104 protein-coding genes, 1 rRNA gene and 1 pseudogene (1 of these 106 only partly in view) are annotated in these 110,523 nt (G+C 74.3%); 41 read left to right on the top strand and 65 right to left on the bottom strand.

The features are described from left to right. Positions 1–586: the 5' portion of a FadR/GntR family transcriptional regulator gene (locus tag ACZ6AQ_RS19080; RefSeq protein ID WP_468760819.1), read on the bottom strand. The gene continues 116 nt to the left of window position 1, outside the view; only the first 586 of its 702 coding nucleotides appear in the window; its start codon is at positions 584–586; its stop codon lies beyond the left edge, outside the window. A 281-nt stretch (positions 587–867) separates the two neighbouring features. Here ACZ6AQ_RS19080 and ACZ6AQ_RS19075 point away from each other — a divergent pair, with 281 nt between their 5' ends. The 3 genes from ACZ6AQ_RS19075 (at position 868) to ACZ6AQ_RS19065 (ending at position 3,370) form a co-directional block, all read left to right on the top strand. Continuing rightward, positions 868–1,389, top strand: coding sequence for a gluconokinase (locus tag ACZ6AQ_RS19075; RefSeq protein ID WP_468760818.1), 522 nt, complete (start codon positions 868–870; stop codon positions 1,387–1,389). A gap of 72 nt (positions 1,390–1,461) precedes the next feature. Then, on the top strand, positions 1,462–2,859 hold the full coding sequence (locus tag ACZ6AQ_RS19070) for a GntT/GntP/DsdX family permease (RefSeq protein WP_388693770.1): 1,398 nt from the start codon (positions 1,462–1,464) through the stop codon (positions 2,857–2,859). Positions 2,860–2,938: 79 nt separating this feature from the next. Next, a complete protein-coding gene (locus tag ACZ6AQ_RS19065) occupies positions 2,939–3,370 on the top strand; it encodes an ASCH domain-containing protein (RefSeq protein WP_468760817.1) in 432 nt (143 codons plus the stop codon). Positions 3,371–3,638: 268 nt separating this feature from the next. Here the strand turns inward: ACZ6AQ_RS19065 and ACZ6AQ_RS19060 are convergent, their stop codons facing one another. Beyond that, entirely contained in the window at positions 3,639–5,294 is a 1,656-nt protein-coding gene (locus ACZ6AQ_RS19060) for an FAD-binding dehydrogenase (protein ID WP_468760816.1), read from the bottom strand. A gap of 154 nt (positions 5,295–5,448) precedes the next feature. On the opposite strand from ACZ6AQ_RS19060, the gene ACZ6AQ_RS19055 reads away from it, so the two are divergent. The 3 genes from ACZ6AQ_RS19055 (at position 5,449) to ACZ6AQ_RS19045 (ending at position 6,800) form a co-directional block, all read left to right on the top strand. After that, positions 5,449–5,970, top strand: coding sequence for an NUDIX domain-containing protein (locus tag ACZ6AQ_RS19055; protein ID WP_468760815.1), 522 nt, complete (start codon positions 5,449–5,451; stop codon positions 5,968–5,970). Between the two features lie 114 nt (positions 5,971–6,084). Beyond that, entirely contained in the window at positions 6,085–6,480 is a 396-nt protein-coding gene (locus ACZ6AQ_RS19050) for a YidH family protein (protein ID WP_388693778.1), read from the top strand. After that, entirely contained in the window at positions 6,477–6,800 is a 324-nt protein-coding gene (locus tag ACZ6AQ_RS19045; protein WP_468760814.1) for a DUF202 domain-containing protein, read from the top strand. The genes ACZ6AQ_RS19050 and ACZ6AQ_RS19045 overlap by 4 nt, the downstream gene beginning before the upstream one ends. Positions 6,801–6,899: 99 nt before the next feature. On the opposite strand, the gene ACZ6AQ_RS19040 is transcribed toward ACZ6AQ_RS19045, so the two are convergent. Beyond that, a complete protein-coding gene (locus ACZ6AQ_RS19040; protein WP_468760813.1) occupies positions 6,900–7,829 on the bottom strand; it encodes an NADP-dependent oxidoreductase in 930 nt (309 codons plus the stop codon). Positions 7,830–8,016: 187 nt separating this feature from the next. Between ACZ6AQ_RS19040 and ACZ6AQ_RS19035 the strand changes: the two genes are divergently transcribed. Next, positions 8,017–8,928, top strand: coding sequence for an MBL fold metallo-hydrolase (locus ACZ6AQ_RS19035; protein WP_468760812.1), 912 nt, complete (start codon positions 8,017–8,019; stop codon positions 8,926–8,928). A gap of 151 nt (positions 8,929–9,079) precedes the next feature. Here the strand turns inward: ACZ6AQ_RS19035 and ACZ6AQ_RS19030 are convergent, their stop codons facing one another. After that, positions 9,080–9,556 carry a MarR family winged helix-turn-helix transcriptional regulator gene (locus tag ACZ6AQ_RS19030; protein ID WP_468761004.1) on the bottom strand — a complete coding sequence of 159 codons (477 nt, stop codon included), beginning with the start codon at positions 9,554–9,556 and terminating at the stop codon, positions 9,080–9,082. A gap of 155 nt (positions 9,557–9,711) precedes the next feature. Here ACZ6AQ_RS19030 and ACZ6AQ_RS19025 point away from each other — a divergent pair, with 155 nt between their 5' ends. From ACZ6AQ_RS19025 to ACZ6AQ_RS19015, 3 genes are all read left to right on the top strand, one after another. After that, positions 9,712–11,214 carry an MFS transporter gene (locus ACZ6AQ_RS19025; RefSeq protein ID WP_468760811.1) on the top strand — a complete coding sequence of 501 codons (1,503 nt, stop codon included), beginning with the start codon at positions 9,712–9,714 and terminating at the stop codon, positions 11,212–11,214. A 511-nt stretch (positions 11,215–11,725) separates the two neighbouring features. Then, positions 11,726–12,754 (top strand): phosphotransferase family protein, encoded by a 1,029-nt coding sequence (locus ACZ6AQ_RS19020; RefSeq protein ID WP_468760810.1) that lies wholly within the window; start codon positions 11,726–11,728, stop codon positions 12,752–12,754. Between the two features lie 6 nt (positions 12,755–12,760). Then, positions 12,761–13,975, top strand: a complete 1,215-nt coding sequence (locus tag ACZ6AQ_RS19015; RefSeq protein WP_468760809.1) for an acyl-CoA dehydrogenase family protein — start codon at positions 12,761–12,763, stop codon at positions 13,973–13,975. 40 nt (positions 13,976–14,015) lie between these two features. Here the strand turns inward: ACZ6AQ_RS19015 and ACZ6AQ_RS19010 are convergent, their stop codons facing one another. Together ACZ6AQ_RS19010 and ACZ6AQ_RS19005 are read right to left on the bottom strand one after the other, a co-directional pair. Beyond that, positions 14,016–14,609, bottom strand: a complete 594-nt coding sequence (locus tag ACZ6AQ_RS19010; protein WP_468760808.1) for a TetR/AcrR family transcriptional regulator — start codon at positions 14,607–14,609, stop codon at positions 14,016–14,018. Positions 14,610–14,742: 133 nt separating this feature from the next. Next, positions 14,743–15,543 carry an SDR family oxidoreductase gene (locus ACZ6AQ_RS19005; protein ID WP_468760807.1) on the bottom strand — a complete coding sequence of 267 codons (801 nt, stop codon included), beginning with the start codon at positions 15,541–15,543 and terminating at the stop codon, positions 14,743–14,745. Between the two features lie 176 nt (positions 15,544–15,719). Between ACZ6AQ_RS19005 and ACZ6AQ_RS19000 the strand changes: the two genes are divergently transcribed. The 3 genes from ACZ6AQ_RS19000 to ACZ6AQ_RS18990 all read left to right on the top strand — a co-directional run bounded on the left by ACZ6AQ_RS19000 (position 15,720) and on the right by ACZ6AQ_RS18990 (position 19,295). Continuing rightward, positions 15,720–16,976, top strand: a complete 1,257-nt coding sequence (locus ACZ6AQ_RS19000) for an exo-beta-N-acetylmuramidase NamZ family protein (RefSeq protein ID WP_468760806.1) — start codon at positions 15,720–15,722, stop codon at positions 16,974–16,976. 110 nt (positions 16,977–17,086) lie between these two features. After that, a complete protein-coding gene (locus tag ACZ6AQ_RS18995) occupies positions 17,087–18,457 on the top strand; it encodes an erythromycin esterase family protein (protein WP_468760805.1) in 1,371 nt (456 codons plus the stop codon). Positions 18,458–18,680: 223 nt separating this feature from the next. Beyond that, positions 18,681–19,295: a hypothetical protein gene (locus ACZ6AQ_RS18990; protein ID WP_388693796.1), complete on the top strand. Its 615-nt coding sequence runs from the start codon at positions 18,681–18,683 to the stop codon at positions 19,293–19,295. Between the two features lie 117 nt (positions 19,296–19,412). Here the strand turns inward: ACZ6AQ_RS18990 and soxR are convergent, their stop codons facing one another. After that, complete coding sequence (soxR, locus tag ACZ6AQ_RS18985; protein WP_468760804.1) at positions 19,413–19,892, bottom strand: redox-sensitive transcriptional activator SoxR; 480 nt, start codon at positions 19,890–19,892, stop codon at positions 19,413–19,415. A gap of 203 nt (positions 19,893–20,095) precedes the next feature. Here soxR and ACZ6AQ_RS18980 point away from each other — a divergent pair, with 203 nt between their 5' ends. Continuing rightward, on the top strand, positions 20,096–20,557 hold the full coding sequence (locus tag ACZ6AQ_RS18980; RefSeq protein WP_468760803.1) for a MaoC family dehydratase: 462 nt from the start codon (positions 20,096–20,098) through the stop codon (positions 20,555–20,557). Here the strand turns inward: ACZ6AQ_RS18980 and ACZ6AQ_RS18975 are convergent. The 4 genes from ACZ6AQ_RS18975 to ACZ6AQ_RS18960 all read right to left on the bottom strand — a co-directional run bounded on the left by ACZ6AQ_RS18975 (position 20,548) and on the right by ACZ6AQ_RS18960 (position 23,431). Beyond that, the gene (locus ACZ6AQ_RS18975; RefSeq protein ID WP_468761002.1) at positions 20,548–21,174 is read right to left on the bottom strand and encodes a TetR/AcrR family transcriptional regulator; all 627 of its coding nucleotides are present in this window, start codon (positions 21,172–21,174) and stop codon (positions 20,548–20,550) included. The two genes, ACZ6AQ_RS18980 and ACZ6AQ_RS18975, sit on opposite strands and share 10 nt — an antisense overlap. A gap of 98 nt (positions 21,175–21,272) precedes the next feature. Next, positions 21,273–21,797 carry a hypothetical protein gene (locus ACZ6AQ_RS18970; RefSeq protein ID WP_468760802.1) on the bottom strand — a complete coding sequence of 175 codons (525 nt, stop codon included), beginning with the start codon at positions 21,795–21,797 and terminating at the stop codon, positions 21,273–21,275. A 126-nt stretch (positions 21,798–21,923) separates the two neighbouring features. Further along, positions 21,924–22,211, bottom strand: coding sequence for a YiaA/YiaB family inner membrane protein (locus tag ACZ6AQ_RS18965; protein ID WP_388693802.1), 288 nt, complete (start codon positions 22,209–22,211; stop codon positions 21,924–21,926). 62 nt (positions 22,212–22,273) lie between these two features. Next, complete coding sequence (locus tag ACZ6AQ_RS18960; protein ID WP_468760801.1) at positions 22,274–23,431, bottom strand: acyl-CoA dehydrogenase family protein; 1,158 nt, start codon at positions 23,429–23,431, stop codon at positions 22,274–22,276. Between the two features lie 68 nt (positions 23,432–23,499). Here ACZ6AQ_RS18960 and ACZ6AQ_RS18955 point away from each other — a divergent pair, with 68 nt between their 5' ends. The 3 genes from ACZ6AQ_RS18955 (at position 23,500) to ACZ6AQ_RS18945 (ending at position 25,988) form a co-directional block, all read left to right on the top strand. Then, complete coding sequence (locus tag ACZ6AQ_RS18955; protein ID WP_468760800.1) at positions 23,500–24,195, top strand: TetR/AcrR family transcriptional regulator; 696 nt, start codon at positions 23,500–23,502, stop codon at positions 24,193–24,195. Between the two features lie 18 nt (positions 24,196–24,213). Next, a complete protein-coding gene (locus ACZ6AQ_RS18950; RefSeq protein WP_468760799.1) occupies positions 24,214–24,909 on the top strand; it encodes an ArsR/SmtB family transcription factor in 696 nt (231 codons plus the stop codon). Between the two features lie 164 nt (positions 24,910–25,073). Then, positions 25,074–25,988 carry a DMT family transporter gene (locus tag ACZ6AQ_RS18945; RefSeq protein ID WP_468760798.1) on the top strand — a complete coding sequence of 305 codons (915 nt, stop codon included), beginning with the start codon at positions 25,074–25,076 and terminating at the stop codon, positions 25,986–25,988. Positions 25,989–26,120: 132 nt separating this feature from the next. Here ACZ6AQ_RS18945 and ACZ6AQ_RS18940 read toward each other — a convergent pair whose 3' ends face one another. Further along, the gene (locus ACZ6AQ_RS18940) at positions 26,121–26,786 is read right to left on the bottom strand and encodes a TetR/AcrR family transcriptional regulator (RefSeq protein ID WP_468760797.1); all 666 of its coding nucleotides are present in this window, start codon (positions 26,784–26,786) and stop codon (positions 26,121–26,123) included. Positions 26,787–26,908: 122 nt separating this feature from the next. Here ACZ6AQ_RS18940 and ACZ6AQ_RS18935 point away from each other — a divergent pair, with 122 nt between their 5' ends. Further along, positions 26,909–27,844, top strand: coding sequence for a DMT family transporter (locus ACZ6AQ_RS18935; RefSeq protein WP_468760796.1), 936 nt, complete (start codon positions 26,909–26,911; stop codon positions 27,842–27,844). A 179-nt stretch (positions 27,845–28,023) separates the two neighbouring features. Here the strand turns inward: ACZ6AQ_RS18935 and ACZ6AQ_RS18930 are convergent, their stop codons facing one another. The 9 genes from ACZ6AQ_RS18930 to ACZ6AQ_RS18890 form a co-directional block, all read right to left on the bottom strand. Continuing rightward, positions 28,024–29,106 carry a Zn-dependent alcohol dehydrogenase gene (locus ACZ6AQ_RS18930; protein WP_468761000.1) on the bottom strand — a complete coding sequence of 361 codons (1,083 nt, stop codon included), beginning with the start codon at positions 29,104–29,106 and terminating at the stop codon, positions 28,024–28,026. A 142-nt stretch (positions 29,107–29,248) separates the two neighbouring features. Next, on the bottom strand, positions 29,249–30,640 hold the full coding sequence (locus ACZ6AQ_RS18925) for an aldehyde dehydrogenase family protein (RefSeq protein WP_388693814.1): 1,392 nt from the start codon (positions 30,638–30,640) through the stop codon (positions 29,249–29,251). 303 nt (positions 30,641–30,943) lie between these two features. Then, the gene (locus tag ACZ6AQ_RS18920; protein ID WP_468760795.1) at positions 30,944–31,678 is read right to left on the bottom strand and encodes a class F sortase; all 735 of its coding nucleotides are present in this window, start codon (positions 31,676–31,678) and stop codon (positions 30,944–30,946) included. A 10-nt stretch (positions 31,679–31,688) separates the two neighbouring features. Then, positions 31,689–32,351, bottom strand: coding sequence for a hypothetical protein (locus tag ACZ6AQ_RS18915; RefSeq protein WP_468760794.1), 663 nt, complete (start codon positions 32,349–32,351; stop codon positions 31,689–31,691). 208 nt (positions 32,352–32,559) lie between these two features. Continuing rightward, on the bottom strand, positions 32,560–34,008 hold the full coding sequence (locus ACZ6AQ_RS18910) for a CitMHS family transporter (protein ID WP_468760793.1): 1,449 nt from the start codon (positions 34,006–34,008) through the stop codon (positions 32,560–32,562). Between the two features lie 170 nt (positions 34,009–34,178). Continuing rightward, entirely contained in the window at positions 34,179–35,087 is a 909-nt protein-coding gene (locus ACZ6AQ_RS18905; protein ID WP_468760792.1) for a TetR/AcrR family transcriptional regulator, read from the bottom strand. Positions 35,088–35,226: 139 nt separating this feature from the next. Further along, a complete protein-coding gene (locus tag ACZ6AQ_RS18900; protein ID WP_468760791.1) occupies positions 35,227–36,576 on the bottom strand; it encodes a hypothetical protein in 1,350 nt (449 codons plus the stop codon). Next, positions 36,573–37,385 carry a hypothetical protein gene (locus tag ACZ6AQ_RS18895; RefSeq protein WP_468760790.1) on the bottom strand — a complete coding sequence of 271 codons (813 nt, stop codon included), beginning with the start codon at positions 37,383–37,385 and terminating at the stop codon, positions 36,573–36,575. Before ACZ6AQ_RS18895 ends, ACZ6AQ_RS18900 begins: the two co-directional genes overlap by 4 nt. Then, positions 37,382–39,709, bottom strand: coding sequence for a right-handed parallel beta-helix repeat-containing protein (locus ACZ6AQ_RS18890; protein ID WP_468760789.1), 2,328 nt, complete (start codon positions 39,707–39,709; stop codon positions 37,382–37,384). Before ACZ6AQ_RS18890 ends, ACZ6AQ_RS18895 begins: the two co-directional genes overlap by 4 nt. Positions 39,710–39,897: 188 nt before the next feature. On the opposite strand from ACZ6AQ_RS18890, the gene hmgA reads away from it, so the two are divergent. From hmgA to ACZ6AQ_RS18870, 4 genes are all read left to right on the top strand, one after another. Continuing rightward, positions 39,898–41,220 (top strand): homogentisate 1,2-dioxygenase, encoded by a 1,323-nt coding sequence (hmgA, locus tag ACZ6AQ_RS18885; protein WP_468760788.1) that lies wholly within the window; start codon positions 39,898–39,900, stop codon positions 41,218–41,220. 40 nt (positions 41,221–41,260) lie between these two features. Then, entirely contained in the window at positions 41,261–42,010 is a 750-nt protein-coding gene (locus tag ACZ6AQ_RS18880) for a GntR family transcriptional regulator (RefSeq protein WP_388693828.1), read from the top strand. A gap of 60 nt (positions 42,011–42,070) precedes the next feature. Further along, positions 42,071–43,279 (top strand): type ISP restriction/modification enzyme, encoded by a 1,209-nt coding sequence (locus ACZ6AQ_RS18875; RefSeq protein ID WP_468760787.1) that lies wholly within the window; start codon positions 42,071–42,073, stop codon positions 43,277–43,279. A 149-nt stretch (positions 43,280–43,428) separates the two neighbouring features. Continuing rightward, complete coding sequence (locus ACZ6AQ_RS18870; RefSeq protein WP_468760786.1) at positions 43,429–44,625, top strand: CaiB/BaiF CoA transferase family protein; 1,197 nt, start codon at positions 43,429–43,431, stop codon at positions 44,623–44,625. Positions 44,626–44,718: 93 nt separating this feature from the next. Here the strand turns inward: ACZ6AQ_RS18870 and ACZ6AQ_RS18865 are convergent, their stop codons facing one another. Continuing rightward, on the bottom strand, positions 44,719–44,991 hold the full coding sequence (locus ACZ6AQ_RS18865; protein WP_388693836.1) for a hypothetical protein: 273 nt from the start codon (positions 44,989–44,991) through the stop codon (positions 44,719–44,721). 334 nt (positions 44,992–45,325) lie between these two features. On the opposite strand from ACZ6AQ_RS18865, the gene ACZ6AQ_RS18860 reads away from it, so the two are divergent. Continuing rightward, positions 45,326–46,324, top strand: coding sequence for a serine/threonine-protein kinase (locus tag ACZ6AQ_RS18860; protein WP_468760785.1), 999 nt, complete (start codon positions 45,326–45,328; stop codon positions 46,322–46,324). Here the strand turns inward: ACZ6AQ_RS18860 and ACZ6AQ_RS18855 are convergent. Beyond that, positions 46,308–47,117, bottom strand: a complete 810-nt coding sequence (locus ACZ6AQ_RS18855; protein ID WP_388693840.1) for an SGNH/GDSL hydrolase family protein — start codon at positions 47,115–47,117, stop codon at positions 46,308–46,310. The two genes, ACZ6AQ_RS18860 and ACZ6AQ_RS18855, sit on opposite strands and share 17 nt — an antisense overlap. A 633-nt stretch (positions 47,118–47,750) precedes the next feature. Here ACZ6AQ_RS18855 and ACZ6AQ_RS18850 point away from each other — a divergent pair. The 3 genes from ACZ6AQ_RS18850 (at position 47,751) to ACZ6AQ_RS18840 (ending at position 50,568) form a co-directional block, all read left to right on the top strand. Beyond that, positions 47,751–48,581, top strand: a complete 831-nt coding sequence (locus tag ACZ6AQ_RS18850) for a glycosyltransferase family 2 protein (RefSeq protein WP_468760784.1) — start codon at positions 47,751–47,753, stop codon at positions 48,579–48,581. Continuing rightward, positions 48,578–49,684: a glycosyltransferase family 2 protein gene (locus ACZ6AQ_RS18845; protein WP_468760783.1), complete on the top strand. Its 1,107-nt coding sequence runs from the start codon at positions 48,578–48,580 to the stop codon at positions 49,682–49,684. Before ACZ6AQ_RS18850 ends, ACZ6AQ_RS18845 begins: the two co-directional genes overlap by 4 nt. 119 nt (positions 49,685–49,803) lie before the next feature. After that, complete coding sequence (locus ACZ6AQ_RS18840) at positions 49,804–50,568, top strand: polysaccharide deacetylase family protein (protein ID WP_468760998.1); 765 nt, start codon at positions 49,804–49,806, stop codon at positions 50,566–50,568. A 279-nt stretch (positions 50,569–50,847) separates the two neighbouring features. Here the strand turns inward: ACZ6AQ_RS18840 and ACZ6AQ_RS18835 are convergent, their stop codons facing one another. Beyond that, complete coding sequence (locus ACZ6AQ_RS18835) at positions 50,848–51,237, bottom strand: GntR family transcriptional regulator (protein ID WP_388693847.1); 390 nt, start codon at positions 51,235–51,237, stop codon at positions 50,848–50,850. A 72-nt stretch (positions 51,238–51,309) separates the two neighbouring features. Between ACZ6AQ_RS18835 and ACZ6AQ_RS18830 the strand changes: the two genes are divergently transcribed. Both ACZ6AQ_RS18830 and ACZ6AQ_RS18825 read left to right on the top strand, forming a co-directional pair. Then, positions 51,310–52,233, top strand: a complete 924-nt coding sequence (locus ACZ6AQ_RS18830; RefSeq protein WP_468760782.1) for a GNAT family N-acetyltransferase — start codon at positions 51,310–51,312, stop codon at positions 52,231–52,233. Next, positions 52,214–52,726, top strand: coding sequence for a ribonuclease FAU-1 family protein (locus tag ACZ6AQ_RS18825; protein WP_468760781.1), 513 nt, complete (start codon positions 52,214–52,216; stop codon positions 52,724–52,726). Before ACZ6AQ_RS18830 ends, ACZ6AQ_RS18825 begins: the two co-directional genes overlap by 20 nt. 40 nt (positions 52,727–52,766) lie before the next feature. On the opposite strand, the gene ACZ6AQ_RS18820 is transcribed toward ACZ6AQ_RS18825, so the two are convergent. From ACZ6AQ_RS18820 to ACZ6AQ_RS18805, 4 genes are all read right to left on the bottom strand, one after another. After that, positions 52,767–53,243, bottom strand: coding sequence for a DUF6299 family protein (locus tag ACZ6AQ_RS18820; protein ID WP_468760780.1), 477 nt, complete (start codon positions 53,241–53,243; stop codon positions 52,767–52,769). A gap of 130 nt (positions 53,244–53,373) precedes the next feature. After that, entirely contained in the window at positions 53,374–54,864 is a 1,491-nt protein-coding gene (locus ACZ6AQ_RS18815; RefSeq protein ID WP_468760779.1) for a tripartite tricarboxylate transporter permease, read from the bottom strand. A gap of 3 nt (positions 54,865–54,867) precedes the next feature. Next, complete coding sequence (locus ACZ6AQ_RS18810) at positions 54,868–55,374, bottom strand: tripartite tricarboxylate transporter TctB family protein (protein ID WP_468760778.1); 507 nt, start codon at positions 55,372–55,374, stop codon at positions 54,868–54,870. Further along, positions 55,371–56,354 carry a Bug family tripartite tricarboxylate transporter substrate binding protein gene (locus tag ACZ6AQ_RS18805; protein ID WP_468760777.1) on the bottom strand — a complete coding sequence of 328 codons (984 nt, stop codon included), beginning with the start codon at positions 56,352–56,354 and terminating at the stop codon, positions 55,371–55,373. Before ACZ6AQ_RS18805 ends, ACZ6AQ_RS18810 begins: the two co-directional genes overlap by 4 nt. Positions 56,355–56,486: 132 nt before the next feature. On the opposite strand from ACZ6AQ_RS18805, the gene ACZ6AQ_RS18800 reads away from it, so the two are divergent. Both ACZ6AQ_RS18800 and ACZ6AQ_RS18795 read left to right on the top strand, forming a co-directional pair. Further along, on the top strand, positions 56,487–57,155 hold the full coding sequence (locus ACZ6AQ_RS18800; protein WP_388693865.1) for a response regulator: 669 nt from the start codon (positions 56,487–56,489) through the stop codon (positions 57,153–57,155). A gap of 259 nt (positions 57,156–57,414) precedes the next feature. After that, positions 57,415–58,395 carry a lytic polysaccharide monooxygenase gene (locus ACZ6AQ_RS18795; protein WP_468760776.1) on the top strand — a complete coding sequence of 327 codons (981 nt, stop codon included), beginning with the start codon at positions 57,415–57,417 and terminating at the stop codon, positions 58,393–58,395. Between the two features lie 60 nt (positions 58,396–58,455). On the opposite strand, the gene ACZ6AQ_RS18790 is transcribed toward ACZ6AQ_RS18795, so the two are convergent. Together ACZ6AQ_RS18790 and ACZ6AQ_RS18785 are read right to left on the bottom strand one after the other, a co-directional pair. After that, complete coding sequence (locus tag ACZ6AQ_RS18790; RefSeq protein WP_468760775.1) at positions 58,456–59,829, bottom strand: hypothetical protein; 1,374 nt, start codon at positions 59,827–59,829, stop codon at positions 58,456–58,458. Positions 59,830–60,057: 228 nt separating this feature from the next. Continuing rightward, positions 60,058–60,936: an esterase/lipase family protein gene (locus ACZ6AQ_RS18785; protein ID WP_468760774.1), complete on the bottom strand. Its 879-nt coding sequence runs from the start codon at positions 60,934–60,936 to the stop codon at positions 60,058–60,060. Between the two features lie 300 nt (positions 60,937–61,236). Between ACZ6AQ_RS18785 and ACZ6AQ_RS18780 the strand changes: the two genes are divergently transcribed. After that, positions 61,237–62,274, top strand: coding sequence for a YhgE/Pip domain-containing protein (locus ACZ6AQ_RS18780; protein WP_468760773.1), 1,038 nt, complete (start codon positions 61,237–61,239; stop codon positions 62,272–62,274). 60 nt (positions 62,275–62,334) lie between these two features. Here the strand turns inward: ACZ6AQ_RS18780 and ACZ6AQ_RS18775 are convergent, their stop codons facing one another. Together ACZ6AQ_RS18775 and ACZ6AQ_RS18770 are read right to left on the bottom strand one after the other, a co-directional pair. Next, a complete protein-coding gene (locus tag ACZ6AQ_RS18775; protein ID WP_468760772.1) occupies positions 62,335–63,237 on the bottom strand; it encodes a S1 family peptidase in 903 nt (300 codons plus the stop codon). A gap of 353 nt (positions 63,238–63,590) precedes the next feature. Beyond that, complete coding sequence (locus tag ACZ6AQ_RS18770; RefSeq protein WP_468760771.1) at positions 63,591–64,862, bottom strand: DUF5685 family protein; 1,272 nt, start codon at positions 64,860–64,862, stop codon at positions 63,591–63,593. 396 nt (positions 64,863–65,258) lie between these two features. Between ACZ6AQ_RS18770 and ACZ6AQ_RS18765 the strand changes: the two genes are divergently transcribed. Then, positions 65,259–65,690: a cell division protein SepF gene (locus tag ACZ6AQ_RS18765; protein WP_388693882.1), complete on the top strand. Its 432-nt coding sequence runs from the start codon at positions 65,259–65,261 to the stop codon at positions 65,688–65,690. 42 nt (positions 65,691–65,732) lie between these two features. Here ACZ6AQ_RS18765 and ACZ6AQ_RS18760 read toward each other — a convergent pair whose 3' ends face one another. Further along, on the bottom strand, positions 65,733–67,445 hold the full coding sequence (locus ACZ6AQ_RS18760; RefSeq protein ID WP_468760770.1) for an MFS transporter: 1,713 nt from the start codon (positions 67,443–67,445) through the stop codon (positions 65,733–65,735). A gap of 473 nt (positions 67,446–67,918) precedes the next feature. Between ACZ6AQ_RS18760 and ACZ6AQ_RS18755 the strand changes: the two genes are divergently transcribed. After that, on the top strand, positions 67,919–68,737 hold the full coding sequence (locus ACZ6AQ_RS18755; protein WP_388693886.1) for a phosphatase PAP2 family protein: 819 nt from the start codon (positions 67,919–67,921) through the stop codon (positions 68,735–68,737). A 70-nt stretch (positions 68,738–68,807) separates the two neighbouring features. Here ACZ6AQ_RS18755 and ACZ6AQ_RS18750 read toward each other — a convergent pair whose 3' ends face one another. From ACZ6AQ_RS18750 to ACZ6AQ_RS18735, 4 genes are all read right to left on the bottom strand, one after another. After that, entirely contained in the window at positions 68,808–69,023 is a 216-nt protein-coding gene (locus ACZ6AQ_RS18750; protein WP_388693889.1) for a proteinase inhibitor I78, read from the bottom strand. 239 nt (positions 69,024–69,262) lie between these two features. Beyond that, entirely contained in the window at positions 69,263–70,333 is a 1,071-nt protein-coding gene (locus ACZ6AQ_RS18745) for a helix-turn-helix transcriptional regulator (protein WP_468760769.1), read from the bottom strand. Positions 70,334–70,426: 93 nt separating this feature from the next. Beyond that, complete coding sequence (locus ACZ6AQ_RS18740) at positions 70,427–71,701, bottom strand: glycosyltransferase (protein ID WP_468760768.1); 1,275 nt, start codon at positions 71,699–71,701, stop codon at positions 70,427–70,429. 133 nt (positions 71,702–71,834) lie between these two features. After that, complete coding sequence (locus ACZ6AQ_RS18735; RefSeq protein WP_468760767.1) at positions 71,835–72,437, bottom strand: LysM peptidoglycan-binding domain-containing protein; 603 nt, start codon at positions 72,435–72,437, stop codon at positions 71,835–71,837. 215 nt (positions 72,438–72,652) lie between these two features. On the opposite strand from ACZ6AQ_RS18735, the gene ACZ6AQ_RS18730 reads away from it, so the two are divergent. Together ACZ6AQ_RS18730 and ACZ6AQ_RS18725 are read left to right on the top strand one after the other, a co-directional pair. After that, positions 72,653–73,435 carry a hypothetical protein gene (locus ACZ6AQ_RS18730; RefSeq protein WP_388693900.1) on the top strand — a complete coding sequence of 261 codons (783 nt, stop codon included), beginning with the start codon at positions 72,653–72,655 and terminating at the stop codon, positions 73,433–73,435. A 212-nt stretch (positions 73,436–73,647) separates the two neighbouring features. Continuing rightward, positions 73,648–73,920, top strand: a complete 273-nt coding sequence (locus ACZ6AQ_RS18725; protein WP_468760766.1) for a hypothetical protein — start codon at positions 73,648–73,650, stop codon at positions 73,918–73,920. A gap of 82 nt (positions 73,921–74,002) precedes the next feature. On the opposite strand, the gene der is transcribed toward ACZ6AQ_RS18725, so the two are convergent. The 5 genes from der to ACZ6AQ_RS18700 form a co-directional block, all read right to left on the bottom strand. Further along, positions 74,003–75,451, bottom strand: coding sequence for a ribosome biogenesis GTPase Der (gene der / locus ACZ6AQ_RS18720; RefSeq protein WP_388693906.1), 1,449 nt, complete (start codon positions 75,449–75,451; stop codon positions 74,003–74,005). Between the two features lie 69 nt (positions 75,452–75,520). After that, on the bottom strand, positions 75,521–76,165 hold the full coding sequence (locus ACZ6AQ_RS18715) for a lysophospholipid acyltransferase family protein (RefSeq protein WP_388693909.1): 645 nt from the start codon (positions 76,163–76,165) through the stop codon (positions 75,521–75,523). Beyond that, positions 76,162–76,827, bottom strand: a complete 666-nt coding sequence (gene cmk / locus ACZ6AQ_RS18710) for a (d)CMP kinase (RefSeq protein ID WP_388693990.1) — start codon at positions 76,825–76,827, stop codon at positions 76,162–76,164. The genes ACZ6AQ_RS18715 and cmk overlap by 4 nt, the downstream gene beginning before the upstream one ends. Before the next feature lie 154 nt (positions 76,828–76,981). Continuing rightward, the gene (locus tag ACZ6AQ_RS18705) at positions 76,982–78,070 is read right to left on the bottom strand and encodes a prephenate dehydrogenase (RefSeq protein ID WP_468760765.1); all 1,089 of its coding nucleotides are present in this window, start codon (positions 78,068–78,070) and stop codon (positions 76,982–76,984) included. After that, a complete protein-coding gene (locus ACZ6AQ_RS18700; RefSeq protein ID WP_468760764.1) occupies positions 78,067–78,429 on the bottom strand; it encodes a hypothetical protein in 363 nt (120 codons plus the stop codon). Before ACZ6AQ_RS18700 ends, ACZ6AQ_RS18705 begins: the two co-directional genes overlap by 4 nt. A gap of 186 nt (positions 78,430–78,615) precedes the next feature. Between ACZ6AQ_RS18700 and ACZ6AQ_RS18695 the strand changes: the two genes are divergently transcribed. Continuing rightward, positions 78,616–79,305, top strand: a complete 690-nt coding sequence (locus ACZ6AQ_RS18695; RefSeq protein ID WP_468760763.1) for a nucleotidyltransferase domain-containing protein — start codon at positions 78,616–78,618, stop codon at positions 79,303–79,305. Positions 79,306–79,388: 83 nt separating this feature from the next. On the opposite strand, the gene ACZ6AQ_RS18690 is transcribed toward ACZ6AQ_RS18695, so the two are convergent. The 13 genes from ACZ6AQ_RS18690 to ACZ6AQ_RS18630 form a co-directional block, all read right to left on the bottom strand. Then, complete coding sequence (locus ACZ6AQ_RS18690; protein WP_468760762.1) at positions 79,389–80,420, bottom strand: ADP-ribosylglycohydrolase family protein; 1,032 nt, start codon at positions 80,418–80,420, stop codon at positions 79,389–79,391. Next, positions 80,417–81,247, bottom strand: a complete 831-nt coding sequence (locus tag ACZ6AQ_RS18685; RefSeq protein WP_468760761.1) for an NUDIX hydrolase — start codon at positions 81,245–81,247, stop codon at positions 80,417–80,419. Before ACZ6AQ_RS18685 ends, ACZ6AQ_RS18690 begins: the two co-directional genes overlap by 4 nt. After that, positions 81,244–82,323, bottom strand: coding sequence for an AAA family ATPase (locus ACZ6AQ_RS18680; RefSeq protein WP_468760760.1), 1,080 nt, complete (start codon positions 82,321–82,323; stop codon positions 81,244–81,246). Before ACZ6AQ_RS18680 ends, ACZ6AQ_RS18685 begins: the two co-directional genes overlap by 4 nt. Next, on the bottom strand, positions 82,320–82,970 hold the full coding sequence (pnuC, locus tag ACZ6AQ_RS18675) for a nicotinamide riboside transporter PnuC (protein WP_468760759.1): 651 nt from the start codon (positions 82,968–82,970) through the stop codon (positions 82,320–82,322). The genes ACZ6AQ_RS18680 and pnuC overlap by 4 nt, the downstream gene beginning before the upstream one ends. A 124-nt stretch (positions 82,971–83,094) precedes the next feature. Further along, positions 83,095–84,282 (bottom strand): pseudouridine synthase, encoded by a 1,188-nt coding sequence (locus ACZ6AQ_RS18670; RefSeq protein ID WP_468760758.1) that lies wholly within the window; start codon positions 84,280–84,282, stop codon positions 83,095–83,097. Continuing rightward, a complete protein-coding gene (gene scpB, locus ACZ6AQ_RS18665; RefSeq protein ID WP_468760757.1) occupies positions 84,282–84,890 on the bottom strand; it encodes an SMC-Scp complex subunit ScpB in 609 nt (202 codons plus the stop codon). Before scpB ends, ACZ6AQ_RS18670 begins: the two co-directional genes overlap by 1 nt. Next, on the bottom strand, positions 84,887–86,053 hold the full coding sequence (locus ACZ6AQ_RS18660) for a segregation and condensation protein A (protein ID WP_468760756.1): 1,167 nt from the start codon (positions 86,051–86,053) through the stop codon (positions 84,887–84,889). The genes scpB and ACZ6AQ_RS18660 overlap by 4 nt, the downstream gene beginning before the upstream one ends. A 46-nt stretch (positions 86,054–86,099) precedes the next feature. Further along, on the bottom strand, positions 86,100–86,573 hold the full coding sequence (locus ACZ6AQ_RS18655; RefSeq protein WP_388693993.1) for a hypothetical protein: 474 nt from the start codon (positions 86,571–86,573) through the stop codon (positions 86,100–86,102). Next, complete coding sequence (locus ACZ6AQ_RS18650) at positions 86,570–87,595, bottom strand: ParA family protein (protein ID WP_030212665.1); 1,026 nt, start codon at positions 87,593–87,595, stop codon at positions 86,570–86,572. The genes ACZ6AQ_RS18655 and ACZ6AQ_RS18650 overlap by 4 nt, the downstream gene beginning before the upstream one ends. 449 nt (positions 87,596–88,044) lie before the next feature. Beyond that, positions 88,045–89,160 carry an alanine dehydrogenase gene (ald, locus tag ACZ6AQ_RS18645; RefSeq protein WP_468760755.1) on the bottom strand — a complete coding sequence of 372 codons (1,116 nt, stop codon included), beginning with the start codon at positions 89,158–89,160 and terminating at the stop codon, positions 88,045–88,047. Between the two features lie 146 nt (positions 89,161–89,306). After that, positions 89,307–91,292 carry a tetratricopeptide repeat protein gene (locus ACZ6AQ_RS18640; protein ID WP_468760754.1) on the bottom strand — a complete coding sequence of 662 codons (1,986 nt, stop codon included), beginning with the start codon at positions 91,290–91,292 and terminating at the stop codon, positions 89,307–89,309. 173 nt (positions 91,293–91,465) lie between these two features. Then, positions 91,466–92,092 carry an NUDIX domain-containing protein gene (locus ACZ6AQ_RS18635; protein ID WP_468760753.1) on the bottom strand — a complete coding sequence of 209 codons (627 nt, stop codon included), beginning with the start codon at positions 92,090–92,092 and terminating at the stop codon, positions 91,466–91,468. A 115-nt stretch (positions 92,093–92,207) separates the two neighbouring features. After that, positions 92,208–93,866 (bottom strand): CTP synthase, encoded by a 1,659-nt coding sequence (locus tag ACZ6AQ_RS18630; RefSeq protein ID WP_468760996.1) that lies wholly within the window; start codon positions 93,864–93,866, stop codon positions 92,208–92,210. A 518-nt stretch (positions 93,867–94,384) separates the two neighbouring features. On the opposite strand from ACZ6AQ_RS18630, the gene ACZ6AQ_RS18625 reads away from it, so the two are divergent. After that, the gene (locus tag ACZ6AQ_RS18625; protein ID WP_468760752.1) at positions 94,385–96,187 is read left to right on the top strand and encodes a glycoside hydrolase family 15 protein; all 1,803 of its coding nucleotides are present in this window, start codon (positions 94,385–94,387) and stop codon (positions 96,185–96,187) included. Between the two features lie 216 nt (positions 96,188–96,403). Then, positions 96,404–98,032: a PucR family transcriptional regulator gene (locus ACZ6AQ_RS18620; protein WP_468760751.1), complete on the top strand. Its 1,629-nt coding sequence runs from the start codon at positions 96,404–96,406 to the stop codon at positions 98,030–98,032. A gap of 18 nt (positions 98,033–98,050) precedes the next feature. On the opposite strand, the gene ACZ6AQ_RS18615 is transcribed toward ACZ6AQ_RS18620, so the two are convergent. The 6 genes from ACZ6AQ_RS18615 to ACZ6AQ_RS18590 all read right to left on the bottom strand — a co-directional run bounded on the left by ACZ6AQ_RS18615 (position 98,051) and on the right by ACZ6AQ_RS18590 (position 104,046). Then, a complete protein-coding gene (locus tag ACZ6AQ_RS18615) occupies positions 98,051–99,130 on the bottom strand; it encodes a glycosyltransferase family 4 protein (RefSeq protein WP_468760750.1) in 1,080 nt (359 codons plus the stop codon). 109 nt (positions 99,131–99,239) lie between these two features. Beyond that, positions 99,240–99,959 carry a hypothetical protein gene (locus tag ACZ6AQ_RS18610; protein WP_468760749.1) on the bottom strand — a complete coding sequence of 240 codons (720 nt, stop codon included), beginning with the start codon at positions 99,957–99,959 and terminating at the stop codon, positions 99,240–99,242. Next, positions 99,956–101,704, bottom strand: a complete 1,749-nt coding sequence (gene recN, locus ACZ6AQ_RS18605; RefSeq protein ID WP_468760748.1) for a DNA repair protein RecN — start codon at positions 101,702–101,704, stop codon at positions 99,956–99,958. The genes ACZ6AQ_RS18610 and recN overlap by 4 nt, the downstream gene beginning before the upstream one ends. A gap of 152 nt (positions 101,705–101,856) precedes the next feature. Further along, a complete protein-coding gene (locus tag ACZ6AQ_RS18600) occupies positions 101,857–102,780 on the bottom strand; it encodes an NAD kinase (RefSeq protein ID WP_388693955.1) in 924 nt (307 codons plus the stop codon). Next, positions 102,777–103,592 (bottom strand): TlyA family RNA methyltransferase, encoded by an 816-nt coding sequence (locus ACZ6AQ_RS18595; protein WP_468760747.1) that lies wholly within the window; start codon positions 103,590–103,592, stop codon positions 102,777–102,779. Before ACZ6AQ_RS18595 ends, ACZ6AQ_RS18600 begins: the two co-directional genes overlap by 4 nt. A gap of 7 nt (positions 103,593–103,599) precedes the next feature. After that, a complete protein-coding gene (locus tag ACZ6AQ_RS18590) occupies positions 103,600–104,046 on the bottom strand; it encodes a hypothetical protein (RefSeq protein WP_468760746.1) in 447 nt (148 codons plus the stop codon). 42 nt (positions 104,047–104,088) lie between these two features. Here ACZ6AQ_RS18590 and ACZ6AQ_RS18585 point away from each other — a divergent pair. After that, positions 104,089–104,437 (top strand): annotated as a pseudogene (locus ACZ6AQ_RS18585) (SCP2 sterol-binding domain-containing protein). Positions 104,438–104,476: 39 nt separating this feature from the next. Here the strand turns inward: ACZ6AQ_RS18585 and ACZ6AQ_RS18580 are convergent. Together ACZ6AQ_RS18580 and ACZ6AQ_RS18575 are read right to left on the bottom strand one after the other, a co-directional pair. Then, the gene (locus tag ACZ6AQ_RS18580) at positions 104,477–105,292 is read right to left on the bottom strand and encodes an ABC transporter ATP-binding protein (protein ID WP_468760745.1); all 816 of its coding nucleotides are present in this window, start codon (positions 105,290–105,292) and stop codon (positions 104,477–104,479) included. Between the two features lie 227 nt (positions 105,293–105,519). Then, complete coding sequence (locus ACZ6AQ_RS18575; protein WP_468760744.1) at positions 105,520–106,605, bottom strand: HAD-IIA family hydrolase; 1,086 nt, start codon at positions 106,603–106,605, stop codon at positions 105,520–105,522. An 81-nt stretch (positions 106,606–106,686) separates the two neighbouring features. Between ACZ6AQ_RS18575 and ACZ6AQ_RS18570 the strand changes: the two genes are divergently transcribed. Continuing rightward, positions 106,687–107,982 carry a DUF1015 family protein gene (locus ACZ6AQ_RS18570; protein WP_468760743.1) on the top strand — a complete coding sequence of 432 codons (1,296 nt, stop codon included), beginning with the start codon at positions 106,687–106,689 and terminating at the stop codon, positions 107,980–107,982. A gap of 67 nt (positions 107,983–108,049) precedes the next feature. Here the strand turns inward: ACZ6AQ_RS18570 and ACZ6AQ_RS18565 are convergent, their stop codons facing one another. Then, positions 108,050–108,817, bottom strand: a complete 768-nt coding sequence (locus tag ACZ6AQ_RS18565) for a tetratricopeptide repeat protein (RefSeq protein ID WP_468760742.1) — start codon at positions 108,815–108,817, stop codon at positions 108,050–108,052. A gap of 279 nt (positions 108,818–109,096) precedes the next feature. Between ACZ6AQ_RS18565 and ACZ6AQ_RS18560 the strand changes: the two genes are divergently transcribed. Continuing rightward, positions 109,097–110,425, top strand: a complete 1,329-nt coding sequence (locus ACZ6AQ_RS18560; protein WP_468760741.1) for a hypothetical protein — start codon at positions 109,097–109,099, stop codon at positions 110,423–110,425. A 6-nt stretch (positions 110,426–110,431) separates the two neighbouring features. On the opposite strand, the gene rrf is transcribed toward ACZ6AQ_RS18560, so the two are convergent. Further along, positions 110,432–110,523: ribosomal RNA gene (rrf, locus tag ACZ6AQ_RS18555) — 5S ribosomal RNA — on the bottom strand; the annotation flags it as partial.

Here is a 110,523-nt window from a genome sequence, read left to right as displayed (position 1 = left end):
TGACGGCGGCCGGATCGGGGTCCTCGAACATCACGTGGTGGTGGGTGCGGCCGGCGAGGACCTCCGCGACGACGTCGCCGAGGCGGGCGAACATCTCGTTCCCGGAGGCGTCGAGGACGACCCGGTGGAAGGCGACGTCGTGGACGAGGTACTCCTCCAGGCGCCGCCCCCGCGAGGTGGCGACCATGCCGAGGGCCTGCTCGGTCAGCTCGCGGCACTGCGCGGGGGTGGCGTTCAGGGCCGCCAGGCCCGCGGCGACGGGCTCGACGGCGGACCGGAGCACGGTGAGCGAGCGGAGCTGGCGGGAACGGTCGGCGCCGGCCAGCCGCCAGCGGATGACCTGGGGGTCGTACACGTTCCAGCGCGCGGTGGGGAGCACGGTCACGCCGACGCGGCGGCGCGACTCGACGAGGTGCATGGACTCCAGGACCCGGACGACCTCGCGGACCACGGTCCGGGAGACGTCGAAGCGCCGGGCCAGCTCGTCGGTGCGCAGCACGGTGCCGGGCGGGTACTCCCCCGCGGTGATCGCGAGGCCCAGGGTGGCCAGGACGTGGGGGTGGAGCCCCTGGGCCGGTGTCGTCATGGACGAAGCCTATGCGGGTACGCGGAGGCGATCCCCTCCGGGCGGCTCCCGCGCCGGGCCCGGGGAGGGGTCCGGCGCCCTGCCGGGGCGGGGTCCGGCGCCCTGCCGGGGCGGGGTCCGGCGTCCTCCCGGGGACGGGTCCGGCGTCTTCCCGGGTCACGGCCCGGCGATGAAAAGTATGACTTTTACGTCACAGTCTCTTGAATACGTCGTACCCAATGGGTTTCATGAGCGCGACGGAAAACGGAATCGATGTCGACGAGGACAGCGAGGCACCCCCCATGAGCAGCACTTCCCAGGCCCCTCCCGTCGTCGTCGTGATGGGCGTCGCGGGGACCGGCAAGACCACCATCGGTCCGCTGGTCGCCGAGGCCCTCGGCCTCCCCTACGCCGAGGGCGACGACTTCCACCCGGCGGCCAACGTCGCCAAGATGTCGGCGGGCGTTCCGCTGGACGACGAGGACCGGGGGCCCTGGCTCGACGCCATCGGGGCGTGGGCGCACGGCCGGGCCGGGCTCGGCGGTGTGGTGAGCAGCTCCGCGCTGAAAAGGGCGTACCGGGACCGGCTGCGCGACGCGGCGCCCGGAATCGTCTTCCTCCACCTGACCGGTGACCGGAAGCTCATCGAGGACCGGATGGCCGCGCGCAAGGGGCACTTCATGCCGACGGCGCTCCTCGACTCCCAGTTCGCCACCCTGCAGCCGTTGCAGGCCGACGAGGCCGGCGTCGCCGTCGACGTGTCCGGCACCCCGGAGGAGATCACGGCACGGGCCGTCGCCGCGCTGCGCGGCGCGACCGGCTGATCCTCCTCCCGCTCTCCCGCTCCCCCTCTTCCGTTCTTTCTCTTCCCACCTGCCCGTACGAAGGACACCACCGTGACCAGTCTCAGCGTCGAGACCCTGGCAGCGGACGCCGCCGAACCGATCACCTCGGCGGGCAACGCCCAGCTCGGGATCGCCGTGCTCGCCGGCATCGCCGTCATCGTCCTGCTCATCACCAAGTTCAAGCTGCACGCGTTCCTGGCCCTGACCATCGGGTCGCTCGCGCTCGGCGCGTTCGCCGGGGCCCCGCTCGCGGACGCCATCAAGTCCTTCACCACCGGCCTCGGCAACACCGTCGCCGGTGTGGGCGTCCTGATCGCCCTCGGCGCCATCCTCGGCAAGCTGCTCGCCGACTCCGGCGGCGCGGACCAGATCGTCGACACGATCCTGGCCAGGGCGAGCGGCCGGGCCATGCCGTGGGCGATGGTCCTCATCGCCTCCGTGATCGGCCTGCCGCTCTTCTTCGAGGTCGGCATCGTGCTGCTGATCCCGGTGGTGCTGCTCGTCGCCAAGCGCGGCAACTACTCCCTCATGCGGATCGGCATCCCGGCCCTCGCGGGCCTCTCCGTGATGCACGGCCTCATCCCGCCGCACCCCGGCCCGCTCGTCGCGATCGACGCGGTCGGCGCCAACCTCGGCGTCACCCTCGCCCTCGGCATCGTCGTCGCGATCCCGACCGTGATCATCGCCGGTCCGCTCTTCTCCCGGTACGCCGCCCGCTGGGTGGACATCCCGGCCCCCGAGAGCATGATCCCGGCGCGCCCCTCCGAGGACCTGGAGAAGCGCCCCGGTTTCGGTGTCACCGTCGCGACCGTGCTGCTCCCGGTCGTCCTGATGCTGGTGAAGGCGCTCGTCGACATCGTCGTGGACGACCCCGAGAACGGCGTCCAGAAGGTCACCGACGTCATCGGCTCGCCGCTGATCGCACTGCTCGCCGCCGTCCTCGTCGCGCTCTTCACCCTGGGCCGGGCGGCAGGCTTCACCAAGGAGCGGCTGTCCTCGACCGTCGAGAAGTCGCTCGCCCCGATCGCGGGCGTCCTGCTGATCGTCGGCGCCGGCGGCGGCTTCAAGCAGACCCTGATCGACATCGGTGTCGGCCAGATGATCCTGGACTTCTCCAAGAGCTGGTCCATCCCGGCCCTGCTGCTCGCCTGGCTGATCGCGGTCGCGATACGGCTCGCGACGGGCTCGGCGACGGTGGCGACGATCTCGGCGGCGGGGCTCGTGGCCCCGCTGGCGGAGGGCATGTCGACGAGCGAGACGGCGCTGCTCGTCCTCGCGATCGGCGCGGGTTCGCTCTTCTTCAGCCACGTCAACGACGCCGGGTTCTGGCTGGTGAAGGAGTACTTCGGGATGAACGTCGGCCAGACGATCAAGACCTGGTCGGTGATGGAGACGATCATCTCGGTCGTCGGCATCGTGTTCGTCCTGCTGCTGTCGCTGGTGTTGTAGCGCGCCCGTCCCCGCCGGTGCCGCGGCCCGGCGGGGAACGGCCGGGTGAGGGCCGGTCATGGCTGACAGACTGTCGGTCATGACCGGCCCTCACGCGCTCAAGCCCTTCCTGCTCGCCTTCCCCGGCCCCCTCCGGGACCGGCTCGTCGCGGCGGTGCTCGCCGGCGAGAAGGTCGCCACGACCGGACTCCTCGTGGAGTGGGAGGCCGAACGGGAGGAGTTGCCCGAGGTGGGCGAGCGCTCGGCCCTCGTCGACTCGGACGGCCGCGAGGTCGCGGTGGTGGAGGTGACGGAGGTCCGGGTCCTGCCGCTCGGCGAGGTCGGCCTCCGGCACGTGTTCGACGAGGGCGAGGGGTACGCCTCGGTGGCGGAGTGGCGGGAGGCGCACGAGCGGTTCTGGCACGGCGAGGAGATGCGGGAGGGGCTCGGGGACCCGGGGTTCACCGTGGACGACTCGACGATGGTGGTGGCGGAGCGGTTCCGGGTGGTGGGACCGGGCCGGGACGCCTGAACGACGGGCCTGGGTGACCTGCCGGGACGCCCGGACGACGGACGGGGGTGACGGGCCGGGGTGACGGGCCGGGACGCCCGGACGACGGACCGGGGTGACGGGCCCGGAGGTCCGGGAACCCGGCCGAAGCCCGGCGATCCGGCCAGAAGCCCCTGGCCCGGGGCCCTGGGCCAAGGGCCAGAGGCCCGCCCGAAGCCCGTCCTGAGCCCGTCGGCCCGGCCGGAGGGGCCGTCGGAGGACCGTCCCCGGCGGCCCCTCCGGCGGAGCCTCAGCCCACCGCCTTCGCCGCCGCGCGGCCCGCCGCACGCCCCGAGAAGACGCAGCCGCCGAGGAAGGTGCCTTCGAGGGAGCGGTAGCCGTGGACGCCCCCGCCGCCGAAACCGGCCGCCTCGCCCGCCGCGTACACGCCCTCCAGGGGCGCGCCGCCCTCCGTCAGGACGCGGGAGTCGAGGTCGGTCTCCAGTCCGCCGAGGGACTTGCGCGTGAGGATGTTGAGGCGCACGGCGATGAGCGGGCCCGCCCCCGGGTCGAGGATGCGGTGCGGGGCCGCCGTGCGGATGAGCCGGTCGCCCAGGTACCTGCGGGCCCCGTGGATCGCCGTGACCTGGAGGTCCTTGGTGAAGGGGTTGACGATCTCGCGGTCGCGGGCGGTGATCTCGCGGCGCAGGGCGGCCTCGTCGATCAGCGGCTCGCCGGTGAGCGCGTTCATGCCCCGGACGAGGGCGGAGAGGTCGTCCTCCACGACGAAGTCGACGCCCTTGTCCATGAAGGCCCGGACGGGGGCCGGCACCTCGGTGCGGGCCCGGTCGATGACGCCGCGGATCGACTTGCCGGTCAGGTCGGGGTTCTGTTCGGAGCCGGAGAGCGCGAACTCCTTGCCGATGATCTTCTTGTCGAGGACGAACCACGTGTGGTCGTGACCGGTCCGCATGATGTGTTCGAGGGTGCCGAGGGTGTCGAAACCGGGGAAGAGCGGCACGGGCAGGCGCTTGCCGGTGGCGTCGAGCCAGAGGGAGGACGGGCCGGGCAGGATGCGGATGCCGTGCCGGGCCCAGACGGGGTTCCAGTTCTCGATGCCCTCGGTGTAGTGCCACATCCGGTCGCGGTTGACGTGGCGGGCGCCCGCCTTCTCCGCGATGCCGAGCATGAGGCCGTCCACGTGCGCGGGGACGCCGGAGAGCAGCTTGGCGGGCGGGGTGCCGAGGCGGGCGGGCCACTGGGCGCGGACCAGGTCGTGGTTGCCGCCGATGCCGCCGGAGGTGACGATCACGGCCTGGGCGCGCAGCTCGAAGGCGCCGGTGACCCCGCGGCCGCTGGCGGTGCCGCGGGGGACCGCGGAGGGCTCCAGGACCTCGCCCGTGACGGTGTCGACGGCCCCGGCGGTGCGGCCGAGGCCGGTGACGCGGTGGCGGAAGCGGAACGTCACGAGGCCCCGGGCCGCCCCTTCGCGGACCTTGCGCGCGAAGGGGGCGACGAGGCCGGGGCCCGTACCCCAGGTGATGTGGAAGCGGGGGACGGAGTTGCCGTGACCGGTGGCGTCGTAGCCGCCGCGCTCGGCCCAGCCGACGACGGGGAAGAAGCGGACCCCGCGCGCGTGGAGCCAGGCGCGCTTCTCGCCGGCGGCGAAGTCGACGTACGCCTCGGCCCACTTCCTCGGCCAGTGGTCCTCGTCCCGGTCGAAACCGGCGGTGCCGTACCAGTCCTGGAGGGCGAGGGCGTGGCTGTCCCTGACGCGCATCCGGCGCTGCTCGGGCGAGTCGACGAGGAAGAGGCCGCCGAAGGACCAGTGGGCCTGGCCGCCGAGGGACTGTTCGGGCTCCTGGTCGAGGAGGATCACGGTGCGGCCGGCGTCGACCAGTTCGGCGGTGGCGACGAGTCCGGCGAGGCCGGCCCCGATCACGATCACATCAGCGTCGTAGGGCATGGACCGCATCTTGGATACACCGGTGTATCGAGTCAACCGTTCGGACGCGTTCCGCGCTCCGGGAGCCTTTCCGCGTCCCGGCGCCGGGCGCGGTCGGCGGGCGGCGGAAGGAGCCGGGAGGCGGCGTACGGAGCGGCTTTGCTTGGATGGCCGCATGAGCGCCTCCGAAGAGATTCTCGATGTCGTGGACGAGCGGGACCGGGTGATCGGGCGGGCCCCCCGGGGGGAGGTGTACGCGCGGGGCCTGATCCACCGCTGTGTCTTCGTCCGGGTCCGGGACGCCGAGGGCAGGATCTTCGTGCACCGCAGGACGCCGGTGAAGCTGGTCTTCCCCTCCCTGTACGACATGTTCGTCGGCGGGGTCGTCGGCGCGGGCGAGTCCTACGACGAGGCCGCGCTGCGCGAGGCCGAGGAGGAGCTGGGGGTGCGCGGACTGCCCCGGCCCGAGCCGGTGCTGCGCTTCCTGTACGACTCCGGGGGCGTCGCCGGGAAGTGGTGGTCCGCGGTGTACGAGGTCCGCTGCGAGCTGCCGGTGGACCCGCAGGCCGAGGAGGTCGCCTGGCACGCCTTCCTGACGGAGGACGAGCTGGCCGCGCGGCTCGGCACGTGGGAGTGGGTGCCGGACGGACTCGCCGCGTACGAGCGCCTGCGGGCGCACGGGGCGGGACGGGGCTGAGGCCGGGGCCGGGCGGGCCGGAGGGTCGGGCGGGCCGGGCGGGCCGGGTCGGAGCGTCGGCGGACGGGCCGGGGGTGCCGCGCCGGGTGATCGTCGCGCCGCTAGGGTGCACGTGTGAGCGATTTCGTGCGGGGTCTGCGGCTCTGGTTCGCGCCGCGGCGGCTCCAGGAGGAGGGGGACACCCCCGACTACCGCTTCTCCCTCGCCAACGAGCGGACCTTCCTCGCCTGGATCCGGACCGCGCTCGCCCTGGTCGGCGGTGGTTTCGCCGTCGACCAGTTCCTGCCGGACCTGCGGTGGGGGGCGCGGGTCGGGCTCGCGCTCGCGCTGCTCGCCGCCGGGGTGCTGTGCGCCCTGCGCGCGGTGAACCACTGGGTGCGCTGCGAGCGGGCCATGCGGCGGGGCGAGGACCTGCCGGTGTCCCGGTTCCCGGCGGTGCTGAGCCTCGTGGTGGCCGTGGTGGCGCTCGCGATGGTGGTGGTCGTCGTCTTCGGCTGGACCGGTCGGTGAGCCCGGCGGCCGGCGAGGCGGCCCGCGACCCCGGGCTCCAGCCGGAGCGGACCCGGCTCGCCTGGCGCCGTACGACGCTCTCCTGCACGGTCGTGGCGGTGCTCGCCGTCAAGCTGACCGTCCAGGGCGGGGCCACGGCCCGGGGGCCGGCCGGACTCGCCCTGTCGGTCCTCGTGTGGGTCGCCTTCCTGGTCGTGGCCCACCGCCGCGTCCGCGCCCTGGGGACGGCCCGGCCGCGCCCGCTCTCCCACCGGGACGCGCTGCTCGCCGCCGCGTGCGTGATCGCGCTGGCCCTCTTCGGGGCGGTGCTGGTCCAGTGACCCGGCGGGGACGCTTCGGTCCCCGACCGGTCCTCCCGCGTCCCCTACGGGGCGGTGCCCCCGGCGGGCCCCTCCCCCCACCGGTCCTCCCCGCCTCCCCTACGGGACGGTGACCACGACCTTGCCGTTCAGGCCGCCCTCGGCGTTGGCGCGCTGGGCGTCGGCCGCCCGCTCCAGGGGGAACGTCTTCGCCACCCGTACGCCGATCGCCCCCTCGTCCGCCAGGCCGGCGAGGGCCTCCAGGTCGGCGGCGTCCGGGCGGACCCAGTAGTAGCGGCCGCCCAGGGCGGTGACCCCGGCGTCCGCGATCGAGGCCAGGCGGCCTCCCGGGGCGAGGAGTTCGGCGGAGCGCTTCAGGTACGGACCGCCGAGGGTGTCGAAGACGGCGTCCAGGCCGTCCGGGGCGAGGGCCCGGACCCGGTCGGCGAAGGTGTCCTCGTCGTAGCGGACGGGCTCGGCGCCCAGCTCCTCGACCCGCTCCAGGCCCCCGTCCCGCGCCGCGCCGAGGACCCGGCAGCCGAGGTGCCGGGCGATCTGCACGGCCATCGAACCGACTCCGCCGGCCGCCGCGTGCACGAGGACGGTGTCGCCGGCGCGTGCCTCCAGGGCCCGGTGGAGCACCTGGTACGCGGTGAGACCGGTGAGCGGGAGGCCCGCCGCCTCCTCGAAGCCGAGGGAGCGCGGCTTGCGGGCGAGGGTGCGGACGGGGGCGGCGACGTACTCGGCGAAGGTGCCGCGGGAGAGGAAGTCCTCGCGGACGTACCCCATGACCTCGTCGCCCTCGGCGAACTCGGTGACGGAGACCCCGGGCCGGACGACGACGCCGGAGACGTCCCAGCCGGGGACCACGGGGAAGACGGCCTCCAGCATGCCGTCGAGGGCACCCTCCTGGCACTTGCGGTCGACGGGGTTGACGGAGGCGGCACGGACCTTGACCAGGACCGCGTCCGGTCCGATCTTCGGCTCCGGCCGCTCGCCGTACTCCAGGACTTCGGGGCCGCCGTAGCGGCTGTAGCTGATCGCCTTCATACCCCGACCCTCGGCGCGGTGCGGAACGGCCGCAACTCGGGGGCCGCGCACGGCGGACGCCGGGACGGCGGCCGGTCCCGGGGGCCGGCGCGCCGACACTCCGGACGGGACGGTTCCGGGTTCCTCCGGACCGGGGCCGACTGGCACTCTTCCCCTGTCCTGTCGGCTCTCATCGGGGGAAATCCTCATGCCCAGCACCGATCCCCACGTGGTCGCGCTCGCACCGAACGTCCACGCCTTCGTCCAGCCCGACGGGGGCTGGTGCCTGAACAACGCCGGTTTCCTCGGCGACGCGGAGGAGTCGCTGCTCGTCGACACCGCCGCCACCGAGCGCCGGGCACTGCTGCTGCGCGAGGCGGTCCTCGCCGAGGGGCTTCCCCTGCCGGGGACCGTCGTCTCCACCCACCACCACGGGGACCACACCTACGGGAACGGGGTGTTCGCCCCCGAGGCCCGGATCGTGGGGCACGAGAACTGCCGCGCCGAGCAGCTCGCGGCCGGCCACCAGCTCCATCTCCTCTGGCCGCGGACCGACTTCGGACGGATCGACATCCTGCCGCCGTCCGTCACGTACACCGACCGGCTGACCCTGCGCGTGGGCGGGGTCGAGGTGCGGGTGATCCACCCGGGCCCCGCGCACACCACGGGCGACTCGATCGTGCACCTCCCGGAGCAGGGGGTGGTCTTCACCGGTGACCTGGTCTTCCACGGCGGGACGCCGTTCCTGCCGATGGGCTCGCTGGCCGGTTCGCTGCGGGCCCTGGAGCTGTTGCGTTCGCTCGACGCGCCGATCGTGGTGCCGGGGCACGGGCAGGTGACCGACCCCTCCGCGTACGACGCCACGGAGCGGTACCTGCTGTGGGTGCGGGAGCTGGCCGCCGAGGGGTACGCGAGGGGCGACTCCCCGCTGGAGACGGCGCGGCGGGCGGACCTCGGCGAGTTCGCCGCGTGGCGGGAGAGCGAGCGCCTGGTGGCGAACCTGCACCGGGCGCACGCGGAACTGGAGGGCCTGCCGGAGGGGCATCCGCTCGACCCGGTGGTGATCTTCGGGGACATGGCGGCGATGAACGGCGGCGTACCGGTGGCCTGCCACGCCTGACCCGTACGGAGGAGGAGCGCGGGGGCCGGGCCGTCACGGTCCGCCTCGTGCCGGCGGGGTTTCCGGCCGACGGCCGGACCGAGGCGTACGGGACGTTCACCGGGGCACCCACGCGCCCGGAGCTGGAGGGGTCCTTCTTCCTCCGAGCCGGTCAGGGAGTTCCTTCGGCAGAGCCGCGAAGGGAACGCGGCGTCACCGCGGCCTGTTCCGCGAGGTGGCTGTCCACGGTGGTGTTCAGGTCGGCCATGAACGCTTCGACCTGTTCCAGGAACCGGGGCGGGTAGTGCGACATCGCGGCGTCGAGGCGGTGGGCGAGCGGGCCGAAGAACTCGTCCGCCCGCTCCTGGATGTGCCCGCCGCTGCGCAGTGTGACGATGCGCCGGTCGGAGTGCTCGCGGGCCCGCGTGATGTGTCCCGCCGATTCGAGGCGGTTCAGCAGCGCGGTGGTGGCACCCGTGGACAGGGAGATCCGCTCGCTCAGCCGCGCCGGTGACAGGGGGGTGCCGCGCTCCTCGGCGGCGGCGATCTCCAGGACCGCGGTCGCGTCCGTGGAGTGCAGGCCCAGCCGGGCGGCGAAGCGCCGGCCGAGTTCGGCGTAGTGGCCGCCGTAGATCCTCAGCGTCTCCATCAACCGCTCGCGCTGCTCCGCGACACCGTCGCGCACTGCTTCCTCCACGCCTCCGCCCTTCTCTCCCGCCGCACGGTCCACGCACCCCGCTTTGACAACCTACCGCCACCAATTTACCTTCATCGTGGAATTACTTTACCGTGGAGGTATCTGGCGTGCGTGACCCTTCCCCCATCCCCGAGGAAACGACCGAGCCCTACCGGTGGCGGTGGCTGATCCTCGCGGTGATGATCGTCGCGGAGATCATGGACCTCCTGGACGCCTCGATCGTCAACGTCGCCGGACCGGACCTGGAGAGATCCCTCGACGCCGGTTCCGCCGGACTGCAGTGGGTGATCGGCGGCTACGCCCTCACCCTGGGCGCCGGGCTGGTGCTCGGCGGCCGTCTCGGCGACCGCTACGGCCGGCGCCGGATGTTCCTGATCGGGCTCGCCGCCTTCACCACGACCTCGCTGCTGTGCGCGATCGCGCCGAACATCGGGTCGCTGATCGCCTTCCGTCTGCTGCAGGGCACCGCCGGAGCGATGCTGCTGCCCCAGGGCCTGGGCCTGCTGCGGGAGAACTTCTCCGGCCCCGAGCTCACCAAGGTCTTCGCGATCTTCGGCCCCGTCCTCGGCCTGGGCGGCATCATCGGCCCGGTCCTGGGCGGCTTCCTCATCGAGGGCGACTTCTTCGGCCTGGGCTGGCGCTCGGTCTTCCTGATCAACCTGCCCATCGGCATCGCGGCACTGGTCGTCGCCGCGAGGTTCGTGCCCAAGAAGGCGGGCGACCGCACCGTACGGGTCGACATGACCGGCGCCGCCCTGGTCGTGGCGTCCTGCGCCCTGCTGGTGCTGCCGTTGAACCAGGGCCAGGAGAACGGCTGGCCGCTGTGGACATGGCTGTCCATGGCCGCCTCGGTGACCGGTTTCGCCCTCTTCGCCCTCCAGCAGCGCGGCACGGCCGCCACGGGCCGCGAGCCGCTGGTGACCCCCGGCCTGCTGCGCAAGCCGGCCTTCACCGTCGGCCTCGGCGGCATCGCCCTGTTCTTCGGCGGGCTCATCGGCACCCAGCTCGTCCTGACCCTGTTCCTCCAGATCGGCCAGCACTTCACCGCCGGTGACGCGGGCCTCGGCAACCTGCCCCTCGCGGTGGGAACCGCGATCGGCGGCGCCATCAGCGGCGCGTTCCTCGCCGACAAGATCGGCCGCAAGGTGCTCCAGATCGGACCGCTGGTCCAACTGGCCGGCGCGGCCGTGCTGTGGTTCGAGCTCGACGGCCTCGACTCCGCCTCGTTCTCGATCCGGGACATCGTCCCGGGCACGACGGTGGCGGGCATCGGCGCCGGCATGGTGATCGCCGCCCTGTTCAGCTTCGTCCTGGCCGCGGTCGACGACGACGAGATCGGATCCGCCTCCGGCGTCCTGTCGGCGGTCCAGGCGGTCGGCGGCTCCATCGGCGTCGCGGTCTTCGGCTCGGTGTTCTTCGCCCGGGCCAAGACCGGCGACTTCACCGGCGGCTTCCACCACGCGCTGATCGTCCAGGCGTGCCTGCTGGCGGCCTTCCTCGCGATCACCTTCCTGCTGCCCGAGAAGGGCCGCCCCGAAGAAGAGCAGCACGGCATCACCCCCGGGACGGCCGCCGACGACTCCGGCACCCGGCAGCACCTCACCCTCTGAGCCCCGGCCGGGGACGGTGCGCGCGGCCCCGGCCGGCCCGAACGGGCCGCGCACCGGGGCCGCCGCCCGACGCGAGGGAGGACGGGGAAGCCGAGAGGGAGCGTCATGACGCACCGGAACGCGCTGATCGCGGGAGCCGGCATCGCCGGTCCGGCCCTGGCCCACCGGCCCGGACGGCGCGGAGCGCAGGCCGTCCCCGTCGAGCGGGCTCCCGCCCCGCGGGAGGGCGGGCGGACCGTGGACCCGCTCGGTGCCGGACGGGGCGTCGCCCGCGAGAGGGGCCCGGAAGGCGTCGGGCAGGCCCGCGGCGACGTCGCCGTCCTCCAGACCTGCGACGTCCCCTCGGCCCGGCCCGGACGCCGCGGCGTCCGGCTCGCGCCCACGATCGTTCCCGCCGGGACCTCCTGCACGCCCGCCACTCGCACCCGTGCGCGGAGGACCACCCCCTGGACGACATACCGACTGGTCGGTCATCATGAACGCCGACCGCAGCCGATCCGGAGGTACGCCCATGAGTTCCGCCCCGCCGCCAGGTCTCGACCCCGAGCGGCTGCGCCGCTTCCTCGACCGCGAGCGGCCCGGCCTGCTGGCCGGCCCCCTCGAAGCCCGGCTGATCGAGGGCGGCCGGTCGAACCTGACGTACGCGGTGACCGACGGCACCGCCACCGGCCGCTGGGTCGTCCGCAGGCCCCCGCTCGGCCACGTCCTGGCCACCGCCCACGACATGCGGCGCGAGCACCGCGTCATCAGCGCCCTGCACACGACGGACGTGCCCGTGCCCGGGACGGTCCTGCTCTGCGAGGACGAGTCGGTGCTCGGCGCGCCGTTCTACGTCATGGAGTTCGTGGAGGGCACCCCGTACCGCTCGGCCCGCGAACTCGCCCCGCTCGGCCCCGAGCGCACCCGCGCCGCCGTCCTCGGCCTGGTCGACACCCTGGTCGACCTGCACGCCGTGGACCCCGGGGCGGTCGGGCTCGGTGACTTCGGGCGCCCCGACGGCTTCCTCGACCGGCAGCTGCGGCGCTGGGGCAAGCAGCTCGACGCCTCGCGCGGCCGGGAGCTGCCCGGGATCGACGAGCTGCACGCCGCTCTCGGCCGCGCGCTGCCCGCCTCTCCCCCGCCCACGGTGGTCCACGGCGACTACCGGCTCGACAACGTCCTCGTCGGTCCCGACGACCGGATCCGGGCCGTCCTCGACTGGGAGATGTCCACCCTCGGCGACCCCCTCACCGACCTCGGCCTCCTCGTCATGTACAGCACCCCGCTGGACCTGCCGGACTCCCCCGTCTCCACGACCGCCACGGCCGCCGGCCACCCGGGCACCGCCGAACTGGTCGAGCGCTACGCGGCCCGCTCGGGCCGCGACACCTCCGCCCTGGCCTGGTACACGGCCTTCGCCTGGTTCAAGCTCGCCGTGATCCTGGAGGGCATCCACTACCGCTACACCCTCGGCCAAACGGTCGGCGCCGGCTTCGACCGCATCGGCGGCCTGGTCCCCGTCTTCATCGAGCACGGCCTGACCACCCTCCAGGAAGGCTGATCCCCCATGGACTTCGCGTACGACGCCCGCACCGAGGAACTGCGGGCGAAGCTGCTCGCCTTCATGGACGAGCACGTCCACCCGGCCGAACGGACCGCCCACGAGCAGCGGGAGCGGCTCGCCTCCCCGTGGGACGAACCGCCGGTGGTGGCCGAGCTGAAGGCCGAGGCCAAGCGGCAGGGCCTGTGGAACCTCTTCCTCCCCGATGCCGAGTACGGGGCGGGCCTGACCAACCTCCAGTACGCGCCGCTCGCCGAGATCACCGGCCGCAGCCCGCAACTGGCCCCGACCGCCCTCAACTGCGCCGCCCCGGACACCGGGAACATGGAGCTGCTCGCCCAGTTCGGCGACGAGGCGCAGAAGAAGCAGTGGCTGGAGCCGCTCCTGGCGGGCGAGATCCGCTCGGCGTTCGCGATGACCGAGCCGGAGGTCGCCTCCTCCGACGCCACCAACATCGAGACCCGGATCCGGCGGGACGGCGACGCGTACGTGGTCGACGGGCGCAAGTGGTACATCTCGGGGGCGATGCACCCCGACTGCAAGGTCTTCATCGTCATGGGCAAGACCGACCCCGACGGCACCGACCTCCGCCGCCAGCAGTCGATGATCCTGGTGCCGCGCGACACCCCGGGCGTCCAGGTGCGGCGCGCGATGAAGGTGTACGGGTACGAGGACCACTACCACGGCGGCCACGCCGAGGTGGTCTTCGACGACGTCCGGGTCCCGGCGGCGAACCTCGTCGGCGAGGAGGGCGGCGGCTTCGCCATCGCCCAGGCCCGGCTCGGCCCCGGCCGCATCCACCACTGCATGCGGCTGATCGGCATGGCGGAGCGGGCGGTGGAGCTGATGTGCCGGCGCGCGGTCTCCCGCACCGCCTTCGGCAAGGCGCTGGCCCAGCAGGGCGTCGTGCAGAACTGGATCGCGGACGCCCGGGTGACCGTCGAGCAGCTGCGGCTGCTGGTCCTCAAGACGGCCTGGCTCATGGACACCGTCGGCAACCGGGGGGCGCACACCGAGATCCAGGCCATCAAGATCGCGACTCCGCGCGCGGTCGTGGACATCCTCGACAAGGCCGTGCAGGCACACGGGGCGGGCGGGGTGTCACAGGACTTCCCGCTGGCCGAGCTGTGGGCGGCGGCGCGGACGCTGCGGCTCGCGGACGGGCCGGACGAGGTCCACCAGCGGTCCCTCGCACGCCGGGAGCTGAAGAAGTACCTCTAGACCGCCGGGACCGGCCGCGCCCCCCTCGACGGGGGCGCGGTCAGGGGCGCAGGGCCCGGAGGAGGAGGTCGGCGAGGTGGTCCGCGACCTGCTCGGGGGTGAGCGGACCGTCCGGGCGGTACCAGGTGGACAGGTGGTGCACGGAGCCGAAGTGGTAGTCGACCACGAGGTCGGCGGGGGTCTCGGAGGAGAACACGCCCGTCCGCTGGCCCTCTTCGACCAGGGCCCGGAACCGCTCGTGGTAGCGGCGCCGCTCGGCCCGCACCCGCTTGTTCTTCTCCGGGCTGAGGTGGTGCATGGAGCGGAAGAAGATCGCCGCGTCATCCAGGTTCTCGATGGTGGTCACGACGACGTCGGCGGCGGCGGCGCGCAGCCGTTCCTCCACGGGCGCGTCGGCGCCGGCGAAGGCGTCGAGCCGTTCCTGCTGGAGGCGCAGGACGCGGGCGTAGACCTCCTGGAGGAGGTCCTCCTTGGAACCGAAGTAGTGGTAGAGGGCGCCCTTGGTGACCCCGGCGGCCTCCACGATCTCCTGGACGGAGGTGCGGTCGTAGCCCCGCTCCGCGAAGAGCCGGGTGGCGGCGGCGAGGAGCCTCTGGGGGACGGGGGCTCCGCTCCCGTCCGTCGTCCTGGCCATGCTCCGCCGCCTTCCCTCGCGCTCGTCCTGATGCGTGCTCGTGCCGGTGCGTGCCCGTACCGGCACGCGCGGTCGTCCTCCGTGCCGGGAACGCCGTCTCCGCCCCAGATCTTCCCATCCGCCGGGGCCCGGCCTAACGGGCGCCCGTCTCCCAGGTGCGCTGGACGTGGTTCATGGTGGCGAGCCAGCGCTCGGGGTCGGTGGCCCGGTTGCGGTGGTAACCGGCGACCTCGGGGTGGGGCAGGACCAGGAAGCGGCCGTCCCCGACGGCGTCCATGAGGGCGTCCGCGACGGCCTCGGGCTCGATGGCCGTGGGGGCGAGGACCAGCTCGCCCGCGCTCCCGGCGGCGGTGAGCATGTCCGTGCGGACGCCCTGCGGGCAGATGGCGTGGACGGCGAGGCCGCGGTGCCGGTAGGTGAGCGAGAGCCATTCGGCGAAGGCGTACGCGCCGTGCTTGGAGACGCTGTACGGCGCCGCGCCGATCATGGTGAGCAGTCCGGCGGCCGAGACGGTGGAGACGAAGCGGCCGCTGCCGCGCTCCAGCCACTCCGGGAGCAGGGCGCGGGCCGCGCGGACGTGGGCCATGACGTTGACGTCCCAGGCCGCGGCCCAGACGTCCTCGTCGGCGAAGGCGTCCCCGGGCGAGGCGAGGCCGGCGTTGGCGCACCACACGTCGAGGGCGCCGGCGCCGCCCAGGGCTTCACGGGCCTCCTCCACGACGGCGGAGGCGTCGCCGGGGACGGCGACGCCTCCGATCTCCCGGGCGACGGCGCGGGCGCGGTCGGCGTCGAGGTCGTTGACGACGACCCGGGCGCCTTCGGCGGCGAAGCGGCGGGCGAGGGCGGCGCCGATGCCGCCGCCCGCTCCGGTGACGACGACCCCGGCGCCGCGAAGGACGCCCGTACCCGTTCCCGTGCTCGTGTCCGCGCTCATGGGTGGCCCACCTCTCCAGGACTTTCCGGGACGACGACCCGCGCAGACTAACCGGTCGGTATGTACGGGGGGAAGAGCGGATCCGCACGCCTCGTTCCCGGATGCCGCCGGGACCGCTAGCGTGCGTGCCCGTGTCACGCGCCCCGGCCGGGGCCGGCGATCGAGGAGGTTCGCGCATGGGTCTGTCGCGTCGGAGTCTGCTGGCCGCCGGGGGCGCCCTCGGGGCGACGGCCGCCACCGCGCACCCCGCCCGGGCCGTGCCCCCGGACCGGGGGGCCGGGCACCGCCGGGTGCGGACCGGCTTCGAACGGCTCGCGGCGGACGGGTACGCCCTCCTGTCCGGCCAACGGGTCGGGGTCGTCACCAACCCGACCGGCGTGACCGCCGACGCGCGCCACCTGGTGGACGTGATGCACGCCGACGAGCGGGTGGACCTGGTCGCCGTCTTCGGCCCCGAGCACGGCTTCCGGGGCACCGCCCAGGCGGGCGGTTCGGAGGGCCGGTACGACGACCCGGCGACGGGGCTGCCCGTGTACGACACGTACCTGAAGAGCGGCCGGCCGCTGGCCGACGTCTTCACCGCCTCCGGGGTGGACACGGTCGTCTTCGACATCCAGGACGTGGGGGCGCGCTTCTACACCTACATCTGGACGCTGTACGACTGCATGCAGGCCGCCGCCCTCGCCGGGAAGCGGTTCGTGGTCCTGGACCGGCCGAACCCGGTGACCGGCCGCGCGGCCCTCGGTCCCGTCCTGGACCGGGCGTTCGCCACCTTCGTGGGACGCGAGCCGGTCGCGCAGGCGCACGGCATGACGGTGGCGGAGCTGGCCCTGCTCTTCAACGGCGAGTTCCTGGACGAGCCCGTCGCCCTGGAGACCGTGCGGATGACGGGGTGGCGGCGGACGGACTTCTTCGACGCCACCGGGCTGCCCTGGGTCCCGCCCAGCCCGAACATGCCCACGCCGGAGACCGCGCTCGTCTACTCCGGCACCTGCCTCTTCGAGGGCACGAACCTCTCCGAGGGCCGGGGCACCACCCGTCCCTTCGAACTCCTCGGCGCCGAGGGGGTGGACCACCGGTGGGCGGAGGCGGCGAACGCGCTCGGCCTGCCCGGGGTCCGCTTCCGCGAGGCGTACTTCGCGCCGGTCTTCTCCAAGTTCCAGGGAAGGACCGTGGGCGGGGTGCAGCTGCACGTCCACGACCGGGACGCCTTCGATCCGGTACGGACGGGGATCGGCCTCCTGGTCACCGCCCGCCGCACCTGGTCCGGCTTCGCCTGGCGGCCGGACCACTGGATCGACCGGCTGACCGGTTCGGCCCGGGTGCGGACCCTGATCGACGCGGGCGCGGACACGGCCGAGGTCGTGGGGGCGTGGCAGGCGGACCTGGACGCCTTCCGGGCGGTGCGGCGGGGGTACCTGCTGTACCGCTGAGGGGCGTTCGGGAAGGGTGCTGTCCCCCGTGTCGCGCGGGGGGCGGACGGAACGTCAGGAGGGGGGCGGGCGGGATGTCCCGGCGGCGTCGCGCCGACCAGGCTGGTCCCATGCACTCCACCACGCTCCCGAAGTCCTCGGTACGGCGCCGCCTGTCCGTCGCCGGCCTGCTGCTCGCCGTCTGTCTGGGCGGTCTCGTCCCGGCGCGGGCCGGTGCCACCGCCCTCCCCGCCGGCGCCGCCTCGGCCGTCACCGACCCGGCGCGCGAACTCTCCCGCTCCGCACGCCCCCTGGAGGATCTGCGCCCGCTCGACAGGATGATCGGCTCCGCCAAGGTCGTCGGCGTGGGCGAGGCCACCCACAGCTCGGCGGAGTTCTTCACGGCCAAGCACCGGATCTTCGAACACCTGGTGGAGCGGAAGGGGTTCACCACCTTCGCCCTGGAGGCCAACTGGTCCACCGGACTCCTCGTCGACGAATGGGTGCGCACCGGTCGCGGCGACATCGAGGCGATCATGCGGGACGAGTTCCAGGAGTCGTACCGCCTCTGGAACACCGAGGAGTACCTCGACCTCTTCCGCTGGATGCGGCGCCACAACCAGACCCACCCCGGCCACCAGGTCCGCTTCATGGGCAACGACCTCGGTTATGCGGGCCCGAACCTGTTCGACGCCGTCACCTCCTACGTCTCCCGCACCCGTCCGGCGCTCCTCCCCCGGTTCCGGGAGCTGTACCGGGAGTCCCGGCCCACGGGCGGCGCCGGGGCCTGGATGAAGGGGTACATGGAGCGGCCGCTCGCCGAGCGGCGGCGGATGGCCGACGACGCGGACCGGGCGCTCGCCCTCCTGGAGCGGCAGCGGCCCGTCGGGGGCGCCGGGGCGCGGGAGGCGCACGCCTGGGCCGTGCAGCACGCGCGCGCGATCGCCCAGGTCGGCACCGAGTACGCGCACGACTTCGCGACGCCGGAGGGGGTCGCGGCGGCGATGCTCCACCGCGACCGGACCATGGCCGAGAACACCGTGTGGTGGCAGCGGAGGACCGGGGACCGGATGCTGCTCTCCGCGCACAACGGGCACGTGGGGTACGTGACGCTCGCCCCGGAGCACTACCCGCGCCTCCAGGGGGCCTTCCTGCGGGACGCGCTCGGCCGGGACTACGTGAGCGTGGGCGCCTCCTTCGGGCAGGGGTCCTTCAACGCGCACGACACCGGGACACCGGGCGAGCCGCTGCGGGTCTTCACGGTCGGCCCGCTCGGGCCCGACAGCGGCGCCCACACCCTGGACCGGGTCGCGTCCGCCCCGTTCTACCTGGACCTCCGCCACACGACCCCGGCGGCGCGCGACTGGCTCGGGACGTCCCGGCCGTACCGGAACGTCGGGACCGCGTACCCCTGGCCGGGCGACACCGTGCCCGGCCGGCTCTCCGCCTCGTACGACCTCCTGATCCACTTCCCCCGGATCTCGGCGGCGCGGCTGCGCTGAGGTCCCCCGGCGCGTCCGTGCGGCCGCCGCCAGGAGCCGGTCCCGGGCGCGGTGCCGGCGTCCGGGACCGGACGGCAGCCCCGCGGGGCGCGCGGTTCCGCCGCGCCCCGGGAACCCCTCCGGCCCCGGCGGCGGGCCGCCCTCCGGATGCCGATGGAACGCGGAGGGCCTCCCGTTCGTCCCTCTGATACCGCGGAAGGACCAGCGACGGAGGTGGCGGGAGATGGCCGGTTTCCGGAGTCTCGCGAGACAGGTGCGCGATCCGGGGTGCGACACGGCGCTGCGCAGGTACTCCCTGCGCAAGTGCCTGGAACGGTTCGCCCCGTACGGGCACCGGGCGACCTGGGACCACCTGTGCCGCAGACACAGGTTCGGGCCCGAGGACCGGGAGCTCGACCCGGAGCGGCTGGTGGCGGCGCTCGACGAGCTGGAGGAGGCGCGGGCCGTGTGGCTCGCGTACGAGGAGGGGTTCGCCGCCCGGCGGCGGCGCGAGAAGCACGAGGGGCTGCGCCGGCCCGGCGCGCTCGACGACTGGCACCGGCGGGTCTGGGGCGGCAACGGCGTGGTCCGGTGCGGCGACCCCGGGGTGCACCCGTCGGACCCGCTGCCGGAGGTGCTGCGGCGGCTGGTCACGGCCCTGGAGCGCGGACCGGGCGAGGCGTGCCCGGTGTGCGCGGGGCCCCGGATCGAGTGGCCCGGGCCGGGCGACGGGTACGACCCCCGGTACGGCCCCGTGTGCGGGGACTGCGGCGTGGGCGTCCCGCGCGCGGTGCTCACGCCGGGGGCGCTGGCCCGGGCCCGGGACGGCCGGCACCGGCCGATGGCGTCGGCGGCGTAGGACGGGGAGCGGGCGGGCGGCCGGGGTCCGGGAGGCCCCGGCACGGCCCGCGCGCGCCCGGCGGGGGCACGGCGCGAGCGCCCGGCGAGAGGGTCCGGCGCGGCCCGCCGCCGTGTCCTACGCCCCGTCCTCCGGGGCCGGGCGGCGCACCGGGAGGAGGCGGGAGCCCGCCATCCGCTCGCCGAAGGCGTCGTCCGGGTTGGACAGGACGCAGGTCTCCAGGGAGAGGCAGCCGCAGCCGATGCAGTCCGTCAGGTGGTCGCGGAGCCGGCCCAGTTGCCTGATGCGCTCGTCGAGTTCGGCGCGCCAGGCCGCCGAGAGCCGGGCCCAGTCCTCGTGGGTGGGCGTGCGCTCCTCCGGGAGCCGGGCAAGCGCCTCCCTGATGGTGGCGAGGGGGATGCCGACCCGTTGCGCGGCGCGGACGAAGGCGACCCGACGCAGGGCGTCGCGGCTGTAGCGGCGCTGGTTGCCGCTGGTGCGGCGGCTGCTGATGAGCCCCTTGGCCTCGTAGAAGTGCAGGGCGGAGACGGCGGCTCCGCTGCGGGCGGAGAGCTGGCCGACGGTGAGTTCGTGGATCTTCTCTGGGATCTGCGGCACTCCGCGACCCTACGGGACCCTTCCCGGCGTCCGGTCGGGTGCCCGCTCCGGCCTCCGTCCCGGCGTCCGCCCGGTGTCCGGACGGGCGTTGACAGCGTGCCGCCCTCGCCACAATGCTGAGCAAGCGCTTGGACAGCGCGACCGGAACACCCGGGACCGCAGGGCCGGGAGGCCGGGAGAGCGTGACGAGAGGGAGCAGGGACATGGCCGAGCCGAGGATCTTCACCTCCGCCGAGGAGCTGCGCGCCGGGGTCGGCGAGCGGCTGGGGTACAGCGACTGGCTGGAGGTCGACCAGAAGCGGATCGACCTCTTCGCCGAGGCCACCGGGGACCACCAGTGGATCCACGTCGACCCGGAGCGCGCCGCCGCCGGACCGTTCGGCACGACCATCGCGCACGGCTATCTGACCCTGTCGCTGCTCCCGGTGCTCGTCCCGCAGGTCCTGGTGGTCGAGAACGTGCGGATGGGCGTCAACTACGGCACCGGGAAGGTGCGCTTCCCCGCCCCCGTACCGGTCGGCTCGCGGCTGCGCGCCACGGCCGTCCTGACGGAGGTCGAGGAGGTCGCCGGCGGGGTACAGGTGACGGCGGCGGTGACCGTCGAGCGCGAGGGCTCCGGGAAGCCGGTCTGCGTCGCCGAGTCGATCTCCCGCTACTACTTCTGAGCGCCGACCATCCTGAGCACGAGGTCGGCGTAGAGCGCGCCGACCTCGTCGGGCGTGCGGCGGCCCTGGGTGGTGAACCAGCGCGAGACGTCGATGCAGAGGGACAGCACGGCGATCGTGGTGCCGGACACGTCGGGGACGTCGAACTCCCCCGCCGCGACCCCCTCCTCGATGATCCCGCGCACGGCCGCGTCGGACCGCCGACGCAGCTCCACGATCTCGGCGCGGTGCCCGGGGCCGAGGGCGTCGAGTTCGTACTGCACGACGCGGGCGGTGGTGTGGCGCTCGGCGTGCCAGCGGACGAAGGAGCGCACGGCGGCGGCGAGGCGCTCGGCGGCGGTGCCCTCGCCGTCGGCGGCGGCCCGGAGGATCTCCAGGGCCCTGTCGTGACCGATCCGGCTGATCCGGTGGAGCAGCTCTTCCTTGGTCTTGTAGTGGATGTAGAGCGCGGCCGGGCTCATCCCCGCACGGCCGGCGATGTCCCGGGTGGTGGTGGCGTGGTAGCCGCGCTCGGCGAACGCCTCGACGGCGGCCACGAGCAGTCGCCGGGCCGCCTCGGGCGTGACCTCGCCCCAGGGCACGTCCTCGCCGCCGGGCGTCTCCTCCGCCGCGCTCATTCCGTACTCCCTCTCGGTCCCCGTCAGGACGAACACCATACAACGAGGGTGAGCAAGCGCTTAGATTCGCCCGGGGCCTCCGGCGGGGCGCGGCGGTGTCACTCCTCCGGGGACACGCCCAGGTCCTGGCGCATCGTGGTCCTCATGGCCCGGAGCAGGTCCCAGATCTCCGCCTGGCCCCGGGCCGCGTCCACCATCGTCTCGCCGGGTCCGGGTTCTCCCCGTTCGAGGCGCCTGATCCGGCCGTAGACCTCGTTCAGGGCCCTGTTGACCTCGCTCGTCCGCGCCAGCACGGCGTCGGGCGCGATCATCTGCGCTTCGGAGTGGCTGTCGCGGTGAGCCCTCTTCGCCTCCTCCAGCGCCTCCCTGTCGGCCTCCTCCGCGTCCCGCTCCCGCATGACGTGCAGGTGCCTGCCGAGCGCCGTGGTGAACCGGCGCGCGTCGCGGTTGAGGCCCACGTAGCACGTGCGCCGCAGGAGCAGGTTCTCCCGGACCTCTTCCTGCTCCCGGAGCAGGGCGATCTCCCGGCGTCTCGCCCGTCCGGCGATCCGCTGGGTGAGGACCGCGCCTCCCAGCGTCCCCGCCACGCCCGTCACCGCGATGACCACGGAACCGAGATCCACGCCGCCCCCCTCGAACCGTCCACACCCCGCCCCGTCCACCGCCTCCTACCCACGGCCGGCCGGCCTTCAAGCGCCGGTGCGCGGAGCGGGGCGGGGCCGGGAGCGGGACGGGGAGCGGGAACGGGCTCAGAGCTTCTGGAAGGGGTCGTGCTCGGCGAGGAGCTTCTCCAGGCGGGCCTGGTCGACGCGGCTGACGATCTGGCCCGCCTCCTGGCGGTCGCGGACGACCTTGGCGAGGGTGAAGGCCGAGGTCGTGAGGTAGAGGACCGAGACGGCGAGGAAGGCCCGCACCCAGGCGCTGGCGTCGAGCTGGTAGACGCCGACGGCCACGGCCGCGATCGCGACCCCGAAGGAGATGACGGCCTGCGTGTAGTAGGCGGCGGTGTTCTGCTGCTTGACCTGTGTGTCGCTCATACCGGTCAGGATCGGGCGGACGCGGGACCCACCGCATCCGCCCGCGTACTCAGCCGGCGTACTCAGAAGGCCGAGATCCCCGTGAGCGCCCTGCCGATGATGAGCTTCTGGATCTGGCTGGTGCCTTCGTACAGGGTCATGACGCGCGCGTCGCGGACCAGCTTGCCGACCGGGTACTCGTCGATGTAGCCGTAACCGCCGAAGACCTGGAGGGCGTTGTTGGCGGCGCGGACGGCGGCCTCGGAGGCGTACAGCTTCGCCTTCGAGGCGGCGGTGGCGAAGTCCTCGCCCCGGTCGATCAGGTCGGCGACCCGCCAGGTGAGCAGCCGGGCCGCGTCCACGTCGACGGCGATGTCGCTGACGAGCTCCTGCACCAGCTGGTAGGAGGCGATGGGCTTCCCGAACTGCTCGCGCTCCCCCGCGTAGCGCAGCGCCGCGTCCAGCGCGGCCTGCGCGATGCCGACGCAGCCCGCCGCGACCGACATGCGGCCCTTGGCGAGGGCCGACATGGCGACGGCGAAGCCCTTGCCCTCGGGGCCGAGCATCGCGGCGGCCGGGACGCGGACGTCCTCCAGGACCAGTTCGGCGGTGGCCTGGCCGCGCAGGCCGAGCTTGCCGTGGACGGGGCGGCGGGTGAGGCCGGGGGCGTCGGCGGGAACGAGGAAGGCGGAGACGCCCTTGTGGCCGGGCGTGTCGTTCGTGCGGGCGAAGAGCAGCACGACGTCGGCCCAGGTGCCGTTGGTGATGAACATCTTGGTGCCGTTGATCACGTAGTCGCCGGTGCCTCCGTCCCGTACGGCGCGGGTGGCCAGGTTCCCGGCGTCGGAGCCGGTGCCCGGTTCGGTGAGCCCGAAGCAGCCGAGCGCCTCGCCGGAGGCGAGCCGGGGCAGCCAGGTCCGCTTCTGCTCCTCGTTCCCCCAGGCGGCGATCGTCTTGGCGACCAGCCCCAGGGAGACGGAGACGATGCCGCGCACGGAGGAGTCGCCGCGCCCCAGCTCCTCGGTCACCAGGCAGTACGCGAGGTGGTCGCCGCCCGAACCGCCGTACTCCTCGGGGAGGGTGAGGCCGAGGAAGCCGACGGCGCCGAGCTTCTTCACGATCCCCCGGTCCACCTCCTCCGCGCGGTCCCACGCGGCGGCGTGCGGGCTCACCTCGCGTGCGACGAAGTCCTCGGCGAGCCGCCGTACGGCCTCCTGCTCCTCGCTCAGCGCCAGATCCACCGTGCCACCTCACCCGTCCATTTAATTACCAGTGCTAGTTTTCGGATCGCACGCCTACTATGTGGGCCATGGCCCGACCGCGCAAGCCCCTGCTCAGCCGAGACCGCATCGTCGAGACGGCGGGCGCGCTGGTCGACGCGGAGGGGCTGGCCTCCCTCTCCACCCGCCGGCTCGCGGCCGAACTGGGGGTGAGCGGCCCCTCCCTCTACAACCACTTCCGCACCAAGGACGAGATCCTCGACGCGGTCGCGGACGCGGTGAGCGCGAAGATCGACCTGTCGATGTTCGCGGAGGACGACCCCCGCGACTGGCGGACCGCCCTGCACGACTGGGCCGTCTCCTACCGGGCCGCCCTCGCGGACCACCCGCACATCGTCCCGGTCCTGGCCCAGGGGCCCGGCCGCAGGCCCGCGGGCCTGCGCGTCGCCGACGCCGTCTTCGGAGCGATGGTCCGCGCGGGCTGGCCGCCCGCCCAGGCCACGTACATCGGCGCCCTGATGCGGTACTTCGTCACCGGCTCCGCCCTCGGCTCCTTCGCCCGCGGTTTCGTGGACGACGAGACGGCGTACGACCCCGCCGACTACCCCCACCTGGGCCAGGCCCACCTGCTCGCGGAGCACCGCCAGAAGGTGGACGAGGGGGCCTTCGAGACGGGCCTGCGGGCGCTCCTCGACGGGCTCGCCGCGCAGTACGCGGACCGGGCGGGCGGATCGGGCGCGCGGGCTGGACGGGGTCCCGGCACTTCGGCCGCCGCCGAAGCGTGAGCACGGCACCCTGGACGCATGACAGCCGGTGACCTCGCCGCGTTCGCGGCGCTCCTCGCGGACGAGAGCCGCGCCGCGTTCCTGCTCGCCCTGCTGGACGGACGGGCCTGGACCGCCGGGGAACTCGCCCGGCACGCCGGGGTGGCGCCCTCCACCGCGAGCGAACACCTCGGAAAGCTGGTCGGGGGCGGGCTGCTCACGGAGGAACGGCAGGGCCGGCACCGGTACGTGCGGCTCGCCGACCCCGGGGTCGCGCAGCTCGTCGAGGATCTGGCCGCCCGGTCGGGTCCCGCGGTGCCCGCCCGGCCCCGCTCGCTGCGGGAGGCGAGCGCCGGGGAGGCGATGGCCCGCGGCCGGACCTGCTACGACCACCTCGCCGGGCGGCTCGGCATCGCGATCACCGACGCGCTGACGGCACGGGGACTCCTGCGCCAGGACACCGGGTTCGCGCTCACGGACCGGGGCCTGGCCTGGTTCGACGAACAGGGCATCGCCCTCGTACGGAGGGGACGGCGGCCCGTCGCGCGCGGCTGCCTCGACTGGACCGAACGCCGTCCCCACCTCGCGGGGGTCGCGGGCGCCGCGCTCTGCCGCCACGCGCTCGGCGCCGGGTGGTGCGTACGGATCGGATCCGGGCGGGCCGTGAAGGTGACCCCGGCGGGCGAGAACGCCCTGTGGGACGGTCTGGGGATCGCGCCGGGGACGCTGCGGTGAAGGGGACCGCTCCTGGTTCCGGTCCGGGCCCCGGCCCCGGCCCCGGCTCCGGCTCCGGCTCCGGCTCCGGCTCCGGCTCCGGCTCCGGCTCCGGCTCCGGCTCCGGCTCCGGCTCCGGGAACATTGCGGTGTTCGCCGAACGGTCCGCCGCCTACCGTCGGGCCATGCAGAAACAGTCCCCCCGGCTCGCGTTCGCCGCGGCCGGCGTCACCGTCGTCCTGTGGGCCTCCGCCTTCGTCTCCATCCGCAGCGCGGGGGCGGCCTACTCCCCCGGCGCGCTCGCGCTCGGACGGCTCCTCTCCGGGGTGCTGGTCCTCGGCGCCGTCCTCCTGGTGCGGCGGGAGGGGCTCCCGCCACGGGCGGCCCTGCCGGGGATCGCGGTCTCCGGACTGCTCTGGTTCGGGGTGTACATGGTGGTGCTCAACTGGGGCGAGCAGGAGGTGGACGCGGGCACGGCGGCGATGGTGGTGAACGTCGGGCCGATCCTGATCGCCCTGCTCGGCGCGCGGTTCCTCGGAGAGGCCCTGCCGCCCCGGCTGCTCGCGGGCATGGCGGTCTCGTTCGCGGGCGCGGTGACGGTCGGCCTCTCGATGTCCCGGGACTCCTCCGGCGGCCACGCCTCGGTGCTGGGGGTCGCGCTCTGCCTGGTCGCGGCGGTGGCGTACGCGGGTGGGGTCGTCGCCCAGAAGCCGGCGCTCGCGCACGGCAGCGCGCTCCAGGTGACGACGTTCGGGTGCCTGGTGGGGGCGGTGGCGTGCCTGCCGTTCGCCGGGCGGCTGATCGGGGAGATGGGGCGGGCGCCACTGCCGGCGACCCTGAACATGGTCTACCTCGGGGTGTTCCCCACCGCGCTCGCGTTCACGACCTGGGCATACGCCCTCGCCCGTACGACCGCCGGGCGGATGGGCGCGACGACGTACGCCGTGCCCGCCCTCGTGGTGCTGCTCGCCTGGGCCTTCCTGGGCGAGCTGCCCGGCCCACTCACCCTCGCCGGGGGCGTGCTGTGCCTCGTGGGCGTGGCCGTCTCCCGTTCCCGGGCGCGGACTTCCGCCACCTCCGGAACGGCCGGATCCGCCTGACGGGCCGTACGGTCGCCACCGGTCGCTCCACGGCCGCCCGGGGCCCGGCGGTGGCGGCGCGCGGGCGGCCCGCCCGGCCCGCCGTGCCCGTACGGTCCCGGATCGAGCCGCGCCGCTTCCGGCGGAAGGCCCTCAGTGCTCCCCGCCGGGCCGCAGCAGCTGCCGGGCGAAGACCGTGAGCGAACGCCCGACGCGCTCGGCCGACAGGCCGAGTTCGTGCCGCTGGAAGTGGAAGAGTTCGGGCGACAGGGGACTGAGCGCGATGTCGATCAGCGGATCCGGGTCCTCGATCCCGTGGTCCACGAGGAGCGTCCGGACGTGGACGCGCCAGAAGCCATACGCGCCCGTCCGGAAGCGGGCGGGCCCGGTCTCCGCCCCCAGCGCCAGCGGCAGGTGCCGTTCGAGGAGATCGAGCATCGCCAGGTAGAACGCCGCCAGCCGCTCCCCCGCCGGAGCGCCGGGACCGAGCGGCGGCGGGCCGTGGAGGAGCTGCTCCTGCAACCGGCGTTCGTGGTCGTCGAGCAGGGCCACGGCGACCGACGGCGGGTCGGGGAAGCTCCGGTACAGCGTGGCGCGCCCCACCCCGGCCGCCCTGGCGATCCGGTCCATGGTGACCGCCCTCGGGTCGCCCTCGGTGAAGAGCCGCTCGGCCGCCGCCAGGATCCGGGCACGGTTCCGTTCCGCGTCCGCGCGCCTGCGGGGGCCGGACGGCCGGTCGTCCGGGGGCCGGAGATCACCGAGGAGCCCTTCGGGCCGGCGCACGGCGGGTCCGCGTCCGCGCTGCTCGTCGTCGCTCATGGCCCCGACCCTACTTCCCCCGAAATCAAATGGACACCTTGTCCGTTTACCGTGGCGCATGGCAATCTAATCGGACTCAGTGTCCACTTGACTGTCCGTCATCCTGTCCCGGGGAGATTCAGATGCACACCGCGCTCCTCGCCGCGGCCCTGCTGGTCGGCTGCCTCCTGGCCGTCCAGGCTTCGGTGAACCTCCAGCTCAACTCGGCCGTCGGTACCCCGTACGGCGCCTCCACCCTCCAGCTCGGCGTCGCGACGGGCCTGCTCGTCGTGCTCGCGGCGGCGGCCGGCGCGCTCGGTGCGCTCGGCGGGCTGCCCGACGTCGAGCCCTGGCAGCTGCTCGGCGGACTGGCAAGCCCGCTCTACATCACGAGCGGCATCCTGCTGTTCCCGCGGCTCGGCGCCCTCGCGGCCGTCGGGCTCTTCGTCACCGGCCAGATGTTCGCCTCGCTCGCGCTCGACCTCCTCGGCCTCCTCGGCCTGGAGCGGAAGGAACCCGGCGCCGGCATCGTCCTCGGCGCCGCGGCCGTCCTCGCGGGCATCGTCGTGATCGTCCGGGGCATGAAGGCCGGCGCGCCCGGCACCCCCGGAACGTCGGGCGCCGGGCGCGCCGGCCGGATCGCCCTCGGCATCGCGGCCGGCGGCATGCTGCCGGTGCAGGGCGCGGTCAACGCCCAGCTGCGGACCCGGCTCGAGGAGCCCCTCACCGTGGCCGTGATCAGCTTCACGGTGGCGACCTTCACCATCGCCGTCGTCCTGCTCGTGCTGTACGCGACGCGCCGCACCCCGAGGCCCCGGATCGCCCCGCTGAAGAAGATGCCCTGGTGGGGGTGGATCGGCGGCGTCTGCGCCGCCGCCTACGTCACCGGCACCTTCCTGCTCATCCCGTCCATCGGCGCCGCGGTGACCGTCGCCCTCACCGTGACGGGCCAGCAGCTCACCTCGGCCCTGATCGACCACAAGGGCCTCTTCAGGCTCCCGCGGCGTCCCCTCACCACGTCGCGTGCCCTGGGGCTCGCCCTGCTGATCGCCGGCTCCCTGGCCGTCCAGCTCGCCTGACCCTGCCGGTCCCCCTCTCCGGGTCCGGCCCGGGAGGATTCGTACGGCACGGCCGTCCGCGCGGCCCGCACCTCGTCCCGGCCCCGTGGTCCGTGGTCCGTGACGGGTGCCGTGCGACCTGCCCGTGCACGCGAAGGGCCGCGCCTCCCCCCGGGGTGGCGCGGCCCTCCGTACGCGTCTCAGGGGAAGACCACCAGGGCCCGGCCGCCCTTGCCCGCGAGCATGTTGTCGAAGGCGCCCGGGATGCCGTCCAGGGTGATCCGTTCGGTGACGAGGGAAGCGAGGTCGAAGCGGCCGGCCCGGATGTGACCGGCGAGGACCGGCAGGTCCTCGCCGGGGTTCGAGTTGCCGTAGACGCAGCCGGCCAGGGTGCGGCCCCAGTGGAAGATCTCCAGGGCGTTGAAGGTGACCTGCTGGTCCTTGCCGCCGATGCCGACGACCGTGGTGCGGCCGCCGCGCCGGCTGGACTCCCAGGCAGTACGGATGGAGACGGCGCGGCCCGCGCACTCCACGGCCACGTCGACGCCCTGGCCCCCGGTCAGCTTCCGGATGTCCTTCGCCGTGGTCGCGGAGGCGACGACGTACTCGGTGGCCCCGGCCGCCCTCGCCAGCGCCTCCTTCTCCGGGGTGACGTCCACGGCGACGATCGTCGAGGCGCCCGCGATCCGGGCGGCCTGGAGCGCGGCGAGGCCCACACCGCCGACGCCGAACACCGCGACGGTCTCGCCCTCCCGGACCCGGGCCGCGTGGTGGACCGCGCCCCAGCCGGTGAGGACGGCGCAGCCGAGCAGGGCGGCGTCGGCGAGCGGCACGCCGTCGGGCACGGGGAGCACGCAGCGTGCGGCGACGACCGTCTCCTCCGCGAAGGCGGCGACGTTCAGGCCGGGGTGGAGGTCGGTGCCGTCCTGGGTGCGGGCGTGGACGTTCGCGGCGCCGGTGAGGGCGTCGGCGCAGAGCCAGACCTCCCCGAGCGAACAGGGGTGGCAACGCCCGCAGGACGGTGCCCAGTTGAGGACGACCTCGTCGCCGGGGGCGATGTGCGTGACGCCCTCGCCGACGGAGACGACGGTGCCGGAGCCCTCGTGGCCCAGGACGGCCGGGACCGGGACGCGCATGGTGCCGTTGGAGAGGGAGAGGTCGGAATGGCACACGCCGGCGGCGGCGAGGCGGACCCGGACCTGGCCGGGGCCGGGTTCGGGGAGGTCGATGTCGGTTATCTCCAGCGGAGCGCCGACGGCGGGCAGGACGGCGGCGCGGATCAGGCTCACGTGCGGTGCTCCTCGGGGCTCGGAACTGTCGGGACTGCCAGAACTACCGGAACTGCCGGGGCCGTCGGTGTGCCGGGCGCCGGGACCACCGGAGCCACCGGCCGGGACATCGGGGGCACCGGGGGCGCCGGAACCGTCAGAACTGGAGGGACTTGGTCTGGAGGTACTCGGAGAGGCCGTGCGCGCCGAGCTCCCGGCCGACGCCGGACTGCTTGTAACCGCCGAACGGCGCCAGCGGGTTGAAGCGTCCGCCGTTGATGTCGACCTGGCCGGTGTCCATGCGGCGGGCGAAGGCGACGGCCTCCTCGGGGTCGCCCCAGACGGCCCCGGCGAGACCGTAGACGGTGCCGTTGGCGATGGCGAGGGCCTCTTCCTCGTCCTCGTACCGGAGGAGCGAGACGACCGGCCCGAAGATCTCCTCCTGGGCGATGGTCATGTCCGGGGTGACGTCGGCGAAGACGGTCGGGAAGACGTAGTAGCCGGTCTCGCGCGGGGCCCCGGGACCACCGGCGACGAGCCGGGCGCCCTCCTCGATCCCCTTCTCGATGTAGCCGCGGACGCGCTCCCGCTGCCTGGCGTTGACCAGCGGCCCGACGCGTTCGCCGGGGACGTACTTGGCGACCGCCTCGGCGGCGAGCGCGACCGCCTCCTCGTACCGGTCGGCGGGGATCAGCATGCGGGTCCAGGCGCTGCACGTCTGGCCGGAGTTGGACATGACGTTGGCGACGCCGACGGCGACGGCCTTCGGGAGGTCGGCGCTCGGCAGGATCACGTTGGCGGACTTGCCGCCGAGTTCGAGGGCGACCCGCTTGACGGCCCCGCCCGCGAGGGCGCCGATGCGGCGGCCGACGGCGGTGGAGCCGGTGAAGGAGACGAGGTCCACGTCCGGGTGCTCGGCGAGCGCCTGCCCGGCGACCGGGCCGAGGCCGGTGACCAGGTTGAAGACGCCGGCGGGCAGACCCGCCTCGTGCACGGCCTCCGCGAAGAGCTGCGCGGTGAGCGGGGTGTCCTCGGCGGGCTTGAGGACGGTGGTGCAGCCGGCGGCGAGGGCCGGGGCGACCTTGGCGACGATCTGGTGGAGCGGGTAGTTCCAGGGGGTGATCGCGGCGACGACGCCGACCGGTTCGGCGTAGACGGTGGAGTTGCCGACCTTCTCCTCGAAGGGGTGGGTGGCGGCGAGTTCGGCGTACGTGCCGGCGACGGCGATCGGCAGTCCGGCGTGCACGGCGGCGGCGAGCTGCGGCGGGGCGCCCAGCTCGGCGGTGACGGTGGCGGCGATCTCCTCGGCGCGGGCGGCGAGCGCGTCGCGCAGGGCGGCGATACGGGCACCGCGCTCGGCGGGCGGGGTGGCGGCCCAGCGGGGCAGCGCGGCACGGGCGGCGCGTACGGCGGCGTCGACGTCCTCGGCGGTGCCGGCCGGGACGTGGCCGATGACCTGCTCGTCCGCCGGGTTGATCACCGGGATGGTGTCCGTGGAGGAGGCGGGCCGCCACTCCCCGCCGATGTACATCGCGTCGTGCGCCTTCATCCGCTGTCTCCTCACGTTGCCGACGGGCTCGTCGTCCACCCAAACTAGCGACGTTAGTTTTCCGGCGCCAGGGCTCCGGGACGTGCCCCGGGTCTCAGTCCCCGGGTCCCGGGTCACGGGTCCCGGAACCCGGGCGTCGGTCCCGGAACCCGGGCGCGGGCATGCCGCCGCGTCCGGCGGGCGCGCGCCGGACGGCGTGGCCCGCCGGACGCGGCGGGGAGACCGGCGGGGCGGCTGGGGCCGCCGGTCGGACGTACTGTTCCACCCGGTCCACCGACTCGCGGCCCGTGGCTCGCGGAGGCGTCAGATCTTCTGGTCGATGTCGGTGAGATGGGCGAAGACGACGATGTTCGCCTCGTACCCCGTCTCCCGGTCGAACGCTCCGCCGCAGGTGAGCAGCCGCAGTTCGGGCCGCCCGGTGGCGCCGTACACCTCCTTGTCGGGGAAGGCGTTCTTGGCGTACGTCCGGACGCGGTCCACCGTGAAGACGGCGACCTTGCCGTCCGCGCGGGCGACCCGGACGGTGTTGCCGGGGCTGAGCGCGTTGAGGTTGAGGAAGATGGCGGGGCCGGTACGGGTGTCGCGGTGACCGACGACGACGGCGGTCCCCCGTTCACCCGGGGCGGGCCCCTTGGCGTACCAGCCGACGACCCGCGGGTCGTCGACCGGTGGAGCGGCGAGCCGGCCCGCGGCGTCGAGGCCGAGGTCGGTCACGGGCGCCTCGATGGTGATGGCGGGGACCGCGACGGTGAGGGGACGCGAACGGGGAAGCGGCGCGGCCGCCCGCCGGGACGTGTCCTTCGACCGGGGCGGGGACGCGCCCCCCGGTCGCCCCCCGGGTTTCGCGTTGTGGTCCAGGGCGGCCGGCGCCCCGGCCGCGGCCGCTTCGGAGGCGGCCGGACCGGAGGCGGCGGGACCGGAGGCGAGGGGCGGCCCGGCCGGCTCCTCGTCACCGGCCCACCAGACGCCTCCGACCACCAGGACCACGGTCACCACCACGGTCCTGACGAGCCGGAACAGGCGCCGCCGCCTGCGCATGAGGCGGGACCTACGCGGCGCCATTGCTGCGGCGGCGCGAACGGCGGATCAGGACCAGTCCGGCCGTACCGGCGAGGCCGGCGGCGACGGCCGTCCCGACGCCAAGACCGGAGGAGTCCTCGGCGGCGGCGAGCTCCGCGCTGCCGCCGCCGCCCGCGCCCACCGCGCCGTGCGGGGGCTTGCCGTGGCCGTTCTCCGCGCCGTTGTTGCCGTGGTTGTTCTCCGGGCCGTTGTTGCCGTGGCCGGGACGGCCGGGACCGTTGCCGTGGCAGTCGACCGTGAAGATCTTCTGCTTGCCGGCCGGAAGGGCGCCCGGGAAGGTCCAGGTGACCCGGTACTGCCCCTCCGGCAGGGTCAGCGGGTTGGTGTGGCCCATCCCGGTGGCCAGCGCGACGCGGCCGGTGAGGGTCGGGACCTCCGGGCGGGGCGGCTGGGGGGTGATCTCCCAGCTCACCTCCTGAAGGACGTCGAAGTTGAAGGCCGCGAGGTAGAACTTGCAGACCTTCGCCTCGTCGCCCAGGTCGCCGTAGGGGGTGCCGACCTTGTGGACCTTGATGTCGCCGTTGTCGCCGGGGGCGGCGAACGCCGCCGGGGCTCCGGCGAGAGCGAGGCCGCCGAAGGCGGCCGTGGCCGCGAGGGTGGCGGCGAGGGGACGAACGGCACGAACGGGCATGCTGATTCCTCCGAGAAAGGACATGTCGGATGGTTCAACCGATAATCCGACTATCAGTCACCCCTTGGCCGTGGAGGGGCCGACATGCCCGTGTCGTCCCCCGAGTAGCCCGTCCGGCTCAGAGCCGGGGCCCGGAGACCGGGGACTGGGGGCCGGAGAGGGGGCCGGAGACCGGGGACGGAACCCCGGACCCCGGTCACCCGTGCCTTCAGACGATCCCGTAGAGAACCGCCGCCGCCAGGACGACCAGCGAGGTCAGCGCGGCCCACTTCACCGTGAACCTGGTGTGGTCGCCGAACTCCACCTTCGCCATGCCGACGAGGACGTACACGGCGGGCACCAGCGGGCTCGACATGTGCAGCGCCTGGCCGACGATCGACGCCCGCGCGATCTCCAGGGACGACACGCCATGGGCCGCGCCCGCTTCCGCGAGGACGGGCAGCACGCCGAAGTAGAAGCCGTCGTTCGACATGAAGTAGGTGAGCGGCAGGCTCAGCACGCCGGTGACCAGACCCATCTGCGAGCCCATGGCGTCGGGGATCGCACCGACGAGCCAGTCGGCCATGTGCTTGACCATGCCGGTGCCGGTGAGGACACCGGTGAAGACGGCGGCGGCGAAGACCATGCCGGTGACGTTCAGGACGTTGTCGGCGTGGGCGGCGATACGGGCCTTCTGCTCCGCCATGTTCGGGTAGTTGACGGTGAGCGCGAGGGCGGCACCGAGCAGGAAGAGCACCGGGATCGGCAGCAGTTCGAGGATCATGGCGGTGAGCAGCGCCACCGTCAGACCCGCGTTGAACCAGTACAGCCGGGGACGGAGCGTGGCGCGGTTCGGGTCGAGCCCCTGGAACCCCTCGTCGTGCCCTTCACCCGCACCCGCACCGGAATCGGCACCCGCCGCGCTCCGGGAGACCGTCGCCTTCCCTGCCGCGCTCTCACCGGTACCGACGGCACGGCCGGCACCGCCGGCGCTGCCACCGCCACCGCCCGTCGCGACCAGGACCTCGTCGGGCTCCGGCGCCAGGACCGCGTCGAGCGTGAGGTGGCCGACGCGCCTGCGCTCACGGCGGCCTAGGACGTACGCCAGGACGAAGACGAAGAACAACCCCGTGGCGAGCGCGGGGATCATCGGCACGAAGATGTCGGCGGCGTCCACCTTCAGGGCGGTCGCGGCGCGGGCGGTGGGGCCGCCCCACGGCAGGGTGTTCATGACGCCGTTGGCGGTGGCGGCGACACCCGTCATGACGACCAGGCTCATCCCGAGCCGCTTGTAGAGCGGATACATCGCCGAAACGGTGATCATGAACGTGGTGGAGCCGTCGCCGTCCAGGGAGACGATCGCGGCGAGCACCGCCGTACCCACGACGATCCGCAGGGGGTCGGCCTTGCAGAAGCGCAGGATGCCCCGGACGATCGGGTCGAACAGGCCGACGTCGATCATGACGCCGAAGTAGACGATCGCGAACATCAGCATCGCGGCCGTCGGCGCCAGGTTGCCGACCCCCTCGACGACGTAGTCGCCGAGGCGGCCCCCCTGCCCGACCGCGACGCAGAAGAGGGCGGGAATCAGCACGAGCGCCGCGATCGGCGACATCTTCTTCGTCATGATCAGGACCAGAAAGGTCGCGATCATGGCGAAGCCGAGGACGGTCAGCATGGAGGACACCTCACGTTCACCCTTGAACGGCCGCCGAGCGGCGGTCCGGATGACCGTAGGTGCCTCCTTCCGGCGTTAACAAGATGGTGACGCGTGAGCAATACGAGCAAAAGAAGCAGGTCAGGGCCGGGGGCACAGCAGGAAACGGACCGACCGCGAGGAGTGGCGGGTCACAGGAGGGAAGGCGCCAGGTAGGCGTGGAGGAGCAGTCGGGTCTCGGCGACGAGGGCCGGATCGCCGTCGGGGTCCGTGCGGAAGGCGAGCCGGACGAGGGCGTCGGCGGTCTCGACCCCGACGAGCACCTTCCGGTGCAGTTCCTCGTCGGCGGAACGGCCCAGGTGCGCGGCGAGGAGTTCGCAGATCCGCTCGGCGACGAGACGGTTGGGGTCGTCGCCGGAGGGCACGCCGTGACCGCGCCCCGGCCGCGCCTCTCCGCCCGGAGCCGCTTCTCCGTACGGCTCCGCTGCCCCGTACGGCTCCGCCCCTCCGTCCGGCTTCGCTTCCCCGTCCGGCCCCGCCTCTCTGTCCGGCTTCGCGATCCCTCCGGAAGCCGTGCTCCCGTCCGGGACCGCGTGCCCGCCCGAAGCTTCTTCGGCCACCTCTCCGGCCGCCCTCCCGGTCGCCCGGGACGCGCTTCCCGCCACCGTCCGGGACGGCTCGCCGACCACTTCCCCGGCCGCGGCGGCGGGCAGGCCGAAGTCCACGAGCGCGAAACCGGGAACGGTCCGTTTCATCGCGATGAACTCGTCCAGGACGCCGTCGATGGCTCCGCGCGCGTCGAGGAGCGGTGTCGCGGCGAGGCGTTCGGAGACCCGCTCGGCGTAGCGGTCGAGGTTGCGGAGGGCGAGGGCGGCGACCATGGCCCGCTTGTTGCCGAAGAAGCGGTAGACGGAGCCGATGGGGACCCCGGCGCGAGCGGCGACGGCGCGGGTGCTCAACCGCTCGTACCCGGTCTCGTCGAGGAGCACGGCACAGGTGTCGAGGATGCGGGCGAGCCGTTCGGCGCTGCGCTGCTGCACGGGAGCGCGGCGGAGCACCGGAGCGGCCTGGGAGCGGGTCTGGGGGTGGGTCTGGGGCACGGGTCCATGATGCCGCCCACCCGGACCGGCCGAGGGACGGGTCCCGGGCCGGCCGAGGGACAGGGCTCGGACCGGCCGGGGGACAGGGCTCGGACCGGGATCGGACTTCGGGCGAGGTGGGCTTCGGAGAGGTTCGGCCTCAGGCGACGAGCAGGGCGATGCCGCCGAGCGTGTACACGATCATCAGGATGAACAGGGGCAGTTGGCCGGCGACGGCCCGGGCGGGCGGGAAGAGTCGCACGGACCGGTCATGGGCCGCGACGACACCGAGGACGTGACCGGTGACGACGGCTGTCACCTGGAGGGTCGCGAGCCCTTCGGGTCCCAGCGGTGGATCGGGAGCGGACGCGGGGACCATACCCACCGCCATCGTCACTATGCGTAAAAATTCAGTGACTAAGAGTGAGAAGTAGTGGGCAGTGAGATAGCCGAGGGCGATGGGGAGCAGCGCGTGGGCGAAGGAGGTGAGCGGAGTGGTGAGTCCACGGTCCATCAGACGCAGGACGCCGGCGCAGAGACCGTAACAGGCGGCGACGAGGGCGACGGCGGCCAGGAGGCCGAACGTGGCGGTGGGGACGGGGCCGAGGGGTGAGGTCTGGAGGGTGGTGATCCAGCGGGGGTTGTCGGAGAGGCCGTCGTAGGCGGTGGAGCCGAGGAGGACGCAGACGGTGGCGACGAGACCGGGGAGGCCGGGGGTGGAGTCGAGGCCGTCGAACGGAGAACGCAGCACCAGTCGGCCGTCGGCCCGGCGACCGAGCGGGGAGAGTCGGGCGAGGAGGGAGGAGTACACCTCGAAGGGATCGGCGTGGGCGAACCACCGGTCGCCGTAGCGGGCGGCCCCCAGGAGCTGGAAGCCGGCGTGGGCGGCGAGGGCGGACAGGAGGACGGTGCGGGAGGTGTTGTCGGGGGCGACGAGTTCGAGCCAGGTGAAGAGGAGGAGTCCGGCGGCGGCGGGGCGGATGCCGAGGGCCGCGGGCAGCGGGCGGGGATCACGCGGCGGACGGAGGGAGTGCAGGGCGCGCAGGGGGTTGAGAAGACGCCAGACGGGGCCGAACAGGAGGGAAACGGGGACGAGTCCGACCCAGAGGAGGACGTAGAGGGCGCCGGGAGCGGGGTTGAGGTCCGGGTCGTCCGGGCCGAGGAGGAGGTGGAGGAGGAGGACCAGGGACACGACAGAGCCGAGGACACGGAGGCCGGCGCGGGTGGCCGGGGCGTCGGCGGCCCGTTGGAAGGAGGCGGGGAGGGGGCGTCCGGCCAGGTCACCCCGGAAACGGGAGGAGGACCAGAGCAGGCCCAGAGCGAGGAAGGAGACGAGGAGCGCGGTGAGGGCACCGGCGTAGGCGTAGAAGGGCGAGAGGGGGAGGTCGTGCCGGGAGCCCACGCCGTGGGCGAGTGGAAGGACGGGAGCCGGGGCGGGGACATGGGAGTGAGCCGGGGCGAGGAGGTGGACGGGGGCCGGAACGGGAAAGTGGGCGAGGAATCCGTTCATCGGACGGCGAGTTGGGTCAGCACGAGTCCGGACTCGTGGGTCTCGACCTCGAAAAGACCGGTGCGGTCCAGCGTGAGCGTGAGGGACGCGGGCGTGCCGGGCGAGAGGGGCAGTTCACGGTCGTAACCGTGGACATGGAGGGTGTCGGCCCGGTCGCTGGTGACGCGGAGGGTGAGGCGTTCACCCTTCGTCAGCTCGATCCGGGAAGGGGGCGGACGAACGGTGCCGTTGACGAGGGCGAGGGTGACGGTTCGGCCGGTTTCGGTGGGGCTCGGGGTCCGTGGCGCAGTCGCGGTGGGGGTGTTGTCCAGGCGGACGGTGGCCTGGACGGGGGCGCCCGCGATGGCCCAGACGGTGTGGTCGTCCGCGTGGAGCCGGACGGTCAGGGTGTGGGAGCCCGCCGGCACGTACCCCCAGGGGCCGTACAGACGGCCGGTTTCGCGGCCGTCCACCAGGAGGCGGGCGTGGCCCCGGCCCGGGAGGGCCGCGCCGCCGGTGCTCTCGGGGGTGAAGCGGAACCTCTCCACGATGAGATGGATGTTCCAGCCGCCCTCGGGATCGGGCCGCGCCTCGGCCCGGACGGTGGGCGCGTCGGCGGCGGGCAGCTCCCGGAGCCGGTGCCCGGCCTCGTCCCGGGCCGGAAGCAGGGTGCCGCCGCCGACGGCCTCCTGGTGGCTGGTACCGGGTTTGTGATGGGTGGTGGCCCGGCCGCCGCAACCCGTGAGGACCGGGAGGGCGCACAGGGCGAACGTCAGGCAGAGAGCGCCGAACCGGCGGCCGGGGAACCCGGGCCCGCACGCGCGCGTCATGACGCCTCCTCTCCGTGCGGCCGGGTGCCGGAGGACGGGGGTACGGGACCGGAGCCGGGCCGGGGGCCGGGGCCGGGGTCGGGGTCGGGGTCGGGGTCGGGGTCGAAACCGGCCGCGGGAACAGGACGCGAATCGGGTGCGGGTCCGCCCCCGCTCCCCGTTCCACCCCCGGCTCCGGGTGCCGCCTCGGTACCGACTCCGAGTGCCGCGCCGGTACCGGCTCCGGGCGCCGCGCCGGTACCGGCTCCGGGTGCCGCGCCGGTACCGGACGCCGCCTCCCGTTCCGGTGCATCGCCCGATCCCCGTTCCGGTCCGTCGCCCGAAGGCCGCCCGCTCGACGCGACCACCGCCCAGAGGACCCAGACGCCACCGAGGAGCAGGCGGAGCCAGGCGGGGCTCAGGGGGATGCCGGGGATCATGAGGACCGCCTTGTCGAAGGCGTCGAGGAGGGTGAGGGCGCCGAGGGCCAGGGTGATCCAGGCGAAGACGGGCCGGACGGGCCGCAGGGCGAGGCCGAGCAGGGTCCACCAGACGCCGGTGAGCAGCAGGGCGAGGGCCGGGACGGGGGTCGGGGCGAGGGTGAGGGTCGAGCCGGCCACGTCCAGGGCGAGACCGGTGAGGCCGATGAGCGTGGCCGCGCCCGCGAGCCGGTGGCCGCGCAGCCGGCGCCACCACAGGGCGCCACCGGTGAGGGCGAGGACGAGGGCGCAGCCGAGGGCGAGCTGGACCTCGACGCGTGCGAGGCCGCGGGCGCCGTACCAGTCGCAGCCGGCCGGGAGGCGGCGCGCCTGGACGTTGTAGTCGGCGCAGACGAGGAGCTGGGCGAGTTTGACCGGTTCGCCGACGAGGCGGTCCGTGGCACCGGAGACCTCGCCCCGGCGGGCTCCGCACCGGGGCAGAACGCCGGGGGAGCTCGCGCCCGCGTCCGCCTGCCAGCAGTTGCCGCCGCCCTGGCCGTCCCACCAGACGTCGGTGCGGTTGGGGCGGGAGGCTCCGGACCGGTCGACACCGAGGTGGTTGCCGGCGTAGCGGTTGTGGTGGGAGGTGTCGGTCTGCTTGCCCCAGGCGGACTCGCCGCGGACGAAGGCGGGGACGGCGTTCAGGTAGAAGGCGGTGCGGCGGTGGCCGTAGACCCAGTTGTCCTCGTAGAGGTTCCAGTTGCCGCCGGCGGTGATGATGCCGCTGCCCGGCGGCATGGAGATCTGGGGGCAGACGACGCCCTGTTCGTAGCCGCGTTCGGCGGGCGGCTTGGCGCAGGTGCCGTCGGCGACGTACGGGTAGTAGTCCTGGTTGTTGTCGTGGATCAGGTTGCGTTCGAAGCGGGCGTGGTTCTGCGGGAGCCCGGGGTGGCCGGGGAAGGCGGAGTCCATGGAGGCGCCGCCCATGTTGTGGTCGAACTCGTTGTCGTGGACCCAGACCGAGTCCCCGGCGGTGCCGGAGTAGCCGACCATGTTGTGGTGGCTGCGGCAGCCGGTGATCTCGATGGAGTAGCGGGGGACGTCGTACCCGCGGCCGTCGTTGATGTTCGAGGCCGAACCGGGGTAGATGCCGGAGTCTCCGTTCCCGTAGGACTCGCAGTTCTTGTAGAGGCCGTGGTCCGAGGCGAAGGTGAGGAAGCCGTACTCGTCGTTCCAGCGGGTGAGGACGTCGTCGATGACGAAGCCGTCGGCGGCGAGGACGTACAGCGAGTTGAAGGTGGTGCGCTGGGCGGTGAAGTTCCGGAAGTAGACGCCGTCGGAGCCGTCGGCCCGGATCGCGTTGAGCTTCCGGTACCCGGCGTCGATGACGACGTCGCGGCGGGACGCGCCGGTGCCCTCGATCTGGAGGTCCTTCTTGCCGAGGATCGCGACCAGGTTCTGGTTGTGCGGGCACTGCCGCTGCTGTTCGTAGGTGAGGATCTGGTAGCCGAGCGCGGAGTCGGGGGCGTCGAGGGCGGCGCAGGCGCCGGTGGGCGGGGGCTGCGAGGGCTCCTCCTCGTAGAGGCCGGGGAGCAGCGCGATGGTGAGTCCGGGCCGGTCGACGGCGTCGACGGCCTGCTGGAGGTGGCGGTACCCGGAGGCCGTGCAGCGCTCGAAGAGGGCGAGGTTCCGGGCCTTGAGCGCGGCGGGGAAGCCGGAGATCCGGCGTGCGAAGTCGGTCCGGTCGGTCTTGCAGACGAGGAGGTCGGGTTCGCCCGTGCGGAGCTTCGGCACGCTGCCGGAGCCGTCGGGGAAGGTGACGGGCCGCTCCTCGTGGGCCTGGGCCCCGGGTGCGGCGGACAGGGCAGCGGCGAGCGCCGCGAGCACGACCGAGAGCGCGAGGAGGAACCTTCGGGTCCGGGACATGCGCGTGAGAGTAGAGCAATGTTCACCTTTTTTGACCCCCTCGCGCACACATCGGTCCTCGCGCCCGGCGCGCACACCCGCTCCCGGCGCCTTCCGGTCGCTTCCGGCGGCGCCCCGTTGACGGGAGCCGCGCGGAATCCTACGGTCACCCATAGGATTCCCTTGCGGGCTCAGGACAGGAGCGGGCGATGAACACGGAGCAGGCCAGGAAGACGGCCGAGGCGCTCACCTACAGCACCGGTTTCGGCAACGAGCACGGCTCGGAGGCGGTCCCCGGCGCGCTGCCGCACGGCCGCAACTCGCCGCAGCGCGCGCCCCTCGGCCTCTACGCCGAGCAGCTCAGCGGCAGCGCCTTCACCGAGCCCCGGGCCCACAACCGCCGCTCGTGGCTCTACCGGATCCGCCCGTCGGCCGCGCATCCGCCGTACACCCGGATCGACAACGGCGCGCTGCGGGGCGCGCCCTTCACCGAGACCGTGCCCGATCCCAACCGGCTGCGCTGGGACCCGCTGCCCGACCCGGCCCCGGGCACCGACTGGCTGGCCGGCCTGTGGACGCTCGGCGGCAACGGGGACGCGTCCCGGCGCACCGGCATGGCCGTGCACCTCTACCACGCCAACGCCTCCATGGAACGGGTCTTCGGGAACGCGGACGGCGAGCTGCTGATCGTCCCCGAGCGCGGCGGCCTCCTCCTCCGCACCGAGCTGGGCCTGCTCGCCGCACGCCCCGGCGAGGTCGCGCTGGTCCCGCGCGGGGTCCGCTTCCGCGTCGAGCTGCTCGACGAGACCGCCCGGGGGTACGTCTGCGAGAACCACGGCGCCCCCTTCCAGCTCCCCGACCTGGGCCCGATCGGCGCCAACGGCCTGGCCAACGCCCGCGACTTCCGGGCCCCCGTCGCCGCCTACGAAGACGTCGAGGGGCCGGTCGAGGTCGTCAACAAGTACTGCGGCAACCTCTGGTCGGCGACGTACGGGCACTCCCCGCTGGACGTCGTCGCCTGGCACGGCAACCACACCCCGTACGTCTACGACCTGCGTCGCTTCAACGTCATCGGGACGATCTCGTACGACCACCCCGACCCGTCGATCTTCACGGTGCTCACCTCGCCCACCGACACCCCGGGGCTCGCGAACGTGGACTTCGTGGTCTTCGCCCCGCGCTGGCTGGTCGGCGAGGACACCTTCCGGCCGCCGTACTTCCACCGGAACGTGATGAGCGAGTACATGGGCCTGATCGAGGGCGCGTACGACGCGAAGACCGCCGGGAAGGGGGGCTTCGTCCCGGGCGGCGGCTCGCTGCACACCATGATGTCCGCGCACGGGCCCGACCGGGAGACCTTCGACAGGGCCAGCGCCGCCGAACTGAGGCCGCAGAAGATCGACGACGGCCTGGCCTTCATGTTCGAGACCCGCTGGCCGGTGACGACGACCCCGCAGGCCGCGGACGCCGACCATCTGCAGAAGGGGTACGACGACGTGTGGCAGGGTCTGGAGCGCCACTTCCGGCCGTAGCATCCCGGCCACAAGCCCGCAGCTCCCGTACGGAGGACCCGTGACCGCCTTCGCTCCCGACTCGCTGGTCCTGAACCGCAAGCTGCCGCTCTGGTACCAGGTCTCGCAGTCGCTGCGCGCCTCGATACTGGGCCGGACGCCAGACGCCTCGCTGCGGCTGCCCACCGAGGAGCAGCTCGCGGCCCACTACGGCGTGAGCGTGCTGACGATGCGCCAGGCCCTCAAGGAGCTGGAGGAGGAGGGCCTGATCAGCCGGCACCGGCGGCGCGGCACCTTCATCGAGCCGGGCGCCCGGCGTTCCGCCCCGCGCCGGCTGCTCGGCTCGATCGACGCGATCGTGGCCCAGCAGTCGGGCGAACGGACGACGGTCCTCGGGCACGGCACCGGACCCGTGCCCGGGGAGCTGGCGGAGTACTTCCCGGACGTGCCGGAGATCGTGGCGTACCGGAGGCTGCGCAGCGACGGCGAGAGCGGGGAGCCCACGAACTGGGCGGAGAACGCCGTGCTTCCCGCGCTCGCCGCCGCCATCGACCCTGCGGACCTGGAGCGCTGGCCGATGACGAAGGTGTTGCGGGACGTGGTCGGCGTGCGGATCAGCCGCATCACGGACACGGTCGAGGCCCGTCTCGCCGATCCGGAGACGGCCGGGCTGCTCCGGGTCCCGCTGCTCTCCCCGATCCTCCACTACACGGGCGTGACCTACGACGAGGACGGCAGGGTCGTCGACGTGGCGCGCATCCGCTACCGGGGCGACCGCTTCTCCTTCACGGTCACGGTGGAGGCCGACTGACCGGCGGCTGCCTCCACCGCTCCCCGTACCGGTGGAGGAGCACCGACGGCGGTCGTTAGCATGCGGGGCGTGACGGATGACGCCCGGCCTCAGGACGCGCCCCTCCTCGACGAGTTGATGCCGTGGTCCGTGGCCCCGCCCCGGCTCGGCCGTTCCTGGATCGTCGCTCCCGACGCGCGGACGCTGCGGGCCCGCTGGGACCGGCTCGTGGCCGCGGAGGGGGCCGAGCGGGAGGCGCTGTTCCGGCCCAGCGGGGCGCGCACCACGGCGAGCGCGGTGGCCGCGCTGCCCGGACAGCGGACCGGGACCGCGCGGTTCGCCCGCGAGCCGGGCCCCTGCCCGGAGCCGGTACGGGTGGCGCACGGGCCGTTCGACGAACAGTGGCTGCTCCCCGACCACCGGCTGATCGACTCCGCGCGGCCGGAGCTGTGGCGGGTCGCCGGCGAGCCGCAGCTCTTCGCCGTCGAGCAGGGGTACGGGCCGGGAGCGGCCGGCCCCCCGCTCCTGGTGACGGCCGCCCTGCCGGGAGGCCGCTCCCCGACGGGCCGCCCGGGCCGCGTCCGCCCGCTGTTCCGGCGCCCCGGCGGCCGCGAGCCCAATCTCGCGCCCGGCCTCCTGACCTTCCTCGGCGAGCGGTACGGACACGGGGTCACCCCGCACGACTGGCTGGCGTGGACGGTGGCGGCGGCGCGCCCCTCCCCCGCCGGGTGCCGCGTCCCGCTCCCCGCCGGCCGGGAGGTCTGGGCCGCGGGCGTGGCGCTCGGCCGGGACCTGGCCGACGTGCAGCTGCGCGGCGCCCTGAGCGGCACGAGACCGAGGCTGCCGGGCGGACGCCGTCCCTACGTGCGGGCGGCGGTCCCGGCACGACCGACGACGATGGCGTACGACCCGGAGAACGAGGCGCTGGAGCTCGACGGGGGCCGGATCTCCCCCGTGCCGGCGGAGGCGTGGGAGTACCGGGTGGGCGGGGCGCGGGTCCTGGAGCAGTGGTTCGCGTGCCGCACCGCCCCCGCGGAGCCGGGCTCCCTGGAGGCGATCGGCCCGGCCGCCTGGCCCCGGGAGTGGACCTCGGAGCTGCTCGGCCTGATCACCGTGCTCGCGCTGCTGGGAGCGCGGGAGCCGGAGCGGGCGGCCCTCGCCGCGGGGCCGGGCGGCGCGGCGGACCTGCGGGCCGCCGGGGTGCTGCCGCCGCCGGCCGGGACCCGCCGCCCCGCGTCCGTACTGGATCACCCGGAGGAGGGCCCGGAGGGGCAGTTCGCACTCCTGTGACCGGGGAGCCGGACGGCGGCCCGCACCCGGCGGCGGCGGGATCCTGCCCGCTCCCGCGCGGACCCGGCCCCGCCGTCTCCCGCCCGGACCGGCGGGGTGACGCATCCCCTGATGACAGGGGGCGGCCCGGCAGGATAGGCAGGACGGTCATGAGCACTCAGCCACTCCCCCTCGCGGGGGTCACGGTCGTCGCCGTCGAGCAGGCGGTCGCCGCCCCCTTCGCCACCCGGCAGCTCGCCGACCTCGGCGCCCGCGTCGTCAAGATCGAGCGTCCCGACGGCGGCGACTTCGCCCGGGGGTACGACACCGCCGCCCGGGGCCTCGCCTCCCACTTCGTGTGGTGCAACCGGGGCAAGGAGTCGGTGGCGCTCGACCTCAAGGACCCCCGGGGCCTGGCCCTCGCCCGGCGGCTGGTGGCGGGCGCCGACGTCTTCGTGCAGAACCTCGCACAGGGGGCGGCGGCCCGCCTCGGCCTCGACGCCGCCACCCTGTGCGCGGCGCACCCCCGGCTGATCGCGGTGGACGTCTCGGGGTACGGGGCGGAGGGGCCGTACGCGCACCGGCGGGCCTACGACATGCTCGTCCAGTGCGAGACGGGCCTGGTGTCGGTGACCGGCACCCCGGAGCACCCCGTCAAGTCGGGTGTCCCGGCGGCCGACATCGCCGCCGGGATGTACGCCTTCGCGGGTGTCCTCGCCGCTCTCGTGCGGCGCGGCGCGACCGGCCTGGGCGGGCCGGTGGAGGTCTCCCTGCTGGACTCGCTCGCCGAGTGGATGGGGCACCCGCTGCACCACGGGATGCACGGGGGCACGGCCCCGGCGCGCACGGGCCTCGCGCACGCGGTGATCGCCCCGTACGACGCCTATCCGACGGCGGACGGGAGTCTGGTGCTGCTCTCCGTGCAGAACGACCGGGAGTGGCGGCGCCTCGCCGGGCGGGTCCTCGGCCGGCCCGGTCTCGCCGACGACCCGGCCTTCGCGACGAACGCGGCGCGGGTGGCCGGGCGGGCGGCGACGGACGCGGTGGTCGCGCGGGCCCTGGCCCCGCTGACGGCGGACGAGGCGCTGGCCCGGCTCGACGCGGCGGGCATCGCCTGCGCCCGGCTCAACTCGGTGGCGGAGCTGGCGGATCACCCGCAGCTGACGGCACGTGACCGGTGGCGGGAGGTGGAGTCGCCGGCCGGGCCGCTGCGGGCCCTGCTTCCGCCGATCGTGTTCCCGGACGCGCCGGAACCGCGGATGGACCGGATTCCGGCGCTCGGTCAGGACACGGACGAGGTGCTCACCGGACTCGGGCTGTGCGCGGCGGAGGTGCGGGAGCTGCGGGACGCGGGTGTGGTCGCCTGACGGGGACGCGCGGAGGGGTGCGGACACGACTGAACGCCGGACGGGCGGGGACACGTCCGGCGGAGTCGCGTCGGGGCCGCGCGGGCGGCCGGATCAGTGACGGGTGCCGAAGAGCGAACGGCGCAGGCGGCGGAGCGGGGCGAAGAGCGAGACCCGCGCGCTGCGGCTGCGGTGTCCGCGCACCGGCGTGTCGTGCGTACGTGCCGTCAGTTCCCGCATCAGCAGGGTCGCCTCGGCCGCCTCGCGCCGGGGCACGGCGGGTCCGCCGAGCACCGCGAGATGGCGGTCGAGCCGCGAACTGGTCGCGCTGCTCCCGCAGGTGATGGCAGGCACTCGCGGCCTGCTGCGCATTGCTATCTGTTCCATGTCACTCCCCACCCGTACAAGGGCACCCGACCCGGGCAGGTTAACCCTATCGCCCCGTCACGACACTCGTGTATCCCGGCGGCGGGATTCGACGCACTCGTACGGGGGTTGACGATCACCCTCCGAATCCATCTGATTCCAGGGCGAGTTGGACAGGCATCGAACACCTGTCGAAACGTCATGAACCATCCTGCACTCCGGCGCGACGGCCGGGGGCACGGAAGCCCGTGTGATCTCCGCCACCAAGATCCACCGCCGGGCGCGTCGCCGGATCCCGCCGATGGTCCGCCGTCGCACCGGAGCGGTGACGACGCCCCTCGGCTACCGTGGGGCCATGACGGTGATCGCGGGTCGTTACCGGCTTCTGGACGTCCTGGCCGAGGGGGCGACGGGCACCGTCTGGCGCGCCCTGGACGAGACGGACGGCCACGAGGTGGCCCTGAAGGAGCCCCGGGTCCCGCCCGGCCTCCCGGCGGACGAGGTTCCCCTGCTGCACGCGCGCCGGGAGCGCGAGGCGCGCACCGCCGCCCGGATCTCCCACCCCTGCGTCGTGCGGGTCCTCGGGGTGGCCTCCGAGAACGGCCGGCCCTGGGTCGTGACGGAGCTGGTCCGCGGCCTCTCCCTCGCGGAGACCCTGGAGGCGGACGGCCCCCTGCCCCGGCGGGAGGCGGCGCGCGTCGGCGCCGAGGTCCTGGCCGGGCTGCGGGCCGCGCGGGAGGCGGGCGTCCCGCACCGGGGCGTGCGGCCGGACCACGTCCTCCTGGGGAACGACGGCCGGATCGCCGTCACCGGCTTCGTCACCGGCGCCGGCGCCGGCGCCGGACCGGACGGCGCCACGGACCCGGCGGCCGACCTGCGCTCCCTGGGGACGCTCCTGGAGGCCGCGACGGCCGACCGGTCCGGGCCGCTGGGCGCGGTGGTCGACGCGCTCCTGGGGGCGGAGGACTCCGGTCCCGCGACGGCGGACGGGATCGAGCGCGAGCTGCGCCGGATCGCCGGGAGCGGGGCGCGGGCGGTGGACCCGGCGGAGACGGGGGCGGCCGCCCCTCCTCCCGGCGCCCGGGGGGACGGGGACGGCGACGCGTGCGGGGCGGCCGGCGCCCCGGCGGAACGGGACGGCGGAACGCCCCGGCGGAGCGCGTCCCGCCGCACCCCCGTCCTGGTGGCGGGGGTCGTCGGGGCGCTGCTGATCGCGGGGGCGCTGGTCTACCACTGGGTGGAGGACGACGGGCGGGGCGCCGGACCGGGTGCGCCGGGCGGTGTCACGAGCACCGCTCCGGCCGGTTCCGGCGCCTCGGGGGCGGACGGCGGAGGGGTTACGCCGCGTCCCTGAAGGGGGGCAGGTAGCCGCCGGACTGCCCGGCGGCGGTGGGGTGGTAGGACTCGCCGATGTTCAGCCAGTTGACGCTGTGCAGCCAGGCGGAGCCGGAGCAGATCTCGTGGCCGGTGAAGGCGGGGACGACGCTCGCGAAGGTGAAGCCGTGGTCGGCGACGCGCTTGGCGATGGCCGCGTTGAGGTAGTCGGAGGCCCCGTTGATGGCCTTGCGCTCGCCCTCGCTCAGGCCGGCCACACAGCTCCCGCCGAGCTGGTAGAAGCGCGGGTAGCCGAGGACGACCACCCGGGCGTTGGGGGCCTTGGCCGCGATGGCGTTGTACACGGAGTCGAGCTTGCCGGGCAGGGTCGAGTCGACGTACGCCTTGGCCTGATTCACTCGGTTCACGCAGGTGGTTTCGGACTGGAGCACACAGGTCGTCATGACGTCGGCGAAACCGGCGTCATTTCCCCCGATCGTGAGGGAGACCAGGTCGGTGGCGGTCGAGAGGGGTCCGAGCTGATTCGCGGTCACATCACCCGTTCGGGCGCCCGAGCAGGCGGTGAAGGCGAACGAGGCGGGGGCGTTCGCGTTCTTCCAGAGGACGGGGTACGCCTTCGTGGACCGCTTGCAGTCGCCGCTGGCGCTGTCGTAGCTGCCGGCGCCGACACCGGAGGAGTACGAGTCCCCCAGCGCCACGTAGTCGACGGCCGCGGCGGTTCCGGCGGCCTGTGCGGCGCCCGCCCCGGTGAGGGCGAGGACGGCACCGAGCAGGAGCGAGGACGAGAGGGCGGTGAATCGGGTCAGTCTCATGGGACCTCCTGTAGCAGGGTCTCTGCGCTACCAGGTAGTAGCAGCGGAATCGCCCGGCCGGAAGTGTTCATGTCAAAAGCGGGGATGAAGGATTGCCGAAATCCTCTGGAGAGCGACCAGTTCCGGCCATGTTGGGAACCGGAGGCTCCGCTCCCGCTCGGCGGCCGGAGGGAGGGCGGACCGCCCGGCCGTCGGCCCCCGGAAGAGCGCCCCCGCCCCACCCTTCTCACCGCGTCATCGAATTGACCGAATCAGACCGAAAACTCGGTCGTTCCGAGCGCCGATTCTTCGTCAAAGCACGGAAACACGGGTCGGGATGGGGGGTCTTGCCATACAGTCCCCTGCATCAATACCGTCGTACATCTCACCCGATCCGATCCGTCGCGCAAACAGCTCTGGGGAGGGCTCCCGCGTCGCGACGGTTCCGGTCGGGGCGCGGCAAAGGGGGGTGCCGTGTCCGGCGTCAGCACGTGCGCCGGGACACGGGTGCCGCGCGGCCGGTCATGCCAACTCGTCGATCCCGCAAGGAGATCGTTTCCACGCGGGCGGGCGGGAACCCCCCTTTCGCACCGGACACACCACCGGGCCGCCCAAGGGATGGGCGGCCCACCGGACGAGAGGGAAACCAGACGCATGAGCTCGTTCCTGCGCCCGGCCGCCACGGGCCAAGAAATGACCGAGCCGAGTCGAATAGCCGCTCAGTACCGGGCCATCACCTCGCACCTGGCGATCACGCCGCCGGTGAGTGTGGTCATTCCCGCGATGAACGAAGCGGAAAACCTTCCGTACGTCTTCAAGACGCTGCCGGAATGGATACACGAAGTCGTCCTGGTCGACGGAAACTCCACCGACAACACGGTCGACGTCGCCCGTGAGCACTGGCCCGACGTCAAGGTCGTCAGACAGGTCGGCAAGGGCAAGGGGGACGCGCTGATCAGCGGGTTCGCCGCCTGCACCGGCGACATCATCGTCATGGTCGACGCGGACGGCTCGGCCGACGGCCAGGAGATCGTCTCCTACGTCTCCGCCCTCGTCGGCGGCGCCGACTTCGCCAAGGGCTCCCGTTTCGCCAACGGCGGCGGCACGGACGACATGACGGTCGTCCGCAGACTCGGCAACCGGGTGCTCTGCGCGCTCGTCAACCGCAAGTTCGGGGCCCGGTACACCGATCTCTGCTACGGCTACAACGCCTTCTGGCGCCACTGCCTCGACAAGATCACCCTCGACTGCACCGGGTTCGAGATCGAGACCCTGATCAACATCCGGGTCGTCAAGGCGGGACTCAGGGTGCAGGAGGTGCCGAGCCACGAATACCTGCGCATCCACGGCGTCAGCAACCTCAACGCCGTGCGCGACGGCATCCGGGTCCTCAAGGTCATCCTCAAGGAGAAGGCCGTGAGCCGGTCGGCCCGCCGCCGGCCCGCCGCCTTCTCCGTCAACGTCCCCCGGGGGGAGACCCTTTGAGCGACCGCACGTCCCCGCACGGCTTCTCGGTGGTCATCTGCGCCTACACGGAGGACCGGTGGGAGGACATCCTCGCCGCCGTCGACTCCGTGCGGGGCCAGTCGCTGCCGCCCCTGGAGACCCTGCTCGTGGTCGACCACAACGAGCGCCTGCGGTCACGGCTCGCCGAGGAGTACGCGGACGCACGGCCCGGGGAGGAGGTGCGGGTGCTCGCCAACACGGGCCCCCGCGGCCTCTCCGCCGGGCGCAACACCGGAATCGCCGCCTCGCGCGGCGCGTTCGTGGCCTTCCTGGACGACGACGCCGTCGCCGAGCGGGACTGGCTCCGCCACTTCGCCGCCGCCTACGACGACCCGCGCGTCATGGCCGTCGGCGGCCGGACCCTGCCCGTCTGGGCGTCCGGCCGGCGCCCCGGCTGGTTCCCCGAGGAGTTCGACTGGGTCGTCGGCTGCACGTACCGGGGCCTGCCCCCGGGCCGCGTCCCCGTACGGAACGTGCTCGGCGGCAACGCCTCCTTCCGCCGCACCGCCTTCGACGCGGCGGGCGGTTTCGCCCTCGGCATCGGCCGGGACGGCGACCGGCGCCCCCTGGGCGGCGAGGAGACCGAGCTGTGCATCCGGCTCTCCGAGGCGCTGCCCGGGGCGGTCCTGCTCATGGACGACCGGGCGGTCATCCACCACAAGGTTCCCGCAGCCCGCGAGCGCTTCGCCTACTTTCGGACCCGGGTGTACGCCGAGGGGCTCTCCAAGGCGCTCGTCGCGCGGAGCGTCGGCGCGCAGAAGGGCCTGGAGTCCGAACGGCGCTACACCACCCGCGTGCTGCCCGCCGGCGTCCTGCGCGGCGCGGGCGACGCGCTGCGCGGCCGTCCCGGCGGCGCGGGCCGCGCCGGAGCCATCGTCACCGGGGTGGCGCTCGCGGCCTGCGGTTACGCGCTCGGCCGGCTCCGCGCCCGCCACTCCGGCACCACCTTCTCCTGGGGACCGGTCGAACGGACCGGGGAACGGACCGGGGAACGGACCGGAGCGCGGCCCGGGGAACAGGCCGGCGAACGGACCGGGGACGGAACCGTCGTGAACGGGGCCGCCGAGGGAGCGGTCGGATGACGGGGACGACGCCCGGCGCGTCCGCGCCACCCGGCGCGCCCAGGACATCCGGCACGTCCGCGGCACCCACGGCCCCCGGCGCGCCCACGCCGGCCCGGAGCGCCCCCGTGCCGATCCTCATGTACCACGCCGTCGCCCGGGACCCGGCCCCCGCCGCCCTCGGGCTCTCCGTCACGCCCGAGGCGTTCGCCGCCCAGATGGCGGTGGTCGCCGAGCGGGGGTTCACCCCGCTGACCACCGCCGGGCTCGCCGCCGCCTGGCGGGACGGGGCACCCCTGCCCGCCCGGCCCCTGCTGATCACCTTCGACGACGGCTACGAGGGCGTGCACCGGCACGCGCTGCCCGTGCTCGCCGGGCACTCCTTCGTGAGCACCGTCTTCGTGTCCACCGGCTGGCTGCGCGGCCGGCACCACGCGGGCGGCGCGCCCGACACCATGCTCGACTGGGCGCAGGTGCGCGAACTGGCCGGGGCCGGCACGGAGATAGGCGGTCACAGCCACAGCCATCCGCAGCTCGACCAGCTCGGCGCGGAACGGCTCCGGTTCGAGACGCTGCGCTGCCGGGAGATCGTCGGCGAGGAGCTGGGGACCGCTCCCGTCTCCTTCGCCTATCCGTACGGGTACTCCAGCCGCCGGGTCCGCCGGGCGGTCCGGGAGGCCGGGTTCGCCCAGGCCCTCGCCGTCGGCAACGCGCTCGCCCGCCGCCGCCAGGGGCCGTACGCCCTGGAGCGGGTTACCGTCCGCCGGTCCACCGGCACCGGGGAGTTCGTCCGCCTGATCGAGGGCCGGGCGATCGCGCGGAACTTCGCGGCGGACCGAGCCATGACGAAGGGGTACGCGCTCGCCCGGCGCGTCCGGGGCGCGGTGCGGGGCCACTGGATCTGACGTGCCGCGCACCGCGTTTCGGCCGGTGCGCGGCGCCCCCGGTCGCCGGCTCCCGCTGGAACCGGGGCGGGGACGTCACCGTGACGGCCACGGACGCGGAGCCGGCGGCGCGGGTCCCCGGCGAGACCGCGGGAGGGCGTGCCGCGCGGGGGCGCGACGCCGGCGGAGCCGTTCGCTCCGCGTCGCGGCACGCCCCCGGCGGACCTTCCCGAACCCCGGACGGCGGGGGCGGGCCCGTACCTGTGGCGCTTCCGGGAGGCCCGGCCCGGCCGGTCCCGGTCAGCCGGGCAGGTCCTGACTGTCGTACGCCGCCCGCAGGGCCTCGCTCATCGCCGCCTCGGCGGCCTCGCGGCTGAGGCCGAGGCGGCGGACCTCCTCCGCGTACCGGGCGGCCGCGCCGGCGGCCCGGCGGCTCGCCGCGTCCCCGGCGGCGGCGACGAAGGTCCCGTGACGCCCGCGCGTCTCGATCACCCCGTCCGCCTCCAGCGCCTTGTACGCCTTGGCGACCGTGTTCGCTGCGAGTCCCAGCTGCTCCGCGAGCCCCCGTACGGTCGGCAGTTTGCTGCCGACCGGCAGTCCGCCCGACCGGGCCCGCTCCGAGATCTGGGCGCGCAGTTGTTCGTAGGGAGCGGTGGTGGATTCGTGGTCCACGACGATGGTGAGTGTCACCCGCCGATTCTGCCTCCACGCCGCCGGAAAAGGGGAGGCGGCGGCGGGCCCTCCCCCGTAACGTGCGCTCGCATGACCGTGATCGTCCGTGACGTGCGGGACCGGGACGCCGAGGGCTGGACCCGGGTCCGCCGTGCCGCGCTCCCCTTCATGCTCGCGACCGCCGAACAGTTCACCTTCGAGCAGACGTACGCCCACCCCGACAGTCACGCGCGTCCCCTCGTCGCCGTGACCGGGGACGACCGGGTCGTCGGCACCGCCCAGCTGCGGATCGCCCACGACTCCCCGGAACCGGGCATCGGCTCCGTCAACGTGTACGTGGACCCCGCGCACCAGGGACACGGCGCCGGGACGCTGCTGCTGCGCGCCGCCGAGGAGCACCTCGCCGAGCACGGCGCGCACACCTTCTACAGCTGGGTCCTGGACGCGCCGGAGCACCGCGCCTGGGCCGGGCGGCGGGGGTACTCCCCCAGCCGCTCCGCCCACTTCCTCCGGCTCGACCTGACGGGGGCCGTGCTGCCGCCGCTCCAGGCTCCGCCCGCCGGTGTCACGCTGCTCACGGCCGAGGACTTCGCGGCCGATCCCCGGCCGCTGTTCGAGCTGGACGCGGTGACGACCGCGGACGAGCCGGGCGACGTGACGGTCGCGATGGACGACTACGCCCACTGGCTGGAGACGACCTGGGCGCATCCCCTCCTCGACCGGTCGCTGACGACGGTGGCGGTGGTGGACGGGGTGCCCGCCGCGTTCACCGCCGGGCAGACGGACGGCCTGGGCCGGTACGGCACCGGGATGACGGGCACGGCGCCGGCCTTCCGGGGCCGGGGGCTCGCCAAGCTGGTGAAGAACGCGTCCCTGCACCGGGCGCGGGCGGCGGGCTGCACCGAGGCGCTCACGGGGAACGACGCCGGGAACGGCCCGATGCTGGCGATCAACCGGTGGTTCGGCTACGAGATCGCGGCGACGGAGGTGCGGCATGTCCGGAAGGCCGGTTGAGGTCACCCTGACGAAGGCGGGCCGGACGAAGATCCGCTACCCGGCCGAGGTGCTCGCCGAGGGGGCGGGCCGGCTCTCGGTGCGCGCGCCGTGGGCGGCCGAGGGGGTGCGGGACTTCGGCTTCGTGCGGTTCGAGCCGGGGGACGTCTTCGTGGAGCACTACTGGGACGACCGCTGGTTCACGGTCAAGGAGGTGTGGTCCGCCGACGGCCTCCTCAAGGGCTGGTACTGCGACGTCACCCGGCCCGCGGTGATCGGCGGTTCCGGGGTGGTGGTCGAGGACCTGGACCTGGACCTGTGGGTGTCGGCGGACGGCAGCGAGGTGCTGCGGCTGGACGAGGACGAGTTCGCGGCGAGCGGCCTCGCCGCCACCGATCCGGAGGCGGCGGCCCGGGCCGTGGCCGCCCTCGACGAGCTGGAGGCGCTCGGCCGGGACGGACTGGCGGAGCTGGCCGGTCCGCCGGGGACGGGCCCGGGCGCGTCCGGAGGGTAGTACCCGCCCCGAGGGGCGTTCCGGACGCGCCCGGGGTGCGTCAGCGCAGCTCGACGTCCGTCTTCTCCACGACGAGGAAGCGGGGCAGCGGCAGTCCCGTCCCGCTGAGCTGGAGCAGGGTGGCGTCCACCCGGGCGGCGCCGGGACGGTAGGCGGGGTCCTTCACGACGGAGCGGTTGGTCCAGGTGTGGAGGTGCCCGTCGCAGACGGCCCGGGTGCCGCCGATCCCGGTGGACCGGTCGCCCTGGACGAGGGTGGAGGCGACGAACACGGGGCCCGCGCTGTCGTCCAGGCACCGGTAGGTGCCGGAGAGGGTGACGGTGCTGTCGGCCGCGACGGTTCCGTACGCGTCGACGAAGAGGGCGTTGGTGAAGTGGCCGTCCGCGACGAGGCTCAGGTCGTCGGTGAGGCGGCCGGAGTCGGCGACCGCCTGGCCGTCGTCCCCTTCCGCGTGGGCGAGAGGGGCGACGGCGGCGGTGAGCAGGGCGGCTGCGGCAAGTACGAGCCGGACGCGCATGAGGGTGTTCCCTTCGGGTGTGGGGGATGGTACTGCCCGCCAGGGATACCCGGATCCGGCCGTCGGACGGCCGGGATTAACCCCTTCGGGGGCGGGCCGGACCGGGCGCCGACCCCTCCCCCGGCCCCCTTCACGCCCGGGCGCGCCGGGTCGCCGCCCTCCTCAGGAGCGGCCAGGCGAGCAGGACCGCGACGACCGCGTACACGGTGATCGAGAACGGCGTGTTCACCAGGCCGACCGGGGAACCGTCGCTGATCTGGAGGGCGCGGCGCAGTTGCTGCTCGGCGGCCGGGCCGAGGATGACGCCGATGACGGCGGGCAGCACCGGCAGGCCGTAGCGGCGCATCCCGAGGCCGATCAGGCCGATGACGAGCAGGACGATCAGGTCGAACGCCTCGCCGCCCACCGCGTACGCGCCGACGGCGGCGAAGAAGAGGATGCCGGCGTAGAGGTACGGGCGCGGGATGCGCAGCAGCTTGGCCCAGACCGGGGCGAGGGGCAGGTTGAGCGCGAGCAGCAGCACCATGCCGACGAAGAGCGAGGCGATCAGGCCCCACACCAGCTCCGGCTCCCGCTCGAAGAGCAGCGGGCCGGGCTGGATGCCGTACTGCTGGAACGCGGCCAGCATCACGGCGGCGACGGCGGTCGTGGGCAGCCCCAGGGTGAGCATGGAGACGAGCGTGCCGGCCGCGGAGGCCGAGGCCGCCGCCTCGGGCCCGGCGACGCCCTCGACGGCGCCCTTGCCGAACTGCTCCTTGTGCTTCGAGAGCCGCTTCTCCGTGACGTACGAGAGGAAGGTCGGGATCTCGGCGCCGCCGGCCGGGATCGCCCCGAAGGGGAAGCCGATGAGCGGGCCGCGCAGCCAGGGCTTCCAGGTGCGCCGCAGGTCCTCCCGGCCCAGCCAGGGACGGCCGACCGGGATGGCCTCCCCCGCCGTGCGGCGCAGGTGCGCGGCGACCCACAGGGCCTCGCCGATCGCGAAGAGGCCGACCGCGACGATGACGACGTCCACGCCGTCGGCGAGCTGGAGCGAGCCGAAGGTGAGGCGCTGCTGCCCGGTCATCGGGTCCAGGCCGACCAGGCCGATCGTGAGGCCGATGAGCAGGGAGGCGAGGCCCCGGACGCGGGAGGAGCCGAGGACGGAGGTCACCGCGATGAAGGCGAGGACCATGAGGGCGAGGTAGTCGGCGGCGCCGATGCCGACGGCCAGGGCGGCCACGGTCGGCGCGAGGAGGACGAGCAGGATCGTGCCGATCATGCCGCCGGCGAAATGGCCGACGGCGGCGGCGGCGAGCGCCTGCGCGCCCCGCCCGGCCTTGGCCATGGGGTTGCCCTCGATGGCCGCGACGACGGCCGCGCTCTCGCCGGGGGTGTTGAGCAGGATGGAGGTGGTGGAGCCGCCGAACATGGCGCCGTAGTAGATGCCGGCGAACATGATGAAGGCGCCGGTCGGTTCGAGCCCGTAGGTCACCGGGAGCAGCAGGGCGACGGCCATGGCGGGGCCGATGCCGGGCAGGACGCCGATGGCGGTGCCGAGGAGCACGCCGAGGGCGGCCCAGAGCAGGTTGACCGGGGTGAGGGCGGTCCCGAAGCCGTCGATCAGGGAGTTCAGGGAATCCACGGGTCAGATCACTCCCATCAGGGGGCCGCCGGGCAGCGGGACGCCGAGCAGCCGGTCGAAGACGACGTAGGTGAGGAGCGACAGGGCCGCCGCGATCAGGGGGTCGCGGCGGAGGTGGCGGCTGCCGAGGACGTGGGCCGCGCCCCAGAAGAGGAGGGCGCCGGCGACGGGGAAGCCGACGGGGCCGATGAGGACGGCGAAGGCGAGGAAGACGCCGGTGAGGAGCAGGACGGTGCGCCGGTCGGCGGGTTCCGTCAGATCGACGTCCTCGCCCGCCTCGGCCTCGCCCCGGCCGCCGCGCAGGACGTCGACGGTGAGGAGGACGGAGACGACGAGGAGGCCGCAGCCGACGACGAGGGGGACGGTGGCGGGGCCGACCGGGCCGCGGCCGCCGGCGGTGTCGCCGAGGGTGAGGGCGTCGGCCAGGACGAGGACGCCGAGGAGGAACAGCAGGGCTCCGACGCCGAGTTCGGAACGCCCGCGCAGCCAGGAGGGAACGGTCGGTCTCACAGGCCCAGCTCCTTGAGTACGGAGGCGACGCGCCGGTTCTGCTCGGTGAGGAAGGCGCCGAAGCGCTCGCCGGGGAGGAAGGCGTCGTCCCAGCCGTGGGTCTTCAGCGACGCGCGCCACTGCGGGGAGGAGTGCAGTTCGGTCACGAGGGTGACGAGCCGGTCGCGCTCGGCGTCGGAGAGGCCGGGCGGGGCGACGATGCCGCGCCAGTTGGTGAACTCGGTGTCGAGACCGGCCTCGCGGAGGGTGGGGGCGTCGAGGCCGGGGACCCGCTTCGGGCCGGTGACCGCGAGCAGGCGCAGCTCGCCGGCCTTGATCTGGTCGAGGTACTCGCCGACGCCGGAGACGCCGAAGGCGACCTTGTTCCCGAGGATGGAGGCGAGGAGTTCGCCGCCCCCGTCGAAGGGGACGTAGTTGACGTCCGAGGGGGCGATCCCCGCGGCCTGCGCCATCAGCATCGGGGCGAGGTGGTCGGGGCCGCCGGGCGAGGAGCCGCCGCCGACGGGCAGCTTGCCCGGGGCCTTCTTCCAGGCCGCGAGCAGGTCCTGGACGGTCTTGTACGGGGAGTCCTTGCCGACCACGACGATGTCCTGCTCCTCGGTGAGCCGGGCGATCGGGGTGGTGTCGGCGAGGGTCCTGACGGTCTTGTTGGTGTGGACGGCGCCGACGACGCCGAGCCCCATGGACATGGCGAGGCGGCCGTTGCCGCGTTCGCCGACGAGCCGGGTGAGGCCGACGGTGCCGCCCGCGCCGGGCAGGTTGAAGACCTCGACGTCGCCGGTGAGGCCGGCCTCCTCGGCGTTCTTGGCGACGGTGCGGGCGGTGATGTCGTAACCGCCGCCGGGGGTGTTGGGGACCATGAGGCGCAGGCCGGGGATCCGGGTGCCGGTGTCGGCGCCGCTGCCCGGACTGAGCAGGGGCGGTCCCACCAGCACGAGCAGCGCCGCCCCGAGGAGGGCGAAGGGGGTGCGCAACCGCACGTGTGCCGCCTCTCAGAAGGTAGGGGAAGGGGGTGAGGTGGCCCACATGTTGCCCGCGCGTTAAGAAGCTGTCTCTCTTCCGCAACCAACGGACGTTGTGGTCGTTGTGGTCGGGACCTAGCGTGGGTCGGCGTGACGAAAGTGCTGGTCGTGGACGACGACTTCATGGTCGCCAAGCTGCACTGCCGCTATGTGTCGGCGGTGGCGGGCTTCACGGTGGCCGGGGTCGCGCACAGCGGCGCCGAGGCGCTGCGCGCCGCCGAACGGCTCCGGCCCGACCTGGTGCTGCTCGACGTGTTCCTGCCCGACATGGACGGCATCCGGGTGCTGCGGGAGCTGCGGGCGGCCGGGCACGGCACGGACGCGCTCTTCATCACGGCGGCGCGGGACGCGGGGACGATCCGTTCGGCGCTGCGGGCCGGGGCGCTGCACTACCTGATCAAGCCGTTCAGCCAGGCCGCGCTGCACGAACAGCTCCGCCACGCCGCCTCGTTGCGCGACCGCCTGGACGGGCTGGACGAGGCGCGGCAGGAGGACGTCGACCAGATCTTCGGCACCCGCCCGCGCGGCTCCCGCGGACTTCCGAAGGGCCTCGCCGCCCACACGGCCGACCTGGTCGACTCGGTCCTCCGCGCCCACCCGGAGGGCCTCTCGGCGACGGAGTGCGCCGAGGCGGGTGCCCTGTCCCGGGTCAGCGCCCGCCGCTACCTGGAGTACTTCGCGGAGACGGGCCGCGCGGAGGTCACCCTCCGCTACGGCGGCACGGGTCGCCCGGAACGGCGCTACCGGCGCCTGGACTGAGGGGGTCGGCTCGCGGGGGCCGCCCCGGGCGGCGGGGACGGCGCGCGGGTCGGCGGGGCGTCCCCCGGGGCGTTCCCGGGTGCCCGGCCGCTGTTCCGGGGGGGTTCCTCAGGCGTCGCTTAGTGGCTCCTTAAAACGGCCCTAAGAAACGGCCCTCCCCTCTCTCCGGGGGTTTTTCGGCGGTTGCGGGCCGCTAGCTTGCTGATCGACCCGCTCGCCGGTCGCCCCCACGCCCCCCTCGTGAAGGAGCTGTCCCCCCATGACCTCTCGCCGTTCGGCCGCGGCCGTCACCGCCGGCACCGTGCTGGTCCTGTCCGGCCTCACCGCCGGACCCGCGTTCGCGCACGGGTCGATGACGGACCCGGTGAGCCGGGTCTCGACCTGCTACGCGGAAGGGCCCGAGAACCCGCGGTCGGCGGCCTGCAGGGCGGCGGTGGCGGCGAGCGGGAAGCAGGCGTTCTACGACTGGAACGCGGTGAACATCGCGAACGCGGCCGGGCAGCACCGCAAGCTCATCCCGGACGGCAAGCTGTGCAGCGCGGGCAACACCACGTACCGGGGCCTCGACCTGGCGCGGGCCGACTGGCCGGCGAGCACCATGAGTTCCGGGTCGCACACCTTCCACTACAAGGGGACGGCCCCGCACAAGGGCTCGTTCGAGCTGTACGTGACGAAGGACGGCTACGACCCGTCGAAGCCGCTGAAGTGGTCGGACCTGGAGGCGAAGCCGTTCGTCTCCGTGACCGACCCGAAGATGCAGAACGGCGACTACGTCTTCCAGGGGACGGTCCCGAAGAAGTCCGGCCGCCACCTGATCTACTCGATCTGGCAGCGGTCCGACTCCCCCGAGGCGTTCTACACCTGCTCGGACGTCGTGTTCGGGAAGGACAACGGCTCCTCGGCGCCGAGTGCCACCGCGCCCACCGACCAGCAGATCGAGAGCGGCGCGGGCCGGTCCTCGGTCCAGCACGGCGGGCACGGCGGGCACGGCGCCGGGGCGAAGGGTGCCGAGGGGACCGGCACCCGGAAGACGGGCGCCGAGGGGACGGCGGCCCCCGCGCCGGCCTCCTCGGCGCCCTCGCACCGGACCGCGCCCGACACGCGCGCGCACGCCGCCGGCACGGAACTGGCCGAGACCGGCGGCGACTCCACCACCCCGTACCTCGCGGTCGGCGGCGGCGCCGTGCTCGCGATCGGCGCGGCCGTCCTCTTCGGGACCGCCCGGCGCCGCCGGGCGTAGGGAGTGCCGGGCCCGGTTCCCGCCGGGCCCGCGCCGTCCGGGCGAACGAGTGCCGGTGCGTCAGGCGCCGCCCGCCGTGCCGGCCGCCCTCGTACGGCGCATCAGCGCCGAGCCGGCCAGGAAGACGATGGCCACGGCGCTCAGCAGCGCCGCCGCCTTGGCCCAGGCGAAGGCGGCGCCGAGACTGCCGCTCAGCAGATCGACCGCGCGGGCGCTCGCGACCCCGTGGAGCGCGATGACGGCGCCGGAGAGACCGGCGGCGGCGGCCCAGACGGCCAGGGTGTCCCGGGCCGCGAGCCACACCGCGCACACCAGGCAGAGCACGGTGACGACCACGGACAGCGTCTGTACGTCGCCGCCCGCGCGCAGGGCCGCGAGGTCCGTCGGCAGGTGGACGAGGCCGCAGGCGAACAGCGCGGCCGCGGCGGGCCAGCGCAGTACCGACCGCAGCGCGGGCGAGACGGTGTGGCTGCCGGGTCCCGCGGCCAGCGCGCCGTCCAGGCGCGACTTCTCCCGCCGGGCACCCCGGCCGCGCTTCGGTGCGTCGCCGGCCGGGGCGGGGCTTCCGCCGGGGCGCGCGTGGTCCTCGGGACCGGCTCCGGGCTCCCGCTCCGGGGCGGTCCCGGCGGTGGGCCGCCAGTCGCTGCTGTCGGCGCCGAGGATGCCGACGAGCTGGACCACGTCCTCGATCGGCCGGCCCACCGCCGCGGCGCGCAGCGTGGTCTCGGCCTGGCGGAGGTCGTACCCCGACGCGTTGAGGAGGGCGAGCAGTTCCCGCACCTCGCCCAGGGGGCGGGTGACGGCGGCCGCGCGGAGCGCCACGTCGGCGGGGCTGGACAGTTCACCGGTGGCCTGCAGCCGGGCCACCAGCGCGGCGACCTCGTCGACCGGGCGCTCGGTCGCCGCCGTCCACAGGAGCGTGTGGACCGCCTCGTCCCCGGTCTCGTCCCGGGCGGCCCCGGCCGGGGCCGTCCCGGCCCGGACGGTCCCGTCCCGCGCGGAGTCCTCCCGCGCGGTCCCGTCCTGGACGGTCTCGTTCCGAACGCTCCCGTCCCGCCCGGAGTCCTCCCCGGCGGCGTCCTCCGGGGCGGCCGGGGCCTCCCCGGCCGTCGTCTCCGGGGCCCCGTGGACCGTCGCTCCCCCCGGGGCCTCCGCCGTCGCCGGTGGGTCCGGTGCTCCCGGAACCGGCGGCGCCTCCGGTCCGGCCGCCCGCTCGTACCGCTCCTCCCCGTCCGGAACGGCGCCGGGGTGCGCGGGGGCGGACGGGAGGACGGTCACGGCCGGGACGGCGGGCGGCAGGGCCGGCCGTTCGGGGAAGGAGGGCGCGCCGGGCGCCGGGGAGACAGCCGACCGCCGGGCCGTTCCCGGGGCGTTCTGCGCGGTCGGTCCTATGTCGTCGTCCGCCGGACGGATGTGGGGGGCGTCGGTGGTCATGTCGCATGCTCCATTCGTGGACGTCCCGGAGGTGTCCACCGTGGCTGTCTCGTGAAGTGCGAGAAACGCACACTTGACCACGATTAGCGCGTATCCCGTGGCACTGCGCCATCGGGGGACGGCCTCCTTGGTCCGACGGGGCGAAAACGCCCGGCCCCGGCCGCCGGGAGATCCGCGCGACGCGGCCGGGACCCCGGAGGGGCCCGGCCGCGCACGGGACCGCTCCCGTCAGCCGGCCGAGGAGAGGCAGGTGGTCGGGGTCGCGCGGGCCGGGTCGAGGGCGTTGGCCACCTCGTGGAAGGCGATCCGGTCCACCGTGCCGACGGCCACGTGCTCGGACAGGTCGAGCGCGCACTTGTCCTGGATGAGGACGTTGGTGACGTTCGGGCCGCTCAGGAACTGCGTGCGGTACGGGGTGACGACCTCGTCGTACTTGGTCGCGATGACGTGGTAGCGGACCCCCGGCACGGTGTCGCCGCCCTCGTTGAGCGCGGTCATGAAGGGCGATCCGGCGATCTGGTCGGCGAGGGCCGGGGTCGCGGAACCGATCAGGTCCTCGGCCCCGGGGAAGTACGGCAGGAGCCGGGTGAGTCCGAGCAGGGTGGTGCCGTGGTTGTCGGGGGCGATGCCGACGAGCGCGTTCACCTTCCCGGCCCCGCCGAGGAACTTGAGGTACCAGCGCGGCATCATGCCGCCCTGCGAGTGTCCGACGAGGTCGGCCTCGGGGGCCCCGGTGGCGGCGAGGACCCGGTCGACGTAGGAGGCGAGCTGCCCGGCGGAGGCGGCGATGGGGCCGAGCCCGTGGAAGAGGGGCACGTTCGGCAGCTGCCCGTAGTCGAGCGAGAAGACGCAGTACCCCCGGTCGACGAGGTACGGCGCGAGGCCCAGCCAGTTGTCGACGGAGTTGCCGAAGGTGCCGTGGACGAGGACGACGGGACGCGGGTGCGCGGCGGAGGGCTTGCAGGAGAAGTCGTTCCAGCCGCGGCCGGCCGCGGCGGTCTCGGCCCCGGTCGGGGCGGCGGAGGCGGAGGCGGTGGGGGCGAGCGTGGCGGCGGCGGTCAGCAGCAGGACGGACAGCGCTCTGACGGCGTGCTTCCAGGGCAGCATCGGGCGATCTCCTTGCGGCTCAAGGGGAGAGGTGGGGTGTGACGCCCTGCGGCCCGGACCACGGGTGGGGATGCGCTCCAGCCAAGCTACGCACGGGTAGCCTCCGCTGGGAAGTTACGGGTCGGCAAAAACTGATGCGCCGTCATGGTCGTCCGGTGTAGGGGCGCCGGGCGCGGCGCGGTCACCGGTCCGCGCCCCGGTCGCCCGGCCCCGGGCACCCCCGCCCCGGACCGTGCTCCCGGTCAGCCATTCGGACGCCGCCCGCCTGCGGAAGGACCTCCCGGGCCGGAGCGTGGGGACATGAGTTTCGTCGATGAACTGAAAAGCGCCGTCACCCCCCGGGCCGCCCTGCTCGTCGTGGGCGTCTTCGCCCTCCAGCTCCTGTTCATCGCCTCGTACGTCGGGGCCCTGCACCACCCGCGGCCGAAGGACGTGTCCTTCGGCGTGGTCGCGCCCCCGCAGGTCTCCGCCTCCCTCGTGGGGAAGCTGGAGGGGCTTCCCGGCGGGCCGCTCGACCCGGAAACGGTCACCGACGCGGCCGAGGCCCGGAAGCGGATCATGAACCGGGACCTCTACGGCGCCCTCGTCGTCGATCCCCGGGGCCGCACCGACACCCTGCTCGTCGCCTCCGGCAACGGCACCGCGCTCTCCACCGTCCTCCGGTCCGTGATCACCACGGTGGAGGAGACCCAGCAGCGGACGGTGCGGACCGTCGACGTGGCCCCGGCCTCCCCGCGGGACTTCAACGGGCTCTCGTCCTTCTACCTGGTCATCGGCTGGTGCGTCGGCGGTTACATCTGCGCCGCCATCCTGGCGATCAGCGCGGGCTCCCGGCCCGAGAACCCGGCGCGCGCGGTCATCCGCCTCGGCGCTCTGGCGGTCTACTCGGTCCTCGGCGGCCTCGGCGGCGCGATCGTCGTCGGCCCGGTCCTGGGCGCCCTGCCCGGCAGTGTCGCCGGCCTGTGGGGCCTGGGGGCCCTGGTCGTCTTCGCGGTGGGCGCCGTCACCCTCGCCCTCCAGTCGGTCTTCGGGATCGTCGGCATCGGCCTGGCGATCCTGCTGATCGTGGTCGCGGGCAACCCCAGCGCCGGCGGCGCCTTCCCGTTTCCGATGCTGCCCCCGTTCTGGAAGGCGATCGGCCCGGTCCTGCCGCCGGGCGCGGGCACCTGGGCGGCGCGCTCCATCGCGTACTTCAGGGGCAACCACATGACCGCCTCGATGCTGGTCCTCTCGGCCTGGGCGGTCGTCGGCACGGTGGTCACCCTGGTGGTGTCCGCCCTGAAGCGCTCCCCGGGAGCCGGGACGGCCGCCCGTGAGGGCGGCCCGGTCCGCTCCTGACGCGCCGGAGCCCCTCCGCGAACGGGTTCGCGGAGGGGCTCCGGTGTGTCGCGGGGGCCGTCAGAACACGTTCACCCCGTACGCGCTCAGCGCCTCCGTCACGGGCTGGAAGAAGGTCGTCCCGCCCGAGGAGCAGTTGCCGCTGCCGCCCGAGGTGAGGCCGATGGCCCGGCTGCCCGAGTAGAGCGGGCCGCCGGAGTCGCCGGGCTCGGCGCAGACGTTGGTGCGGATCAGGCCGGAGACGATGTCGCCGCCGCCGTAGTTCACGGTGGCGTTGAGAGCCGTCACGCTGCCGCTGTGGATGCCGGTGGTGGAGCCGCGCCGGGTGACCGACAGGCCGACCGTGGCGTTGCCGGCGCTCGTGATGTCCACGCTGCCGACCGTTCCGGACTTGGTGACGGAGCCGTTGGTGTAGCGGACCAGTCCGTAGTCGTTGCCGGGGAAGCTGGACCCGGCGGTGGTGCCGAGGACGGTCGTCTTGGAGGAGTTGGAGTACCAGGTCCCGGCACCGTCCGTGCAGTGGCCGGCCGTCAGGAAGTAGTAGTTGCCCGCGCCGTCGCGGACGTTGAAGCCCAGCGAGCAGCGCCAGCCGGCGTCGGCGTAGATCGGGTCGCCGCCGGATATCAGCTTGCTGAAGCGGCCCGGGGTCCGCTCGACGCGGAGGGCGGCCGCGTTGGCTCCGGCCCGCTGCTTGATCCTGGCGATCCCGGCTTCGGAGACGGTGGAGTCGGCGGTGACGACGACCTTGCCGGTGGCGGTGTCGACGTGCCAGGCGGTGCCGGCCACGTCGGCGGCGCGGACCGCGTCGCTCGTCGCCGCGAGGGCGGCGGCGCCGAAGGTGCCCGTCCGCTGCGTGGAGTCGGCGTTCGCGGTGGGGACGGCGAGCGCCGCGGCGGCGGCGAGACCGGCGGTGACGGCGAGCGTCCGGATCGTTCTCGTGGGGGTGGTGCGCATGGTCCTCACTTCTCGTTCCTCCCGAGGGGAATCGGGGACCCGCCGTGGGGTGCCGGGCCCGTGAGGCGCGGCCCGGAGGCCGGCGCTGTGGGGGAGTCTCGGCCTTGACGAGTTCACGCCGCAAGGGCGCCTTTCAGCCGTGTGAGCCCCAACACACCTTGCGTCAGAGGGGGTTGACGGTCCCGGAACGGCGCATGCTCCACCCCCGGTCCCGGGTCGTCCCGCCCGCGCGGCGCGCCTCCGCTCCGGTACGGAAGCCCCGTGGGGACCGCCCGCCGGGAACGGCCGGAATTCGCCCCTCCGGATGATCGGACGACGGACGCCCCCCGGCGGGCGGGCCGGGGGCGCGGACCCGCCGGGCGTCAGCAGTCGCAACCGCAGTCGCAACCGCAGCAGCCGTCCCCCTCGCAGCAGGAGGAACAGTTGCCGCAGCAGTCGCAGCAATCGCAGCAGTTGCCGGGATCGCACTGACCGCAGAGACCTTCGCGCCGCTGCCGGCTCCAGGGGTCCTCGTACGTCCCGCAGCACATCTGGCAGGTGCAGGCGAGCCCGACCCAGAGGGCGCATCCGGCGATCAGCCCGCGCCGGTCCGGCGGTCCGGGCGGGAACGGTCCGCCGGGTCCGCCCGGACCGCCGGGGCCCGGTGCGTAGGGGCCGCCAGGACCGCCGGGGCCACCGGGACCGGGGGCGTACGGGTTGCCGGGGACCGGCCCGTGGGCCGCGTACGGGTTCCCCGGCACCGGTCCCCGGCCGGCGGCCGGGTCCCCGTGCGAGCAGACCGTCGTGCCGAAGGCGCGGTCCACCGAGGTGCGCAGCTCGTGGGCGAGCAGGACGTGGACCAGCCTGCCGTCGGCGAACCGGGCGTCCTTCAGGGCGAGGCGTATGCCGTGCAGGGCGTCGTCGGCGAGCCGGCGGGCCTCCGCGCGGGAGGTGCCGGTCGCGGTGAGTGGGTTCCAGGCGCCGCTCGCCGCGTCGGCCTCCTGGTCCTCCACGGCGTCGAGGAGGTGGGCGAGGCGGCCGAAGAGACGGCCGGCCTCGGCGAGCGGTTCGGCGTTCTCGGGGCGGCCCGCGAGGACGGCGGTGTGCGCGAAGGCGGCGGCGGTCGCGGTCTCGGTGGGCTCGGTGACGGCGAGCAGCGGGGTGCCGGGACCGGCGAGCGCCTCGATGCCGGTCTGGCGGTCGACCGCGTCGACGAGGACGGCGGTGTCGAAGCCGAGGGCGCGGCCGGTCCTGGCCCCGGCGCGGTCCCAGGAGCGGGCGACCCGGCGGGCCGCGGCGGCGACGGGCCGGCGCGCCAGCAGGCCGTCCCGGTCGGCGACGTGGTCCCGCACCTTCGCCGAGGCGAGGACGAGCGAGACGGCGGCGGCGAGCCTGGCGCCCTCGCCGCGGGCCACCGGCGCGGTCCGCATGCCGCGCAGCGGGCAGGGCCCGGCGGTGCGCCTCCCGTCCGTCACGGTTCCGGTCTGCGCCTCCGTCAGGACCGAGACGATGAGGCCGTCGTAGTTGGTGACGATCCGGGCGAACTGGCCGTGGTCCGCGCGGAGCGCCAGGCAGAGGCCGCAGAGGTGGGCCGTCCACTCGGTCCTGAGGCCCTCGGTGAGCCGGTGCGTGCAGGGTCTGACGATTCCGAACAAGGACTCCCCCGTGAGTCGTGGGCCTGGGCGCCGCGAAGGGCCGCACGGGGCCCGCGCGCCGGGCCGCACGGAAGCCCGTGCGGACAGGTCGCGCGAGGGACCGTGCGAAGGACCGTCGAACGGCCTCGCGGCATCGTAACGAGCGGACTCGTTCGCCCGTACGCGCCCATCGTCACCCTTCCGGCACGACTTTCATATTTTCATCTACATGGCCCCTCGCCAGGTCACCTATACCGCATGATTTCTGACGAAACGCCAGGAAACGCTCCTCACGTTCTGCACCAGTACCGTCACGAATCCTCTGCGCGCCGACTATCCACTTGGCGCGCGATCCGCATCATGGACGACGATGGGGACATGCGGAACCACAAGTGACCGCGCTGAAAGGAGGCGTCGATGGGATCGGTGCGCAAGGCAAGTGCCTGGCTGGGACTCGTCGAGGACAACGACGAGCGTTACTACGACGACGAGTACGCCGACGGTGCCGAGAGCCGCGACGCCTGGGTCACGGACCCCCGGGTCAGGGTGGCCACGGACACGGCCGAGGAGCGGGGACGGCGGATCGCCACCGTCTCCCCCGACGGCTTCCGGGACGCCCGGGGCATCGGCGAGCTGTTCCGGGAAGGGGTCCCGGTGATCGTGAACCTGACCGCGATGGAGCCGAACGACGCCAAGCGGGTCGTCGACTTCGCCGCCGGCCTCGCCTTCGGCCTGCGCGGCTCGATCGAGCGCGTGGCCACCCGGGTCTTCCTGCTGACCCCCGCGGACACCCGGATCGTCAGCGACACGGGCCGGCGCGGTCAGGACGGCTTCTTCAACCAGAGCTGAGCCGTCCGGCCGGTCCGGCCGGACACCTCCCGGCGGACCGGGTCAGTGCGTCGGCCTCCCCGAGCCGGCGTGCTCGGCCGCCTCCCGGGTCGCGGGCACCCGCGGCTCGGCCCCCGCTCCCCCGGCGGGTCCGTCCAGGACGGGCGGCGCGTTCCCGGCGCCCGTGCCCTTCCGCTCCTCCCGGCCCTCCCGGTCCATGGGATCCTCCGGGTCCACCGGCGCCTCCATGACGCGGGGCAGCCGCCTGGCCATCACCGCGCCGGCGAGCAGCAGCGCCGCGCTCACGCAGAGCGTCACGTGCAGCCCGTTCACGAAGGAGTGCCGGGCCGCCTGGTGCAGGGCGCTTCCGGCGGCCCCGCCGAGCTGGTCCGCGACCTTGTACGCCTCGCCGAGCGAGTTCGCGGCGTCCCGGCTCGCCTCTTCGGGCACCCCGGGAATGCCGCTGAGGCCGGGGGCGTACGCCGCGTTCATCACACTGCCGAGCAGGGCGATGCCCATGCCCGCGCCGAGCTGGTACGAGGTCTCGCCGATCGCCGCCGCGCCGCCCGCGCTCCCCGGCGGCGCCTCGCTGAGCATCGACTCGTATGCCGAGAAGAGCGTGGTCTGCAGGCCGAAGCCGAGCAGCACGAAGCCGGTCGTGAGCAGCAGGGGCCGGTCGTGCTCCCCCATGAGGACGAGCAGCAGCACGGCCCCGGCCGTGAGCACGAAGCCCCAGCCGACCATCCGGCGCGGCCCGATCCTGCGCAGCGTGTACGAGCCGGTGGCGCCGGCCGCCATGGCGGCGAAGGTCAGCGGGAGGAGCCGGAGACCGGTCTCCAGGGGGCTCAGGCCAAGCACGAGCTGGAGGTACTGGACGGCGATGAGTTCCAGGCCGACCAGGGCCAGCATGGCGAGGACGATGCAGCCGACCGAGGTGGTGAAGGCGGCGCGGGAGAAGAGCCCCGTGTCGATCAGCGGGTGCGGGCGCCGCTTCTGCCGCCGCACGAAGAGGACGAGGAGCGTGGCACCGAGCAGCAGCGGGCCGGCGGCCGGCAGGACGGCCGGCGGATCGCCGGCGCCCGCGTGCTTGACGCCGAGGACGCAGCCGAGGACGCCGGCCGCGGCCATGAGCGCGCCGACGACGTCCCAGGGTCCGTCGCCGTCGCCCCGGGATTCGGGGAGCAGGCGGCGGCCGAGCGGCAGGATCAGGGCCATCAGCGGGATGTTGATGAGGAAGACGGAGCCCCACCAGTAGTTCTCGACGAGGAAGCCGCCGAGGACCGGGCCGGTGGCCGCCCCTATCGCGGCGACCGCGGTCCAGACGCCAATGGCGGTGGCGCGCTCCCGCCGGTCGGGGAAGACCGTCCGGAGGATGGAGAGCGTGGCGGGCATGATCATGGCGCCGCCGACGCCGAGCAGCGCGCGGGCCGCGACGAGGACCCAGGACTCGGTGGCGAGGGCGGCCAGCGCGGAGGCGGCCCCGAAGAGCGCGTAGCCGAGGAGGAGCACCCTGCGCCGCCCCACCCGGTCCCCGAGGGTCCCGAAGAGGATCAGCAGCGAGGCACAGACCAGGGGGTAGGCGTCGACGATCCAGAGCAGCGCGGTGGAGCTGGGGCGCAGGTCCTCGGTGAGCGAGGGGACGGCGACGTGGAGGATGGTCGCGTCCAGGGCGACCAGGAGGAGGCTGACGCACAGGACGACGAGGACGAGCCAGCGGTTGGCGTCACCGCCCGCGGCGGCACGCGGTCGTGCTGGGGCCGTGTCCGTCCGCGGCATCTCGCAACCTCCCACAGTGAAGCTCTCGCGCTCGGCGGGCCCCGACCAGGGCGTACGCCTCCGGGGCGGCCCGGCATCGACGGGCGAGTGAGCCGCCAGCGTACGCGAGTCCGACCGTCGAGCGCGTGGCGCACCTCTCACCCGCGTGGAGCACGCCCTGTGTCGTACGCCACTCGTTCGGACCGGCGTGTCGGGGGGAATTCCACCCGGTCGCGCGCCCCGAACAATTCACAGGCGTTCAAACAGCTTTCCGCAATGCCTTCTCCCCGAATAGCGACGCAGGTCATCGGATTTCCGGACGGACGACAGGAATGGGTCGCCCGTTGAGACCCACTCCACATCACATCGTCATCACGAAGAGGCCGGATTGACGGGGTCGGCTTCTCACTCCCTGTAACGTCGATTGGGTGCGTACCGACATCTTTGCCCGACTGGACCGGGAGCCGGAACCGCCGAAGATAGAGGTCCCGGGGATGACCCGCACGCGTCTCGCCCTCTTCGGCGGGACGGCGGCGTTCTACCTCGCCATCGTCGTGGCCGTCCTGCTCTCGACCTGGCTGGTGACCCTCGACTGGAAGATCATGCTGTTCCGGCCCTACCAGCAGTGGCCCGAACTGCACGCCTTCCTCGACTACTACGTCGTCCTCGGTCAGCGCGGCCCCACGGCCGTCATGGTGGCCGCGTGGCTGGGCTGGCGCTCCTGGCGCCAGCACACCCTGCGCCCCCTGCTGTGTCTCGGCGCCGCCCTCCTCCTGCTCAACGTCTCGGTCGGCTCGGTCAAGCTCGGCCTCGGCCGCCTCGGCCCCCACTACGCGACACAGGTCGGCTCCGCCGAACTCTTCGCGGGCGGCGACATATTCCCCTCCGGTCACACCGCCAACGCGGTCGTGACCTGGGGAATCCTGGCCTACCTGGCGACCACCCCGCGGGCCAGGCGCTACCTGTCGGCGCTCTCCGCCGTGGTCGCGCTCGGGGTAGGCCTCACCACCGTCTACCTGGGTACGCACTGGCTGAGCGACGTCCTGCTGGGCTGGGCGGCCGGGCTCCTCGTCCTGCTCGCGCTGCCCTGGTGCGAGCCGGTCCTGGCCGTGGCGGAGTCGTGGGTCCTCGCCGCGCGCGACCGGGTACGGGAGCGGCTGCGGGACCGGCGGCGCCTGGTGCCGTCCCTGCCCGTGGCGTCCGGGGGTCCCCGCCCCGGGCTCTTCCCGACGCGCCCGCCCGGCTCCGAGGAGCCGGTCCGGGAGCCCGTGGGGGTGGCCGGCGGGCGGCGCGCCCCGGCGACCCGGGGCTGATCGCGCCCGTACGCGTGGAGGGGCCCCGACCGTGCGCCGGTCGGGGCCCCTCCCCTGTGCGGGCCGGCCCTCAGCCGTGCCAGCAGCGGGTGACGACGCCGCCCTCGACCTCGAAGTTGATGCGCCCGGCGAGGTACTCCATGGTGATGATCGAGCCGGACGGCAGGGAACGGACGACGTTCCAGCCCCGGGTCCTGGCGAGCCTCTCGGCGGCTTCCGCGTCGAGGCCCACATAGGACCCGGGCGAGTCGTGGGGCGGTTCGGGAGTGCGCGATGTGGGTGCCATGGGTCTCACGTTAGTACCTTGCCGGTCACGCTTGTGTCACAAGTTCTCGACATATGTTCGATGCGTCTCGCCGCGCACACGGAACAGGGTTTTCGGACGTTTACCCGGCAATTACAGGAAGATGCGGGGCGTTCTCCCCCGCGTCCGGAAGGGCCGGTGAGCGGCGGAAATTGGCCCTCCACCGGGTCGGCGGCCCCGAATTGTCCGGGCGGTGTCCGCGCGGGACGTCCACGCTTTCCTTACACCGTGTTTACGCCTTCCGGGCGCCCGGCCGTCCCGGTCCGGGGCCGGTGTTCCGGCGCCGTTCCGAAGTCTTTCCGTCCCTCCCGGTCCGCCCGGTCCTCCCGATCCGTCCGGTCCAGGGCCCGGGACAGGCGGTCCCGGAGGACCCGGACCCGTTCGGTGAGATCCTGCGGTTCGACCACCTCGAAGTCGAAGCCCAGGAACGCCACGTGGAACACCATCACGTCGAGGTCGTGCGCCCCCGTCCGCAGCAGGCAGGCCGTGTCCCCGTCGGCCTCCAGGACGCCGTCCAGCGGTCCGACGGCCGCCGCGGCCTCGGCGAGCGGTACGAACAGGCGGACCGTCGCCTCCCGCGCGTAGGCGCCCCGGGACACCCCCTTCGCCACGTAGGCGGCCAGGTCCTCGGCGGGCGGCTCCCGGGGCGGGAAGCGGGGGCCGTGCGGCGGCACGGGCTCGATCCTGTCGGCCCGGAACGTACGCCAGTCCTCCCGGCCCAGGTCCCAGGCGACCAGGTACCAGCGCCGCTCGGCGCAGACCAGGCGGTGCGGTTCGACGCTCCGTCGGGTGGCCGCGCCGCCGTGGTCCCGGTAGTCGAAGCGCAGCCGCTCGCCGTCCCGGCAGGCGTGGGCCAGCTCGGTGAGGACGGTGGGGTCGACCCGTTCCCGAGGGGTGCGCAGCAGGGGCACCGTGAAGTCGTTGAGCGCCCCGATCCGCCGCCGCAGCCGGCCCGGCAGGACCTGCTCCAGCTTGGCCAGGGCACGCACGGAGCTTTCGCCGATGCCCTCGACGCCCTGTCCGGCGGCGGCGCGCAGCCCGACCGCGACCGCCACGGCCTCCTCGTCGTCCAGGAGGAGCGGAGGCAGTTCGGCCCCCGCCCCGAGCCGGTAACCGCCGCCGGTCCCGGGGCCCGCGTGCACCGGATAGCCGAGTTCCCGCAACCGGCCGACGTCCCGGCGCACCGTGCGCGGGGTGACGCCGAGCCGGTCGGCCAGATCGGCCCCGGACCACTCGCGGCGGGCCTGGAACAGCGAGAGCAGGCGCAGCAGCCGTGCGTAGGTTTCCAGCATGCTCCCGAGTCTGTCAGCCGTCGTGGACGGGCACGGCCCCCGAGGGGGCCGGAACGCCGTCGCCGGCCGGGCCCCGGGGTCGCTGCCGCCGGGTCAGCGGAAGCGGCGGACCAGACGGCCGGCCCGTGCCTTCTGGGCGTAGACGGCGTCGATCGCCCGGCCCGCCGTCCGGTGGAGCGCCGTCCGGCCCGGGGAGTGGGTGCGCCGGCCCGCGCCCCGGTCGAGGAGTTCCGTCCAGAGCGCCTCGTGCCGGGCGGCGATCCGCGCCGGGTCGAAGCGCTCGGAGGCGGTGAGGGCCGCCCGCGCCGTCCTGGCGCGCAGGCCGTCGTCCTCGACCAGCTCCCGCAGTCCCCGCGCGACCGCCGCCACGTCGTCCACCGGCACGAGACGCCCGTCGACCCCGTCCTCGATGATCTCGCGGGGCCCGTTCGGGCAGTCGGTGGAGACCACCGGGAGGCCGCAGCGCATCGCCTCCACGATCGTCATGCCGAAGGACTCCCGCTGGGAGGTCACGGCGGCGATCGAGCCCTTCACCCACTCCGGCTCCATCGAGGCCACCGACCCCATGAGGAAGGCCCGCTCCTTCAGCCCCCGCTCCTCGATCCGGCGGGCCAGCGGAGCCCTGAGGTCCTGGACGGCGTCCCCGGCGCCGTAGATCCGCAGCGTCCAGTCGGGATGGTCCCGGGCCACCTCCGCGAAGGCGTCGATCAGCACGTCGTACCGCTTCACCCGGGTCAGCCGGCCCGCCGCGACGACGGTCTTCGCGGCGGGATCGGCGGGCGGTCCCGGGGGCGCGGGCACGCTGTTGGGCACGGACTCGATCCGCACGCCGGGCAGTCCCAGCTTCCGGTAGGCGCGGGCGTCGGCCTCGGTGACCGTGGTGACGGCGTCGAGGAGGGCGTACTCGTGGACGATGTCCCGGCGCAGCCGGTAGCTGTGGCCGTCCAGGATCAGGTGCTCCTGGCCGACCAGGAGCGGCCCCCGCCGGGCCTGCCGGGCGAGGTGGACGTTGAGCCCGGGGCGGGTGGCGACGAGGACGTCGGCCTCCACCCCGCGCAGGTGCTCCCCGATCCGGGCGTCGGTGAGCGCGCTGTACTGCTTCCAGCGTCCGTCGCCGCGCGGGAAGACCACGGCGGGGCGGCGGAAGTCGGGGTGGTCCCCGTCGTATCCGGGACTGTCCCGGCGCAGGTCGACGAGGTGGCGCAGGGTCACGCCGCCGGGCAGGTCCAGGAGGGGCCGGTCGCGGTGGCGGAAGACGGAGACGATCTCGACCTCGTGGCGCTCCGCCAGTTCCTCGGCGAGCGTGAAGGTGGTGCGGATCGTGCCGCCGTAGTGGTAGCCGTTGTGGAGCAGAAAGGAGATACGCATCGCGCTGCCGGTTCCCCCCGGTCAGTTGGTCGGTCTCCCGACTCTACTTGCCGGTGCGGCGCCGGAACCCGCGGGTGGTGACCGGGCCGGACGGGGGCCGGGCACGCCTCCGGCCGCCCGTCCGGCCAGGGCGTCAGAGCGGGGCGATGCGCAGCATGGCGCCGACGGAGATCCGGTTCGGGTCGGCCCCGATCACGCTCCGGTTCGCCGCGTACAGCGCCTGCCAGCCGCCCTTGATCCCGAAGCGGCGGGCGATCGAACCGAGGGTGTCGCCGGCCCGGACGGTGTGGACGCGCCCGCTCAGGCCGTACTTCCTGGAGCAGGTGGGCCAGGCGCTCCAGCCCTGGACGCGCAGCACCTCCTCGGCGACGGTGATCTGCTGCGCCCGGGTGGCCAGGTCGGCGCGCCGGGCGTACGCGAGTCCGCCGTACCCGGCCCAGGTCGGCTGCCAGAACTGGAGTCCGCCGTAGTAGCCGTTGCCGGTGTTGGCGTTCCAGCGCCCGCCGCTCTCGCACTCGGCGACGCACCCCCACGGCCACTGGTCCCGGGCGCAGGCGGAAGAGGGCGCGGAGGCGGCGCCCCGGGGAGCGGAGGCGGGCGTCCCGGAGACGGAGGCCGTCGCTCCGGGTACGGCGGAGGGCGTCCCGGCCCGTGCGGGTGCCGGAGCCAGGGCGAGGAGCGCGGCCGCGGAGGCCGCCGCGAGGGGACCGGCCGTCCAAAATCGGATCTTCGACATCGGGGCAGGCTAGGCAGCCTCCCGGCGTCCCCGGCCTCTGCCGCGCGGAGCCCCGCCGGCGTCCCACCCGGTCGGAGTCACCCGCCCGCCGTGCGGGCCGGCGGCAACTTGGCCCGCATCCGCGCGTGACCCCGGCCGAGCCTGACCCGTTGAACTCGGCGTGAGGCGCCCGGGAACGGCCCGGCGTCCGCCCGTACCGAGTCCAGGGAGCCCCCGTGCCGCGCATGCTCGACGTCAGCGAGGACGTACGCGCCGAGATCGGCGACGAAGAAGCCGACCGGCTGCTCGACGGCGACAACGCCCCGGGCAGCTACGACTGCACCTCCTGCCGCACGCCGGGGGACTCCGAACAGGAGCGCACCAGCACGGTGCTGTTCGTCGGCGAGGAGACGGCGGTCCTCGCGTTCGCCCACGCCGGCTGCATCCCGTCGCAGGTCGTCCGGGTCGCCGAGGACCAGCTCCAGGGCGCCGTCGCCTCCATCGCGGCCTCGGACGCCGCCGACGCGCTCGCCGTCTCCCACCCCGAGCAGGCCGTCCTGGGGGTCACCAGCGGCCTCGTCCTGATCGGCGGCGACCTGCACCCGGCGCTCGTGGTGGAGCCGACCGCCCCGGTGGCCCGCCCGGGATCGGACGGTCTCGCCGACGAGTTCCTCCCGCTCCTGGCCGAGCAGGGCTTCCGGCAGGTCACGGACCTCGAAGTGAGGCCGGAGGTGCTCCCTGGCTGGTCGGTCCTGGTCGCCATGGGGCAGCTGCACTCCGTCCTCCAGCCCGGTCCGGGCGGCGCCGGACAGGCCGCCTGGTGGCAGGCGCACCAGCCGCTCCAGGTCACCGAGGGCTGGCGCGCGGCGGCCAACAAGACGCACACCGTCCTGGTCTTCGCCGCCCCGGTGGGCTCGATCGGCCGGCAGCCGCGCGAGGACCTGCTGCGCGACGCGCTGGAGAAGGCCGCCGCAAACGGGCGCCTGGTGGCCGCCGCGATGCCGCTGGCCGGCACCTGATGAAGCACGGAAGGCCGGGGTCGGGGTGGGTACGGGTCCCCGGCCCGCAGGCGGGACGGGGCGCGCCGGAACCGGACGTCCCGCCCGCGCCGCGCCCCCGGCCGACGCTCCTTCCGGAGAACCGCCCGCATCCGACGGGCGACGGGGTCGTTGGCACCTACGTGCACCCATACGACCCTTCCCCCCAGCCGTATCCGACCCCGATCCCCTCGATGCGCCCCGCGCGGGACGTCGCGGCGGGCCCCTCGCCCACGCCGATCTACGACGCCCTGTGCTCGGAGTACCGCAGGTCGTTCCGCACCCTGCCGGGTGACCGCAGCGGCGAGGAGGGGCCGGACTTCCGGGCCTTCGGCACGGCGCTGGGCACGGGCGCGACCGGCCGGCCGCACCGGGGCACGGCGGCGCACCCGACCGCGTGGTCGGCGCGGACGCCGTCCCCGCAGCTCCGGGCGGCGCTCCCGCCGGGGCCCCGCAGGGAACACTAGGGCGCGCTTCGTACCGCGCCTCGCGAACGGCCGGAGGCCGGGACCCGCATCGGGTCCCGGCCCCCGGCCGTGTCGCACCGCGTCACTTCTTGCGGCCGCGCTTCTCGCGCACCCGCACCGAGATGTGGATCGGGGTGCCCTCGAAGCCGAACTCCTCGCGGAGGCGGCGCTCGATGAAGCGGCGGTAGCCCGCCTCCAGGAAGCCCGAGGCGAAGAGCACGAACCGGGGCGGCTTGGTGCCCGCCTGCGTGCCGAAGAGGATGCGGGGCTGCTTGCCGCCGCGGATCGGGTGCGGGTGGGCGGCGACGATCTCGCCGAGGAAGGCGTTGAGCCGGCCCGTGGGGACGCGGGTCTCCCAGCCGGCGAGGGCGGTCTCGATGGCCGGGACCAGCTTCTCCATGTGGCGGCCGGTCTTGGCGGAGACGTTGACCCGGGGCGCCCAGGAGACCTGCTGCATCTCGGTCTCGATCTCGCGCTCCAGGTAGTAGCGGCGCTCCTCGTCCAGCTCGTCCCACTTGTTGTAGGCGATGACGATGGCGCGGCCCGACTCGACCGCCATGGTGATGATGCGCTGGTCCTGGACCGAGATGTTGTCGGTGGCGTCGATGAGGATGACGGCCACCTCCGCCTTCTCGACGGCCGCGGCGGTCCGCAGGGAGGCGTAGTAGTCCGCGCCCTCCTGGAGGTGGACCTTCTTGCGGATGCCGGCGGTGTCGACGAACTTCCACGTCACGCCACCGAGCTCGATCAGCTCGTCCACCGGGTCGCGGGTGGTGCCGGCCAGCTCGTTGACGACGACCCGGTCCTCGTTCGCCACCTTGTTGAGCAGGGAGGACTTGCCCACGTTCGGGCGGCCGATGAGGGCGATGCGGCGCGGGCCGCCGACCGTGTTGCCGAAGCGCTGCGCGGGGGCGTCGGGCAGCACCTTGAGGACCTCGTCCAGGAGGTCGCCGGTGCCGCGGCCGTGCAGCGAGGAGACGGGGAACGGCTCGCCGAGGCCCAGCGACCAGAGCATGGCGGCGTCGGCCTCGCCGGACTGGCCGTCGACCTTGTTGGCGGCGAGGACGACCGGCTTCCCGGAGCGGCGGAGCAGTCTGACGACGGCCTCGTCGGTGTCGGTGGCGCCGACGGTGGCGTCCACGACGAAGAGGCAGGCGTCGGCGGCCTCGATGGCGAACTCGGCCTGGGCGGCGACGGAGGCGTCGATGCCGAGGACGTCCTGCTCCCAGCCGCCGGTGTCGACCACCTTGAAGCGGCGGCCGGCCCATTCGGCCTCGTAGGTGACGCGGTCGCGGGTGACGCCCGGCTTGTCCTCCACGACGGCCTCACGGCGGCCGATGATGCGGTTCACCAGGGTCGACTTGCCGACGTTCGGACGGCCGACGACGGCGAGGACGGGAAGCGGGCCGTGGCCGGCCTCCTCGATCGCGCCCTCGATCTCCTCCGCGTCGAAGCCCTCTTCCGCGGCGAGCTCCATGAACTCCGCGTACTCGGCGTCGCCAAGTGCCCCGTGGTCGTGCTGGTCGTTCATGAAGTCCGTTCCTTGATCATTCGTGGTCGGTGGTTCCCGGACCGCGGGTCCCACTACTGAAAGTCTCGCTCAGCGCCCGGTGAGGCGCCTGGCGTTTTCCAGATGGGCGGTGAGCCGCCCCTGGATGCGTACGGTGGCCTCGTCCAGCGCCCGGCGGGTGCGCCGGCCGCTGCCGTCGCCCGCCTCGAAGGCGTCGCCGAAGACGACGTCCACCCGGCCGCGCAGCGGGGGGAGGGCCTTGACGAGCCGTCCCCGGCGGTCGGCGCTGCCCAGGACGGCCACCGGGACGATCGGCGCGCCGGAGCGGACCGCGAAGTACGCGAGGCCGGCGCGCAGCGAGGCGAAGTCGCCCTCGCCCCGGGTGCCCTCGGGGAAGATCCCGAGGACGCCGCCCCGTTCCAGGACGCCCAGGGCGTTGGCTATCGCGGTGCGGTCGGTGCCGTCCCGGTCCACCTTGAGCTGCCCGATGCCCTCCAGGAAGCCGCCGAGCGGGCCGACGAACGCCTCCTTCTTGACGAGGAAGTGCACGGGGCGCGGGGCGGTGCCCATGAGCATGGGGCCGTCGATGTTGTGGGCGTGGTTGACGGCGAGGACGACGGGACCGGAGGCCGGCACCCGCCAGGCGCCGAGGACGCGCGGCTTCCACAGCCCGTACATCAGCCCGATGCCGATGCGGCGGCCGACGGCGGCGCCCCTCCCGGAGGGCGGGGTCACCTGGCGGCCGCCCTCTTCTCGTCGACCAGGGTGACGACGCACTCGATGACCTGGTCCAGGGTGAGGTCGGTGGTGTCGACCTCGACGGCGTCGTCGGCCTTGGCGAGCGGAGAGGTCTTGCGGCTGGAGTCGGCCGCGTCCCGCTTGACCAGGGCCTCCTGCGTGGCGCGCACGTCGGCGCCCTTGAGCTCGCCGGAGCGGCGGGCGGCGCGGGCCTCGGGCGAGGCGGTGAGGAAGATCTTCAGGTCGGCGTCGGGCAGGACGGTGGTGCCGATGTCCCGGCCCTCCACGACGATGCCGTGCCCGGCGTCCCTCGCGATGGTCCGCTGCAGCTCGGTGATGAGCGCGCGCACCTCGGGGACGGCGCTGACGGCGCTGACCCTGGAGGTGACCTCCTCGGTGCGGATGGGGCCGGAGGCGTCGACGCCGTCCACGGTGATGGTGGGCCGGGACGGGTCGGTCCCGGAGACGATGACCGGCTTGGCGGCGGCGGCGGCCACGGCGTCGGCGTCGGTGACGTCCACGCCGTTGCTGATCATCCACCAGGTGATCGCCCGGTACTGGGCGCCGGTGTCGAGGTAGTTCAGCCCCAGCTTGGCGGCGACCGCCTTGGAGGTGCTCGACTTGCCCGTGCCGGACGGCCCGTCGATGGCGACGATCACGGATTCCACGGTGGGAACACCTTCCTGGGGTGAGCGGTGGGGCCCGGCGGAGTTGCGGGGGACCCCCACAAGGTTACCGAGTCCCACGCACCCGTTCGGCCCAGCCCGTGCCGGGGCCCCGGGGGCCGGGTCCCCCGGGGCCCCGGCGCCCGCGTCAGCCCGTACGGAGGGCCCAGCCGCGCTCCTGGAGGGCCGTGCCGAGGACCGGGGCCGCCGAGGGCTCCACCATGAGCTGGACCAGGCCCGCCTGCTGGCCGGTGGCGTGCTCGATGCGGACGTCCTCGATGTTGACGCCCGCGCGGCCCGCGTCGGCGAAGATCCGGGCCAGCTCGCCCGGCCGGTCGCTGATGAGGACGGCGACGGTCTCGTAGGCGGCGGGGGCGGCGCCGTGCTTGCCGGGAACGCGGGAGCGGCCGGCGTTGCCCCGGCGCAGGACGTCCTCGACGCCCGTGGCACCGCTCCGCCGCTCGTCCTCGTCGGCGGACTGGAGGGAGCGCAGGGCGCGGACGGTCTCGCCGAGGTCGGCGGCGACGCCGGAGAGGACGTCGGCGACGGGGCCGGGGTTGGCGGAGAGGATCTCGACCCACATGCGGGGGTCGGAGGCGGCGATCCGGGTGACGTCGCGGATGCCCTGTCCGCAGAGGCGCACGGCCGTCTCGTCGGCCTCCTCCAGGCGCGCGGCGACCATGGACGACACCAGCTGCGGGGTGTGGGAGACCAGGGCGACGGCCCGGTCGTGGGCGTCGGCGTCCATGACGACAGGGACGGCCCGGCAGAGGGCGACGAGTTCCAGGGCGAGGTTGAGGACCTCGGTGTCGGTGTCCCGGGTCGGGGTGAGGACCCAGGGGCGTCCCTCGAAGAGGTCGGCGGTGGCGGCGAGCGGGCCCGAGCGCTCCTTGCCGGACATCGGGTGCGTGCCGATGTACGCGGTGAGGTCGAGGCCCAGGGCCTCCAGCTCCCGCTCGGGTCCCCCCTTGACGCTGGCGACGTCCAGGTAGCCGCGGGCGAGGCCCGCCTTCATGGCGTCGGCGAGGGTGGTGGCCACGTGGGCCGGGGGCACGGCGACGACGACGAGGTCCACGGGTCCCCCGGGCGCCTCGTCGGTGCCGGCGCCGAGGGCGGCGGCGGTGCGGGCGCGGGCCGGGTCGTGGTCGCGGAGGTGGACGGTGACGCCCCGGCCGGCGAGGGCGAGGGCGGCGGAGGTGCCGATCAGGCCGGTTCCGATGACGAGCGCTGTTCTCACGGGGCGATGTCCTTGCGCAGGGCGGCCGCGGCGCCGGGGCGGGCGGGCGCGGTCCGGGGAGGGGGCGGCTCGGTCCCGGCGCGGGCGGGGAGCCGGGCGGCCCCCGGCCCGGCGCCTCCGGCACCGGGTGCACGGACGCGGGCCGCGGGGGCGGTTCCGGCGCGCCGGGCCGGGGCGGGGGCGGGACCGCCGCGCGGTACGGGCACGGCCGCGGATCGGGGGCCCGTGGCGGGAGGTCCGTCGTGCCCGGCGGCGGTTCCGTCGTGTCCGGCGGCGGGCGGTTCCCCGGCCCGCTCGCGCGGGTGCCCGGTCCCGTCCCGTTCCGGCTGGACGGCGCCCCGGGCCGCTCGTACCGTCACGTCGTGCTCCTTCGGCTGCGTCGGTGCTCCGTCCAGCCTAGTCAGCGGCGGGTGCGGGACGTCGTACCGCCCGCCCTCCGAGACGGCCGGGCCGGTCGCCACCGGCGGACGGGCTCCGGGAGGCCGCTCCGGGGGAACGGGCCACCGGCGCGGGCGGGGCGGCCGTCCTCGCGTACCCTGCCCGGCATGACCCCGGAGCAACTGGTGCGCGACCACACGATCTACTCCTGCGTGATGGGCTCGCGCGCCTTCGGCCTGGCGACCGAGGGGAGCGACACGGACGTGCGGGGTGTCTACCTCGCCCCGACGCCGCTCTTCTGGCGCTTCGAGAAGCCCCCGGCCCACGTGGAGGGTCCGCGCGAGGAGCAGTTCTCCTGGGAGCTGGAACGCTTCTGCGAGCTGGCCCTGCGCAACAACCCGAACGTCCTGGAGTGCCTCCACTCCCCCGTGGTGGAGCACGCCGACGACCTCGGACGCGAGCTGCTCTCCCTGCGCGGGGCCTTCCTCTCCCGGCGGGCCCACCAGACCTTCGTGCGGTACGCGGACGGTCAGCGCCGCAAGCTGGACGCGGACGTGCGCCAGTACGGGCAGCCGCGCTGGAAGCACGCCGTGCACCTGCTGCGGCTCCTGGGGAGCTGCCGGGACCTGCTGCGCACGGGTGAGCTGCGGATCGGCGTCGGCGGGGACCGCGACCGCCTCCTCGCGGTCAGGCGCGGCGAGGTGTCCTGGCCCGAGGCCGAGTCCTGGATGAACCGCCTCCGGGAGGAGGCGGACCTGGCCCGTGACTCCTCCCCGCTGCCGGCCGACCCGGACCACGCGCGCGTGGAGGACTTCCTGGTCCGCGCCCGCCGCGCGTCGGCCCTGCGGGAGCTGTAGCCGGGTCCGTACGAGAGGGTCGTACGGCACCTCCGCCCCGGCCCGCCCGCCGTCCGGTCCGGCGGGCGGGGGCGCGCCGCCGGTCAGGCGTCCCAGAGGGCGCCGAAGGCGACCAGGTCGCTCCGGTGCTCGACGCGTTCCGCCCACTCCGCCGGCCAGGCGTCCGCGCCGAGGTGGGCGCCGGCGAAGGCCCCCGCGAGGGCGGCGATCGAGTCGGAGTCGCCGCGGGTGCAGGCGGCCCGGCGCAGGGCGGTGAGGGGTTCGCCGGGGAAGAGGAGGAAGCAGAGGAGCCCGGTCGCCAGGGCCTCCTCCGCGATCCAGCCGTCCCCGGTGTACGCGCAGGGGTCGAGTTCGGGGTCGGCCGTGCGCTGCACGGCGTCCAGGCGTTCCAGGACCGCCAGGCACTCGTCCCAGCCGCGCTCGGCGAAGTGCCGCGCGGAGGGGTCCTGGGAGCGGGTCCACAGGTCGCCGAGCCAGTGCTCGTGGTAGCGGGAGCGGTTGTCGTACGCGTACGAGCGCAGCTGTCCGACGAGCCCGGTCGGGTCCGCGCCCTGGGCGAGCAGGTGCACGGCGCGGGCGGTGAGGTCGGAGGCGGCGAGCGCGGTGGGGTGGCCGTGGGTCAGCGCCGCCTGGAGCTGGGCGGCACCCGCCCGCTGCTCCTCGCTCAGCCCGGGGACGAGCCCGATCGGCGCGACCCGCATGTTGGCGCCGCAGCCCTTGGAGTGGACCTGGACGGCGTCCTGCCAGGGCCGGTCGCCGTCCAGGAGCCGGCAGGCGCTCAGGCAGGTGTTGCCGGGTGCGCGGTTGTTCTCCGGGGAGTGGTACCAGGCGACGAACTCCTCGCGGACCGGACCGGTGAGGTGTCGCGGGGCGAGGACGCCGGTGTCCATGGCCGTGCGGATGCCCCGGGCAAAGGCGAGGGTCATCTGGGTGTCGTCGGTGACGTACGCCGTCCCGTTCCTGACGGGGAGTTCCATCTCCCGCCAGGGCCCGCACTTCGCGAGGATCGAGGGCACGTCGTCGAACTCGGTGGGAAAGCCCAGCGCGTCTCCGAGCGCGAGCCCGGTCAGGGAGCCGGTCGCGGCCCGCTTGACGGCGGCGCGTGCGTGGTTCACGGGGAGTGTCCTTCCGGTCGCAGGAGGGGCGGGTGGAGGGTCGTGGCCCCGCCCGCCCGGTAGAGGGCGGCCGGTTTCCCCCGTCCGCCGGTGAGGCGCGGCGGCCCTTCCACGGCCCGGACGAAGCCGGGGGTGGCGAGGACCTTGCGCCGGAAGTTGGGGCGGTCGAGCTCGACGCCCCAGACCGTCTCGTAGACCTGCCGCAGCTCGCCGAGGGTGAACGCGGGCGGGCAGAAGGCGGTGGCGAGGCAGGTGTACTCGAGCTTGGCGCCGATCCGGTCGTGGGCGTCGGCGAGGATGCGGTCGTGGTCGAAGGCGAGCGGCCCGTGCGTCCCGTACGGGATCCACCGGGCCTGCGCCGCGTCCCCGCCGCCGCGCGGCTCGGGCGGGTCGGGTACGAGCGCGGTGAAGGCGACGGAGACGACCCGCATCCTGGGGTCGCGGTCCGGCTCGGTGTAGGTGCGGAGCTGTTCGAGGTGGAGCCCGGCGACGGTGGCCCCGGAGAGCCCGGTCTCCTCGGCGAGTTCGCGGCGGGCGGCGGTCTCGGCGGACTCGCGGGGCAGCACGAAGCCGCCGGGCAGGGCCCAGGACCCGGCGTACGGCTCCCGGCCGCGTTCGACCAGGAGGACGTGGAGCCGTCCCTCGCGGAGGGTGAGGACGGCGAGGTCGACGGTGACGGCGAAGGGCTCGAAGGCACGGGGGTCGTACTCCCCGGGGGCCGGACCGCCCGGCGGCGCCCCGGGGGCGCGCTCCTCCGGGTTCCGGCGGCCGGCGGCCGGCCCGGGAGCACGGGGGGCGTCCTCCCCGGGGTCCCGGGGGCCGGTCACCGGCGCTCCGGCAGGGGGTCGGCGAGGCGCGGGCCCTCGGCGAGCAGCGCGTCCACGGCGGCGACGGCGGTGGCCAGCCGTTCCTCGTGCGGCCCGGTGAGCACCACCGTGCGGCGGCCGGTGTGGGCGAGCTGGGTGAGGAAGCGGGCGGTCATCCAGGGGCGCAGGTGCTCCCCGTCGCGCAGCCCGTCGTCCTCGAAGGCGACGCCCCGGTGGTCGGTGAGCAGCCAGAGGTGCTGGCGGCCCCGGGCGGCGATCTCCCCGGTGCCGGGGCTGACGGTGCCCATGTACCGCTCGTGCCAGATGGTGGTGGCGAAGGCGTCGGTGTCGCAGAAGAGCACGGGCGAGCCGTCCCGGGCGGCCTCCTCCTCCAGTTCGGCCTGGCGCTGGGCGATGACGGGGAAGTCGGAGGAGCGGAAGGCGACGTCGGTCCAGGTGGCGCCGGGACGCCCGGCGCGGAGTTCGGCGAGCTTGAGTTCGCTGTACTCGCGCCCGTACTCCGGCACGTACCGGGTGCGGGCCCAGACGCCGCCGCGCCGCCGGTAGTGGTCGGCGAGGGCGAGCGCCATCGTGGTGGTGCCGGTGGACTCGGCGCCGAGGACGACGACGCGCCGGGTGAGGGCGGCGCGCACGGGCGGCTCCAGGAAGTCCCAGTACCCGGCGGGGTCCGCGCGGACGGCGGTGCCGGAGACGGGGAAGCGGACGCGGCCGGGATCGACGGGGACGGAGTCGGCGCCGAACCGGCGGCCCAGCTCCTCCCCGTACGGCTCCGAGGTGAAGACGGCGTCGACGCGCTCGGGCACGGCGGCCCGGAAGACGGCCATGTGGGCGTCCCACACGTCGGGGTCGTGGAGGTCGACGGGATGGTCGTCCACGGCGCCGACGACGAGGGCGTCGGGGTGGATCTCGCGCATCCAGGCGACGCGCTCCTCCAGCGGGACGGACTCCACGGAGGAGGCGCAGACGAGCACGGTGAGACGGTCGCAGCGGGCGAGGGCGGTGCGGACGAGGTGGTGGTGGCCCGCGTGCGGCGGGTAGAACTTGCCGAGGACGAGGCCGTGGCCGTAGCGCTTCACGCCGTCGCCCCCACCGGCCGGGAGGAGCCCGCGAGGTCCCTGGTCCAGCCGCGCAGGCCGAGGACGCAGAGCGTCATGAAGCCGACGTACAGCAGGGAGGTGAGGTACAGCTCCTTGTACGCGTAGAGCGGTACGTAGACGACGTCGGCGGCGATCCAGAGCCACCAGGACTCCAGGCGCTTCCTGCACTGGCCGTAGGTGGCCATGAGGGAGAGCGCGGTCGTCAGGGCGTCCCAGAAGGGGACGGTGGAGTCGGTGGCCCGGTCGAGCAGCAGGGTCAGCCCGAGGGTCCCCACCGCCCCCGCCGCGAGCAGCCACGTCCACTCGGTGCGCGTGGTGCGGCGCACCGGGAGGACGCCGGAGCCCGGTCCACCCCCGTGGGTCCAGGTCCACCAGCCGTACGCGGCGAGGGTGATGAAGACGATCTGCAGGCCGGCGTCGGCGTAGAGCCCCGCCTGGGCGAAGAGCAGGACGAAGAAGAGGTTGTTGGCGATGCCGACGGGCCAGTTGGCCACGTGCTGGCGGGCCACCAGCCAGACGCAGAGCGCGCCGCTGCCGAATCCCAGGACCTCGGTCCAGCTGACCGGGGTTTCCAGGACGGTGAAGAGCGGTTGCCGCAGGGGTTCGAACAGGGTCGCGAGGCTCACGCCCGCCTCCTTAAGAGTCATGATGACTATAAAGGGGGGCGGCCGGGCGCACAAGGTCCGCCGACACGCGGGAAGCCCGCGACCGCCGGGCGGTCGCGGGCTTCCCGTACGAGGGGGCCGGGCCCTACATGCCGACTTCCTTCATCAGCATGCCGACCTCGGTGTTGGTCAGGCGGCGCAGCCAGCCCGACTTCTGGTCGCCCAGGGAGATCGGGCCGAAGGCGGTGCGGACCAGCTTCTCGACCGGGAAGCCCGCCTCGGCCAGCATCCGGCGCACGATGTGCTTGCGGCCCTCGTGCAGGGTGACCTCGACCAGGTAGTTCTTGCCGGTCTGCTCGACCACGCGGAAGTGGTCGGCGCGGGCGTAGCCGTCCTCCAGCTGGATGCCGTCCTTGAGCCGCCGGCCGACCTCGCGGGGCAGCGGTCCGGTGATCGCGGCCAGGTAGGTCTTCTTCACGCCGTACTTCGGGTGCGTGAGGCGGTGGGCCAGCTCGCCGTGGTTGGTGAGCAGGATGATGCCCTCGGTCTCCGTGTCGAGCCGGCCGACGTGGAAGAGCCGGGTCTCGCGGTTGGTGACGTAGTCGCCGAGGCACTGACGGCCGTCCGGGTCCTCCATGGTGGAGACGACGCCGGCGGGCTTGTTCAGCGCGAAGAAGAGGTGCGACTGGGTGGCGACGGTCAGGCCGTCCACCTTGATCTCGTCCTTCTCCGGGTCCACGCGCTTGCCCTGCTCCAGGACGATCTCGCCGTTGACCTCGACGCGGGCCTGCTCGATGAGCTCCTCGCAGGCACGCCGCGAGCCCATGCCGGCGCGGGCGAGGACCTTCTGCAGCCGCTCGCCCTCCTGCTCGGCGCCGGGGAAGGTCTTGGGGGTCCTGATCTCCGGGCGGCCCTCGTACCGCTCCCGGTTGCGCTGCTCGATCTTGGCGTCGAGCTCGCGCGAACGGGCCGGGCTCTGCCGCTGCCCGTGCGGGCCGCGACGGGGCGGGGTGCCGCCCTGCGGGGCCTTGGGGCCGCCCTTGGCACCGCCGCGGGCCGCGGCGCCGCGGCCCTTCTTCGGGGCCTCGGAGGAGTCGCCCACGTCGTAGGAGCGCTCCTCGGGGCGGGGCCGGCGGGGGTTGTCCGGACGCTTCCGGTCGTCGCGGCCGCCGCCGGCGGCGCCCCGGTAACCGCCGCCGCCCCCGCTGCCGCCCCGCCCGCCGGCGCCGCCCCGCCCGCCGGCGCCGCCGCTGCTGCCGCCGCGGCCGCCGCTGTTGCCACCACGGCTCCCGCCGTTGTTTCCGCTGCTGTTCCTGCCGCTGCTGCTTCGCATCAAACTTCCGTCTTGTCGTCGTCCTCACGATCCGGTGCATCCGGATCGAACGACGGAACCCCTTCCAGCGAGTCCGCCTCGACCGCCTCCGCCTCGGGGAGGAAGGGGGCGAGCTCGGGGAGTTCGTCCAGGCCGCGCAGGCCCATCCGCTCCAGGAAGTAGTTCGTCGTCCTGTACAGGATCGCACCTGTTTCGGGTTCCGTGCCCGCCTCCTCCACCAGACCGCGCTGGAGGAGGGTCCGCATCACGCCGTCGCAGTTGACCCCGCGGACCGCCGAGACGCGGGAACGGCCGACCGGCTGGCGGTACGCGACGACCGCCAGGGTCTCCAGGGCCGCCCGGGTGAGCCGCGCCTGCCGGCCCTCCAGGACGAACGCCTCCACGGCGGAGGCGTACGCGGGGCGGGTGTAGTAGCGCCAGCCTCCGGCCACCCGGCGCAGTTCGAAGCCCCGGCCCTGGGCGGTGTACTCCTCGGCCAGTTCGCGCAGGGCACCGGCCACCTCCTCGGGGGCGCGCCCCAGGACGCCGGCGAGGTGGGCCTCGGTGGCGGGCTCGTCGACCACCATGAGCACGGCTTCGAGGGAGGGTTTGAGGTCGGGGTCGCTCACGCGCGGGCCTCCGCTTCCTGTCCGGATTCCTGATCGAACGCGCCGGTGCCCCGGGGCTCCCCGGCCCTGTCGGGTCCGCCGGTCCCGTCGCCTCCGTCGATCCCGTCGGCCCCGTCGATCCCTTCGACCCCGCCGGTCCAGGAGACGGTGAGGTCGCCGAGGGCGGTCTCCTGGTCGAGGGCGACGGACCGCTCGCGGTAGAGCTCCAGGAGGGCGAGGAAGCGGGCGACGACGGTGAGGGTGTCGCCGGCGTCCTCGACCAGCTCCCGGAAGACCGCCGTGCCGCGCTCGCGCAGCAGGGCGGCCACGATGGCGGCCTGTTCGCGGACGCTGACGAGGGGCGCGTGGATGTGCTCCACGTGGACCCGCGGCGCGGCCCTGGGCCGCATGGCCCCGGCGGCCAGCTCCGCGAGGCCCTCGGGGCCGACGGAGAGGACGACCTCGGGCAGCAGCGCGGCGTGGTGCGGCTCGAGCCCGACGGTACGGGGGTGGCGGCGGCCCTCGCTCTCCCAGCGCTCCTCGAGGACGTCCGCGACGCGCTTGTACGCGCGGTACTGGAGGAGCCGGGCGAAGAGCAGGTCGCGGGCCTCCAGGAGCGCGAGGTCGGCCTCGTCCTCCACCTCCGCCGCGGGCAGCAGCCGGGCGGTCTTGAGGTCGAGCAGGGTGGCGGCGACGACGAGGAACTCGGTGGTCTGGTCGAGGTCCCCGTCCGGTCCCAGGGCCCGCAGGTGCGCCATGAACTCGTCGGTGACCCGGGAGAGCGCGACCTCGGTGACGTCCAGCTTGTGCCGGGTGATCAGCTGGAGGAGCAGGTCGAAGGGGCCCTCGAAGTTCGTGAGCCGCACGGTGAACCGCCCGTCGCGCCCGGCGCCGGTCCCGGAGGTCTCCCCGGACCCGCTGTCCCGGTCGGACCCGCTGTCCTCACCGGGCCGCTCGGTTCCACCGGTCCGGGCGGTTCCACCGGTACGGGCGGGTCCGCCGGTACGGGCGGGTCCGCCGGTACGGGCGGGTCCGCCGTCGTCCGGTCCGCCGGCCGCGCCGGGCCGGTCGGCCCCGGGCGGGGGTTCCGGGCGCTCCTCCCCCGGCGTCGCGCCCCCGCCGCGTCCCAGGGCGCGGCGGCGCGGCGGACGGGACGTCTCGTCGGGGGCGAGGGCGTGGCGCATGGAGGTCCAGGGGGAGCGGGGAGCACGAGCAGCCCGCAGGTTATCGTCAGCGGCCGCGCAGGCGGCGGACGAGGATGCTCGCGTCGCCGCGCGACTCCAGGTCCGCCAGGACGACCGCGACGGCCTCCCGGACGATCCGGCCCCGGTCGACGGCGAGGCCGTGCTCGCCGCGCAGGACGAGCCGGGCGTGCTCCAGGTCCATCAGCTCCTCGGCGGAGACGTAGACCGTGATCTTCTCGTCGTGGCGCTCGCGGCCGCTGGGCCGCCGGCTCGCGGTACGGCCGCCGCGCCGCCGGGACGCCGCCGGGGCGGGGACGGCGGGCGCCGCCTTCTCCTGCCCGGCCGTCCGGGCGCGCGGTTCCGCCGCCTCGGAGCCGGCGGTCGCGTGCTCCGCGGAGGCGTCGGCCGCCGCCGGGTCGCTCTCGCCCGCCGGCGCCGGGACGGTCCGGCGCGGCGCGGACGCCTGGAGCCCCGTCCCCCCGGTCGTACGGAAGAGTTCGTCGGCGCCGGGCAGGCTCACTCGGCGTGACACCGGGCGAGCACCTCCCTGGCGAGCTGGCGGTAGGCGGCGGCGCCCACGGAGTTGGAGGCGTACGTGGTGATGGGCTCGCCGGCGACCGTGGTCTCCGGGAAGCGCACGGTCCGCCCGATGACCGTGTGGTACACGTGGTCGTCGAACGCCTCGACCACGCGCGCGAGGACCTCGCGGCTGTGCACGGTCCGGGAGTCGTACATCGTGGCGAGGATGCCGTCGAGCTCCAGCTCGGGGTTGAGCCGCTCCTGGACCTTCTCGATGGTCTCGGTCAGCAGGGCGACGCCGCGCAGCGCGAAGAACTCGCACTCCAGCGGCACGATGACCTTGTGAGCCGCCGTCAGGGCGTTCACGGTCAGCAGGCCGAGCGAGGGCTGACAGTCGATCACGATGTAGTCGTAGTCGTTCATCAGCGGCTTCAGGGCGCGCTGGAGGGTGGACTCGCGCGCGACCTCGCTGACGAGCTGGACCTCGGCGGCCGAGAGGTCGATGTTGCTCGGCAGCAGGTCCATGTTGGGCACGGCGGTCTTCAGGAGCACCTCGTCCGCCGACATGCCCCGCTCCATGAGCAGGTTGTAGACGGTGAGGTCCAGCTCCATCGGGTTCACGCCGAGGCCGACCGACAGGGCTCCCTGCGGGTCGAAGTCCACGAGCAGGACCCGTCGGCCGTACTCGGCGAGCGCGGCGCCCAGGTTGATGGTCGACGTGGTCTTGCCGACGCCGCCCTTCTGGTTGCACATCGCGATGATCTTCGCCGGACCGTGGTCGGTCAGCGGACCGGGGATCGGGAAGTACGGCAGGGGCCGTCCGGTCGGGCCGATCCGCTCGCGGCGCTGGCGGGCAGCGTCGGGCGCGAGGGTGGCCGCGTACTCCGGATCGGGCTCGTACTCGGCGTCGGGGTCGTAGAAGTGCCCCTCGGGCACCTCGTCGTAGGCGGCGAAGTGGGTGGACTCTCGGCCCATCTCGTTGCCGGCCGTGGCGTTCACGTGTAGGCCGTCCATCGTCTTCATCGTGTGGGCTGTCGTCACGGGCTGGTGCGTCGCGAAGGTCCGCACCGCGACGGAGCCGATCGGAGCTCCCGGCGCACCACTCCCGGGAGTAAATGTCGACTCATTCACAAGTCGTCTTACCTCCTTGGGTGTGACCGGGAACATTTATCGATAGGTCAGCGTGGCACCATGCCGACGGTTGGCGACTCTATGGCGTGTCACCGGTCCGCAGCAACACAATCCGTCGGACCCGGCCCGATGTGTCGGTAACCGATCACCCCGCTGTCAAGGGCGCACGGGGACGCATCCGCGCGTTTTCGGGGTGTGCGAATCGGATGAAGGGTCACGTTCGCGGCGAGTCGTCCGAACGTTTCGACGTGGCCGGAGACACAGCCGGCCGGACCTTGTCGAACAAGGTCCGGCCGGGTGCGCGGCATTGACGGCACGCGTTGACGGCGGTGCCGCGCGGGTCAGCCCAGGAGGCTGTTCAGCTCGACGTGCTCGAGACCGTGGGCCTCGGCGACCTCCTTGTAAACCACCTTGCCGTCATGGGTGTTGAGGCCCAGGGCGAGGGCGGGGTCGCGGCGCAGCGCCTCGGCCCAGCCGTTGTTCGCCAGCGACACGATGTAGGGCAGCGTGGCGTTGGTGAGGGCGTAGGTGGAGGTGTTCGGGACCGCGCCGGGCATGTTGGCGACGCAGTAGAAGACCGAGTCGTGGACCCGGAAGGTCGGCTCGGCGTGGGTGGTCGGGTGCGAGTCCTCGAAGCAGCCGCCCTGGTCGATGGCGATGTCGACAAGGACACTTCCGGGCTTCATCCTGGCGACGAGCTCGTTGGTGACCAGCTTCGGGGCCTTGGCGCCCGGGATGAGGACGGCGCCGATGACGAGGTCGGCCTCGACGACGGCCTTCTCCAGCTCGTAGGCGTTGGAGACGATCGTCTGCACCTTGGTGCCGAAGACCTTGTCGGCCTCGCGGAGCTTGTTGATGTCCTTGTCGAGCAGGGTCACGTGGAAGCCCATGCCGACGGCGATCTGGGTGGCGTTCCAGCCGGAGACGCCGCCGCCGATGACGACGGCGCGGCCGGCGTGGGTGCCGGGGACGCCGCCGGGGAGGACGCCGCGGCCGCCGGCCGAGCGCATCAGGTGGTAGGCGCCGACCTGCGGGGCCAGGCGGCCCGCGACCTCGGACATCGGGGCGAGCAGCGGGAGCGCGCGGCCGGCGGTCTCGACGGTCTCGTACGCGATGGCGGTGGTGCCGGAGGCCAGGAGCGCGTCCGTGCACTCGCGGGAGGCGGCGAGGTGCAGGTAGGTGAAGAGGGTCTGGTCCTTGCGGAGGCGGTGGTACTCCTCCGCGATCGGCTCCTTGACCTTGAGGAGCAGGTCGGCGGCGGCCCAGACCTCGTCGGCGGTGGGGAGTATCTCCGCACCGGCGGCGACGTACTCCTCGTCCGTGATCGAGGAGCCGACACCGGCGTTCTGCTCCACGAGGACCTGGTGGCCGTGGCGGACGAGCTCGTGGACACCGGCGGGGGTGATGGCCACGCGGAACTCGTTGTTCTTGACCTCGCGGGGGATGCCGACCTTCATCGTCGATCACGGTCCTTGAATCAGGGGGATAACTGGCGCACTGCGATACATACCCGGAGGCATGACGGCACACCGGGGCAGACCACGTGGGAACGCGGCTCGACCAGTCTAATGAAGGAGGTACCGCTGTCTAGCCTTTCAAAGTATCAATCTTCGATGAAGCCACTGCGGATTTCGTAGGCGGGCGGTGCGGTTTCCAGCAGCCTCTCCGCTCCGGCCCGGTGCAGCCGGGCGGCGGCCGGGTCCCCGAGCCGGTCTAGGGTGTCCGCGAGGCGCAGCCGGAGCGCCGCCTGGAGCCGGACGTCCTGGGCCCGGCGGGCCCACTCCACCGCCTCCTCGCAGGTCCGCAGGGACTCCTCGGGCCGTCCGGCGTACTCCTGGACGCGGGCCGCCTCGCTCAACGCCCTTGCGTAGCCGGGCAGATCGGAGAGCCTGCGGTAGCCGGCGGCGGCGGCCCGCCAGTTCCGCAGCGCCTCCCCGTACCGGCCCGCGTAGGTCTGCACGGCGCCGAGGCGGCCGTAGAGCCGGGCCTGGTCGGCGCGCTCGTCCCGGGCGAGGCGCTGGGCGAGCGCCCGGCCGTACCAGTCGCCGGCCCGCTGCCAGTCCCCCAGCTCCTGGTAGGAGCCGCCTACGGATTCCATCGCCCGGCCGGTCGCATACGGATCATTTGCTGCGCGTCCGGCCTCCAGTGCCAACCGATATCGCAGAAGAGCGTCCTTCGTCCTTCCGGTGCGGGCGTCGAGGTCGGCCAGGTTGAGCAGGGCCGCGGCCCGCTCCCGGTGCAGCCCGCGCCGCTCGGCCACGTCCAGGACGAGCCGGTGCAGGCCGTACAGCTCGGGGGCGGCGGCCTCGGCCCCGCGGTGCGCGGCGAGCGCCTTGACCAGGGAGGCGATCAGGCGCCGGGCCAGGGTGTCCAGCTCCCCGTCGGCGACGGCGAGGCGGGCGGAGGCGAGCAGCACGGGCCGCCGGGACTCCAGCCAGGCGGCCCCGGCGGCGGCGGTCGGGAAGCGCAGGGCGCGCGGCAGTCCGGCCAGCTTCCTGCGGGCGGGCGAGCCCTCGGGCTCGGTGACCGCGCGGCAGGACTGGAGGAGCCGTACGGTCCGCTCCAGCATGCGGGCCCGGGCGAGCTGCACCTCGGAGGGCCGGTCGCACTCCTCCAGCCGGGCGCGGAGGAGGGGGACGAGATGGGCGCGCACCTCGTACTGCCCGTCCTCGCCCGCGGAGACGAGCCCCAGGGCGGCGAAGTCGGCGAGCGTGGTGGCGGCGGCCGAGACCGAGCAGCCGGCCAGGGCGGAGGCGGTGTGCGCGTCGGCCCGGCCGAGCGGGGCGAGCGCGAGGAATCGCAGTATCCGCGCGGCGGTGGGGGGCAACGCCTCGTGGGCGAGGCGGAAGGCCCGGACGAGGGGGTCGCCGCTCGACGCGCGCAGCCGCTTGGCGAGGTCGGCGACGGACGTCTTGGGGTGGGTGGAGAGCCAGCCGCCGGCGAGGACGACGGCGGCGGGCAGCCCTCCGCACTCCTCCACGAGGGTCTCGGCTGCCTGCGGGTCGACGGTGATGCGGACGGAGCCGGTGAAGGCGCTGAGCAGTTCGATGGCGGACTTGGGGTCGAGTCCGCCGAGGGTGCAGGGCCGCACGTCGGGGATGCCGGTGAGCGGTCCCCCGGAGACGCCGATCACCAGGGTTCCGGGCTCGTCGGGGATGAGCGGGTCCGCCTGCTCCGCGTCGACGGCGTCGTCCAGGATCAGGACGGCCCGGCGGCCGGCGAAGGCGCCGCGGACCAGTTCGGTCAGCTCGTCCTCGGCGGCGCCGGGGGGCTCGGGGACCCCGAGCGCGGCCAGGAGCTCCTGCGCGGCCCGGGCCACGGGGACGGGCGCCCCGCCGGGCTCGGTGAGCCGGGCGCGGACGATCCCGTCGGGGTACCGGTCGGCGATCCCGGCGGCCAGCTCCTCGGCGAGGGCGGTGCGCCCGGAGCCGGGCCTGCCGGCGACGAGCAGGACCCGGGCACGGGGCGCCTTGCGGCCGGTGAGGGTGTCGAGGCCGGTCCGCTCGATGTCGGCGCGCAGGGCCTTCAACTCGCGCTGCCGGCCGAAGAACCGCCGGTTGCCGGCCGTCGCCACCGCCTGATCCGTCACGGGCCACGCTCCCGTCCACCTGCGCACGAGCCGATCCCGCGAGGGGCTCCACACGGGCGTTTCCGAGCGTAGTTCAGGGCGGGGCCCGTCCCCGGTGGAGCAGGGCGGGCACATCCCCCGATCGGATCAGCAGATCTTCAGACCGGATAGCTCCCGTGGCGGACGGAAACGGGCTACGAGGCGAACGGCCGCGCCGGCCACGGCGCGTCCGCGGGACGGAGCGCGTCCAGACCCTCGCCCGCGCGGGCGGCGGCCAGCGCGAGGACCCCCACGACCAGGCAGTTGTTGTGCAGCTCGCCCGCGAGGACGCCCCGCACGAGGTCCGCGAGCGGCACCCGCGCCGTCTCCATGTCGGCCTCCTCCTCGGCGACCTCGAAGCGGTCCCCCTCCGCCTCCGCGAGGTCCCGCGCGAGGAAGATCCGCACGGCCTCGTCGCAGCCGCCCGGCGAGGTGTAGACGTCGGTCAGGACCCGCCAGTCGGCGGCCTCGACGTGCGCCTCCTCGTACAGCTCGCGCCGGGCCGCGTGCAGCGGGTTCTCCCCGGGCACGTCGAGGAGCCCGGCCGGGATCTCCCAGAGCTTCTGCCGCACCGGGTGCCGGTACTGCTTGATCAGGAGGACCCGGTCCTCCCCGTCCAGGGCCAGGACGGCCACCGAACCGGGATGCACCTGGTAGTCGCGGCGCGCGACCGTGCCGTCCGGCATGACCACGTCGTCCGTACGGACGCTCGTCTTCTTCCCCCGGAACGGGGTCGCCGTCTCGACGACCTTCCACTCCTGCGGGGTGTCCTGCAACTCCATAGCCGTCCTCCCGTACGCGAACACGCGTACCTCTGCACGAACACACGAAAGCCGGGGCACGGGCCCGGAGGACCCGCACCCCGGCAACGTTAACGCCGCGGGACCGGTGCGCCGGTCACCCGGCCTGCTTGCCCGTCTTGCGCTCGACGGCCGCCTTGACCAGGCCCGCGAAAAGCGGGTGCGGGCGGGTCGGGCGGGAGCGGAGCTCCGGGTGCGCCTGGGTGGCGACCAGGTAGGGGTGGACCTCGCGCGGGTACTCGACGTACTCGACGAGCTTGTTGTCCGGGGAGGTGCCGGAGAAGACCAGACCGGCCTTCTTCTCCAGCTCCGCGCGGTAGGCGTTGTTCACCTCGTAGCGGTGGCGGTGGCGCTCCTCCACGTACGGCTCGTCGCCGTAGACCTCGCGGACGATCGAGCCCTCGGCGAGCTTCGCCGGGTACAGGCCCAGGCGCATCGTCCCGCCCAGGTCGCCGGCGCCCTCGACGTACGCGAGCTGCTCCTCCATCGTGGAGACGACGGGGTGCGCGGTGGCCGGGTCGAACTCGGTGGAGTTGGCCTCGGGGATGCCGGCCAGGTTCCGCGCCGCCTCGATGACGATGCACTGGAGGCCCAGGCAGATCCCGAGCAGCGGCACCTTGTGCTCGCGGGCGTACCGGATCGCGCCGACCTTGCCGCTCACGCCCCGGTCGCCGAAGCCGCCGGGGACGAGGATCGCGTCGACGTCGCCGAGCTGCTTCTCGGCGCCGGCCGGGGTCTTGCACTCGTCGGAGGTGACCCACTTCACCTTGACCCGGGCCTTGTTCGCGAAGCCGCCGGCCCGCATGGCCTCGGTGACCGAGAGGTAGGCGTCGGGCAGGTCGATGTACTTGCCGACGAGCGCGACGGTGACCTCGTGCTCCGGGTTGTGGACGCGGTCCAGGAGGTCCTCCCAGACGGTCCAGTCCACGTCGCGGAAGGGCAGGTCGAGCTTGCGGACGACGTAGGCGTCCAGGCCCTCGGTGTGCAGCACCTTCGGGATGTCGTAGATCGACTTGGCGTCGATGGCGGCGACCACGGCGGCCTCGTCCACGTCGCACATCAGCGAGATCTTGCGCTTGATGGCGGTGGGGACCTCGCGGTCGGCGCGCAGCACGATCGCGTCGGGCTGGATGCCGATGTTGCGCAGGGCGGCGACCGAGTGCTGGGTCGGCTTGGTCTTCAGCTCGCCGGACGGGCCGATGTAGGGCAGCAGCGAGATGTGCACGACGAAGACGTTGTCGCGGCCGACCTCGTGGCGGACCTGGCGCACGGTCTCCAGGAACGGCAGGGACTCGATGTCGCCGACGGTGCCGCCGACCTCGGTGATGACCACGTCCACGTCGCCGGTCGCCATGCGGCGGATGCGGGACTTGATCTCGTTGGTGATGTGCGGGATGACCTGCACGGTGTCGCCCAGGTACTCGCCGCGCCGCTCCTTGGCGATGACCTGCGAGTACACCTGGCCGGTGGTGACGTTGGCCGAGCCGTCGAGGTCGACGTCGAGGAAGCGCTCGTAGTGGCCGATGTCCAGGTCGGTCTCGGCGCCGTCGTTGGTGACGAACACCTCGCCGTGCTGGAACGGGTTCATCGTGCCGGGGTCGACGTTGAGGTACGGGTCGAGCTTCTGCATCGTGACCCGCAGGCCCCGCGCCTTGAGGAGCGCACCCAGGCTGGAGGCGGTGAGGCCCTTGCCGAGGGAGGAGGCGACACCCCCGGTGACGAAGATGTGCTTGGTCGTCGTGGTGTTGGGCGGCATCGCCAAGAGGGGGCTCCCGTGGTCGCGTTCTGGAGGTGCGTACCGGCGCCCCCTCCGGAAGAATCGGGGGGTGCCGTCGCTGCGGTTTCGGGGTCCTCGGCTGTCGCCGTTTCCCACCGGTCCACGGGGTACCAGGGTATCAGCGACAGGGGGAGACCGCTTCCGGCCACACGCGGGAGCCGGCCGTTCACGGACGGCGACGCGACCGCCGGAACCGCCTCCCACCGGCCCGGGGAAAGGGGTGTTCACCTGATAGGAGCAAGGCTGTCGCGGGCTTGCCCACCGGGCGGTGGGCGGCTCGACGTATCCTGCTCGGACCGGCCTTCCGAGCCGGCCGACCGACGGCGCCGCCACCCTCGTCCGGGGCCGGGCGCCCGGGAAGCACGACCGTCCCGGGCCGGGGTCCGCCGAAGACCCCCGACCGCTGACACACTCGGACAGAGCGGGCCGGCCACCGGCCCGCATCCGGAGCAAGCGCCCCGAGGGGCGGACATGGCCGTTCGACTGGAGTGAAGCACGTGGCCGGGCGCATCGAGGATTACGCACTCATCGGAGACATGCAGACCGCTGCCCTGGTCTGCCGGGACGGCAGCGTGGACTGGCTCTGCCTGCCCCGCTTCGACTCGCACGCGATCTTCGCGGGGCTCCTCGGCACCGAGGAACACGGGTTCTGGCGGGTGGGCCCCGCGGGCCCCGAGGACGCCGAGCCGGCCCCCGCCGACCGGCGCCGCTACCGGGGCGACTCGCTCGTCCTGGAGTCCGAGTGGGACACCCCGCGCGGCACGATCCGGGTGACCGACTTCATGCCCCCGCGCGACGGCGCGCCGCAGCTGATCCGGATCGTGGAGGGCGTCAGCGGCCGGGTCCCCGTGCGGTCCGCGCTGCGGATGCGGTTCAGCTACGGCCGGATCGTGCCCTGGGTGCACAAGGTCGGCGAGCGCACGGTCGCGGTCGCCGGACCCGACTCGGTGTGGCTGGACACCGAGGCGGAGACCCACGGCGAGGACCTCACCACGTACTCCGAGTTCACCGTCTCCCCCGGGGAGCGGGTGGCCCTGACCCTCTCCTGGCAGCCCTCGCACAAGGAGCCGCCGGCGCTGCCGGACCCCGAGGGCGCCCTGGAGGCGACCGTCGGCTTCTGGAGCGAGTGGGTCGACCACTGCACGTACCACGGCCCCTACCGGGAGGCGGTGGTCCGCTCCCTGATCACCCTGAAGGCGCTGACGTACGCGCCGACCGGCGGGATCGTCGCCGCCCCGACCACCTCGCTGCCCGAGGAGATCGGCGGCGTGCGGAACTGGGACTACCGCTACACCTGGCTGCGGGACGCGGCCATCACCCTCTCCTCGATGCTGCGCACCGGCTACCGCGAGGAGGCCCGCGCCTGGCGGGACTGGCTGCTCCGCGCGGTCGCGGGCGACCCGGAGAACCTCCAGATCATGTACGGCATCGCGGGCGAGCGGGAGCTGGGCGAGGCGGAGCTGGACTGGCTGCCGGGGTACGAGGGTTCCACCCCGGTCCGGGTCGGCAACGGCGCCGCGAACCAGCTCCAGCTGGACGTGTACGGCGAGGTCACCGAGGCCCTGCACCTGGCGCACATGACCGGCCTGTCCCGCAACGACTACGCCTCCCTGCTCCAGCTCAAGCTGATCGAGTACCTGGAGAAGAACTGGAACCAGCCCGACGAGGGCATCTGGGAGGTCCGCGGCCCGCGCCGGCACTTCGTGCACTCCAAGGTGATGGCCTGGGTGGCCGTGGACCGCACGATCAAGCTCATCGAGTCCGGGGACGCCGACGGCCCGCTGGAGCGCTGGCGCGAGCTGCGCGACGAGATCCACCGGGACGTCTGCGAGAAGGGCTACGACAAGGAGCGGAACACCTTCACGCAGTCGTACGGCTCCAGGGAGCTGGACGCCTCGCTGCTGCTGATCCCGCAGATGGGCTTCCTGCCGCCGGACGACAAGCGGGTCATCGGCACGATCGAGGCGATCCAGCGGGAGCTGTCCACCGAGGACGGCTTCGTGCTGCGCTACCCCACGGCCGGCCAGGACGCCGGCGTGGACGGCCTGGCGGGCGACGAGGGCGCGTTCCTGGCGTGCTCCTTCTGGCTGGCCGACGACCTGGCGATGATCGGCCGCGTGGACGAGGCCCGCACCCTCTTCGAGAAGCTGCTCTCGCTCCGCAACGACCTCGGTCTGCTCGCGGAGGAGTGGGACCCGGTGCTCCAGCGCCAGGTCGGCAACTTCCCGCAGGCGTTCAGCCACGTCCCCCTGATCGACACCGCCCTGCGGCTGACGGCCAGCGGCGCGTACGGCGGCTGAGGGCGCCCCGCGGCCCCGGGCGGGCGGCGCGACGGGCCGGGCGCGTCACTCCCGGCCCGTCGGCGGCGGGCCGGGAGTGACGCGGGTCACACTCGCCGTGTGCCCGCGCAACCGCCTCCCGGAGACGCCGAGTTGCCGCCCCGCCGCCCCGGCCGTACGGTCCCGTGACCCCCGGGTGATGTCGCCGGAACGGGGACGCGGGTAGCGTCCGGGGCCATGGACAACCAGGACGGGATCACCGTGCGGCGGGCGCTCGAACTCCCGGGCCTGCGCGGCGGGCTTCCGGAGGTGGTCGCCTGCGCGGACCGGCTGCACCGCACGGTGCGCTGGGTGCACGCGGGCGAGGTGCCGAACATCGCGTCGCTGCTCAAGGGCGGCGAGCTGCTGCTGACCACGGGCCTCGGCCTGGGCACCCGGCCGGCCGAGCAGCGGGCCTTCGTGCGGCGGCTCGCCGACCGGGGCATCGCGGCGCTCGTGGTGGAGCTGGGGCCGCGCTTCGCCCGGCTGCCGGCGGCGATCGTGGAGGCCGCGCGGACGGCGGGCCTGCCGCTGGTGCAGCTGCACCGCGAGGTGCCGTTCGTGGCGGTGACCGAGGAGATCCACACCGAGATCGTCAACGGCCACTACGCCCTCCAGCGGCAGGCCGAGGAGGTCCACCGGCAGTGCACGGAGGCCCTGCTCGGCGGCGGCGGGGTCCCGCAGGTGCTGCGCGTCCTCTCCGGTTTCGCCGCCAACCCGGTCTTCCTGGAGACCGCCGACGGCCGGCTCCTGTACGCGGCGGGCGCCGGGCCCGCGCCCGCCGATCCGCTCCAGGTGTGGGACGGCCTGCGCGGCGGGCGGACGGCCCGCGAGTCCGGCCCGCCCGCCGGGACGGTCCTGGTCGACGTGCCCGGCGGCGGCCCCGGTACCGGTTCGGTACGGGCCCGTCTGGTGCTCTCCGCGGTCTCCGGCGCCCTCTCCCCCGTCCACCGGATGGCGGCCGAGCGGGCGGCCGGGCTCCTCGCGGTCGTCCTCATGCAGGCCCGGCAGGAGGAGGAACTGGCCGCGCGCGGCCGGGGCGACTTCCTGACGGACCTGGCGGAGGGCGCGATCGGCGCCGAGGACGCCCCGGCCCAGGCCCGGGTCCTCGGCTTCCGGCCGGGGGACGGCCCGCTCCTGCCGGTGGTGATGCGCCTGGCGCCGGAACTCTCCCCGGCCGGCAGTTGGGCGCCGCTCGCCCGCGCGGTCCTGGAGGAGCTCTCCTCCGTCGGCGTCCCCGTCCTCCTGGGCGTCCGCCCGGTCGAGGGCCTGGTCCCCCTCCTCCTCGGGCTGCGCTCGGAGACGGAGCGCACGGCGGTCGCGGACCGGGTCGCGGCGGCCCTGCGCGCGGGCGTGGGCCGGGCGGGTCTGGAGCGGGCCGGGGCGCACCCGCCGGTGGTCGTGGTGGGCGTCGCCGGAGGGTGGGCGGCGGCCTCGGCGGGCCTGCGGCACGCGGCGGAGACGGCGACGGCGGCGCAGGGCCTGTCGGACCGGCCCTGGTACGACGCGCGGCGCCTCGACATCGACCTGCTCCTGTGGCGGCTGCACCTGCACGGGGACACGGTGCTCGCGGCCTTCGTGGACCGGGCGATCGGTCCCCTGCGGGAGCACGACCGCACCTCCCGGCCGCCGCTCCTGCCCACCCTGGAGACGTATCTGGCCCACGCGGGCCGCAAGGCGGAGACCGCCCGCGAGCTGCACCTCAACCGCCAGACCCTCTACAACCGGCTGGCCCGCATCTCCGAACTCCTGGGCACCGACCTGGACGATCCCCAGACGGTCCTGGCCCTCTCCCTGGCCCTCAGGGCCCGCCGCCTCACGCCGTGAGGGCGGCGGCGCCCTCCGTCACCGCCCCGCCAGTTCGTCGTACACGCTGAGCACGTGGGCCACCGTGTCGTCCTCGGTCGGCCACGTCCCCGCCTGCGTCCGGCCGGCCGCCGCCAGGTCCATCCGCCGGTCCGCGTCCTCCAGGAGCCCCCGCACCGCCGCCGCGAGCGCCCCCGCGTCCCCGTACGGCACCAACTCCGCCGCGTCACCGACGAGTTCCGGGAGGCCGCCCACCGCCGTCGCGACGAGCGGCACGCCGAGCCCCAGCGCCTCCTGGGCGAGCGGGGAGCGGGCCTCCCAGCGGGACGGGAGGACGGCGACGTCCGCCGCCGCCAGCAGCTCCGCGACGTCCTCGCGGTGCCCGAGCAGCCGTACCGGAAGGTCCTCGCCGGCGATCCGCCGCCGGAGGCGTGCCCGTTCGCGCCCCTCCCCGGCGATCACGAGGAGCGGCCGGGGGTCGAGGTCCCGCCACTCCCGGGCCGCGTCGAGCAGCGTCCGGTGGCCCCGGCCCCGTTCCAGCGCCCCCACCGTCACCAGCAACGGGCGGTCGACGGCGCCGAGTTCGGCACGCACCTTGCCGTCGTGGAGGCAGACGGGCCCGTGCGCGGCGGGCACGGCGACGGGGGCGAGGCGGGCGTCGCGGGCACCGCGCCGCCGGGCCCGGTCGACCAGTTCGGAGGAGGTGGCGAGGACGACGCGGGCGGCCCGCGCGGTCCGGCGTTCGAGGAGCCGGACGAGCCCGGCCCGCGCCCCGTCCGCGTGGCTCCGGGTGTGCCAGGTCGTCACGAGGGGGACCCCCGGCCCGCCGGAGAGCGCGAGCGCGGCCCGCACGGAGGCGTGGAGCCCGTGCGCGTGGACCACGTCCGCGCCGACGAAGGCGTTGCGGAGCGCGGTGACGGCGGCGGGGTCGCCGAGGCGGGGCAGCGGCACGAAGCGGGCGCCGGTCCCCGGGTAGTCATGGGCGCGGTCGAGCGCGGGAGGGGCGCACACGGTCACCCGCACGCCCCTCGCCACCAGCCCCGCGGCGAGTGATCGGACGTGAGCGCTGCTGCCCGCGCCGCCCCCGCCCAACACCTGGACCGTACGGAGCTGTGTCACGCCCCCAAGAATGCCAGTTCGCGCCCCCGACCGTACGCGCGTTCCGGCACTCGCGTGCCGTCGTTCCCCTGGACGGTGGGCGTACGGCGAGGGCTCTCGCGCCGCGGGTTCACCCGCCCGAGCGAGCGCGCGAGGAAGCCACGCACTCCCCCCACACGGCCGCGGCGACCAGTCCGGCCGCGTGCGCGGCGAGCCCGAACCGCCCGTTCCCGGCGGCGATCGCGCCGCCGACGGCGGCGCCGAGCGCGTGGGCTCCGGTGTCGCCGAGCATGGTCCGCTCGGCGAGGTCCTCCCCGAGGACCGCGGCGGCGGCACCCATGGGGGCCGCGGCGAGCGGGCCGCCGGGCAGTCCGGGCACGCCGAGCGCGAGCACCGCCAGACCGGCGCGTCCGGGCCGCACGTCCACGAGGTTCACCAGATGGGCACTGCCCGCAACGACGATCCCGGCGAGGACCTTGTCGAGCGGCCTCTCCTTGAGGAGCGCCCCGGCCACCAGCGAGGCGGCCCCGATCCCGAGGAGCTTGACGGCCCCGCTGGTCACCTCGCCGCCCCGCAGCGCCGCGGCGTGCGCCCGGAAACCGCGCCGGTGGTCCCCCCTGGCGTCGTCGTAGGCCCCGCACGCCCCCGCGACGAGCACGGCGAACGCGACGGGCCCGCTGCCGCTCCCGGCCGCCGCCCCGAGGGCGACGGCGGGCCCGGCGCACAGGTCGACCTCCCGCCCCGCGTGGTTCGTCCGGACCCGCCGCGCGCCGGGCGGGAGCCGCCGCAGCCCCTCGTACACGGCCCGGGTCGCCCCGGCGGCCGCGGCGAAGGAGGCGAGGCGCCTCACCCGTCCGCCCGCGCCGCCGCGAGCAGTTCCTCCGCGTGGGCGCGGGCCGTCTCGGAGTCCTCCTGCCCGGCGAGCATCCGGGACAGCTCCCTGATCCGCTCCTCGCCCTCCAGGACGGTGACGCCGGAGCGGGTCACCGAGCCGTCGTGGGTCTTCTCCACCAGCAGCTGGCGGTCGGCGAAGGCCGCGACCTGCGGGAGGTGGGTGACCACGACGACCTGGGCCGTCCTGGCGAGCCTGGCGAGACGGCGGCCGATCTCGACGGCCGCCTTGCCGCCGACGCCCGCGTCCACCTCGTCGAAGAGGTACGTCGGCACCGGATCGACCCCGGCGAAGACGACCTCCACGGCCAGCATCACCCGGGACAGCTCACCGCCGGACGCGCCCTTGGCGATCGGCCGGGGCGGGGCGCCGGGGTGCGGGGCGAGCAGCAGCTCGACCTCGTCGGCGCCGGTCGGCCCGTACGCGACCCGCCGGCCGCCGACCTCGACCCCCTCGGGGTCCTCGGTCTGCCGGATGGCGAAGGACACGCGCGCGTGCGGCATGGCCAGCGAGGCGAGTTCGGCGGTGACGGCGGCGGCGAACCGGTCCGCCGCCTCCGTGCGGGCGTCGGTGAGCCGCTGCGCGAGCGCCGACAGCTCGTCGCGCAGCCGGTCCCGCTCGGCGGTCAACTCCTCGATCCGGCCGCCGTCGTCGTCCAGTTCGCCGAGCCGGGCGGCGCTCTCCTCCGCCCAGGCCAGGACGGCGCCGGTGCCCTCCCCGTCCCCGTACTTGCGGATCAGCTGCGTGAGGGCCGCGCGCCGCTCCTCGACGGCGGCGAGCCGCAGCGGATCGGCGTCCAGGTCGTCGGCGTACCCGGCCAGCTCGGTCGCCACGTCCGCGAGCAGGATGGAGATCTCCCCCATCCGGTCGGCGAGCGCGGCGAGCGCCGGGTCGTGCGACCGTACGGCCTCCAGGGCCCGGCCCGCGCCCGCGACGAGCGTGGTCGCGTCGACGGACTCGGGGTCCTCGGGGGAGCCCGCGAGCGCGCCGTGCGCGAGCGCGGCGGCGGAGGCCAGGGCCTCGGCGTGTCCGAGCCGGTCGGCCTCGGCCGCCAGTTCGGCGTCCTCCCCCGGCAGCGGGGCGACGGCCTCGATCTCGTCGAGCCCGAAGCGCAGCAGATCGGCCTCCTGGGCGCGTTCCGCGGCCCGGGTGGTGATCTCGTCCAACTGGGCGGTGACCGCCCGCAGCCGCCGGTACGCCTCGCCGTAGGCGGCGAGCGGTCCGGAGACGGCCGCGCCCGCGTACCGGTCGAGCGCGCCGCGCTGCCGGGCGGGCTTGAGCAGGCCCTGCTGGTCGGTCTGGCCGTGGACGGCCACGAGTTCGTCGGCGAGTTCGGCGAGCAGCCCGACGGGTACGGAACGCCCGCCGAGGTGGGCCCGGGAGCGCCCCTCGGCCGAGACCGTACGGCTGACGAGCAGGGCGCCCTCGTCGAGCTCCGCCCCGGCCTCCTCCGCGCGCAGGGCGGCCGGTGTGCCCGGGGGCACGCTGATCCGCCCCTCGACCACGGCCGAGGCCGCGCCGATCCGTACGAGCGCCGGGTCCGCCCGGCCGCCGAGCAGCAGCCCCAGGCTGGTCACGACCATGGTCTTGCCCGCACCGGTCTCACCGGTCACCGCGGTGAAGCCGGGCGACAGCTCGACCACAGCGTCGTCGATGACTCCGAGCGACCGTATCCGCATCTCCTCCAGCACGCCCCAGACCATACGAGGTTTCCCTGGTCCGATGCGACATCGGCCCGGCCGTGACCTCCCGGCGCGCCGCTCGTTCGGGCGCCGGGCACCGGGAGGAGGGGGCCGGCCGGGGCGGTGCTCCGGCCGGCCGGGCGGCCCGCACGGCGGCGGGACGGAGAGTCCGGTCAGCGCGGCGCGCCCCGCCACCCCGACACCGGCAGGGCGAACTTGGCGACGAGCCGGTCCGTGAAGGAGGCGTGGTGCAGCCGGGCGAGCCGGACCGGCACGGCACCCCGCCGGACCTCGACCCGCGCGCCGGCGGGCAGTTCCACCGTCCGCCTCCCGTCGCACCACAGCACCCCGTCCGGGGTGTGCGGCTCGACCTCGACCGCGAGCACCGACTCCGGGGTGGTCACCAGCGGTTTGGCGAAGAGGGCGTGCGCCCCGATGGGGACCATGAGCAGCGCCTCGACCTCGGGCCAGATCACCGGCCCGCCCGCCGAGAAGGCGTACGCGGTGGAGCCCGTCGGTGTCGCGCAGATCACCCCGTCGCAGCCGAAGCCGGTCACCGGGCGGCCGTCGATCGCGAGCACGACCTCCAGCATCCGCTCCGGGGACACCTTCTGCACGGCCGCCTCGTTGAGGGCCCAGTCGCGGTGCAGGACGTCGCCGTTCTGGTACACGGTGACGTCGAGGGTCATCCGTTCCTCGACCTCGTAGTCCCGGGTGACGACCCGTTCCACGACCTGGTCGAGGTCGTCGCGTTCGGCCTCCGCGAGGAAGCCCACCCGCCCCAGGTTGACGCCGAGCATCGGCACGCCGGAGGCGCGGGAGAGTTCGGCGCCGCGCAGCAGGGTGCCGTCACCGCCGAGGACGACGAGGAGTTCGCAGTCGTCGATCGCGTCGGAGCACGCCTCAGGCACCTTCTCCACGGAGGGCGGCAGCGGCAGGTCCGCCGCCTCGGCCGCCAGGACGCGGACGCCGATGCCGGAGCGCAACAACCCCTGGACGACCCGCTCGGCGCTGCGCACGGCGGCGGGCCGCCCGGTGTGCGCGAGCAGGAACACGGTACGCGGTGCGGTCTCTGATGGTGCTGCCGTTGAGGTCAACGAGGTCCTTCCGCCACGGCGCGGTCGACGTCCGCCGGATCCAGCGCGGGCGCCCCTGCCCGCAGCCACAGAAAGTACTCGACGTTGCCGGACGGGCCGGGCAGCGGGCTGGCGGTGACGCCGAGGACACCGAGTCCGAGGTCGCCGGCCTGCCGGGCCACGTTCTTCACGGCGTCGGCGCGGAGTTCGGCGGACCGGACGACGCCGCCCGTGCCGAGCCGCTCCCTGCCCACCTCGAACTGCGGCTTGACCATGAGGACGAGGTCGGCGCCGGGTGCCGTACAGGCCGCCAGGGCGGGCAGGACGAGGCCGAGCGGAATGAAGGACAGGTCGCCGACGACGAGGTCGACGGGAACGCCGTCGAGCGCGTCGGGCGTCAGCTCGCGCACGTTCGTGCGGTCCTTGACGGTGACCCGTTCGTCGCTCCGCAGCGACCAGGCGAGCTGCCCGTAGCCGACGTCGACGGCGACGACGTGGGCGGCGCCCGCGCGCAGCAGGACGTCCGTGAAGCCGCCGGTGGAGGCCCCGGCGTCGAGGGCGCGCCGCCCCTCGACCACGAGTCCCCGGGGCACGAAGGCCGCGAAGGCCCCGGCGAGCTTGTGGCCGCCGCGCGAGACGTAGTCGGGGTCGGACTCGTCCCGGGCGACGACGATGGCCGCGGCGGTCTCGACCTGGGTGGCGGGCTTGGTGGCGACGGTCTTGCCGACGGTCACCCGGCCCGCGGCGATCAGCTGGCCGGCGTGCTCCCGCGAGCGCGCGAGCTTGCGCCGCACCAGCTCGGCGTCGAGACGGCGGCGTGCCACTCCTGCCACGTTCTGTTCAGCTCCTGTTTTCGTGCGGATGGGGGGCGGGCCGCGCGTCGAGCGAGGTCAGTTCGTCGCGCAGTCCACGGTGTACATCCTCGTACACCTCCAGGTGCCGGTCCGCCGGAAGGCGGTCGATCTCGGCGAGACGCGCGAGGCGGGCGTCGACGGCGGCGTGGCCGGTCGGCTCCCGGTCGATCCCGAGCAGCGCGGCGGCAGGCTCCGGCGGCTCGTCGGCCGTTCCGGCGGGTTCCACCCGGGCCGCTTCGGCGCGGGACTCGCCGGACGCCTCGGCGGGGGCCTCGACGGGGGCCCGGGGAGGGGTCCCGCCGGGGGCCTCCTCCGGTGCCCGGCCGGCGGGCCCGCCACCGGCCGGTCCCGTCACTCCGCCGTCCGTCACGGGCCCCGGTCCCGGCACCCCGCCGTCCGTCAGGGACCCCGGTTCCGGCATCACGTCGCTCATGCCCCGACGCTACCGCGAAGCCCTGGGGTACCGTCGACGGCGATGGCGACGATCACCGAGTGCCGCGGCGCACTGGACAGACTTTCCGGCAACCTCGCGCGGGCCGAGGGCGGCGTGCGCGGCGCGGCCGCGCTCGACCGCACCCTGAGCTGCCACGTCACCGACCTGGACACGACCTTCACGGGCCGCCTCGCGGGCGGGCGGATCGAGGTCGACTCCACGGTGGGGGGGCCCGCCGCCGGCGAAGGCGCAGATCCGGCTGGCGATGGAGAGCGACGACCTGGTGGCGATGGTGGACGGCCGGCTGAACTTCGCGAAGGCGTGGGCCTCGGGCCGGGTCCGGCTGGAGGCCGGCTTCCGCGACCTCCTGCGCCTCCGCTCGCTCCTGTAGCCCGCGGGCCCGCGCCTCCCCCACGGCCTCGCGGTCCCGTCACCGCGACGCGGCCCGCGCCTTCCGACCGGCCGGCACGACCAGGGGCGTCCCCGTCTCGGGGTCCTCGACGACCCGGCAGCGGAGCCCGAAGACCCGCTCGACCAGCTCGGCGGTCACGACCTCGGACGGCGGCCCCTCGGCGACCACCTCGCCGGCGCGGACGGCGATGAGGTGGGTCGCGTACCGGGCCGCGTGGTTCAGGTCGTGGAGGACGGCGACGAGCGTGCGGCCCTGCGTCTCGTGCAGCTCGGCGCACAGGTCGAGGACGTCGATCTGGTGCTGGATGTCGAGGTACGTCGTCGGCTCGTCGAGCAGGAGCAGCGGGGTCTGCTGGGCGAGCGCCATGGCGATCCAGACGCGCTGGCGCTGCCCCCCGGAGAGCTCGTCCACGTACCGGTCGGCCAGCTCCGCGACCCCGGTCGCCTCCATCGACTCCCGCGTGATCCGCTCGTCCTCCGGGGACCACTGGCGCAGCAGCCCCTGGTGCGGATAACGGCCCCGGGCGACGAGGTCCGAGACGGTGATGCCGTCGGGCGCGACCGAGGTCTGGGGCAGCAGGCCGAGGGTCTTGGCGACCTTCTTGGCCGGCATGGTCTGGATCGACTGCCCGTCGAGCAGGACGCGCCCCTCGCTCGGCTTCAGCATCCGGGAGAGGGCGCGCAACAGGGTGGACTTGCCGCAGGCGTTCGGCCCGACGATGACGGTGAAGGAGTGGTCGGGGATCTCGACGGACAGGTCGCGGGCGATGACCCGCTGCTCGTACGCCAGCGTGACCGCCTCCGCGCTCAGGCGCTGCCCCTGCCGACCGTCCATGCCCGTGACTCCCGTCGTCCTCGTCCGCGATCGTGCCGGACGACGGCCCCGACCCAAGCGAAGTTAGGTTAGCCTACCCAACTTCTCGGCTCCTCTGCCGGGTCCCGTCGGCCCGTCCCGCCACCCGACGGCCCGCCCCGCCGGCCACCGGCCACCGGCCACCGGCCACGGTCCTCCGAACCCGGCCCGCCGACCGCCGGTCCCACCGCTTCCCGGCCCACCGTCCCTCACAGCTCCAGCCGCGCGAGCGCCTCCCCCGCGACCGGCACGCCCGCGCCCGCGTCCGCCGCCGTCCAGGCGGCCCCGCACAGGGCCCGTACCGCGTCCATCGCGTCCACCGCTTCGGAGCCCTCCCCCGGCTTCCCGTCGAGCACCAGCGCGCCCCCCTCGACCGACGCCCGCCAGCCCCCGCAGACGAATCCCCCGGCCCCGTCCGCGACCACCTCCGGCTGTCCCACGAGCAGTCCCCGCAGGTCGGCCGCCACATACGTCGGACGGTGCTCGGGCACGGCCGCGAGGAGCTGGGGCACGTCCGTCACCCCGGTGAGGACGAGCAGCGAGTCCACCCCTCCGTTGAACGCGCCCTCAATGTCCGTGTCCAGCCGGTCCCCGACGACCAGCGGCCGCTCCGCCCCGGTCCGCAGGACCGTCTCCCGGTGCATCGGCGGCAGCGGCTTCCCCGCCGCCTTCGGCTCGAACCTGCCCCCCGTCGCGATCCGTACGACCTCCACGGCCGCCCCGTTCCCGGGCCCGATCCCCCGCGCGGCGGGAATCGTCAGGTCCGTGTTCGAGGCGTACCACGGCACGCCCCGCCCCACCGCGTAGGCCGCCTCCGCGAACCTCTTCCACGGCAGCTCGGGCCCCCCGTACCCCTGCACGACCGCCGCCGGGTCGTCGTCCGCCGACTCCACCGGCACGAGCCCCCGTTCGCGCAGCGCCACCGCGAGCCCCTCGCCGCCGATGAGCAGCACCCGCGACCCTTCCGGAACCTCGTCCGCGATCAGCCGGGCGACGGCCTGCGCCGAGGTGACCACGTCCCCGGCCTCCGCCGGCACGCCCAGCTCCGTGAGGTGCGCCGCGACGGCGTCGGGCGTCCGCAGCGCGTTGTTGGTGACGTACGCGAGGCGCATCCCGTCCTCCCGGGCCGCTCCCAGCGCCTCGACGGCGTGCGGAACGGCCACGCCGCCCCGGTAGACGACCCCGTCCAGGTCCAGGAGGGCCGTGTCGTACGCCCCGCTCAGCGGCGCCGCGCTGTCCCCGGGCCGCTTCCTGCCGCCGTCGTTCCGCCGTTCCCGGTCGTTCCGCACCGTCACCGCTCGCTCCTCGTCTCACCGACTGTGATCCCCCCGCTACCCCGATCATCGCTCATGTCCCGGCCCGCATACGATGTCGAGATGAACACCTCAGGTCACGCGGCCGACGACGTCCGCGCCGACGCTGCGGGGCTGCGCCTGACCCCGTTCCGCGGCCTCCGGTACGTCCCCGAACGGGTCGGCAGCCTCGCCGCCGTGACGTCCCCGCCCTACGACGTCGTCGTACGACCTGACGGACTGATCCATCTGGAGTCGGCGGACCCGCACAACATCGTCCGGCTGATCCTCCCTCAGGCCCTCACCGCCGGCATCCGCCACCGCAAGGCCGCCGTCACCCTCGACCGCTGGCTGGCGGACGGCGTCCTCGCCCCCGACCCGACGCCCGCGCTCTACGTGTACGAGCAGCGGGGCGACGGCGTCCTCCAGCGCGGGCTCATCGGCGCCCTGGAGCTCTCGCCCCCCGAGGCGGGCGTCGTCCTCCCCCACGAGGACGTCATGCCGCACGTGGTCGAGGACCGCGCCGACCTGATGCGGACCACCGCCGCCAACCTCGAACCCCTGCTCCTCACCTACGTCGGGGAGGAGGGCTCAGGCCCGGACGAGGTGATCGAACGCGCCGTCCGGCGCGAGCCGCTGCTCTGCACCACCACCGAGGACGGCTTCCGCCACCGCCTCTGGGCGGTGACGGACCCGGCCGAACAGGCCGCCGCCACCACCGGTCTCGGCCGCCACCAGGCCCTCATCGCGGACGGCCACCACCGCTGGGCCACCTATCTGCGCCTGCGCGAGGAACACGCCTCGCCGGGTCCCTGGAACTACGGCCTGGTCCTCCTGGTGGACACCGCCCGCTATCCCCTGCGGGTCCGTGCCATCCACCGCCTCCTCAACCGGCTGCCGGTCGCCGCCGCCCTCGCGGCCGTCGGCGACTCCTTCCGGGTGCGCCGGATCGACGGCCCCCTGCCGGCGGCCCTGGAGGCCCTCGCGACCGCCACGGCCGGGGGCAACGCCTTCCTCCTCGCGGGAGACGGCCGCTTCCACCTCCTGGACCGCCCGGACCCCGCCCTCCTGGAGCGCACGATCCGCGCGGACCGCCCCGGGGCGTGGCGCACGCTGGACGCGACGGTCCTGCACTCCACCCTCCTGGAGCACGTCTGGCACGTCCCGGACGCCCCCGAGGACATCTCCTACCTCCACGACGCCGGTGCGGCGGTCGCCCAGGCGGAACGCCGGGGCGGCACGGCGGTCCTCCTGCATCCGGTACGCGAGGAGGTCGTCCGGGACCTCGCCCGCCAGGGCGTCACGATGCCCCGCAAGTCGACCTCCTTCGGCCCGAAGCCCGCGACGGGCCTGGTCCTGAGGAGCCTCGCGCTGGACTGACGCGACACCCGGAAACGACGAAGGGCGGCACCCCCGGGGGTGCCGCCCTTCTCACTGCCGGACCGGATCAGCCCTTGTCGCCGTCCCGCTCGTCACCGTCGCCCGGCACCTCGCGCGGGCCGCCGGTCCCCTCGGAGCCGTCGGCCTCCACGGGCCCGTCCGAGTCGTCGGAGTCGTCGGAGTCCTCGGAGTCCTCGGAGTCGTCGAACGCGTCCACGAACTCGACACCGTCCATCTCGGCGAGCCGGTCGGAGGCGTCCGTGGCGCCGTCCTTGTCGGCCTCCAGAGCCTTGGCGAACCACTCCCGCGCCTCCTGCTCGCGGCCGGCGGCGAGCAGCGCGTCGGCGTACGCGTACCGCAGGCGCGCGGTCCACGGGTGGACCGCGCCGGAGGCCAGCTCGGGGCTCTGCAGCGTCACGATGGCCGCGTCGATCTGCCCCAGGTCCCGGCGGGCGCCGGCGGCGACCAGCCGCATCTCGACCTGGCCGGCCTTGTCGAGCTTCTGCACCTCGGGCTCACCGGCCATCGTCAGCGCCCGCTCGGGCCGGCCGAGACCGCGCTCGCAGTCGGCCATGACGGGCCACAGCTCGACCCCGCCGCTCATCCGGCGCGCGGCCCGGAACTCGGCCAGCGCCTCGGAGTACTTCTGCGTGGCGTACGCCGCGAACCCGGCGGCCTCGCGGACGGCGGCCACGCGGGACGCGAGCCGCAGGGCGATCTTGGAGTACTCGTACGCCTGCTCCGGGTCCTCGTCGATCAGCTGGGCCACCATGACGAGGTTGCGCGAGACGTCCTCGGCGAGCCCCTTGGGCAGGCTCATCAGCTCCTGGCGCACGTCCGGGTCGATCTCCTCACCGGTGACCTCCGGCGGGATCGGCAGCCGCCTGATCGGCGCGCGGTCCCCACGGTCGCGGTCCCGGTCCCGGCCGCCCCGATCGTCCCTGCGCCCGTACCCGCCCCGGCTGTCGCCGCCACGGTCGTCCCGCCCACGGAACCCGCCACCCCGGTTGTCGTCCCGGCGGAAGGCCGGCCGGTCGCCGCCCCGGTCGTCGCGGCGGAAGCCGCCGCCGCCACGGTTGTCGCCCCCGCGATCGTCACGGCGGAACCCGCCGCCATGGTTGTCGTCGCGCCGGTCGTCGCGCGGCGGGTAGGAGGGACGGTCGTCCCGGCGGAACGTCGGGCGGTCGCCGCCCCGGTCGTCACGACGGAAGCCACCACCACGGTTGTCACCGCCACGGTCGTCGCGACGGAAGCCGCCACCACGGTTGTCACCGCCACGGTCGTCGCGACGGAAGCCGCCACCACGGTTGTCGCCGCCACGGTCGTCCCGCCCACGGAACCCGCCACCACGGTTGTCGTCCCGACGCTCATCACGCGGGAAGGAAGGGCGGTCGTCCCGGCGGAAGGCCGGGCGGTCGCCACCACGGTCGTCGCGGCGGAAACCACCACCGCGATGGTCGCCGCCACGGTTGTCGCCACCACGGTCGTCGCGACGGAAGTCGCCACCACTGCGGTTGTCGTCGCGCTGCGGGTACGAGGGACGGTCATCGCGACGGAAGGCCGGGCGGTCGCCGCCCCGGTCGTCGCGGCGGAAGCCGCCGCCACGGTTGTCGCCCCCGCGGTCGTCGCGGCGGAACCCGCCGCCACGGTTGTCGTCGCGCCGGTCGTCGCGCGGCGGGTAGGAGGGACGGTCGTCCCGGCGGAACGTCGGGCGGTCGCCACCACGGTCGTCACGACGGAAACCGCCACCACGGTTGTCACCGCCCCGGTCGTCACGACGGAAGCCACCGCCACGGTTGTCACCGCCCCGGTCGTCACGACGGAAGCCACCGCCACGGTTGTCACCGCCACGGTCGTCCCGCCCACGGAACCCGCCACCACGGTTGTCGTCCCGACGCTCGTCACGCGGGAAGGAAGGGCGGTCATCGCGACGGAAGGCCGGGCGGTCGCCACCACGGTCGTCACGGCGGAAACCACCACCGCGATGGTCGCCGCCACGGTTGTCGCCACCACGGTCGTCGCGACGGAAGCCGCCACCACGGTTGTCACTGCCGCGGTCGTCGCGACGGAAGCCACCGCCACGGTTGTCGCCGCCACGGTTGTCACCACCGCGGTCGTCACGACGGAAACCACTGCCACGGTTGTCGCCGCCACGGTTGTCACCACCGCGGTCGTCACGACGGAAACCACTGCCACGGTTGTCGCCGCCACGGTCATCACGACGAGGCCCGCGGAAACCGCCCCGGTCGCCACCAGCACCGTCCCTGCGACGCGGCTCGCGCTCCGGACGGTCGTCGGGAGAGTTGGTGGGCATGATGGTGACTCCTGTCTTCGGGTACTGCAGTCATTCTCGCGCAGCCGGCTCTCTGCCGCGCATCGGAAAAATCCAGAAAAACAAAAGGACCCCTGGTCCCAGCGTGAACGCTGGGACCAGGGGTCCTGAAGAATTGTTCGGCGGTGTCCTACTCTCCCACAGGGTCCCCCCTGCAGTACCATCGGCGCTGAAAGGCTTAGCTTCCGGGTTCGGAATGTAACCGGGCG

The organism is Streptomyces sp. NPDC041191, from assembly GCF_055591945.1.
This window is presented reverse-complemented; position numbering and strand designations above follow the sequence as displayed.

Bases quoted from the DNA above. Each gene is read 5' to 3' on its own strand.
- ACZ6AQ_RS19075 (WP_468760818.1), top strand. From the start codon at position 868: ATGAGCAGCACTTCCCAGGCCCCTCCCGTCGTCGTCGTGATGGGCGTC.
- ACZ6AQ_RS19065 (WP_468760817.1), top strand. From the start codon at position 2,939: ATGACCGGCCCTCACGCGCTCAAGCCCTTCCTGCTCGCCTTCCCCGGC.
- ACZ6AQ_RS19060 (WP_468760816.1), bottom strand. From the start codon at position 5,294: ATGCCCTACGACGCTGATGTGATCGTGATCGGGGCCGGCCTCGCCGGA.
- ACZ6AQ_RS19055 (WP_468760815.1), top strand. From the start codon at position 5,449: ATGAGCGCCTCCGAAGAGATTCTCGATGTCGTGGACGAGCGGGACCGG.
- ACZ6AQ_RS19040 (WP_468760813.1), bottom strand. From the start codon at position 7,829: ATGAAGGCGATCAGCTACAGCCGCTACGGCGGCCCCGAAGTCCTGGAG.
- ACZ6AQ_RS19035 (WP_468760812.1), top strand. From the start codon at position 8,017: ATGCCCAGCACCGATCCCCACGTGGTCGCGCTCGCACCGAACGTCCAC.
- ACZ6AQ_RS19030 (WP_468761004.1), bottom strand. From the start codon at position 9,556: ATGGAGACGCTGAGGATCTACGGCGGCCACTACGCCGAACTCGGCCGG.
- ACZ6AQ_RS19020 (WP_468760810.1), top strand. From the start codon at position 11,726: ATGAGTTCCGCCCCGCCGCCAGGTCTCGACCCCGAGCGGCTGCGCCGC.
- ACZ6AQ_RS19015 (WP_468760809.1), top strand. From the start codon at position 12,761: ATGGACTTCGCGTACGACGCCCGCACCGAGGAACTGCGGGCGAAGCTG.
- ACZ6AQ_RS19010 (WP_468760808.1), bottom strand. From the start codon at position 14,609: ATGGCCAGGACGACGGACGGGAGCGGAGCCCCCGTCCCCCAGAGGCTC.
- ACZ6AQ_RS19005 (WP_468760807.1), bottom strand. From the start codon at position 15,543: ATGAGCGCGGACACGAGCACGGGAACGGGTACGGGCGTCCTTCGCGGC.
- ACZ6AQ_RS19000 (WP_468760806.1), top strand. From the start codon at position 15,720: ATGGGTCTGTCGCGTCGGAGTCTGCTGGCCGCCGGGGGCGCCCTCGGG.
- ACZ6AQ_RS18995 (WP_468760805.1), top strand. From the start codon at position 17,087: ATGCACTCCACCACGCTCCCGAAGTCCTCGGTACGGCGCCGCCTGTCC.
- ACZ6AQ_RS18990 (WP_388693796.1), top strand. From the start codon at position 18,681: ATGGCCGGTTTCCGGAGTCTCGCGAGACAGGTGCGCGATCCGGGGTGC.
- ACZ6AQ_RS18980 (WP_468760803.1), top strand. From the start codon at position 20,096: ATGGCCGAGCCGAGGATCTTCACCTCCGCCGAGGAGCTGCGCGCCGGG.
- ACZ6AQ_RS18975 (WP_468761002.1), bottom strand. From the start codon at position 21,174: ATGAGCGCGGCGGAGGAGACGCCCGGCGGCGAGGACGTGCCCTGGGGC.
- ACZ6AQ_RS18965 (WP_388693802.1), bottom strand. From the start codon at position 22,211: ATGAGCGACACACAGGTCAAGCAGCAGAACACCGCCGCCTACTACACG.
- ACZ6AQ_RS18955 (WP_468760800.1), top strand. From the start codon at position 23,500: ATGGCCCGACCGCGCAAGCCCCTGCTCAGCCGAGACCGCATCGTCGAG.
- ACZ6AQ_RS18950 (WP_468760799.1), top strand. From the start codon at position 24,214: ATGACAGCCGGTGACCTCGCCGCGTTCGCGGCGCTCCTCGCGGACGAG.
- ACZ6AQ_RS18945 (WP_468760798.1), top strand. From the start codon at position 25,074: ATGCAGAAACAGTCCCCCCGGCTCGCGTTCGCCGCGGCCGGCGTCACC.
- ACZ6AQ_RS18940 (WP_468760797.1), bottom strand. From the start codon at position 26,786: ATGAGCGACGACGAGCAGCGCGGACGCGGACCCGCCGTGCGCCGGCCC.
- ACZ6AQ_RS18935 (WP_468760796.1), top strand. From the start codon at position 26,909: ATGCACACCGCGCTCCTCGCCGCGGCCCTGCTGGTCGGCTGCCTCCTG.
- ACZ6AQ_RS18925 (WP_388693814.1), bottom strand. From the start codon at position 30,640: ATGAAGGCGCACGACGCGATGTACATCGGCGGGGAGTGGCGGCCCGCC.
- ACZ6AQ_RS18920 (WP_468760795.1), bottom strand. From the start codon at position 31,678: ATGCGCAGGCGGCGGCGCCTGTTCCGGCTCGTCAGGACCGTGGTGGTG.
- ACZ6AQ_RS18915 (WP_468760794.1), bottom strand. From the start codon at position 32,351: ATGCCCGTTCGTGCCGTTCGTCCCCTCGCCGCCACCCTCGCGGCCACG.
- ACZ6AQ_RS18910 (WP_468760793.1), bottom strand. From the start codon at position 34,008: ATGCTGACCGTCCTCGGCTTCGCCATGATCGCGACCTTTCTGGTCCTG.
- ACZ6AQ_RS18900 (WP_468760791.1), bottom strand. From the start codon at position 36,576: ATGAACGGATTCCTCGCCCACTTTCCCGTTCCGGCCCCCGTCCACCTC.
- ACZ6AQ_RS18895 (WP_468760790.1), bottom strand. From the start codon at position 37,385: ATGACGCGCGCGTGCGGGCCCGGGTTCCCCGGCCGCCGGTTCGGCGCT.
- ACZ6AQ_RS18890 (WP_468760789.1), bottom strand. From the start codon at position 39,709: ATGTCCCGGACCCGAAGGTTCCTCCTCGCGCTCTCGGTCGTGCTCGCG.
- hmgA (WP_468760788.1), top strand. From the start codon at position 39,898: ATGAACACGGAGCAGGCCAGGAAGACGGCCGAGGCGCTCACCTACAGC.
- ACZ6AQ_RS18875 (WP_468760787.1), top strand. From the start codon at position 42,071: ATGCGGGGCGTGACGGATGACGCCCGGCCTCAGGACGCGCCCCTCCTC.
- ACZ6AQ_RS18870 (WP_468760786.1), top strand. From the start codon at position 43,429: ATGAGCACTCAGCCACTCCCCCTCGCGGGGGTCACGGTCGTCGCCGTC.
- ACZ6AQ_RS18865 (WP_388693836.1), bottom strand. From the start codon at position 44,991: ATGGAACAGATAGCAATGCGCAGCAGGCCGCGAGTGCCTGCCATCACC.
- ACZ6AQ_RS18860 (WP_468760785.1), top strand. From the start codon at position 45,326: ATGACGGTGATCGCGGGTCGTTACCGGCTTCTGGACGTCCTGGCCGAG.
- ACZ6AQ_RS18855 (WP_388693840.1), bottom strand. From the start codon at position 47,117: ATGAGACTGACCCGATTCACCGCCCTCTCGTCCTCGCTCCTGCTCGGT.
- ACZ6AQ_RS18850 (WP_468760784.1), top strand. From the start codon at position 47,751: ATGAGCTCGTTCCTGCGCCCGGCCGCCACGGGCCAAGAAATGACCGAG.
- ACZ6AQ_RS18840 (WP_468760998.1), top strand. From the start codon at position 49,804: ATGTACCACGCCGTCGCCCGGGACCCGGCCCCCGCCGCCCTCGGGCTC.
- ACZ6AQ_RS18830 (WP_468760782.1), top strand. From the start codon at position 51,310: ATGACCGTGATCGTCCGTGACGTGCGGGACCGGGACGCCGAGGGCTGG.
- ACZ6AQ_RS18825 (WP_468760781.1), top strand. From the start codon at position 52,214: ATGTCCGGAAGGCCGGTTGAGGTCACCCTGACGAAGGCGGGCCGGACG.
- ACZ6AQ_RS18820 (WP_468760780.1), bottom strand. From the start codon at position 53,243: ATGCGCGTCCGGCTCGTACTTGCCGCAGCCGCCCTGCTCACCGCCGCC.
- ACZ6AQ_RS18795 (WP_468760776.1), top strand. From the start codon at position 57,415: ATGACCTCTCGCCGTTCGGCCGCGGCCGTCACCGCCGGCACCGTGCTG.
- ACZ6AQ_RS18790 (WP_468760775.1), bottom strand. From the start codon at position 59,829: ATGACCACCGACGCCCCCCACATCCGTCCGGCGGACGACGACATAGGA.
- ACZ6AQ_RS18785 (WP_468760774.1), bottom strand. From the start codon at position 60,936: ATGCTGCCCTGGAAGCACGCCGTCAGAGCGCTGTCCGTCCTGCTGCTG.
- ACZ6AQ_RS18780 (WP_468760773.1), top strand. From the start codon at position 61,237: ATGAGTTTCGTCGATGAACTGAAAAGCGCCGTCACCCCCCGGGCCGCC.
- ACZ6AQ_RS18765 (WP_388693882.1), top strand. From the start codon at position 65,259: ATGGGATCGGTGCGCAAGGCAAGTGCCTGGCTGGGACTCGTCGAGGAC.
- ACZ6AQ_RS18760 (WP_468760770.1), bottom strand. From the start codon at position 67,445: ATGCCGCGGACGGACACGGCCCCAGCACGACCGCGTGCCGCCGCGGGC.
- ACZ6AQ_RS18755 (WP_388693886.1), top strand. From the start codon at position 67,919: ATGACCCGCACGCGTCTCGCCCTCTTCGGCGGGACGGCGGCGTTCTAC.
- ACZ6AQ_RS18750 (WP_388693889.1), bottom strand. From the start codon at position 69,023: ATGGCACCCACATCGCGCACTCCCGAACCGCCCCACGACTCGCCCGGG.
- ACZ6AQ_RS18745 (WP_468760769.1), bottom strand. From the start codon at position 70,333: ATGCTGGAAACCTACGCACGGCTGCTGCGCCTGCTCTCGCTGTTCCAG.
- ACZ6AQ_RS18740 (WP_468760768.1), bottom strand. From the start codon at position 71,701: ATGCGTATCTCCTTTCTGCTCCACAACGGCTACCACTACGGCGGCACG.
- ACZ6AQ_RS18735 (WP_468760767.1), bottom strand. From the start codon at position 72,437: ATGTCGAAGATCCGATTTTGGACGGCCGGTCCCCTCGCGGCGGCCTCC.
- ACZ6AQ_RS18725 (WP_468760766.1), top strand. From the start codon at position 73,648: ATGCGCCCCGCGCGGGACGTCGCGGCGGGCCCCTCGCCCACGCCGATC.
- der (WP_388693906.1), bottom strand. From the start codon at position 75,451: ATGAACGACCAGCACGACCACGGGGCACTTGGCGACGCCGAGTACGCG.
- ACZ6AQ_RS18695 (WP_468760763.1), top strand. From the start codon at position 78,616: ATGACCCCGGAGCAACTGGTGCGCGACCACACGATCTACTCCTGCGTG.
- ACZ6AQ_RS18670 (WP_468760758.1), bottom strand. From the start codon at position 84,282: ATGCGAAGCAGCAGCGGCAGGAACAGCAGCGGAAACAACGGCGGGAGC.
- ACZ6AQ_RS18660 (WP_468760756.1), bottom strand. From the start codon at position 86,053: ATGCGCCACGCCCTCGCCCCCGACGAGACGTCCCGTCCGCCGCGCCGC.
- ACZ6AQ_RS18650 (WP_030212665.1), bottom strand. From the start codon at position 87,595: ATGAAGACGATGGACGGCCTACACGTGAACGCCACGGCCGGCAACGAG.
- ald (WP_468760755.1), bottom strand. From the start codon at position 89,160: ATGAAGGTCGGCATCCCCCGCGAGGTCAAGAACAACGAGTTCCGCGTG.
- ACZ6AQ_RS18635 (WP_468760753.1), bottom strand. From the start codon at position 92,092: ATGGAGTTGCAGGACACCCCGCAGGAGTGGAAGGTCGTCGAGACGGCG.
- ACZ6AQ_RS18630 (WP_468760996.1), bottom strand. From the start codon at position 93,866: ATGCCGCCCAACACCACGACGACCAAGCACATCTTCGTCACCGGGGGT.
- ACZ6AQ_RS18620 (WP_468760751.1), top strand. From the start codon at position 96,404: ATGGACAACCAGGACGGGATCACCGTGCGGCGGGCGCTCGAACTCCCG.
- recN (WP_468760748.1), bottom strand. From the start codon at position 101,704: ATGGTCTGGGGCGTGCTGGAGGAGATGCGGATACGGTCGCTCGGAGTC.
- ACZ6AQ_RS18590 (WP_468760746.1), bottom strand. From the start codon at position 104,046: ATGAGCGACGTGATGCCGGAACCGGGGTCCCTGACGGACGGCGGGGTG.
- ACZ6AQ_RS18580 (WP_468760745.1), bottom strand. From the start codon at position 105,292: ATGGACGGTCGGCAGGGGCAGCGCCTGAGCGCGGAGGCGGTCACGCTG.
- ACZ6AQ_RS18570 (WP_468760743.1), top strand. From the start codon at position 106,687: ATGAACACCTCAGGTCACGCGGCCGACGACGTCCGCGCCGACGCTGCG.
- ACZ6AQ_RS18560 (WP_468760741.1), top strand. From the start codon at position 109,097: ATGGTTGTCGTCGCGCCGGTCGTCGCGCGGCGGGTAGGAGGGACGGTC.